Source organism: Lentibacillus sp. CBA3610, from assembly GCF_013373365.1.
Classification (GTDB): Bacteria; Bacillota; Bacilli; order Bacillales; family Amphibacillaceae; genus Lentibacillus.
Window position 1 is genome coordinate 3,171,681 of the sequence record NZ_CP035925.1, and the last position, 115,343, is coordinate 3,287,023.

A 115,343-nucleotide genomic window follows, 5' to 3' on the forward strand; every position below is an offset into this window, starting at 1 on the left:
CTCATTGTTGTAAGAACCGGGGTCACTGCCAAGCGACATACTGATGACATCAATCGGATCATCCGGATTATTTTCATTGTATTGAATACACCACTCGACCCCTCTCATAACGGTTTCCAGTGATCCGGATCCCATCTTATTCAAAACTTTCACACCGATGAGATCCGCCTGATGAGCAGGTGCCCGGTACTGTCCTGAGGAAGCTGCTCCATCCCCCGCTGCGTCGCCTGCACAATGTGTGCCATGACCGTTATCATCATACGGTTCAGTCTGGTCATCGACGAGATCAGCGAACGCTTTAATCCGACCGGACAGATCCTGATGCGGATGAATGCCTGTATCAATAATTGCAATCGATACATTTTCGCCCGTTAACTCCGTATCATTATAAACGATGTCCCGGGCATTGATCGTATCTGTTGCCACGTCCAGCAGTGCATGAACTTTACGGTTCATATACACCCGCTTAATCGAATGGCAACTGGCCAAAAGATCCTCAAGCCCTTTAGGTGTCACATCCACACTGCAGCAGGAAATCCGCGGAAATTCATGGCGGAATTTATGACGTATACCTCTGTCCGTTACTTGCCTGACCTCCGAACAACCCGCGTGATGCTGGCCATGCTCAAATTCTATAACCAGCGGAAGTTTCCTTAACCGTTTAAACGATCCCTCCAGCAATTTATGCAAGAAACAAGGTGTTCGTTTGAATGGACGGTGTAATTTCAGTATTTGATTTCGAAGTTCCTTATCTACTTTATTCGTATTCCCCCGAACCATTTGAATCATTGAATAACTAAACATTATGCCACCACCTTTCACTTTTATGTGTATGAAAGATTAGTGACACAGCAAACGGTACGCGCACATTCGGAAAGAAAACAGGCTAATCGAATAGTTAAAGTTTCACTTGATAAGTACGGCAAATCTGGTAAAATAATGGTCAACTTTTATCAGGGAGGCGCATGCTATGTTTTTATTCGAGATTGACGAAGAAATCGCATTGAAGCATCTGGAGGTTCACGATGCGGCTCCTTTATTCCGGCTGACGGATGAATCAAGGACTACGCTGCGTCCGTGGCTGGCGTGGGTTGACCATACGAAAACAGTTGAAGACTCGAAAACGTTTATTGAATCAGCATTGAAGCAGTTTGCTGACAAAAGGGGGCTTACGACCGGGATTTTATATCATGGCGAGCTTGCCGGTGTTGTCGGTTTTAATCATTTAGACAGGAAGAATAACATTGGCGTAATCGGCTATTGGCTGGGCAGCAAATACGTGGGAAAAGGGATTATGACGCGTGCTGTCAGCGGACTGATTGATTATGCTTTTTATTCACTCGGTTTAAATCGGATCGAAATACGAGCAGCCTCCGCCAATAAACAAAGCCGGGCGATACCAGAAAGGCTGGGGTTTGTACAGGAAGGACAACTAAGACAGACGGAATGGCTTTATAACCATTATGTTGATCATGTCGTATATGGAATGCTGGCGCATGAATGGAGAGAAAAATAGGAGCATGCGGGCTGTATAATGCGCCCGCATGCTCCTATTTTTCTGCCTTTTCATAGAGTTCATCAAAGTGTTTGACCATTTCAAAGTCCAGATCAGTCAGCCCTTTCATTTGCCATGATGATATCTTCATCGTAACGATTTTATAATCAATGGATATGAACGGGTGGTGATTTTTACTTTCTGCATATTCGGCAACCTTACTAACAAAGCGGACACCGTTCAGATAATCCTTGAAACGATAGCGGCGTCCAATCCACTTTTCATCGAGCCGTTTCCAGTCGGGCAGGGTTTCCAATTCCTTTTCAATTTGCTCTTCACTTAAACGTTCCATTTTAATCCTCCATTCATTTATTATGCATCCGTATCTTGTTGTTATCTATAGTTTAACAAATTTTAACGTTATAAACAGCCAATCAACATATTATCCACAAATCATCCACAAAATTTTGGGGATAACTTAATGAATAAATGTAATTTGCCAGCAAAAGCTACCACTAGGAAGGATGGGGATGAATGAATGAGTGAACAACAACTATACGATGAAATTTTAAAGCAAAAAGAACAATTACAAAATCTTCTGCAAGAACACTGGGAGTTATATTCCAGCATGGACACATGGTTTTTCTGGTTTAATCTCGCAACAATTATTATTCCGCTTATCATTCTCTACTTTTTAATAGACAGAAGACGATTGTTTGAAATCTGTTTTTATGGCTACACCGCTCACATATTATGGCTAAATACGGATATTGTATTATCAAATAACAATTATCTTACCCATCCGCACAGCATTTCACACATTCTTCCACAAGGGTTTACGATAACAGCGGTTCTTTTTCCGGTTGTCTTTATGCTGTTGTATCAGTATTGTACCAATAACGAAAAGAACTTCTACCTATATGCTATTATTGTCAGTATCATTTTTGCTTGCGGGGCAGGGGGTATTTCAGGATTTGTTGATCTGCTCAGGATGCATAAGGGCATGAATTTCTTTTATTTAACATTGATTGACATCGTAATTGCCTTTATCGCTTTATGGGCTACAAAACTATTCCAGAGAATAAAACATCGGACGAAACAAACCTCGTTTAACAGGAAGGCCGACGAAAAATAAAGAAACTTAATTCCCGTTTAACGGTCAAGCTCTAAAAAGGTTGTCAAGGTTGTCCGCCAGCCTGCATATGTATTAAATACAATACAATGGAGGTGTTCTCCAATGCGGACGATGAATATGTCAAAATGGATCTGTTATGCGGTTGGTTATGTATTTTTGACTTCCGGGGTTCTCAAGCTTGTCGTCAGTGATTTTAAAGCAACATTTATGAGTCTTGGGCTGCCGTTTCCGGAGACAATGTTGTTTCTGGTTGCCATAACTGAAATAGCCTGCAGTGCGTTCATAATATCCCGTTTGTATGTTAGACAAGCTGCTGCCCCACTTATTCTAATTATGCTTGGTGCTATTTTTCTGACTAAACTGCCGATCCTAATGAATCAGGGGTTTTTGCAATTTGCCTTTGACGCACGTCTTGATATCATCATGCTTATCTTATTACTCCTGCTCTGGCAGCATAGGCCGACTAAACAGCTGTAACACGACGAATATCCACAAAGTTATCCACATATGCACAAATGTTCGCAGTTATTTTGTTATGGAATTAATATTCCGTACTATATATGGATGTTATCTACATTTTATTCACAGATTGTGGATAACCAATGTATAAAAAGCTATCCTTTAACAAGAGGATAGCTTTTTATACCCATTTTGGATCTGTTAGTGTTCCTCAGGCCTTGTTCCCTATTATCAGCAAAAATACTCCACTGAATTACCGCTGTTCAATCAGTTCAAATGTGGCTTCCTGCTTCTCACCGTCGCGGTAATAGGTAACCGTTATCGAATCACCAACCTCTTTCTCCTGATATAAAATCTTCCTCAGATCAATCATATTCATGACCTGTTCGCCGTCAACAGCCGTAATGACATCAAGTCTTTCCAGCCCTGCCCTGTCCGCCGGGGATCCGGCTTCAACTGTCCAGACATAGACACCGCCTTCCACCTCTTCCGGAAGATTTAAGGTGCTGCTCCATTCTGTTTGTGGCACTTCTTCAAGTGAGTAAATTTCAACACCCATATATGGACGCCTCACTTGGCCTGTCTGTTCCAGCTCATCTACAATTGGTTTGGCTGTATCAATCGGTATGGCAAAACCAATCCCTTCCACAGCTTCCTCATTGATCTTCATCGAATTAATGCCGATAAGCTGGCCATCAATATTGATTAAAGCGCCACCACTATTGCCGGGGTTAATTGCCGCATCGGTCTGAATAACTTCAGCCTGCCAATCAGCACGGCCATCCTGATTAAAATCCTGTGGAATCGTTCGCTGTGTCCCACTTATAACACCTTGTGTCACAGATCCCAGAAACATCCCCAACGGATTGCCAATTGCAATAGCCGGCTCACCAACGTTCACATTTTCCGATGTTCCCATATCAATTGTATCCTGTACGTGATCTCCAGGCATCTGCAACACCGCTAAGTCTGAAAATAAATCGCTTCCAAGAATTTCTGCTTCGACACGTGTATCATCCGAGAGCACTACTTCAACTGTATCTGACCCTTGAATGACATGATGGTTGGTAATGACATATGCCTGACCATCCGTGTTTTTGTAAATGACACCCGATCCTGATCCAGCTTCGGTTTGCTGTTGCCCTTCTTCCTGCTGCCAAAAGTCTCCTTGTCGCTGTATGTTGATTACACCTACGACTGCCGGACTGACCTCGTCTACCACTTCCGTTATTTGTGATGAAACATTGACGGAAACAAAACCAGCTGACTCAGGCTGCTGCGTATTAGTCCCATTTGTTTCTTCCTGTGAGGCATTCTCGTCCCCGGTCCAAGCTTCGGGGATCATATCCGACTCCATAATGCCAGGCAGTGCAATCAGCACAACAAGAATGCCGGTAACAGCCCCAATCAGAGCAGGTCTCAGCCAGTGCCGTTTCTTCGGTTGGTCCGATTGGTTATCATCATCAAAATAGCCCATTTAACCTTCTCCTTTATGTAAAGGATTTAAGACATCTTCTCACTATATAGTATTGCCTCAATACCAAAGATATTAACCAACTTCATATAAAGCTGTTGGGTTTTTTGGATCTGTATCACAAATATCAAGATTAATGCCGCGTTCTTTTAAAATATTGTCAACGGACATACGTGCCAAATCCTTCATATTATTATCCTGGCTTAAATGGGCTAAATAAATACGGTTGGTCCGATTACTGATTAAGTCACCAAGGGCAAGACCGCAATCTTCATTTGAAACATGACCGGAATCACTTAGAATACGGCGTTTAACATTCCAGGGATAACGCCCCATTCGCAGCATGCCCACATCATGATTGGCTTCAAATATGTAAGCATCTGCATCTTCCACTGTTCGCTTTATACGCTCTGATACATAACCTAAGTCTGTGACAAGTGCCACTTTCTTTCCATCATTCCGGAAAGTGAAAAACATGGGCTCAGCAGCATCGTGAGACACGCCAAACGATTCCACATCAATATCGCCAAATGTTTTCACTTCTTCCATCCCAAAATGAAACTTCTGATCAAGTGATACGTTACCAATGGCGTTTTCCATTGCATGCCATGTTTTTTCATTGGCGTATATGGGCAAATTGTACTTACGAGCGATAATACCAAGCCCTTTTATGTGATCACTATGTTCATGCGTCACCAGAATACCGGTCAGACTTGCCGGATCGACTGCCACTTCCCGAAACAGCCTGTCCATTTGTTTCCCGCTTAATCCGGCATCAATCAACAGTTTTTCCTTATCCGACTCAATATAAAAAGCATTTCCGGTACTGCCTGATGCCAGTACACTAAAACGTAATGCCATTCGATTTCACTCCGATTGCTGATTAGATGATAATTTTTCATTCAGATGTGCCAGTACAAAATCTGTCATGTCACTGTCATCATAGTTTTGTATTTTTTCGATTGCAAAAGATACAGCTCCTGTCAGAAATGTCAGTTCGTCATTAGGGGTTATTCGTGTTTCAATCGCATTGACATAGAAAGATTCATCATCATTGACCGTTATGGTCCATGTCGGTGAGAAAACCTGTTCACTCTCCAAAGGAATCCTTGTATGCAACCCCATATTGACGTTTGTTATCTCATCACCATTTTCCAGTCTGTTGCCATTAAATAGAGTTTGAATGGCCCTTCTCGGTTCAATTAACGATTCCTCTTCCCTCTCAGATGATTTATCATCTCCAAGCATTGTCTGTGTATAGAAAATCATTTCATTTGCGTCATTTAAATAAACAAGAACAATGCCGCTCTGATTATAATAAATCGGAAAATCATTTTTTTCCTGGAAAAAGATAAGAACGTTCATGTCCTGATTCCAGCTGCCAAATGTATAATTATCAGGGAGAAGGATATTGCTTTTCACCAGGTCACTTATCGTATCGCTATCTGCATCGTCAGGTATGGAGACGGGGTTTTCAAAAACGGATAAAATAAAGTTTTCATCAATAACTTCCGTCTCCTGGTTATCCATATCCTCAAAAAACGTCAGTTCTTCTTCCGTAAATGCCTTTTGATTTAATGGTAAGTTATGGCCGCTGAAATTCCCTTCAGGCAAATCGGCACTAATCGTAATATCTTCGGCTTCCAATTGTTCTTCAAATGTTAATTCCGGCGTATCCGGCAAAGCAAACTCCGATTCCTCTTGTTTATTGATCAGCATCATCAATAAATACATATTCAAAGCGAGAAAACAGAGGATAAATAACGTTTTAATCTGCTTCCATTGCATCCTCAGTTCCCTCCCTCTGCTGTGTTTTATTTTGAAAATCAATTTTTTGCCAGCTGCCACTGTAGTCCATAAACCAGGCCGGATACAATGTGATTGCATCAGCATTTCGCTGATACGTTAAATCATAACCAATTTTGATATCATTGACATTATCGATATCATATGTCTCACTGTTTTCCAGATTGTCAATAACATCATTACCTGAAAGCAGGTTGGCATCATCCTCCCCCAGGTAATTTCCAAGACTGAATAAAGGTCGGTTGTATTGATGTAATTCTGTTGCACGGTACTGCTGCTCAATGATGGATGAAAAGTTACTGCCAAAAACGGGGTACCCCTCATAATGCATTTGATAGCGCACAGTATTAGTCGTTGCATTGATAGTGATATCCATCAGGTTATACTCATCCGTCCAACCAAGGTGATCATTAATGTTCATTCTGCTTTGGTCCAGCAGCGTTTCTGGTTCCATTGGCTCATATGTTGTCTGGAGCGGGTCTTGAAATTCCATTGTTCGTCTGTTCGGATAAACCCACATAATACCACGTGAACTGTCTGTATAATTAATTTCATTTTCACTGATCCGATTTCGGGTCACAATATCAGGGTTCGAAAACAATACATCGACCATTAGGCTTGAATTGATCGTTTGAGCCGCTATGGAAATATTTGAGAGATCCACTTGATTGCTCGGTATATAAATTGGTTTATCCTCCGCTTCAACTCGTGAGTACTCAGTCAATCCTTCAAATGTTGTCAGATATTCCCACAAAACCCCGTATCTTTCGGAATTATTGATCACGGCTGTGGCCTGCTGATCACCTTCCGCAGACAGGAAAATAACATTCATTGTGTTTGAATCCTGGTTAAATGTGATAAACAGCCGTTCAAATCCCCATTCAGGGAAATCATCTTCATCATTGAACGTAAACAAATCCCCTGCCAGTTCCATTGGTATAGCGTCCGGAAAGATTAGTTCCACCTGATTATTTTCAGACGGCGGCCCGTTGCTGCTTGTCGTCCGGAGATCATACAAGCTCCATGATTGCATTTCCTGATATAAAGACTGACGATCATTCGGGTCCGTAAAACCAAAGTAATTACTGCCATTCCTGAAAATAATTGATGTTGGTTCAACTATACTGGCCATTGTTTCTTCGTCCCCGCCAAGATCTGTACTATCCACGACATCTTGTGGATTCTCTTCAAAATCAGGTCTATTAGTCCATAGGGCAAATGTAAGCAATAAGCTGGTTCCGACCAGTACCCATAATATAAATGTTTTTACCTTTTCAAGCTGCATTATTTACCCCTCCGCTTCTTATTCACCAGCGGAAGTGTAAAGAGAATGGTCGTCCCTTTACCTTCTTTGCTTTTTGCCCAAATACTGCCATGATGTGCTTCAATGAATTCTTTCGTGATGGCCAGACCTAAGCCTGTACCACCGACTTTACGTGACCTGGCTTTATCAGCGCGGTAAAAGCGATCAAATATTTTGTCAACCTTGTCATATGGTATTCCTGTTCCCTGGTCTGTGACGCTTACCAGCACATATCCACGCCGCTGTGATACTTTAAAATGAATGGTCCCGTCTTCGGGGGAGTACTTTATCGCATTGGAAATAATATTGTCCAATACCTGAACCATTTTATCCTTATCAAGCATGACATGATATTTTTCATTTGGCAGTTCGCGTTTCAGTTCCATCTTATCTGATATATTCATCTCAAATCGATCAATCACCCGATGGAAAAAGTCAATAAAATTCGTCCGCTCCTGCTGCAATGATTCACTTTTATTATCCATTCTGGAAAGCTGCAGCAAATCATTGACCATACGGATCATCCGGTCTGTTTCATTCTTTGTGACATCAAGGAACTTCGGTGCAATTTCCTTATCTTCCCATGCGCCTTCTGTTAGCGCCTCGATATAACTGCGCATTGTCGTTAATGGGGTCCGCAGCTCATGTGAAACATTAGAGACAAATTCGCGTCGGTCCCGTTCGATTTTTTCCTGCTCGGTAACATCACTGAGTACTGTGATGAACCCGGTTGTCTCATTATCTTCATCGGAAATAGTTGAGAATTTGGCTCGAACCAGATATATATCATCATCATCACTGAAGTCTATAACCATCGAACCGCTGTCAGGCAGTTCCGTAATATCAACAGAATTCTCATCCAGCTGCAATGCGTCCAGGAGAAATTCGCCGTGAGCATCTTCAGGTTCATATCCGATCAGAAATCCGGCAGCATCATTCAATAATGTAATAAAACCGTTTCGGTCCGTAGCAATCACGCCGTCAGACATATTTGACAAGACAGAGCTCAATTTGCGTCTTTCTTCTTCTGTTAACGCTCTGGAGTGTTTTAATTTTGCATTTAAATCATTAAACGTTTCAGCAAGCTGGCCAATTTCATCTTTCCCATAAACATTAACCTTCTGGGAGAAATCTTCCCGCGCCATTGTCTGCGCCTGTCTCCGCATTTCCATAATTGGTTTCGTAATGGTTCTGGCAACCAGAATCCCCAGCAATGCTGATACCGTAATCGCTAAAATAGAGCCCTGCAGAAAAATACGGTTAATATCGTCCAACTGATTATATACCCCTTCCAGGGATGCTTCGATATAAAGGGCACCAACCTGTGTGTCGTCATCATAGATCGGGACTGTTCGTCTGTAAATCCGAATCCCTTCTCTCAACATATTGCCTTTCTCTTCATTCCCGAATCGCAGTACATTATTTATGAATTCATCGGTCGTTTTTTTTCCAATATTACTGGTGTTCGATGTATCACTCGAGGCAATAATCCGGCTTTGCATATTGACGACCTGGATATTCGTGATATCCGCTGTATCACTGACTCTTACGATATTCTGCACTTCCTGGGGGAGTGTCAGTTCGTCATCATCACCAGACCGCTCCTTGCTGAATGCTTGTTCCAGGTTCACTTCTAAAATACTGACACTGCCCTCGACTGATTCCTCAAAGTTCTCCCTCAGTTCCGTTTCCAGCCCACGGACAAAATAAGCACCGATAACCTGGATTGTTACAAGCAGCAATAATATAAAAATAATGATGAATTTTAATTGTATCGAGCGGAAAAAACCAACTTTATGCATCAGATTGACCTACTCCTGTTCGGGTTTACGCAAATAATAGCCAACACCGCGGCGGGTGACTATCCACATTGGATTACTCGGATTGTCTTCAATTTTTTCACGAAGACGTCTTATTGTCACATCTACTGTCCGGACATCGCCAAAGTAGTCATAACCCCACACAGTTTCAAGCAAATGCTCCCGTGTCATCACTTGGCCGGTGTGACGGGCAAGATAGTACAGCAGTTCAAACTCGCGATGGGTAAGCTCCAGTTGTTCACCATCCCGTGTCACGGCATACGCATCCGGATGAATCACGAGCCGTCCAATTTCAATATTTTTGGTTGTCTTCACCGCATCATCGGGAATTTGCTGCTGTCTGCGTAAATTCGCTTTTACCCTGGCAATTACTTCCCGATTACTGAAAGGCTTCGTTACGTAGTCATCCGCACCAAGTTCCAGCCCCAGTACTTTATCAATCTCAGCATCCTTGGCTGTCAGCATGATGATTGGCATCAGCTGCGTCTTTCGGATTTCACGACACACTTCATTGCCATCTTTACCCGGAAGCATGATATCAAGCAATATCAGATCCGGGATTTCCTGTTCAGCTAACTCAATCGCTTCATCGCCATCATAAGCGACAATAACGTCATAGCCTTCTTTTTCCAGGTTGAATTTCAAAATATCTGCTATCGGCTGTTCATCATCAACTACAAGAACCTTTTGTGCCATTGACTGTCACGTCCTTTTTAGAGGTTATATAAGAAAAACTCAGGCCTGACCTCGTCTTTCCAGAGGTCGGATGCCAGAAGTCAGATTTGAAGAAATCGGCTAATTCGCCGATTTCCGAATTGGAAAACGTCATCTGAAATTTTATACTTTCTTTTCGATACAAAAAGACCGGAAAAAGCCGATCTTCTTTCTCCTTCATTTAACTCTATTCTATCGTATTTTTGCTTAAATGTCTTATGTTAGGGGCAAAAATTCAAAAAGACTGACTCTTTCTGATGATTGAGCCAGTCTTGAATCTTAAATTATCTTTTATTATAAATAATCTTGCGGGTTTTGCAGGGAACCGTTCTTATACACTTCAAAGTGCAAATGGACACCGGTTGAGTTTCCGGTGGCACCCATCACTCCGATTTTGCTGCCCTTTTCTACCGTCTCGCCCGGGCTGACACTGATGGATGAAAGGTGTGCATATACCGTTTTTAGCCCATTATTGTGGTTGATGACAATCTTATTGCCATATCCGCTGCTGTCGTAACCAGCTGATTCGACGGTTCCGTTGTCTGCTGCCAATATCGAACGATCGCTCGGGCGTGCTATATCCATTCCTTTATGCATGGACCCCCAACGCTCACCAACATTGCTTGATACATATCCGCTGACAGTTGGCCAGTGCAGGCTCCCTGTACCACGTGATGAGACAACCTTTGTGCCTTTTACAATAATTTCTTTGATGGGTTCTTTCGTTATTTCTTCGTCTATGACTTCTTTATTTGTTACATCACCATTATTCGTTTCAAGTGCATAATGGACTTCTTTCTCGCCCTTTTGTCCTTCCTGTTTTACTTTTTCGTCACCTTTATACATATCATCTGATTCGATGACTTCTGTTTCATAGTCAATGGTTTCTTCCTTCATTTGCTCTTCTTTCACAATGACGTCAACAAATGCTTCGTGATCGGTTACCTGGAGTTCCTGATCGATCTGAAGAATGGAATCTTCGGTTAGGTTATCATTTAAATCCAGCAACTCATCAACTGTCAAATCATACTGCTCAGCAATATCACCGAGCACTTCACCTTTGTCGACTTTATGTGTCTTATCTACAAGCGTCCCTTTTTCGAGCATCTTAAGGCCCTGTTCTTCAGTTAACATTTTAGATGGGTCAACGTTTTGGCTGGAAAATGAAACGTTTTCCGATAGAAGAACGTCTGTAATAATAGAGTCACCGGGAGCCAGTGTAGTCTCCTCCTGCTCATGGTTTACAAGTGCCTGCTTTTCATAGTCTGAATTATTATTTTCCTGATCCGCAGCAAGCTCATCCAGGGTCTCTTCGTCGGCGTATTTTGCCTTATATTTTTTTAATACGTTTTCAGCCGTTTCCTTATTTTTAAAATAACCGACCGTCTGATCATCTATTTCAAGTTCAACAGCTTCGGCTTTAACAGAGAGATTGTCTTTAAGGTGGTCTCTTACCCTGCTATTGTTATATGCAGGATTAAACATACGTTCAGACACAAACGATACGTTTTCACCGATTGCTATATCATACGCACCGAAGTCCTTTTCCTTTTCTTCAACTTTAGCATTCATCATTTCCTCAATGACGGTCTTATCATCAATCTTCCCGATATGTTTACCATCCACATAAACGTGGTATATTTCTTCCAAAGCATCATTTTCATTCGCATATACCGTGCTGAACGTTAGAAAAATGGCGGTACATACGATTATTCCGATTTTTATCAGCATATCGAGCTTTCCCGGTATCTTACTGTTTACTCCCCACAAGCTGTACTCCCCCTTGCCATGGTAAAAAATTCCCAGTTTAACCTTCTATTGAATCCCATTTAAAATAAGTTTTATCACTCTATCTATGGTGTAAGACTTTCTTATCTTATTATCCACACATAAATCTACCACAGTTTGCAGGAGTATAAAATAGAACATGTGATAATGTAATATAATTGTATAACAATCGACTTTTTTCGACATTAATTTTGTTGAAAAAGGTAGTTTTTTGTATTTAGCTGCTGTTATTAATGAATTTTTCTTACGTCATGTTACATTTATGTTACAAATATCATCACAGTATGGCAAAATTTTATTGTGATATTAATTGCTGTCAGCTAAGCGGAAACCAAATAAGGAAAAGACTTCTGTTTGTTTGAATAGAAGTCTTTTCCTGAAAACGCGCTGTCTAGCTGTACACACTTCTGACAACGTTTGTTTGTTTACGGTCCGGGCCTACGGAAAATACCGATAGAGGAATTTCTGTTAATTGTGAGATACGTTCCAAGTAATGCCGGGCATTTTCCGGTAGTTCGTGGATACTTTTAACGTTCGTTATATCGTCATTCCATCCGGGCATTTCTTCATAGACTGGTTCGCACTTTGCCAGCTTGTTTAAATTTGCCGGGAATTCATGGATTGTTTCACCTTTATATTTGTAGGCCACACAGATTTTCAGCTTATCAACACCGGTTAAAACATCCAGTGAATTGATACTTAAATCTGTAATGCCGCTCACCCGCTGTGCATGACGGACAACAACACTGTCAAACCAGCCCACGCGGCGCGGACGTCCTGTTGTCGTTCCATATTCATTGCCGGTCTCACGGATCTGATCGCCAACGTCATCATGCAGTTCAGTTGGGAACGGGCCATCGCCAACGCGTGTTGTATAGGCTTTTGAAACCCCAACGACATGATCGATTTTAGATGGTCCGACACCTGATCCGATTGTGACACCACCGGCAATAGGATTGGATGATGTTACATAGGGATAAGTTCCCTGGTCTATGTCGAGCATGACACCCTGTGCCCCTTCAAACAAAACACGGCGCCCCTCATCCAAAGCCTCATTTAATACAACTGACGTGTCACAGACATACTCAGCCATCTTCTGTCCATATGCATAATATTCCTCTAATATATCTTCAACCTGGACTGATTCCACTTCATAAACTTTTTCAAATAAACGGTTCTTCTCTTTAAGATTTTGTTCGAGTTTCGTACGGAATGTTTCTTTATCCAGCAAGTCTGCAATACGGATACCGCTTCGGGCTGCTTTATCCATATACGCCGGACCAATTCCTTTTTTCGTTGTGCCAATTTTATGCTCGCCTTTTTCTTCTTCCTGCAGCGCATCCAATTTTAAATGGTATGGCAAAATGACATGGGCCCGGTTACTGATTCGCAGATTGTCCGTTGAAATATTCCGTTCGTGCAAATAAGCAATTTCTTCCGTAAATGCTTTTGGATCAATAACCATCCCGTTACCGAGAATACATGTTTTGTTGTCAAAAAAGATTCCGGATGGGATCAGATGCAATTTATACGTTATATTATCGAATTTAATCGTATGTCCCGCATTATTACCACCTTGATACCGGGCGACAACTTCTGCATTTTGTGATAGAAAATCTGTAATCTTTCCTTTTCCTTCATCGCCCCATTGCGTACCTACCACGACTACTGAGGACATAGCGCACCTCCAAAGTGACATCATTTGTCTTTTCATTTTGAACAACGTTATTCTATCAATAATACAATAGCATGTCAAAGAAAAAACGAATAATAATCAGGATTTCCATATTATTGTTCGTTTTAATTGCTAGTTTTCCATTAGTGATAAAATTACAGTCAGGCTGTCAACAACTCTCAAGAACCAACCTTTCCAGAAAAAGCGAAAAACAGAAGACTCTTTTTTAAACTTTATTTTTTTACTTCGTATTTGATATAAAATGCGAAACACTGAAATATTTGAGTGTAATGACACCGCTCCGGAAATACACTTGGTGCTCGTCGTGTTGCAAGAGAATTCGGCGGAGCAGCACTCCTCGCAACTCGTAGCTTACTCGGTGGGTGTTTCGCTCGTCGCTTTTCGCGGGTGACCCGTGAGCCTCCTCGTTCCTGTGTGCTCGTCGTGTTGCAAGTGTGTTCGGCGAAGCAGCACTCCTCGCAACTCGCAGCCTACTCGGTGGATGTTTTGCTCGTCGCTGCGGGGTCTCACATTGGCCACTTTTCCCGCAGGAGTCTCCGGTGTATTTCCTCCGCTCGTGTTGACTTTCTGTAGATTGAATCTTCTCCACTAGAACAGAACACGACTCGAAGCTGCGGAAAAATGCGACACTCCTGCGGGAAAGGAACAGTCTGAAGACCCGCGCAGCGTTCAATAGCCACGCCTCCCGCGACCAACATCGTGTTGGCCCGCGAGCGAGAAGGCTGAGGCGTTCCCCGCGGAAAGGGAGTATTTTTCCGCAGCGACGGACGAGCACTCAGGTCCCGATAGAATTGGAGAAACACATTCCAAAAGTTGTTTCGCAGTTTATGGATTTTGTGTCAAAACAACAATCTCTGAGAATACAGCCAAAAAACAAAAAAACAGCCTCACTGAATGAGACTGTTTTCCCTAAAGTGATATCAGACCTGATCATAATGCGATGTTGCACACATTATGCCTGTACGGGTTCTGGTGGTACATCACTATCCGAATACCGGTGATCCAGATCCACGAACTTATTATACTCTTTCACAAAAGCCAGTTCGACATTACCGACCGGTCCATTCCGTTGTTTGGAGATAATGATTTCAATAATATTTTGTTTCTCGGATTCCTGATCATAATAATCATCCCGATAAAGAAATCCGACAATGTCAGCATCCTGTTCAATACTTCCCGATTCACGTAAGTCCGACATCATCGGCCGCTTGTCCTGTCGTGCTTCAACACCACGGGAAAGCTGTGACAAGGCGATTAAAGGCACGTTCAGCTCACGGGCTAATGCTTTAAGCGCACGGGATATTTCCGACACTTCCTGTTGTCTGTTTTCCTTAGAATTGCCACTGCCCTGTATCAGCTGCAAGTAATCAATCAAAATCATGCCAAGCCCGTGTTCCTGCTTAAGGCGGCGGCATTTTGAACGGATTTCGCTGACACGAATGCCAGGTGAGTCATCGATATAAATACCGGCATTTGACAGGCTTCCCATTGCCATCGTCAATTTGCTCCAATCATCCGGTTCCAGCTTCCCTGTACGCAGCCGCTGTGCATCAATATTGCCTTCTGCACACAACATACGTGAAACAAGCTGATCGGCTCCCATCTCCAAACTGAAAATCGCTACGTTTTCATCGGTATTAATGGAGACGTTTTGTGCAATGTTCAAGGCAAAAGCGGTTTTACCTACCGATGGACGAGCAGCAATAATAATCAAATCATTGCGCTGGAAACCGGACGTAATCTGATCCAAATCACGATAGCCTGTTGGAATGCCAGTCACATCACCATCATGATTATGCAGCTGTTCAATATTATCGTAGACATCAATCAGAACATCTTTAATAGCTTTAAAATTCCCGGAGTTTTTCTGGCTGGATACCTCCAGAATATTCTTTTCCGCTTCATTTAACACATTTTCGACGTCATCTTCACTGGCAAATCCTGATGTTACAATATCTGTTGCCGTTCGGATCAGTCGACGGAGCAATGCTTTCTCTTCTACAATCTTGCTGTAATATACGATATTGGCTGCCGTCGGGACACTGCCGGCTAAATCAGATAGGTACGCGACACCACCTGCCTCATCCAGTTTTTTTTCATTGGACAGAGAGGTGGTCACCGTAACAAGGTCGATTGGTTCTCCCTTATCGATTAATTTCAGCATTGTATCGAAAATCCGCTGATGGCTGGCACGGTAAAAATCATCGGGCATTAAACGTTCCGCTGCTGATGACAATGCTTCAGGTTCTAAAAACACAGCACCAATAACAGCTTGTTCGGCTTCGATATTGTGTGGTGGCACACGATCATTCCAAAGTTCACTCATCGTCTCCCCCCCTTGTGAAGAAATCTATTCCTGTAAGCTTATAAAGGGGTCTTACTATTTCTCCACAACGTGAACTTTGATGGTTCCGGTCACTTCCGGATGCAGTTTCACAGGTACATTCGTGTATCCTAACGTTCTTATCGGACTATTCAGCTCAATTTTGCGCTTATCCAGTTTGTACCCATAATCTTGTTTCAGAACATCAGCAATATGCTTTGACGTGATCGAACCAAATAGTCGGCCGGCATTTCCGGATTTCGCCTGAATTTCAACTGTTGAGTCGGCAAGTTCCTGTTTCAGAAGTTCAGCTTCTTTTTTCTCTTCCTCAGCTTGCTGTTGCTGTTTTTTCTTTTTCGCCTCCAGTGCTTTCATATTTCCCGGCGTCGCCTCTTCAGCCAGATTATTTTTCAGCAGATAGTTGCGTGCATAACCATCTGAAACGTTTTTTACTTCGCCTTTTTTGCCTTTACCTTTGACATCCTGTGTGAATATGACTTTCATTCGTTTTCCCCTCCTGTGAAATACTCTTCTAATATATCCTTCAGCAATGCTTCAGCGTCATCAATCGTTGTATCTTCAATTTGTGTGGCAGCATTCGTTAAGTGGCCGCCCCCATTCATTTTTTCCATAATGATTTGGACATTGATATCACCAAGCGAGCGGGCACTTATCCCGATCCGGCCATCATTTCGTTCAGATATAACAAATGATGCATTAATGCTGCTCATCGTCAAAAGCGTATCTGCAGCCTGTGCTATTAAAACCCCACTGTATTCTTCATCAGGCGTCCCTTTTGCAATGGCGATTGTATTGCGATGGATTTTTGCTCGTTCAATCAGTTTGCTGCGTTTAATATAAATATCCAGATCTTCTTTCATGAATCGCTGCACCAATACCGTATCTGCACCTTTTGACCTTAGATAGGATGCCGCATCAAATGTACGCGAACCCGTTCTCAGGGTAAAGCTTTTTGTGTCGACAATTATCCCCGCCAGTAATGATGTTGCCTCCAGCATTTTCAGCTTCAGGTTATTTGGCTGGTATTCCAGCAGCTCTGTCACCAGTTCGGCTGTGGATGATGCATATGGCTCCATATAAACGAGTGTCGGGTTGTCAACAAATTCTTCGGCACGCCGGTGATGGTCAATGACCACCTTATATTCAGTTTTATTTAAAAGCCTTTCGTGTGCTACCATCGATGGCTTATGGGTATCCACAACAACAACCAGGCTTCGGCTTGTCAAAAGTGCCTCGGATTCTTCAGGTTCAATGAAATGCTGCCATATTTCCTCTTCTTCTTTTAGCTCGTCAATAAGTCGATAAACGCCCGTATCAACGTCATCCGGGTCAAGCACAACATAGCCGTCCACATTGTTGGCTTTAACAATATTCAAGATACCTATAGCCGAACCGATTGAATCCATATCCGGAGCTTTGTGTCCCATTATAATGACATTGTCACTCCCCTGAACCAAATCTTTAAGTGCATGTGAAATAACGCGTGCTCTTACGCGTGTACGTTTTTCCATCGGATTCGTGCGGCCGCCGTAAAAACGGACTTTTCCAAGATCATCTTTAATGACCACCTGATCGCCGCCACGGCCTAATGCCAAGTCAAGACTTGATTGAGCCATTTCTCCGAGTTCCGGCAAAAGGCTATCACCGAGGCCTATACCAATACTTAAAGTAATCGGTATATTCTGTTCAGCGTTTAATTCACGGACCTCATCCAATATGTCGAACTTCGCCTTTTCCAGCTGATCCAATGTTTCTTTCGTTAAAACAGCCACGAATCGATCCTGTGAAGTGCGCTTTAAATATATTTCATAGTCATTGGACCAATTATTTAAAACAGACGTTACTTTTGAGTTTAGCTGACTCTTCAATGTATCGTCCATGTTTTGTGTTATTTCCTCATAGTTATCGAGAAAGATAATCGCAATAACAGCTTTTTCATTATTGTACCGTGTTTGAATGTCAGATTGTGCTGTCCGATCAGACAAGTATAACAGACGCTCCGCTTTTTTTACGGTAACCTGAAAATGGTACCCGTTCAATTCAAGCCATATTTCGCCATCACTTTCTTTAATCCTGGTAGACAAATCATCCGAAAGTACATTGAGAGAATTACCAACCAATGTGTCATCATCAGCGAATTCATTCATGTACGGATTGGCCCATTCAATCTTATAATCATCGTTATACAATATGATTCCGATTGGCATCTCCAATAACGCTTCTTCCCCGACACGTTTGACACGGTGGGAGAGTGTTGCGATATAGTTTTCCGTTTCCTGTTGTCGTTTTCTTTCAGTCTGAATGCTATAGTACAATACCCCTGCCAGGACTACTGTGAGCACCAGCCCAAGTATCCACTGAAAGTACCATATAAAGCCAAGCAGTATAACAGAAACCAGGTAAATCACCCATAAATGACTGCTTAACATTGGTTTCTTTTGAACATCTTCCATATAATCAGCTCCTACCTGAACTCCCACTTACGTTTTATCATTGGAAATCCGATCCCTCAAGGAAAATCCGATATCAATTATACCTAACAGCCGAACCAGGAAAAGGAAGATAAACGGTACAAACACTGTCAGAACAATGCTTGCTATCGGCAATGCTTTCGACATCTGTTTTGCATGAGCGTAGTAAAATATAAAGGAAAAACCTTGTAATGCCATTAATATGCCTGTTAACATCAAAACATTATTAACGGCTATAAAAACCATTCCGGAAGGGTCCAGGTTGAATAAAGACATGATTAATGCAAAAAAGTAAATCCAGATTAATGAAACAGGAAGTCTCAGTGTGCGAAACGGCGGAAAATACAATTGTCTGTTTTCCAGCCGGTTAAGGACTTTATAACTGATCCATTGACTGATGAATGCAAGTATCAGTGCTACAATCGCTAACCATGCCGGCAGCAGATCTGTAAGCATCCCCATTTGTTCTGTCAGCATATCAAGCTGGTCCTCTGTGATGTCACCCATACCGAATTGTTCCATCATATCCTGACTCATCGTAATGGACTCTTGAGCCATATTGTCTATTTCATTGACCAGATTTACTTGAAATACATATTGGCTGAATACAAAAACAAACAATAATCCAGCCACAAATCCAATGGTGCCCCTTGCCCATGTTTCATAAGGCGAAAATTTCCTGTGAATGGCACTTCCGATCATAATGCCTCCAAGCCCCATTAACACGGGTATCGGCACGAAAAAAATGGACGTAAGCAATGATGATAGAGCCATAGCTGCTATTAGCATAATGATTGATGGTTTCCAATCATATCTGGAAGCAAACAAAATAAAGGGTACAGGCAGTAAAAATGTAGCGATCAATGTGATCACAGGCACAAAGGCCGAAATCAGCATTAATATCATAAACACTGTTAATAATAGTGCTCCATCTGTCAGTTTTTTCGATTGGTTCATCTAATTGCACCCTCTTCAATCTTTTAAAGCATTATTTTCTTAATGAGAATATCACCTCATTGTTATATGATAACATGATTTAAATCATAATTGGAATTTGAAATGACTGAAACAATGAGTCGCTTCAATCCAGCATCTTATTTCCCGGGAAATATTTTGGGGAATTTGTCGATTTCTTATTTATTCAAGGAATATTCATAGTCAAAGTGTGCTATGAATGATATTTTTTATTATAATGATATATTGTACGACATTGTATCCGGAGATGAAAAGCGTGATATTTTTACGAACATTTTTAGACAGCCTGAAATTGCCGAACAAGAAGGCATTATTCCGATTGAACCGAATCGGAATGGACATCACAGTCGTGTATATGTTTATACTTATGCTGATTGTTGCCATTCCATCATTGACCGGGCAGCTGACCACCGAGGATGGCGCTGGGTCAGCAATGAATCTGCCTTTTTTTCTGATATACTTTTTTATATTTTATTATTTACCGTTAACGATTATCGTTTTTATATATATTTCGTTTGTTGCATTTATCGGGACAGGCATTGCCAAATTATTAAGGCGTAAAATCAAGTTTTCAATCCTTTGGAAGTTGCTTGCGTACACAATAACTGTTCCATCTATACTGTACACACTATTTGCCTTCTTTGTTTCCATTCCTAATGTCTTTGCAGGTGTATTCATCCTGTATACATTGCTGTTCCTGGTCAAAATAATAACTGTTTTTCCTCAGCGAAAAAAACAAAAATAGGAGTTTTTCGTTATGCGGCGGATAATAGCTTTCATGATCATCAGTATACTCTTTCTAACCGGTTGCACAAGTCAGGAGGATTCAGGCGAAACCGTACTGCTTGTAGCTGCTGCTTCAAGTTTATCCGATACGCTTTCTGAACTTAAACAGGAATTCGAGTCAGAACATCCTGACACAACATTAGAGTTGAACTATGGTGCATCCGGTAAACTTTCTCAGCAAATTTCGCAGGGGGCCCCTGTTGATGTATTCCTTTCTGCTGACCAGGAATGGATGGATCAACTTGCCGATGAAGATGTCATTGCAGCGGATACACGAACCGATTTCATTCAAAACAGGCTTGTGGTCATCTCCACTCAGAATACATCTTTTTCAATCAACGAATTGGATGATCTGCCCACACTTAATACAGATCAAATTACAATTGGTGACCCGGAAAGTGTCCCAGCTGGAAAATACGCCGAGCAAGCACTGCGCAATCTTAATATCTGGGAGGAAGCAAAAGAGAAATTTGTATACACGGGCAGTGCACAGCAAACACTTACATATGTTGAATCCGGTAATACAGAAGTTGGTATTGTTTATGCCAGTGATTTGGAACGGTCGGGTTTGGTGAGCGAGCTGTTAACCATAGATGACAACTTGCATGATCCTATCGAATACCCGGCTGCCGTCATTAAATCCAGTCAAGCGACAGAGAAGGCTAATGCGTTTATTCAGTTTTTGCAGACGGACGATGCACAGGCCATTTTTGAGAAATACGGATTTTCGACCTAAAGGGGTATTAAGATGGACTTAACACCATTATATTTGTCACTGAGAATTGCCGGGATTGCAACTGTCATTGTCTTCATTACAGGCGTGTTTTTTGCCCGAATCATAACACGCAGCCGGTTTCCGGGAAAGCGCATTATCGAATCATTATTGATGCTGCCGCTTGTTTTGCCCCCAACAGTTGTCGGATTTGGACTGCTCTATTTATTTGGCAATAACGGTCCAATTGGAACGTTGCTCTTGGAATGGTTTGATTTTCAAGTTGTCTTTACTTGGATAGGTGCTGTCATCGCTGCTATTGTTGTGGCATTTCCACTGATGTATCAGAGTGCAGCAGCTTCATTTCAAAAATACGATCGCAATATAGAGAATGCTGCACGAACAATGGGAGCATCCAGATGGCGGATTTTTTGGACAATCTCTTTCCCGCTTGCATGGCCGGGTTTGCTCGCAGGATTGGTTTTGACTTTTGCCAGAGCGCTTGGTGAATTCGGTGCCACCTTAATGATTGCCGGCTATATTCCGAATCAAACGGAAACCATTCCGCTGGCAATTTATTTTGCAGTCGAATCAGGAAATAGGGATGTGGCTTTATTTTGGGTCCTCAGCATTCTGATTATTGGATTTGCCGCTATTTTATGGCTGAATTGGTGGAGTGGACGAAATATTTTACGTTTCAGAAGTGAGGACTGACAAGGCGGGGATTGATTATGCTTTTTGTTGATATACAAAAAAAAATGCCATCATTCTTGTTGGATGTCCATTTTAAGGTCAGCAGTGAAATTGTTGTCCTATTTGGCCCATCAGGTGCCGGTAAAACAACCATACTGAATTGTATTGCCGGCCTTAGCCAGCTTGACTCCGGACAAATCTCACTAAATCAGCGGGAATTTCACCCTCATAACAAGAAACCTGTACCAGCAGCAAAGCGGCATGTTGGTTATGTGTTCCAGGATTATGCGTTATTCCCGCACATGACGGTCGAAAAAAATATCCGATACGGGCTGAAAGATGAGCAATTACTGTATCAACTTGTTGAATTGATGGGTATCAACCATTTACTTGATAACTATCCACACCAAATATCCGGTGGCGAAAAACAGCGGGTTGCGCTTGTGCGTGCATTCGTAACGAAACCGGAAGCACTGTTGCTTGATGAACCTTTTTCATCCCTGGACCAACAGACAAAACAGGAATGCCAGCATGAATTGTTACATCTCCATAAAACATGGAATATACCAATGATTTTGGTTACTCATGATGAAGAAGAAGCCAGTAAGCTTGGTGATCGCATTTTGAAAATGGATAAAGGCAAACTTATTTTGTAGACCCTTTTCGTAAACTTTGGTGCTTTTTAACCTCGTATTTGATATGACTGCGACATAAGAGCAATGTTGATTTCCGTTCCGGCCAGTCGCGCACCTTAGGGCAACGCTTCAGCCTCTTCGGAAGAAAACCGCTACCTCGAAAAAGAAAACCACTTTTTCTTCGTGCGATGCATCGCTGTCTAAGCTTTCTTTGTCCTGCGGGGTCTTCAGCTGCCCGCTTTCCCGCAGGAGTCGACTGGCCTACACTCCAATCAACACTCTCAAGAGAGGTTTAATTACACGATAAATAAATTTGATTATAAACCACCAAACAGCGGAGGAAATACGCGGAGACTCCTGCGGGAGGAAAGGCCTCGGTGAGACCCCGGAGCGCGCCAGCGCGAGGAGGCTCACCAGCCGCCCGCGGAAAGCGGAGCGTATTTCCGGAGCGGTGTTCCTCCTCTCAACCATTATTTCTCTACGTCACAGTATATGGATTTTGTGGCAACAACAATCTTTGAGAAAACAGCATTTTTGTAAAAAGCCCGATTCACACAACAGTGTGGATCGGGCTTTTTGATTACTCCGCGACAAATGGCAATAATGCCATTTGACGGGCACGTTTGATTGCTTTTGTCAGTTTACGCTGATATTTTGCAGAAGTGCCTGTTACACGGCGAGGAAGGATTTTTCCACGCTCGGAGATAAATTTTCTCAAAAGGTCAACATCTTTATAATCAATGTGTGTAATACCATTTGCTTTAAAGTAACAGACTTTACGACGTCTTGAACGACCGCGACGTGCTGCCATGTGTAAACCCTCCTTTTTTATAAGACAGAAGGATTCAAATTGGTTTTAATTCCATTAGCGGAATTTATTATCCTCTGCTTCTGTCTAAAATGGTAAATCATCGTCTGATATATCAATTGGTTCTCCATTATCTTTGAATGGATTTTCATTCGATTGGTTTTGATTTGTCTGGTTCTGATTTTGGTTCTGGTTTGACTGGAATCCTGATGTTTGCTGATCTCTGTTTTGTGAAGCTCCCTTTGATTCCAGGAACTGAACACTATCTGCTACCACTTCAGTTACAAAGACGGTATTTCCGTCCCGCCCTTCAAATGTGCGTGATTGCAGACGGCCGTCCACGCCAATCATGCTGCCTTTTTTCATGTAGGTTGCCAGGTTTTCAGCAGCTCTGCGCCATACGACGCAATTAATGAAATCGGCATCCCGATTCCCCTGCTGATTGGAAAAAGGGCGATTGACTGCAATTGTGAAATTGGCTACAGCAACGCCATTTGGTGTATAACGTAAATCAGGATCCTTCGTTAATCTGCCAACTAATACGACACGATTTAACATCAGAACCACTCCCTATTATTGATCATCTTCCCGAATAGCCATATGACGGATTATGTCATCGGTAAACTTCGCCTGGCGATCAAATTCATTGATTGCATTTTCATCACCGCTGAAATTAATGACAACATAATAGCCATCACGATAGTCGTTGATTTCATATGCAAGACGTCGCTTGCCCTTTTCATCAACTTTTTCAATTTCCGCCCCATTATCCGTTAACACGTTGCTGAAACGCTCAATTAAGTTTGTTTGAGCTTCCTCTTCCATGTCCGGGCGGATGATATACATGATTTCGTATTTCCTCATCCGTTACACCTCCTTTTGGTCTTAGCGGCCCTTTTACTGCGAAAAGAGCAAGGAGTAATCTTATTTTCATTACTCACAATGGTGTATTATATCAAAACACACCCTGAAAAACAAGCATTCGAGAGATCCTGATTTGTTATATCAAAAACGACAATCTTTCAGAAAAGACCTAGACATTAAACCTGAAGTGGATAACATCACCGTCTTGAACAATATACTCTTTACCTTCCAGGCGAACGGTGCCTTTTTCCCGTGCTTTAGGCATTGATCCGGCTTCCATCATATCTTCATAGGAGATCGTTTCCGCTTTGATAAAGCCACGTTCAAAATCGGTATGGATTATGCCTGCTGCCTGTGGTGCTTTGATCCCTTTGCGGAATGTCCATGCCCGCACTTCCGGTTCACCTGCTGTAAAGAACGTGCCGAGACCCAATAAGTTGTAGGAGGCTTTAATTAACTGATCAAGCCCTGACTCTGCAATTCCTGAATCTTGCAGAAACAATTCCTTTTCTTCTAAATCCAATTCAGCAATTTCTTCTTCAATTTTAGCACACACAACAATGACTTCAGCATTTTCATTAGCAGCGTATTCTTTTACTTTTTGTATCGCTTCATTTGCTTCCGGATTCCCTACATCTTCTTCACTTACATTAGCAGCGTATAGTGCAGGTTTACTTGTCAGTAAATGAAGATCCCTTACCAATTTCCATTGTTCATCCGTTAATTCAATTGCCCGAACTGGTTTTTCTGCCTCAAGCCCTTCTTTTAGTTTTTCAAGCAGATTATATTCTGCCAGGGCTTCTTTCTCCTTCTGCCTGGCCATTTTTTCCACCCGCTGCAGCCGTTTATTAACAGTTTCCAGATCCGCCAAAATAAGTTCCAGGTTAATCGTTTCAATGTCATCAATTGGATCCACTTTACCTGAAACATGCGTGATATTATCATCTCTGAAACAGCGGACTACCTGGACAATGGCATCCACCTGGCGAATATGGGATAAAAACTGATTTCCCAGTCCTTCCCCTTCACTTGCTCCTTTAACAATTCCCGCAATATCCGTAAATTCAAATGTTGTTGGAATTGTTTTTTTCGGATTTACTAACTCAGATAATTTATTTAAGCGATTGTCAGGAACTTCCACAATCCCCACATTCGGATCAATCGTAGCAAACGGATAGTTCGCTGCCTCAGCACCTGCTTGTGTGATAGCATTAAACAATGTTGATTTGCCAACATTCGGAAGCCCGACAATTCCTGCTGTCAAAGACATGTCAACTTTCACTCCTTAAGGATACCATTCATATGAACGCGTCAGTCATACCAATTATAGATAGTAGAGGCACAAATGACAAGCAATCAAAAAGTAAAAATAAGCATTATTAAATGCTTATTTTTACGGATTTACATTGTAAAATTCATTTTTTAGTCCAAATAATGCTTCATTAGAAGAATATATAGCCATTAAATAATTTTTGACCAAATTTTCATCCCGTATGTCATGATCAGTAACCCGCCAGAGTACGGCGGCTAACTTCCCGTAAACGTCCGATTCTGTTCGGGCCTGCACGATGCAGGTCACAGGAGGTGCCCGCACAGGACGCCCGAGGTTTTAGCCTTTGTTCCTTAATATCAGTGGGGAAAAGCGCCCCACTGATTGTTAGTTTCACTTTACGTCTCAGCCCTGTCAACAACTTTTTTCATTTTTTTCGTGAACTCTTTACGCGGAATCATCACACTATGATTGCATCCCTCACATTTTATCCGGATATCCATGCCCATTCGGATAATTTTCCAGCGGTTTTCCCCGCATGGATGCGGTTTTTTCATTTGGACAATATCATTCAAATTAAATTCTTTATCTGCCATATTCTTTTCCTCCCTTACACTTCCCGCTCTGGATCAATTTGCAGTGAATTCGGTTCCTGGTTTCTTGAATACATGACAAGACGTGGAGCAGGAATCTGAATGCCTTTTTTGTAAAGAACTTCTTTGATTTCTTTTCGGATTATCCGGGCTCCTGCCCATTGGTAAGATGGTAATGTTTCGGCAATGATCCGAATGGCATAATGAGATGTTTCCAGCGTTTGCACACCGATTATTTCAGGGTCTTTGACGATTTCCTCATATCGATCCGGCAGTTTCTTGGCAACATCATCAATAATTTGTTCAGCAGCTAAAACATCATTCTCATACGGCACATTAACATCTACAACAGCAAGCCCATTATGAATCGAATAATTAGTTACCTGGGTCACACTCCCGTTCGGCAGCACATGCTGTTCACCAGTCCAGCTTTCTATTTTGGTCGTACGCATGCCGATTTCTTCGACGAACCCTTCAACACCGGATGTGCGCACATAATCTCCCACCGAAAATTGATCCTCAAATATGATGAAGAAACCGGAGATAATATCCCGAACCAGATTCTGAGCACCAAAACCGATTGCTATTCCGGCCACACCGGCTCCGGCTAACAAACTGCCAATTGGTAAATCAAATGCCTCCTGTAGAATCATCATAAAGGCCATAAAATAGACCGTATATTTCAATGTGTTTTTAATTAATTTCTTTAACGTTACCTCACGTCTTTCCGTAATTCGCAATGGCCCCCGGGATCTGCTTTCAAAGAGCCTGTTAATTACCTTGATTCCTATCCGGACAATAATCATGGCAATCAATAGGATCGCGATAGCCTTAAATAAGGCTGTGCCAATTGTAATCCAAAGTTCAGGGCCAGTTACGTATTCCCATAATTCAATAAACTGGTTGCTTATAGAATCCACTCAAAAACCTCCGACATATAATATAAATAAATTTTACAATAACCATCCCATTATGAAAAGAAAAGAACTATTAAAGCTTCCTGGTAGCCGGCTTATTCCATATTGGAAAGAGAAGTAATCGTGTTAAAACATATAAATTCAGCATGCCATATATTGGATAGCTGATATTAATCAGGGTGGAAAAACCAACAGTTGTCAATGGAACCATCGCAAGAATAACAATCGTTGCCAACAGCCAAACAGGGGCGGTCCACCAGCTTCTGATTCGTGTTACAATGCCTAAAATACCTGATGCAGCAGTTGTGAAAATAGCAAACCATAATAGAATCGACATGAAAATCAGTATTTCTACCGGATAATATTGCAATATGGCAAATAATGGTATCTCGTACAATAATAGCTCATCAGCAATTTGAATTAAACTACTGTTATATATAAAGGACAGTACACCCAAAATCAAACCGCTGCCAATAGACGCGACGTATATTTCCTGTTTTGACTTGACTTTGTTGCCGATTGCACCTAAGACAGCAATGAGCGGCAGGATATTCAGTGCAGTAAACGGAAAAGCGGCTGTCCAATTGCGTTGATCATGAATATGGGACCACACATTCAACCCCTGATCATTAATGAATAATAATAAAATATATAATAGCCCGCCCAGCAATAACGGTAAAACAATTTGATTCATCGCGAGCAAACCGTTGATATCTTTCATAAATATGAGAATTAATGCAACAATGATAGCAAGTACGCCCCACCAATACGAAATCTCAAATGCTTGTCCGGTCGCACCGCTTCCCGCAATCATGACAACTGTGGTTGTTGTTAAATATAAAAATATCATCACATCATAGACGGCTGTCAGTTTTTTCCCCACAATATCACGAAGTACCGGCAAATAGTCAGTTGATTGCTTTTGATAGCTGATGTGCATAATGACATAACATGATATTGAAAAAAACACAGCAAATAACAAGATGGCAAGTCCACTTTCATGGCCAAAAAATTGCCATAATTCTCTTCCGGAAGCATAACCTGCCCCAATTGTCGTTCCAATGATTAAAAACATCCATTGCAGACCCGCTCGAAACATTGCTTCTCCTCCATTATGTTTATCAACGTATAGTTTTTAAATTTTTTCCGTATACTAATACCAATATGTTTGTGGAGGATAAGCTATGAATCTAATGAATCGTTTCATTGCAAAAAAAGAAAAATTAAAAATATACTATTCCGATTCGGATCTGTTGGATAAGATGAATGAACGAATCACTTCCTGGCTCCCTGCTGTATCAAAAGAATATGTTATTGTTTGTATTGGAACGGATCGATCAACCGGTGATGCCCTTGGACCTTTAACCGGCTCTTTTTTATCTGAAATGCAACCAAAACATTTGCACATATATGGGACCTTGCCTAACCCGGTACATGCTACGAATATGGAAGCGTATGTGAAACAAATTTATAAACTGCACCGCCATCCATATATCATTGCTGTCGATGCCTCATTGGGTAAAGAAACTTCAGTTGGCCATATTATAACAGATGTTGGATCACTCAACCCCGGGGCAGCATTAAATAAAAATCTTCCCTCCATTGGGGACATTCACATTACAGGTGTTGTGAATATCAGCGGATTTATGGAATATTCAATTTTACAAAATACCAGACTTTCCCTGGTTGTTGATATGGCCAAAAGTATCGCTGCTTTATTGGCAAAAGTTGATCAGCAATTAACCTATGCTGAATCATTTCCAACTAAACTTAATATGAACAACCAAGAGTATAAAAAAGAAATTTAAAAACTCTACCAGCTGCAGTAGAGTTTTTAACATGATTTTAATTCAACTAAAATAATAAATAGACATAATAGACCAGCCCGACTGTTAAAATCGATGGGAGCAGATTACCTACTCTTATTTGAATGACTTTCAATAAATTGAGACCAATTGCCATAATCATTAACCCGCCGACTGCCGTCAATTCAACAATGAGTCCGTTTAAAAATGTCTCAGGTATCCATTGATTAATTTGTGTCGCCAGTAACGCAATCGACCCCTGATAAAGAACTACCGGAACAACGGATAGAATAACACCAAACCCTAATGTTGTTGTTAACACAAGAGCAACAAAACCATCGATGACACCTTTCGTAATGAGCACTTCATGGTCTCCGCGCAAGCCGCCATCCAATGCGCCGATTACTGACATAGCACCAATCACAAAAACAAGTGATGCTGTTATAAACCCTTGAGAAACACTTGTATTGTCATTTGCTGTCGTAAACTTCCTGCCGATCCAATCCCCTATCCGATTAAGTCCTTCTTCCAGATGTATAAACTCTCCAATAATAGCACCTGTCAATAAACTCAATAAAACGACAATAATGGCTTCTGTTGATAACGCCATCTGTAATCCAATTAAGATAACTGCCAGCCCAATACCATGCATGACGGTTTCTTTATATCTTTCCGGTATTTTTGTGAAAAATAACCCAATCAGACTTCCCGCTATAATGCAAATGCCATTTACAATTGTTCCGAGTAAAGCCATAAGTCATTCCTCGTTTTAACGTATTTTAAAGAAGCTTATAGGATTCCGTTATTTCCTGAACTGCCTGTAAAAACTGTTCAACCTCTTCTTCTGTATTATACATACTAAGGCTCGCTCTGACGACACCCTGGTCAGTTGTACTTAACGTTTTGTGGCTTAACGGGCTGCAATGGAGACCTGCACGGACAGCTATATCATAATGTGAGTCAAGAACCATCGCTATTTCCTGTGATGGAATATCCAAAACATTAAAGGCTACCATCGGCATGCGTAGTTTTTGTTGATCTGAGCCATAGCAACTAACGCCATCCAGCTGTTTCAGCCCTTTTAGAAGGGTCTGAGTTAACATTGTTTCACGTGGAACATTTTCATGGTTTCGATTTTCATAACACACCAAAGCAGCATTCATCCCAGCTATACCTGGCGTGTTCAATGTGCCGCTTTCTAATTTTTCCGGCCATTGCGATGGTTGGTCAGGAAGTTCAGAAAAGCTGCCTGTACCACCATGCATGAGTGGATTAATCTCAAATTCACCATTAACCAAAAGCATCCCCGTACCCTGTGGACCTAATAATCCTTTGTGACCAGGAAAAGCTAACATATCAATATTCATCTCCCGCATATTGATGGGTATGTGACCCGCTGTCTGCGATGCATCGACTAGAACCGGTATGTGATATTGTTCAGCAATCAAGGCTGTTTGTTCGATCGGAATAACCTCGCCAGTCACATTAGAAGCATGTGTCATCACAATTAACGTTGCATTTTCGTTTATCGATTGTTTGACCTCTTGTATAAAACTTGATTCATCTTGATTCCATGGTAAATATGTAACATGCACACCGAATTGTTTCTTTATATACTCCAATGGCCTTCGTATGGAATTATGTTCAAAAGTCGTTGCAATAACATGATCCCCTTCTGACCAGGATAAGCCTTTAATGGCCTGGTTTAAGGCAGCCGTTGCGTTTGCAAAAAATAACGCATGTCTTGGGTCACTGCACCCAAAGATACGTGCAGCCCTCTCTCGCGTTTCAACTACAATATCAGCTGCCTCTTTTGCCAGCTTATGACCTCCTCTGCCCGGGTTGGCCCCCACTTCATTTAAAGCATGAATCATCGCCTTTCCTACTTCCGGTGGTTTTGGAAAAGATGATGCAGCCTGATCGAAGTATATCATATCCTATCACCTCACTAAGTATAATTCTATAAATAGGCAGTTTTAAAAAAAATTACTGTTCTTACTATAAACCCATAAACTGTGACGTAACTATCGGAAAGTCTTCATCGCATTCTACCGGGACTGAGTGCTGATTCGTCGCTGCGGAAAGCGGAGCTTATTTCCAGAGCGGCATTATTGCACTCAAATTTTCCACTGTGTCGCAGTTTATATCAATTCCTAGGTTAAAAACAACAGAACTTATAAATAAAAAGACTGACTATATTACCCATAAACTTAAGCCAGTCTTCCTATCTTAATTGCAATTGTTATCATGCAATCTTATTTTTCAAATGTCTCCAGTATCCGCTCAAGATCTTCATTTGAATAAAATTCGATTTCAATTTTCCCTTTACGTTTTCCTTTATTGATTGAAACAGAAGTTCCCAGCCGTTCCCGTAAAACCGATTCTCTTTCCTGCAAAAAGATATCTTTTTTAGGTTTTTCTTTTTTCTTTTTAGGCTGCTTATCGTTCATTTGGATAATTAATTGCTCAACCTGACGGACATTCAGTTTTTCATTTCGAATTTTATTAACAAGCGGGATCACTTTATCCTTATCCTTCACACCAAGCAATGCTCGTCCATGACCCATTGATAGCTCACCATTATTAATATATGCTACTACTTGATCCGGCAGTGATAGAAGGCGGACAATATTTGCAATATGTGATCTGCTTTTTCCCAGTCGTCTTGATAATTCATCCTGTGTCACTCCGAGTTCATTCATTAAATTCTGATAGGCATGGGCTTCTTCAATTGCTGTTAAATCCTCACGCTGCAAATTTTCCAGCAGGGCTACTTCCATCATTTTTTCATCAGTTAAATCTTTGACAACAGCAGGCATCGTTTCCAGTTCTGCTTCTTTTGCAGCCCGGAAGCGCCGTTCACCAACGACAATCTCATAGCCTTTAATACTTTTACGGACAATTAATGGCTGAACAATTCCATATTCCAAAATTGAATCTTTTAATTCCTCTATGGCATCCGCATGAAATGTTTTTCTTGGTTGATAAGGATTTGGACGGCATTCATTCACCGGTACTTCCTGAATGACATCATCACCCTTTTCTTCCAATTCAGGCGGGAAAAATGCGTTAATTCCTTTACCCAACCCTTTCGCCATCATTTATCACTTCCTTCGCTAGTTCAAGATATACTTCAGCACCCTTTGACTTTGGATCATACGTTATGATGGGCTCACCATGACTTGGCGCTTCTCCCAGACGGATATTTCTCGGAATGACCGCTTGATAGACTTTGTCCTGGAAATATTTTTTAACTTCCTCAATAACTTGAATGCCAAGGTTTGTTCTTGCATCAAGCATCGTTAACAGTACGCCCTCAATCATTAAGCTTTTATTTAAATGTTTTTGAACTAACCGAATCGTATTTAATAACTGACTCAAACCTTCAAGTGCATAATATTCACATTGCACCGGTATCAAGACGGTATCTGATGCTGTAAGTGCGTTAATAGTAAGAAGCCCTAATGAAGGCGGACAATCAATGACAATATAATCATATTCCTCTTTTAAATCCTCCAGCGCTTTTTTTAATCGAATTTCACGTGAAATAGTCGAAACTAATTCAATCTCAGCGCCCGAAAGCTGAATAGTGGCAGGTATAATGTCCAAATTTTCAACTTGAGTCGGTACACAGACCTTCTCGGCAGGCAAATCTTCCACTAAAACGTTATAAACACATTGATCCATATCTGCTTTGTTAACCCCTACACCACTTGTCGCGTTGCCTTGTGGATCAACATCTACAACTAACACTTTATTTTTTAAATGTGCAAGACCTGCACTCAAGTTTACTGCTGATGTTGTTTTTCCAACGCCACCCTTTTGATTTGCAATGGCTATAATTTTTCCCATGCTGTCACCTACCTAACATCTATATTTTTAATTCTATCATCTTTTTCAAATCAGCGGCTATTAAAATGAAACTTTAATCAAAAAACGCCTTCTATTTTCTATTGATATACAGGCAGAATGAACACTATAGATTTAAAAACCACTCACCTTATGTTTTCTACTAAGATGAATGGTGTTTTCAATCAATATAATAAAATGTATTATTTCTTTTTCGGTATTTTGATTGTTATTTGATAAAAATCATCAAGATCCTCTTCATCTGTTTCAACATCAATTCCTGTATCAGAAACCATATTTAAGGACTGGCGGATTGTATTCATGGCAATTCGGACATCTTTATTGACGCCTTTACGTTTTGGGCGTTTTTTGGCTGGCTTTTCATCTGGCTGGTTCATTTTCTCAATATATTCTTCTGTCTGTTTTACATTCAAGTCTTTATTCAGGATGAGTTCCAGCACTTTCGCTTGTATTTCCGGATCATCAACTTTTATTAATGCCCGTGCATGCCGTTCGGTTATTTGTTTATCCAGCACTGCTGTTTGTACTTCTTCAGGGAGCTTTAATAACCGTATTTTATTTGCAATGGTTGATTGATTTTTCCCAAGGCGCTGTGCTAATGCTTCCTGTGTTAAGGAATGGAGTTCCAGCAGTCTTTGGTAAGCACTTGCTTCTTCAATAACCGTCAATTCTTCACGCTGAAGATTTTCAATTAACGCAACAGAAGCTATCTCTGTATCTGTCATACCACGAATGATTGCGGGTATTTTCTCCCATTCCAGTGTCTGTACAGCACGCCACCTGCGTTCACCGGCTATCAACTCATATTTATCTTCCTCTTCCAGCTTGCGGACGACAATCGGTTGAATCATACCATGTGTATGTATGGTTTGTGCTAATTCTTGCATTTTCTCTTCATTAAACACAGATCTTGGCTGGAATCTATTAGGCTCTATTTTTTCAATTGGAAGTTCAGTGACCTCATCTGGATGGTAGTTTTCTTCATCTTGGGCCGTATCGTTTTTGTCTCCCATCCCAAAAATTCGGTTTAATGGACTCACCACTTCCAAACACCACCTTTACAAACAAACTCTTAATCTAAATTATGAACAAAAATATGTTGCCGGCCATTAAAATGTTTCACGTGGAACATTTATGCTTACTCCTGTTTATAACATTTTTAACTCTATTGCCTTTATAAAGGAAGCATAAATCGACACAATTCTTACAGGAAGATTCAAATAACTAGACAAGAAAATAACGTTCTATCAAATTCTAAATCTATTCTATCATAGAAATGACTGAATGAGTATGAAATTATAGTATATTAAAGTGAAACTTCATTTTGTGGAGTGGTTTTTTCCACTGATATTAAGGAACAAAGGCTAAGACCGCAACGTCCTGTTGGAACGCCTTTGTGACCTGCATCGTGCAGGCCCGAACAGAATCGGACATTTACTGGCAGTTGCCCAACTTATTCCTTTAGTTTTTCCTCATCATTTTGGAGTGGGGCTTACTGCCACTTATATGCGGGATAAAGTGAAACTTCATTCAGTGGCGTGATTTTTCCACCAGCAGTTTTCCTTGCAAATCCCCACCTATCCTCTTTCGTTCGTTTCATCACCTTGATGTGATTCAGGTTTATTATAGGGGATGAAACGGCTGCAGTCCCCTTTCAAAATATCCAGAGAGAATTATGTGATTGGGTCTTTATTCGGCAATCCTGGCTTTCTTGGGTATTTTTTAGGTGTTTTTCGTTTCTTATGTACTGTTATGATTGAACGTTCACTGTTTTCCTCAGGTAGATGAAAGCCATGAACCGTATCCAATTGACCACCTAAAATACTTATGGCACTTTTGGCATTGTTTAACTCCTCATCAGTCCGGGCACCTTTCATTGCTATAAATACACCATTTACCCGTGTCAATGGCAAACATAGCTCACTTAATACAGACATACGGGCTACAGCTCTGGAAATAGCCATATCAAATGATTCTCGGAATTGGCTGTTTTTGCCAAACGTTTCTGCCCGATCATGATAAAATGCAACATTTGTCAGTTCAAGTTTATCGGCTAAATGCTTTAAGAAATTTATCCTCTTTTGTAATGAGTCCACAATGGTAACATGTAAATCCGGAAAACATATTTTAAGCGGGATACTGGGAAACCCTGCCCCAGCACCCACATCACAAATTGTTAAGTTCCCGGTGAAATCATGATAAAAAGCTGCCGAAACAGAATCATAAAAGTGTTTCAAGTAGACATCTTCTTCAGCTGTTAAGGCAGTCAGATTGATTTTTTCATTCCACTCTGCCAGCACGTCAAAATAAATCGCAAATTGCTCTTTTTGTTGTTCATTTAATTCAATACCATGCCGGCGTAATTCATGGAAAAATTGTTCTGGGTTCATGAATAACCTATCTCCTTAAGACTAATTGGCCACACGAGCAATTTTACCCTGTTCAATATAAACAAGCAGGATGGACACATCTGATGGATTAACACCTGAAATTCGTGATGCCTGACCAACCGAAAGCGGGCGTACATTTTTCAGTTTCTCCTTTGCTTCAAAGGCGATTCCATCAATATCATCATAATCAATTCTATCCGGGATTTTCTTGCCTTCCATTTTAAGCATCCGTTCCACTTGTTCATTTGCTTTCTTAATATAGCCTTCATATTTGATTTGAATGCCAACCTGTTCCTTAACAATGTCCGGCAAATTATCATCAGATTCAATCACGTTTTCAAGCATGTCATAGGTAATTTCAGGACGTTTTAACATATCATAGGCTTTAACGGCTTCTTTAAGCGGTGAACCATTTGCATCTTTAAGCATTTGCTGTACCGGTTCTTCCGGTTTGACAATGATTTTATCGAGACGTTTCTTCTCTTGTTCAACAAGACGTTTTTTCTCAATAAAATCATTATACCGTTCATCATTAATTAACCCATAATCATAACCAATTTCAGTAAGGCGCATATCAGCATTATCATGACGCAATAATAAGCGATATTCAGCGCGCGATGTCAACAGACGATATGGTTCTTTTGTCCCTTTGGTAACCAGATCATCAATCAGCACACCGATATATGCTTGTGACCTGTCAAGGATCAATGGTTCTTTTCCGACAACTTTCGCACCAGCATTAATACCAGCCATAATCCCTTGAGCTGCCGCCTCTTCATATCCTGATGTTCCATTGATTTGACCAGCTGTGAATAGACCTGAAATATCTTTCAATTCCATTGTCGGCCATAATTGCGTCGGGACAACGGCATCATATTCAATCGCATAACCGCCACGCATGATTTCAGCATTTTCAAGTCCTGGCACTGTTTTGACCATATCATGCTGGATGTCTTCCGGCAAAGACGTTGACAGTCCCTGGACATACACTTCTTCTGTATCCCTGCCTTCCGGTTCAAGAAACACCTGATGGCGCGGCTTATCATTAAACCGGACAATCTTATCCTCGATTGATGGGCAATAACGCGGTCCCGTACCACGTTTCATACCGGAATACATAGCGGATGATGACAGATTATCGTTAATGATCTGATGCGTAAATTCATTGGTATACGTCAGCCAGCACGGAATCTGATCTGTAATATATTCCGTTGTTTCATATGAAAAACTTTGTGGCTTTTCGTCACCTGGTTGGATTTCTGCTTTCGAATAATCAATTGAATGACTGTTGACACGTGGTGGTGTCCCTGTTTTAAAACGCGTAATATCCAAACCAAGATCTTCAAGGTTTTCAGAAAGTTTGATGGATGCCCGTTGGTTATTTGGACCACTTTCATATTCGAGATCGCCCATCAATACTTTACCGCGCATAAATGTCCCTGTTGTGACAATGACCTGATCAGCATAGTAAGCAGCTTTCGTTTCCGTAATAACCCCTTTACACTCACCATCTTCCATAATCAGCTCGTTGACCATTCCTTGTCTCAACGTCAGGTTTTCCTGATTTTCAAGGACATGTTTCATTTCTTTTATATAAAGCGGTTTATCGGCTTGTGCCCTCAGTGCTTGGACTGCCGGCCCTTTTCGGGTGTTCAGCATGCGCATTTGAATGTGTGTCTTATCAATAACTTTCGCCATTACACCGCCGAGTGCATCAACTTCACGAATGACAATCCCTTTAGCCGGACCGCCAAGTGACGGATTGCAAGGCATGAAGGCAACCATATCAAGATTCAGTGTCAGCATTAATGTTTTCGCACCCATTTTTGCTGCTGCAACACCAGCTTCTACACCGGCATGACCGGCACCAACAACAATGACATCGTAATGCCCAGCATTATATACCATCTTTTCACCCTTTCTGTTTATCGTTGGTCACGTTTCATCATTTGTTAAAGCTTATCATTTATTTTACATCTTATTTCAAACGTAACAAACCTTGGAAAGCGCCTAATATAAAGGTTATTTACCCAGACAAAATTGTGAGAATAACTGATCAATCAAGCTATCACTCGCTGTATCACCAATGATTTCCCCTAAAAACTCCCATGTGCGGGTAACATCGATTTGGACAATATCAAGCGGCATTTCCATTTCAAGACTTTCCATTGCATCTTCCAATGCCTGTTTAGCTTGTTTCAGCAATTGGATATGGCGGATATTGGAGACATATGTCATATCACCCGTATCGATTTCACCGGCAAAGAACGTTTCACCAATAGCCGATTCCAGTTCATCAACACCTTCCTCCTTGATTAAGGAAGCCGATATAACCGGTTTATCTTCAGCCAGCTGCTTAACTCTTTCCATATCAAGTTTTTGTTCCAAATCGCTTTTATTAACCATTACAATATAGTCTAATCCCTGAACAGCCTTGAAAAGCTTTTCATCTTCTTCCGTCAGTTCTTCATTATAATTTAAGACAAATAAAATAAGATCTGATTCCTCAAGTACTTTCCGTGATCGGTCAACACCGATTTTTTCCACAATGTCTTCTGTTTCGCGAATCCCTGCTGTATCAACCAATCTTAAAGGTACACCACGAACGTTGACATATTCCTCGATTACATCACGGGTTGTGCCGGGTACTTCGGTGACAATCGCTTTATTTTCCTGGACCAGCGTATTCATCAAGGAGGACTTACCAACGTTTGGACGTCCGATAATCGCTGTGGACAAACCTTCACGCAGGATTTTTCCTTGCTTGGCGACTTCAAGCAAATGTTCAATTTCAGCATGAACTTCTTTTGATTTTTCCCGCATTACCTCATGTGACATTTCCTCAACATCATCATATTCAGGATAATCAATATTCACTTCAACATGGGCAACAGTTTCAATCAATTCTTGTCTGAGACGGCCGATTAACTCAGATAAACGTCCATCCATTTGTTTCAGTGCGACCGTCATGGCTTTATCGGTTTTAGACCGGATCAGGTCCATTACTGCTTCTGCCTGTGATAAATCAATACGGCCATGTAAAAATGCACGCTTGGTAAATTCTCCAGGTTCAGCAATCCGTACATCTTGTTCAAGAATAATTTCCAATACACGATTGACCGCAACCATGCCACCATGACAATTGATTTCAACAATGTCTTCGCGTGTGAATGTCTTTGGTGCCCGCATGATTGTGACCATCACTTCCTCAGCCACGTCATTTGTCCCCGGATCAATGATTTTCCCGTAATGGATTGTATGCGAATCTGCATCAAGTAAATTTTTCCCCTGAAACAGTCCGGCAGTCACAGGGATAGCTTCTGATCCGCTCAATCGAACGATCGAAATGGCACCTTCACCCATTGGTGTTGATATCGCCGTTATCGTATCTGTCTCCATTTATCTCACCTCCATCCTTCCCTGTATATTTTATCTATATTCAAAGCATTTATTGTTCTGCCAACAATATAATAGAATATCATACATTCAAGTAAAAATAAACTTTATCCACAGTGTTAATTATTTATTTGTTTTAAACTGAAACTATTCACATGTGGATAGATGGATTTAAATGCATTATCAACAACTGGATATCAACTAAGGATCCTATCGTGAATTTTATTACACTTCCATTTTCGCTGTCGATATAAACCGCGACACACTGAAAATTATATGAGTGCTGTGATACCGCTCCGGAAATACGCTCCGCTTTCCGCGGACGGCTGGTGAGCCTCCTCGCGCTGGCGCGCTGCGGGGTCTCACCTATGCCTATCCTCCCGCTGGAGTCTCCGCGTATTTCCTGCGCTAGCAGATACGTTCTGTATTTTAAATGTTGAAACTCAGGGAAAAAGTATCTAGTAGTCTTTCTCTCACTAGGATAGAATATGACGCGAAGCTGCGGAAAAATGCGACACTCCTGCGGGAAAGGAACAGTCTGAAGACCCCGCAGCGAGCGGGTTTTGCGAGCGAGGAGGCTGAAGCGTTCCCCGCGGAAAGGGAGTATTTTTCCGCAGCGATGAACTAGCACTCAGGCCCCGATAGAATGGGATGAAGACTTTCCGATAGTTACGTCGCAGTTTATGGATTTTGTGTCAACAAACATCCCTTTAGATAAACAGCCATAATAGAAGCTGTTTTATTGGATTTGTTGATACGATTCCGATGTCGACATAAAAAAACACGCTATTCCAGAAATGAAATAACGTGTTTATTTTCGATGGACACAACCCTGGATTAAACCTCCAAAGTCGGAAGTTATCACTCGGATTGCGGTTTGATAACAATGCGGCGATGTGGTTCTGCACCATCTGAATAAGTGGAAACCTGATTGTTACCCTGTAAAGCATTATGAATGATTTTGCGCTCAAACGCCGGCATTGCCTCCAGTGCCACATTTTTATTTAATGTCAGTGCTTTATCCGTCATTTTATGCGCCAATGATTCAAGTGTTTCCTTTCTGCGTCCGCGGTACCCTTCCGCATCTACCGTTACACTGTAATACTCACTTCCATCCTTGTTTAATACAAGATGGACTAAATATTGGATGGCATTCAATGTTTGGCCGCGTTTACCAATTAATACCGCAATTTTGTCTCCGGATAAGTTAAAGCTTACATGATTTTCCTCGACTGTTGTCGACACATTAGCTTGTACATTCATATTTTGTGTTACTTCATTCAAGAATGCTTCAGCCGTTTCAATTTGATTACGCAACATAGTAACTTTCACAAAAGCACGCTTTGAACCGAATACACCTAATAGCCCCTTTTTACCTTCATCAATAACCTCAACCTCAACATGGTCCCTTGTGGTGTCTAACTGCTCTAATGCTGATTGGACCGCTTCTTCAACCGTCTGTCCACTAGCAGTTATTTCTCTCACTTTTTGTCTCCCCCATTATTTTGATTGTTCATCATAGGTTTACGAATGAATACGGTTTGGGCAATCATAAACACGTTCCCTACAACCCAATAGAGTGCTAAGGCTGCCGGAAGAATAAAGCCCATAACGCCAATCATAATCGGCATAACATAAAGCATAACCATCATTTGCGGGTTTTGAGCAGCCGCACTTCCTGCCATCATCAGCTTTTGCTGCAGGAAAGTTGCTCCGGCGGCAATCAGCGGCAAAATATAATCCGGTGAGCCCAGTTCAAACCATAGGAAGGTATGAGTTTGAATTTCAGGTGTACGCATGATTGCATGGTACATCGCAATCAATATTGGCATCTGTACAAAAATCGGCAGACAGCCTGCAAGCGGGTTCACGCCATGCTTTTGAAACAGGTTCATCGTTTCCTGCTGCAATTTCTGTTGTGTGTTGGCATCCTTGGATGCATATTTTTCTTGTAATTTCTTCAGTTCCGGCTGGATATCCTGCATGGCTTGAGAACTTTTCAATTGTTTAACGTTTAATGGCAACAGGATCAAACGAAGAAAAATTGTCACAACGATAATCGATAGACCAAAACTCCCACTAAACAATTCAGCAATATAAACAATAACCAGTGATAAAGGATAGACAAAGAATGAATTCCAGATTCCTTCACTCTCGGAATTGATTGGTTCATCAATCTCCATACAACCGGAGAGAAGTGCTATTAATCCGATCAGAGCTAATAGCAGCCAAACCTTTTTACGCACTATATTTCCTCCTAACTGACTATAAAAAACAGACACTCGCGTTCATCTTATAGCGAGTAACAACGTTTGTAAGCATAATCATAATAATACTTTGGATATTGCAAAAAAACATATGTACCGAATTATATTGCTATTTTACCATTAAATGAATGAAAGATTCTATATAAAAGCGGAAAACATGTCTATTTTTTTGCTAACAGTTGTTTTTTGGACAATAAATGAATTAAACTTTTTTTAACATCATTAAAACTCATTTGTCTCGTTGGGTGCCGGGCAATGATGATAATATCATTCGCTGGTTCAATATTGTCTTCCAATTCCAGAAATGCCTGACGCAAAAACCGTTTGATCCGATTCCTCAGAACTGCATTGCCTATTTTTTTGCCCACGGACAGCCCAATACGGAAGTGTTCCTGACCCGGCTTTTCTATATAATATAGAACAAGCTGCCGGTTTGCAAACGATCTCCCATTTTTAAATACGTGCTGAAATTCTCTATTATCTTTTATCCGATACCTTTTTTTCAAACCGATCACCTTCAGAAATTATCTTCCCACAATAGTGGAAAAAAGACCACTGATAATGTCAGTGGTCTACGCAGACAATACTTTTCTTCCTTTACGACGGCGACGCTTCAATACTTGGCGTCCGTCTTTTGAACTCATACGAGCACGAAACCCGTGCACTTTTTTCCGCTTACGATTATTTGGCTGAAATGTTCGTTTCATTTATCATACACCTCCCTGAGGAATTACAAACACTAACTACATATCTAAAGGCAGTCTTGCTCATTATAATGAAAAACGAATCCCACTGTCAACTTCCCTCCTGAAAAATTTTATCCACACTTCTGACTGAATTACATATTAGTCTTTTTATCTTATAAACAACAATTATCGACAAATTACTCACAAAATCTAGTGGTGTGGATAAATATTGTCTACAATCCATTGAATTTGTGGATAAGTGTCGAAAAGCCGTTGCACTCCCCCTCTTTTTTTGGTATTATGTTTGTGCTTAACATGTGTAAAATTCATTTTCCTATCTCATCTTTCCACAGATTGTGGATAATATGTGGATGCACATATACACCTCTGTTTACTTAGTTATCAACAATAATGTGGATGGCGTACATAACTTGCTTCTTATGTTGAACTGTCCATATTTAACTATTCACAACCACATAAGAACTCATTTTTTTTACAGAAAACCTTTCCGTCTTTCTATGACACAATATGAAAGATCCGGGAAAGGGTTTTTCTATCATCAATCAAAACTGAAAGGGGTGACGTGAGTTGGAAAACATTCATGAATTATGGAATGCGACATTGGAAAAAATTGAAGAAAAAATCAGTAAACCGAGCTTTGATACCTGGTTGAAAAACACGAAAGCTGAATCGTTGGAAGAGGATACATTAACCGTATTAGCACCGAATGAATTTGCACGCGACTGGCTGGAAGGACGATATACTGATTTAATTAATGAAATTTTACTTGAAATTACCGGTGCCGAGCTTTCTACAAAGTTTATTATTCCCGATTCCCAGGAGTCTGAGAATGACGCCCTTCAGGCACAGAAAAAAGTACCTGCGGGAAACAAAAATGACAATACAGATAATGGTAAAACCATGTTGAATTCAAAATATACATTTGACACGTTCGTTATCGGGTCCGGTAATCGGTTTGCCCATGCCGCATCCCTTGCAGTAGCTGAGGCACCGGCGAGAGCCTATAACCCGCTATTCATTTATGGTGGGGTCGGCCTTGGTAAAACACATTTGATGCACGCAATCGGCCATTACGTTCGGGAGCACAATCCTGAAGCGAACGTTGTTTATTTATCATCCGAAAAGTTTACGAATGAATTCATTAACGCGATTATGGATAACAAAGCGACCCAATTCAGAAATAAATACCGGAATGTTGATATTCTATTAATTGATGATATTCAATTTATTGCTGGAAAAGAATCGACTCAGGAAGAATTCTTCCACACATTCAATGCACTTCATGAGGATAATAAACAAATCATCATCTCGAGTGATCGGCCGCCTAAAGAAATACCGACGCTTGAAGATCGTCTGCGTTCCAGATTTGAATGGGGCTTGATTACAGATATTACCCCACCGGACCTGGAAACGCGTATCGCTATATTAACGAAAAAAGCTAAAGCTGAAGGACTTGATATTCCAAATGAAGTAATGTTGTATATTGCAAATCAAATTGACACCAATATTCGCGAACTGGAAGGTGCATTAATTCGTGTGGTAGCCTATTCTTCCCTCGTCAATCAGGATATTGATGCATCCCTTGCAGCAGATGCACTGAAAGATATTATCCCCAGCAATCAGCCACGAACCATTACGATCCATGGCATTCAGGAAGCTGTCGGGGAAAAATACAGTGTTAAATTAGAGGATTTTGCTGCCAAAAAACGGACAAAATCAATTGCATTCCCCAGACAGATTGCAATGTACTTATCACGGGAGCTGACTGATTTTTCCTTACCTAAAATTGGCGAGGAATTCGGTGGACGAGACCATACAACAGTTATTCATGCACACGAAAAAGTCGTGAAAATGATGGAAAATGACACACTATTACACAAAGAAATTGAAGAATTAAAGGAGCAACTGAAATCATTTTAGTTTATGCACATGTGTATAGTGTGAATGAACAAATCACATTTATGAACAACTTTTCCACATGTGTATAACCCGGAGTCATACAGTGTCGGCAGGGATATCCACATAATCACAAACCCTAGTACTATTATTACTGTATTTTATTAATAAATAATAAATATATGTCCAAAAGGAGAATATATTTCATGAAATTTATCATTCAACGTGAGCAATTGATTGCTGGTGTGCAAGATGTCATGAAGGCTATTTCCCCGAGAACAGCTATTCCAATCTTAACGGGTATGAAACTGGAAGCCGTATCAAATGGTATCAGGTTAACCGGAAGTGACTCTGATATTTCGATTGAATCATTTATACCTGCCGAAGAGGATGGGATGATCAATGCAGATCATATTGAGGAAGGAAGTGTTGTCTTACAGGCACGTTATTTTTCAGATATTGTCCGCAAACTTCCGGAAAAAACAGTTGAAATTGAATCAGATGAAAATTTTAATGTCACAATCCAATCAGGAAAAGCAAAATTCAATCTTAACGGACAAGATGCCGGTGAATATCCACAACTGCCTAAAATACAAGCAGAAAACAGTTTTGAAATACAGTCGGATTTACTCAAAAATTTAGTCAGACAAACTGGTTTTGCAGTATCAACTATGGAAACCAGACCAATTTTGACTGGTGTCAATATAAAAATTGAAAATGGACACTTAAGTTTTACGGCAACAGACAGTCACCGGCTTGCTTCAAGAAGTATCCCGCTGGATGGTGTTGATTTCAATTTATCCAGCATCGTTGTACCAGGTAAAAGTCTGAATGAACTATCTAAAATCCTGAATGATGCAACGGAAAAAGTCGATATCAGTGTAACCAATAATCAAATCTTATTCCGGACAAAACATATCCATTTCTTATCGCGCCTGCTGGACGGAAATTATCCGGAAACATCCCGGTTGATCCCGGACCAAAGTCAAACCGAAATTCGTGTTAAAACAAAAGATTTGATCAATACAATTGACCGGGCTTCATTATTGGCCAGAGAAGAACGAAACAATGTTGTCAAACTGACGACAAAAGAAAATCAGCTATTGGAAATTACCAGCAATTCACCGGAAGTTGGCCAAGTCGCAGAAGAAGTTTCAATCCAGGCGATTGAAGGCGAAAATCTGAAAATCTCATTCAGTTCAAAATATATGCTGGATGCATTAAAAGTAATTGAGAATGACGAAGTCCTTATTGAATTCACCGGTGCCATGCGGCCATTTATTATTAAACCGGCTAATGATGATTCAATGCTGCAATTAATCTTACCGGTCAGAACGTATTAAGAAAAAACGCTGCCGCGTTTTTTCAGAAGCCGGAGGTCAGAGGTCGGATTGGTAGAAATCGGCGAAGCAGCCGATTTCTGTATCGAATACGTCATCCGATATTTTTTACTAAAAATAAGCTAATTAAATCTATACCATCAGGGGGTCAGTCACGTACTGATTTCCTGATGTATTTCCAAATCCTGCATAAAACTATATTTTCCCGCTACCCAATTTAAAAGTGACTATCCTTCCCTTAACCTTAAATCTTTAGTAGAATAGAAAGGAAGTACAAAGAACGTCAATTCATAAAAAAAGTTTGGTGATCAATATGAATGAACCTGAAAAAATAAACATTGAGACAGACTATATCCCGCTGGGTCAATTTATCAAATTGCTTAATATACTTGATTCCGGTGGTATGATAAAAGCATTTTTGCAGGATCAGGGCGTACTTGTTAATGGTGAACCTGAGCATCGCAGAGGAAGAAAACTTTATCCGGATGATGTCGTCGAGATGGAAGGTATTGGTGTTTATATTGTCACTAAAGATTAATGACGGGGATTTGGCATGAATATTGAACATTTACAATTAAAAAATTACCGCAACTATGCAAAACTCAATCTTTCATTCAATGATAAAATAAATATGATTATCGGCGAGAATGCACAAGGAAAGACCAATCTGATGGAAGCTATCTATGTCCTGGCCTTTTCTAAGTCCCATCGTACCCCAAGAGAAAAAGAACTTATCCAATGGGACGAAGAGTATGCTAAAATAGAGGGCAGGGTAACAAAACGACAACAAACATTTCCCCTTGAAATTATTTTATCGACAAAAGGAAAAAAGGCTAAATTAAATCGAATTGAGCAAAAAAAATTAAGCGATTATATCGGTGCCTTGAATGTTGTTATGTTCGCACCTGAGGATTTATCACTTGTTAAAGGTGCACCACTGACAAGAAGACGTTTTATCGATATGGAACTTGGACAAATTCAACCCAAATATATTTATCACCTCGGTCAATACCAAAAAATACTGAAACAGAGGAATCAATTATTAAAACAATTACAACGTCATGAAACACAGGATAAAACAATGCTCGATGTATTGACTGAACAGCTCATTCAGCATGCAGCCACATTATTGGAGCGCCGTTTTATTTTCCTTGATTTGTTACGTCAATGGGCAAGCCCGATTCATCGTGGAATCAGTCATCAGACAGAAAAGCTGGAAATCAGGTATGCTCCAACGATAGAGGTATCAGAAACAGCAGATAGGGAAAAGATAGAGAGTGTCTATACCAATAAATTCCATGAATTGCAGGAAAAAGAAATCGACCGTGGTACAACCCTGATCGGGCCTCATCGAGATGATATTATGTTTTATGTGAATGATAAGGATGTCCAGATCTATGGCTCCCAGGGACAACAGCGAACAACAGCATTATCGGTAAAACTGGCAGAGATAGAACTTATATGCAATGAAGTCGGAGAATATCCGGTCTTACTTCTTGATGATGTCTTAAGTGAATTGGATAATCACAGGCAATCTCATTTATTGGATACGATTAAAGGGAAAGTTCAAACGTTTGTATCAACAACAAACATTGATGGGATTAACCATGAAACCTTAAGTGAAGCACAATTGTTCAAGGTAGATGATGGTATGGTTGTTACATGATGGAGGGATACGATGTTTATTCATATAGGCAACGATAACGTCATTCAATCAGATGATGTCATTTCCATTATTGATTATAGTGTGGTGACCTCATCAAGCACCATGGAAAAGATGATCGAAAATAACACAAAACAGCAGAAAGTTTTTGGTCCAACTGATGAAGCGAAATCAGTTGTTGTAACGAGCGACCAAATTTATTACAGTTCATTATCCGTTTCAACTCTAAAAAAACGATCCAGTATGATTTCGAGTATTAGCAAACTGGATGACTACTCAGATGAAATTGAGCAAGAGTAAATAACCAATAAATCAACCTTTTGACACTTCTATAACACGCATTATTTTTAAAGTATAAGAAAATTCATGTCTCATGCACAGCAATGTCATGAATATGAGTTTTTCCAGGAAACGTAGGTGAAAAGATGTCAGCAGAAGAAAAAGTTTCAAAAGAACAGGCATATGGCGCAGATCAGATTCAAGTGCTGGAAGGATTGGAAGCAGTTCGGAAAAGGCCTGGCATGTATATCGGAACGACAAGTGAAAGAGGGCTGCATCATCTCGTATGGGAAATCGTCGATAATAGTATTGACGAAGCACTTGCAGGTTATTGTGATAAAATTCAAATCATTATTGAGAAAGATAATAGTATTACGGTCATTGATAACGGCCGCGGAATTCCGGTGGATATTCAGAAAAAGACCGGCAAACCTGCACTTGAAGTGATAATGACTGTTTTGCATGCCGGTGGTAAATTCGGCGGTGACAGTTACAAAGTATCAGGCGGGCTGCATGGTGTTGGGGCATCAGTTGTTAATGCCTTATCAAGCAGTCTTGATGTCTATGTTCATCGTGACGGAAATATTTATTACCTTGGTTTTGAAAAGGGTGTGCCACAAGGCAAAATTGAAACTGTCGGTGAAACGGACATTACCGGTACTAAAACACAATTTAAACCTGATGCGGAAATTTTTACAGAATCGACGGAATTTAATTTCGATTTACTTGAGCAGCGTGTGCGTGAACTGGCCTTTTTGAATAAGGGGGTCACTGTTTCGCTTGAAGACAAACGGACAGATGCGGAACCGGTGGCGTTTCATTACGAGGGCGGTATCAGTTCGTATGTTGAATTTATTAACCGTAACCGGGAAGTATTGCATGAACCCTTTTATTCTGAGAGTGAAGACGAGCAAATTATAGTTGAAGTCGCCATTCAATACAATGATGGCTTTGCGAGCAACATTTATTCCTTTGCCAACAATATTCACACGTATGAAGGCGGCAGTCATGAATCAGGTTTTAAATCCGGACTGACACGTGTAATCAATGATTACGCCCGTAAAAATAATATGTTTAAAGAAAGTGATCCAAACCTTAAGCGGTGATGATGTCCGGGAAGGTATGACAGCCATTATTTCCATTAAGCATCCGGATCCGCAGTTTGAAGGGCAAACGAAGACAAAGCTCGGTAACAGTGAAGTAAAAAGGATAACCGATTCGGCTTTCAGTGAAGCCTTTTCGAAGTTCCTGTTTGAAAATCCTGATGTAGCAAAAATTGTTGTGGAAAAAGGCATAACGGCATCGCATGCTCGTATTGCAGCGAAAAAGGCACGTGAATTGACCAGACGAAAAAGTGCTCTTGAAGTATCCAATCTGCCGGGTAAATTGGCCGATTGCTCATCAACGGATGCAAGCATCAGTGAATTATATATCGTTGAGGGTGATTCTGCCGGCGGTTCAGCAAAACAGGGCCGGGACCGGCATTTTCAGGCTATTCTCCCGTTGCGCGGTAAGATATTAAACGTTGAAAAAGCACGTCTCGATAAAATTTTATCCAATAAAGAAGTCCGGGCCATGATAACAGCGTTAGGCACGGGGATTGGCGAAGATTTTGATATTACCAAAGCCCGTTATCATAAAGTTGTCATTATGACAGATGCCGATGTTGATGGTGCACATATCCGCACATTATTGTTAACCTTTTTCTATCGTTATATGCGTCCACTAATCGAACATGGCTATGTTTATATTGCCCAGCCGCCATTGTATAAAATCCAGCAGGGAAAAGCTGCTCATTATGCTTATGATGACTCGGAGATGGAGCGCATTCTGGAAGAGATACCTAAATCACCAAAACCAGGCCTGCAGCGCTATAAAGGTCTTGGTGAAATGAATGCAGAACAGCTTTGGGAGACAACGATGGACCCGGAAACACGAACATTACTTCAAGTTGAGCTTTCCGATGCGATGGATGCTGATCATATTTTTGATATGCTGATGGGATGGGTATAAAGTGGAGCCACGCCGGATTTCATGAAGAAAATGCTCAATATGTCCAAAATCTGATATTTAGTATAAGAAAAAATCTGTAAATGAACGTATCTCAGGAAGATTTGGGGTATTTTAAATGGCGGATGAACAACGTCCAAACGTTCAGGAAATAAATCTTGGTCAGGAAATGCGTACATCTTTTCTTGATTATGCCATGAGTGTCATTGTATCACGGGCATTGCCTGATGTACGTGACGGCATGAAACCTGTCCACCGCAGAATATTGTACGCTATGAATGACCTTGGAATGCATTCAGATAAGCCGTATAAAAAGTCTGCCCGTATTGTAGGTGAAGTCATCGGTAAGTATCACCCGCATGGGGATTCTGCTGTCTATGAATCGATGGTGCGTATGGCACAGGATTTCAGTATCGCTTATATGCTGTGATGTCACGGGAACTCGGCTCAGTAGACGGAGACTCGGCTGCAGCCCATGCGTATACAGAGCACGCATGTCTAAAAATTCCATGGAATTATTGCGCGATATCAATAAAGATACCGTGATTATCGGACAACTATGAGGACAGAACGGGAACCAGTTGTTTTCCGTCCGTTTCCAAATCTGCTTATAAACGTGGAGCTGGAATTGCTGTCGTATGGCGACAAATATTCGCCTCATAATCTTGGCGAAACGATGATGCGGTATAGCTGTCAGTAAAGATCCTGAGATTTCGATTAATGAATTGATGGAGAATTATATACATGGACCCGATTTTCCAACGGCTGGTGAAATCCTTGGCAGAAGCGGCATTCGCAAGGCATTTGAAACCGGAAAAGGCTCTGTGACAATTCGGGCAAAAGTGGCTATCGAGGAACATGCGAATGGCAAGTCAACGCTTATTGCCACCGAATTGCCTTACCAGGTTAATAAGGCGAAACTTATTGAAAGATGCAGAACTTGTCGGAAAAACGAATCGATGGTATACCCGACTTACGCGACGAATCAGACCGTAATGGAAATGCGCGTCGTGATGAATTGCGTCGGACGGCCAATCCAAATATTGTGTTAAACAATTTATACAAATATACAGCACTGCAAACAACATCGGCATAATATGCTGGCTTTAGTTAATGGCGCCCCGAAGTAACATTAAACAGTGCCTGAACATTATTTAGACATCAAAGAAATCATTAAACGCCGTACTGCTTTTGAATTGCGTAAAGCTGAAGCACGCGCGCACATTCTGGAAGGTCTGCGTGTTGCACTGGACCATCTGGATGAAGTTATATCACTTATCCGTAATTCTGAAACAACTGACATTGCGCGGGATGGCCTGATGGATAATTATGGTCTGAGCGAGAAACAGGCACAGGCTATACTGGATATGCGCCTGCAGCGTCTGACAGGCTTGGAACGGGAGAAAATCGCTAATGAATACAATGACCTTCTCAAGCAGATTGATGAATTAAAAGCTATTTTGGCGGATGACGAAAAAGTGCTGGAAATCATTCGTGAAGAACTGATGGAAATAAAAGAGAAATATAATGATCCGCGCCGGACGGAAATTGTCGCCGGTGGAGCAGATTTAATTGAAGATGAAGATTTAATTCCTGAGGAGAATATTGTCATAACGCTCACCCATCAGGGATACATTAAACGACTCCCTGCTTCGACGTATCGGACACAAAAACGCGGCGGCCGCGGTATTCAGGGTATGGGGACAAATGAGAATGATTTTGTTGAACACTTAGTATCCACTTCAACCCATGATACCATCCTTTTCTTTACGAATAAAGGAAAGGTGTATCGTGCAAAAGGTTATGAAGTTCCTGAATTCAGCCGTACCGCAAAAGGAATACCGATTATTAATTTATTGCAGATTGAAAAAGATGAATGGGTTAATGCCGCTATCTCAGTTTCTGAATACCGTGAGGATTACTATCTGTTCTTTACAACAAGACATGGATTATCCAAACGTACGAGATTATCGCAATTTGCCAATATACGTAAAGGCGGCTTAATTGCAGTTGGCCTGCGGGAGGAAGATGAATTAATTTCAGTTAGATTAACAGACGGTACGAAAGATATTATGATGGGCACTAAAAACGGCTATCTTATCCGTTTTCCGGAAGATCAGGTCCGCTCGATGGGAAGAAATGCAGCCGGTGTGCGCGGTATTTCATTGCGCGGTGATGATGAAGTTGTTTCCATGGAAATTTTGGATGAAGGCCTGCAGGTATTGCATGTGACCAATAAAGGGATCGGAAAACGCACACCCGAAGACCAGTATCGTGTTACAAACCGTGGCGGAAAAGGGATTTTCACCTGTAAGTTATCAGATCACAATCAGGTTGTGGCGGTCAAAGCGGTTACAGGGGAAGAAGATATCATGCTTATAACCGTTGCTGGTGTGCTGATTCGTATTCCGGTCGAAGGTATTTCACAGACCGGGCGAAATGCACAAGGTGTCCGTCTGATCCGCCTGCAGGAAGAAGAAGAAGTTGCGACAGTTACAAAAGTGGAAAAAGAAGAAGCGGAAGAATCGGCTGAGGTGGCTCCTGAAGAAGCGGAGAATTCTGAAACAGACGCAGGAAAAGATCAGGATTCTTAATTAGCGGTGAGGTTAAGTTTGATGGTGACCCAAAGATATAGTTTGGGTCACCATTTAATTCAGGAGGGGGAATTCCATGCGTGTAGACGCTTTTCAGCTGGTACCGGGGTGTGTTTTGTTAAAGGATATAAATGGCAAGACAAATAAGCCGATTATTCCGGAAAAAACCGTATTAACGTATGAACATATCACCATTATACATAAATTTTTAGTTGAAACGGTTGATGTCTCGACAACACTCTCTGATGGCAAACCGTTTCAGCCTGAACGTTCAATTTAATGTCCTCTATTCATCTGCAAAAGGAAGTGTTCGAGCAGAAGCGGGACTTTGTCGGCAGTGGTACTTAGAAACGTTTTAATAAATGGGTAATCGATATCCGGTTTAGCTGCCAGCAGATCCCCCCACCATTCTGACTCGTAGCGGCACAGCATGCTCAAGTTATATAACAGCAAATAATGGACCATTATCTCGGAAACCGGTATAAAATTTTCCCGATGTGCTGGAAAGTAAATCTCCCTCTGTATTGTATCAGTGAAAAAAGGGCTGTTATTCGAAGGTCTGAACGGATGTGTCAAATTAACATCAATTATTTCATTGGTGGTTTCCACATGTTTTACAGCCGGCAAATAAGGTTTGATACGTTTGATAAATGCATTGGCCGTTAAATGATAGTTGTCCAATATGAAAGTTGGAAATTGTAAATTAAATGTCTCATGACTCCCGACAGCAGCCATATTATCTTTATCATGAAAAGTAAACAACGATGTCATCTCCGGGATTAAGGTCAGCAGCTGTTTCATTTTTATTTTGTCAAATGGTGATTCTTTAATTGAGAATAAGTGTTGTGAGAAATAGGGATAAAGTCCATTATGCTGAATTTTCACTTCATCATCCAGAAACGTATAATCCTTCTTTTTACGTTTCCGGCTGGATACACCGTGTGCCAATATTGAAGTTGATTCGGGGTAATTCGGCCTGACAGTCAATAACACAGCTTTTAGTAAATGGACCATGCCATAAAAAAATAACATCGGCTGCAGCAATGTCTCCAATCTTTTGCCGTTCTCAAAAAACCGGATACCATGATCCAGATAATGCATGAATGGCTGACAGTTTTCAAAACTCTTTACGGAGGCATCAATATCATCCAATTGTTCGTAACATCCCTTTAAATAGCGCTGGGCTGTCTGCTGTGATTGGAGATAGGTATAAAAGTCTGTCATATGTTAGAATGCTCCTCATAATTATACGGAATTTTCCGAATCAAATTTCTTTTATTATACAGTCATTATAGTATTGAAAAAGCCTTCCAGTTGGCGTATTGTAAATAACAATAGAATGACAAGCATAGTTTCTCCAAATAAGAAAATGATAATCATTTCATTAGGCTGTTTTCACACTCCCCAGTCTCCGTGTATTCGGGTTGCTGGTGAGATAATCTATGCTTAAACTCTGCTTTAAAACAAAAATATTCTTTAGAAAAAAACGTTTCATAAATACCAACAACATGGATAGGAGGATTAGACATGCGTGAAGATAAGTTTGCCAAAGAAGGATTAACGTTTGATGATGTTTTATTGATGCCTGATAAGTCGGATGTATTGCCAAAGGATGCTGATATCAGTACGGCGTTGTCTGAGAAAGTCAAGCTCAACACTCCATTGCTGAGTGCCGGGATGGATACGGTAACCGAAGCAGATATGGCCATAGCAATGGCCCGGCAAGGCGGGCTTGGAATTATTCATAAAAATATGTCAATCGAGGATCAGGCCGAACAGGTGGATCGGGTCAAACGTTCAGAGAGTGGTGTAATTACAAATCCGTTTTTCCTGAGCCCGGAACATCAAGTTTTTGACGCCGAACATTTAATGGGAAAATTCCGCATTTCCGGTGTCCCGATTGTGAATAATATTGATGAGAAAAAATTGGTTGGTATTTTGACAAACCGCGATCTACGCTTTATTCAGGACTATTCCACTGCGATTAAAGATGTCATGACGAGCGATAATCTGGTAACAGCTCCTGTGGGGACAACGTTGGAAGAAGCTGAACACTTGCTGCAGACACACCGGATTGAGAAATTGCCTCTTACTGATGAGAACGGTATACTCCAAGGTTTAATTACAATTAAGGATATTGAAAAAGCAATTGAATTTCCGAATGCAGCCAAAGATTCACAAGGAAGACTGCTGACCGGTGCTGCTGTCGGTGTGACCAGTGATGCGATGACACGCATTGAAAAACTTGTTGAAGCAGGTGTTGATGTCATTGTCATTGATACGGCTCATGGCCATTCAGCTGGTGTACTGGAAAAAGTTCGTGCTGTCCGTGAAGCATACCCTGATCTCGATATTATAGCGGGAAATGTTGCGACAGGTGAAGCAACCGTGGACTTAATTAAAGCTGGTGCAACGATTGTAAAAGTTGGTATCGGACCTGGATCGATTTGTACAACAAGGGTCGTAGCGGGTATTGGTGTGCCACAAATAACAGCTGTCCATGATTGCGCGATGGCAGCTTCCGGGTATGGTATTCCGGTTATTGCTGATGGCGGCATCAAGTATTCCGGTGATATTGTTAAAGCACTGGCATCCGGTGCGCATGCCGTTATGCTCGGCAGTATGTTTGCCGGTGTAACCGAAAGCCCCGGAGAAACCGAAATATTTCAAGGCAGACAATATAAAGTTTACCGTGGTATGGGATCAATTGGCGCTATGGAATCAGGATCTAAAGATCGGTATTTTCAGGATGCTGAAGATGCTAAAAAATTGGTTCCAGAAGGTATTGAAGGAAGGACTGCCTACAAAGGGCCCCTTGCTGATACCGTTCACCAATTGATTGGCGGATTAAGGGCCGGCATGGGGTATTGTGGAACAGGCTCGATTGATGCATTGGGCCATGATGCCCGGTTCATTAGAATTTCAAATGCCGGGTTAAGAGAGAGTCATCCACATGATGTTCAAATTACAAAAGAGGCTCCCAATTATTCGTAGTCTGATCAGTTTAAATGGTTAACATGCTAATAGTAAATATTGCCTATTAAATATTCAATAGATAGGGCTTTACCCTGTCTATTTTTTCTCTATTTTTTATGGTAAAATGTTTAAGGTATAAAAATTATATAAATAATTTCATCAATCAGGTGGAGGTAGAGAAAGTGAAACACAACTTAAAGAAATGTTTACCAGTATTGCTTGCGGCACTGGTAATGTTGTCAACCGTTACAATCCAGCCGTTCTCTGTTAAGGCAGAAGAATCATTGGACATCGAGGCAGAATCAGCTATATTGGTTGATGCCGAAACAGGGAAAATTATTTATGCAAAAAATCCTGACATGGAACTACCTCCAGCTAGTATGACCAAAATCATGACTGAATACCTTGTTCAGGAAGCCGTTGAGGAAGGTCAAATCAGCTGGGACACAACAACACAGATAAGTGACTATCCTTACAGTATATCTGCAAATAACGATTTTTCAGGTGTCGGGCTGACGCAGGATAAAGATTATACTGTTAAACAATTGTATGACGCGATGGCGATCAATTCAGATAACGCAACAACAATCGCACTGGCTGAATTGATTGCGGGATCTGAAGGCGAATTTGTCAAAATGATGAACGAAAAGGCAGAAGAAATGGGACTGCCGGAATATGAATTTGTTAACTCCACAGGTCTCGCCAATTCATCACTTGGGGAAAATGTGCCAGAGGGAACTGATGCGGACGCGACTAATTTGTTATCAGCCCGTTCAGCGGCTTTACTTGCCTATAATTTGATAGAAGATTATCCGCAGGCTCTTGAGGTCTCCGGGACACCTTCAGCAGAATTTGATGACCAGACAATGACCAATTGGAATTGGATGCTGCCACATGGTGAAGGCGAAGCTACTTATCTGCAGCAATACAATTATGAAGGTATGGATGGATTAAAGACAGGTTATACCGATCTTGCCGGCTATTCCTTTACGGGTACTTCCGAACGTGATGGTAACCGTTATATATCTGTCGTGATGAAAACAGAAAGCGAAGAAGCACGTTTTGAGCAAACGGCTAAACTGATGGATTACGGTTTTAATCAGTTTGAAACGCAGGAAATTTTCCCGGCTGGCTATCAGTTGGAAGATGAATCAGCTATTCCCGTTTCAAAAGGAAAAGAAGATACCGTACAAGTAGCCATTAATGAGGCATTCAGTGCACCGGTAACAGGAGAGCAGGCAGAGAACTACAGCATTGAGTACCAATTGGATGAAGATAGATTAAACGAAGACGGGGAACTCACAGCGCCAATTGAAGAAGGAGAAACGATTGGAACTGCTGAAGTTGTCTATAATGGTGAAGAAGACTATGGTTATATATTCCCCGATAGCAATCAACAGACAATCGATCTGGTTGCGCAAAATACCGTTGAGAAAGATAACTGGTTTATGCTGACACTTGGGGCAATAGGCGGATTTTTTGCTGATATATTCGGTGCTGTTGTTGATACAGTGAAAGGCTGGTTTTAAATAACCAATTCCACTGGTCTTCTGAATATGAGCTTTTAAGACACATGAAATAGTCAAATAGATTTTAGTTGATGTTGTTTTATGATATGGGGAGGGAACAATATGACAAACACAGGAACAGAACGTGTCAAACGTGGCATGGCAGAAATGCAAAAAGGCGGCGTTATCATGGATGTTGTCAATGCCGAACAGGCTAAAATAGCTGAAGAAGCGGGTGCGGTTGCTGTCATGGCATTGGAACGCGTCCCATCTGATATTCGTGCTGCCGGGGGTGTAGCTCGCATGGCAAGCCCGGAAATAACAGAAGAGGTCATGAATGCTGTATCCATTCCAGTCATGGCAAAAGCACGTATTGGACACATTGTGGAAGCTCGCGTCCTTGAAGCAATGGGTGTTGATTATATTGACGAAAGTGAAGTACTGACACCGGCAGATGAAGACTATCATTTAAAAAAATCTGATTACACCGTACCATTTGTGTGCGGCTGCCGTAATCTTGGTGAGGCATCCCGCCGTATTGGTGAAGGGGCATCCATGCTGCGCACCAAAGGCGAGCCTGGTACAGGGAATATTGTTGAAGCTGTACGTCATATGCGCCAGGTGCAATCTGAGATCCGAAAACTGTCATCGATGTCAGAAGATGAAATCATGACTTACGCCAAAGAAATCGGTGCACCATATGAACTGCTTTTGGAAATTAAAAAAGAAGGCCGTCTTCCGGTTGTCAATTTTGCAGCAGGTGGTGTGGCTACACCAGCTGATGCAGCATTGATGATGCAGCTTGGAGCAGATGGCGTATTCGTCGGTTCCGGTATCTTTAAATCGAACCATCCGGAGAAATTTGCCAAGTCAATTGTTGAGGCCACAACGCATTATACGGATTATCAATTAATTGGTGAGCTTTCCAAAGATCTTGGTACGGCTATGAAAGGTATCGAAATGGGCACATTGGAAGCACATGACCGTATGCAGGATCGCAGCGAATAGAAAGAAGGAATGGTTATGACGACAATTGGTGTACTGGCATTGCAGGGTGCTGTACGTGAGCACATTCGCTCTATTGAAGAAACAGGTGCAGCAGCTGTTGAAATCAAACGAAAAGAGCAGCTTGCAGACATTGACGGACTAATCCTGCCGGGCGGTGAAAGCACGACAATGCGCAGACTGATTGACAGTTATGGATTTTTCGATGCTATTCAGGATTTCGGAAAGCAAGGTAAGCCTGTTTTTGGTACGTGTGCTGGCCTGATTTTGATGGCAAATGACATTGAAGGCGAGGAACAGGCACATTTGGGGTTAATGGATATGAAGGTTGCGCGGAATGCATTCGGCCGGCAAGTGGCAAGTTTTGAGGCCAATTTGGATGTGAAACATGCCGGTGATGCATTCAATGCTGTCTTTATCCGTGCCCCGTATATAATGAAGACGGGTTCTGATGTAGAGGTATTATCTGCTTATCAGGAGCGGATAGTGGCAGCTAAACAGGGACATTATCTGTGTACAGCGTTTCATCCGGAATTAACCGATGACAATCGTTTGATTGAATATTTTGCGCAAATGGTGGAACAATCAAAAGAGATACTTGCATCGTGATGTAAAATCCGATATGATAAATTTTAACATATGGAACAGTCGTGACAGGAAGCAGTAACAGATTGGCTTTCTTCAGAGAGTCGGTGGCCGGTGCAAACCGATGAAAGCAATTTGTGAATCCATCCTTGAACTGGTTTGCTGAAATGACAGTAGGTAAACCCGGTTAAACGCCGTTATCGCATTAGAGCCGGAAGAGTCATTCACTCTTCAACAAGGGTGGCAACGCGGGAAAAACACTCTCGTCCCTGTATTTATCAGGGGCGCGAGTTTTTTTATGCAATCGTTTAAAGGAGGCATTCATCTATGCTGGATATGAAATTTTTACGGAATAATTTTGCTGACGTAAAGGAGAAGTTGGCTCATCGTGGTGAAGATTTGTCTGATTTGGATCGGTTTGGTGAGCTTGATGAACGGCGCAGAACATTAATTTCTGAAACAGAAACGCTTAAGGCAAAGCGTAATGAGACATCGAAACAGATTTCCGCTCTGAAAAAGGAAAAAAAGGATGCAGAACCGGCAATCAAAGAAATGCGTGAGGTAGGAGATAAAATAAAAGAATACGATTCGGAGCTGAAAGAAATTGAAGAATCGCTCGAGATGATTATGCTTTCAATCCCAAATATACCACATGAAAGTGTTCCGATTGGTGAAGATGAGGATGATAATGTGGTGGCACGTAAATGGGGGGACTTGCCAGTATTTGATTTTGATGAAAAACCGCATTGGGATATTGCAGCTGATTTGGATATTCTTGATTTTGAACGGGCTGCCAAAGTGACCGGAAGCCGTTTTGTATTTTACAAAGGAATAGGAACACGTCTGGAACGCGCGCTAATCAGCTTTATGATGGATTTGCATGCGGATGAACATGGTTATACCGAGATGATGCCGCCGCAAATCGTTAACCGTGACAGCCTGACAGGAACCGGCCAGCTTCCTAAATTTTCCGAAGATGTATTTAAATTGGAGGAATGGGATTATTTCCTGATTCCGACCGCTGAGGTACCGGTCACGAATTTCCATCGTGATGAGATTTTGCCAATTGATGAGCTGCCAAAGAAATATGCGGCATACAGTGCCAATTTCCGGTCTGAAGCAGGATCTGCCGGACGTGATACACGCGGGCTTATCCGTCAGCATCAATTTAACAAGGTTGAATTGGTCCATTTCACGAAGCCGGAAGACTCCTATGAAACCTTGGAAACATTGACAGGCAATGCCGAAAAAGTCTTGCAGCGTTTAAATTTGCCTTACCGTGTTATGAATATGTGTACAGGTGATCTGGGCTTCACGGCTGCTAAAAAATACGATATTGAAGTGTGGATGCCGAGTCAGGAAACGTACCGTGAAATTTCTTCCTGCTCCAATTTTGAGAACTTTCAAGCAAGACGTGCCGGTATTCGCTTCCGCAGAGATGCCAATGAAAAACCTGAATTCGTCCATACATTGAATGGATCGGGTCTCGCTGTCGGACGTACCGTAGCCGCTATTTTGGAGAATTATCAGCAGGAAGACGGGTCTGTTGTGGTTCCGGAACTACTGCGTCCGTACATGGGCGGGAATGACCTTTTAAAGGCATAGTGAAAAACCAGGAAAGGGCGCTCAGCTCTCCTGGTTTTGATTTTATTACAGAGCCAAGATCGCTTCTCTCTGCCCTTTTGGTAGTAAAATTGCCTGAAACGTCATAGAGATTGCTTCTCTCCGCCCTTTTGGTGGTAGAATCGCACTGAAATGTCATAGAGACCGCTTCTCTCTGCCCTTTTGGTGGTAAAATTGCACTGAAACGTCATAGAGACCGTTTCTCTCTGCCCTTTTGGTGGTAAAATTGCACTGAAACGTCATAGAGATCGCTTCTCTCTGCCCTTTTGGTAGTTGAATCGCATTGAAACGTCATTCAGATTGCTTAACCTGTCTCTTATGCTGCTTTTTGAGAAAAAGTTGCGGAAAAAAGTTACCCCGAAAAAAGTTACCCATAGCAAATAAATTCAGTTATTGACAACCGTGCTCCGACATGTTAAATTTAATCCTGTCGTCATTATGGAGGTATACCCAAGTCTGGCTGAAGGGATCGGTCTTGAAAACCGACAGGCGGGTCAAACCGCGCGGGGGTTCGAATCCCTCTACCTCCTCCATTTAATTAAATCGCATAAATTGGAGATTAATAATACTCAACCCACCACCAAACCGTTACATATGTAGCGGTTTTTTGCTTTATTAGGCTGTTTTCGCAAAGGGTAAATACATAAACTTGTAATAATTGATTTAAAACGTCGTCTAATAAACAGAAGGATATATAAGAATTTCTCCCACTTTCACCTCATCTCTTCACATGAGGGCTTAAAATCAGTGAAAGCTTCATTTTTAAGCCTTGACATTTGTCATATTAGTAGGTATATTACATAAAAATACAGTATATTTATTTGAACTGGAAGCTTTGAACCATATTTAAACGAAGAAGAGGTCAGTAGCAAAATGCCTCCCGCAAGAGATTGGAATTCACCGGCTGAAAGATTCCATCGGGTATGGCTTTTGTGAAACCTGCCTTGGAGTTGTCAGATTAGAACCTGACCGCAGTCTCGCTGCGTTAAGAAATAAGAGTGGGCATGTTCGGCATGTCAATGAAGGTGGTACCACGGAAACACCCCAAGTCCGTCCTTTGTCTGGATGGATTTGGGGTGTTTTTATACATTAAAGGAGAGATGAAAATGCGTGAAAAAATGGCTTTTATTGGTGCCGGGTCAATGGCTGAATCAATCCTGACCGGCATATTAAACAGTGGATTTCTACCTAAAGAGCAGATCTATGTCACGAACAAATCTGACAAAGAACGATTGACATTTCTTAAAAAACAGTATGCCGTCCAAAATATAGACAACAAGGAAAAAGCAGTTGATGGAGCTAATATTATCGTTATAGCAGTCAAACCATATGATCTGGAAGCTGCAGTTGCCTCGATCAGGGATCACTTAACTGCTGATCAGCTGCTAATCTCAGTAGCAGCTGGCGTCTCAACCGATACGATTTCCCAATTGATCGGCAAAGCTATGCCGGTTATCCGGGCAATGCCAAATACGTCATCAGCGGCAGGTCAATCGGCTACAGCCGTTACCCGGGGGGAATTTGCCACTGACGAACATTTGCAGACAGCGATGGATTTGTTTAATACAATCGGTACAGCAACCGAAGTCGATGAGGCGGATATGCATACGGTTACGGCAATTTCAGGGAGCGGTCCAGCCTATGTGTATTATTTGGTTGAAGCTATGGAATCAGCAGCGGTGGAAGCTGGGTTAGATCAAGATACAGCGCATAATCTGATTACCCAAACAATTGTTGGTGCCGGGGAAATGCTGAAAACGTCAGGGTTGAATCCAAACAAGCTTCGTGAAAATATTACAAGTCCTGGCGGTACCACCCAAGCCGGATTGGAAATGCTGAGCAGCCATAACTTTCAGGAAGCAGTCGTAACATGTGTGGAACGGGCACGGGAACGTTCGATTGAATTAGGGAAGAAACTGTGAGTATAAGTGAGCATGCGACAATAATGTGACCTTCGAATTATACACAGCAATTTAAAGATAACATTATAGGCTGACTTATGATACATCGGGTTTCCGTGTTTCATCAACAGAAATTTGAGCATGAAGTGTTGCAATCATGCCATAGAACGCATAGAAAAATTCATCCGGTGCGACAACCCGGATATGTCCGACATGACTTGTGTCAAAATCAAATGTTGCTTCCAGCAGCCGGTAAGTTGAATACGCATAGAAGCAAAAGTATATATAGTCGAACTTCGGCATCTTGTCATAAATAACAGCGATCTCATCTTTGTAATGATCTAAATCCCGCATTGCTTCATCAATGAACGACTGCAGATCAGATAAATCCGCTTCCACGACTAAATCCCGTTCATTTTCTGTCCGAATGGTTGCCATGATTATCACTTCTTTCCTGTATTAAACGTTGCTCAACATCCACTATACCGGAAGTAGTCATCATAACCGGTGATATAAATCACTTTTGTACGGTTCATTTGGGATAAATTGTTCCATTATGTTGATCGGGTTCTAACATTTGCACTCAGGCGTGTTTTAATAATCCTTCTCACCCCTACAATCGAAACAAATTCGGAAAAGGGGGCATCATCCAGCAAAAAAATAAAATTTATTTTTCATTTGTATGCCCCCAAATGGTGAATTGTTTCGATAGTAGTAATGAAAGAAGGGGTTAGGCGTTTTTCAATTGGAACAAGCCCAAATCGTATTACAACAGTCATGGGGAAAAAGACTTGAGGGAAGTCTCGCTGCAGCTTTAGTATTGGGGTAAGACGTGGTTTATACTGCCAAATTTTACACGTTTTTAGTTATTAAAAAGGTCCTCCATTTAGTGGAGCACCTTTCATGCTTATCTTATCAATTCACGTGTTTTCCATTTCCGTGATTGCTGAATGAAATGTCCGATTTTCTCAAGGACCGGCTCAACCGATTCTCCCTGTTCAAGCAAATCATAATCCGAAATATCCAGACGCAAAATCGGGCAGGCATTAAAGTTATTAATCCATTCTTCATAGCGGTTATACAGTTCTTCCCAATAGGAAAGAGGCGTATTTTTTTCCATTTCACGCCCCCGGTTGTGAATCCGTTCCATTATGTTATCAAATGAACCTTCCAGATAAATTAATAAATCGGGATGCGGGAAATAGGGCGTCATCACCATAGCCTCAAATAAGTTGGTATATGTTTCATAATCTGTTTTGGACATTGTTCCGTTCTCATAATGCATTTTAGCAAAAATACCTGTGTCCTCATAAATCGAACGGTCCTGGATAAATCCGCCGCCATATTCAAAAATTTTCTTTTGTTCCTTGAAACGCTCAGCCAGGAAATAAATTTGCAGATGGAAGCTCCAGCGTTCAAAATCATCGTAAAATTTGCCGAGATATGGATTGGTATCGACCTTTTCAAAGGACGTTTTAAAGTTCAGGGCGTTGGCTAACGCTTTGGTCATGGTTGATTTCCCGACTCCGACAGTACCAGCAACTGTAATAATGCTGTCATGTGGGATCTGGTATTTATTGCGTAAGTTCATCTTAATGTTCCCCTTTAACGTTTGGATACTTGTTTGTAGTTTTGAAGCTGCTTATCTACAAGACCAATAATGTTATCAAGATCTTCCTGGTGCTTTACAAAATCCATTTCATCCCCGTTGATCCGGATAACCGGGATATTCGGGTGGAGCACCTCAAATTCATTCATGTAGTCCTCATAGTCCTGCACGAGCTGTGCCAGATACGATGGTTTAATATTTTGTTCAATATCTCTTCCGCGTGACCGAATGCGTTTTAAAATAGTATCAAGGCTTGCATGCAAGTAAATCATAATATTCGGCACAGGCATATCTTTTGTCAATATATGGTAAATTTGTTCATATTTGGCAAACTTATCATCCGGTAAGGTGCGCTTGGCAAAAATCATGTTTTTGAATATATGATAATCAGCCACAACCGCTTTATGCTGATTCAAATATTTTTGTTCAATATCTTCCAGTTGTTTATAACGATTGCAAAGAAAAAACATTTCCGTTTGAAAGCTCCATTCCTCAATATTATCGTAAAATTTTCCGAGGAAAGGATTTTCATCAACGATTTCTTTTAACAGATGAAAGTTAAAGTGGACAGAAAGTTTTTCTGCAAGTGATGTCTTTCCAATCCCGATTGGGCCTTCGACAGCAATAAACGGGGCTTCTGGCATAACTTTCCCTCCAAACAGACGGTGATAGTCGACAGATGATATAATTTTAGCATATAAAAAAGAGCAATTCTATGTAAAATAAAAAATCTGCTTTTCATTTGGCTGTGAATTTTGTATAATGTTTATTGTGTCTTTTTCTTCGTTCAGCATATGACCTTACATTAGACTATTCTTTTCTTATAAATGCCCCCGTAGCTCAGCGGATAGAGCGATGGCCTCCTAAGCCGTGTGCGCAGGTTCGATTCCTGCCGGGGGCGTACCTCAAAATGCTAATTAACAGTCCTATATTTCCACCATTTTCAAAAAAAATAATAACAATGAAATCCAACTAAGAAAGGAATATGCTGCATGAGTTTGACTAAGAAAATCCTGATTGCTCTTGTGTTGGGTGTTATCACTGGTATCAGCTTAAGTTTTGCACCATCCGATATATTTTCTATGGTTGATCAATATGCCCTGAATCCGGTCGGTCAGCTGTTTTTGAATCTGATTATGATGCTGGTTGTACCGATTGTCTTTGTGTCTATCGTATTAGGTGCTGCAGGTCTTAGTGATCCGGTCAAACTGGGAAAGATAGGCGTGCAAACGATTACGTTCTATCTTGTTACGACAGCAGTTGCCCTAACGATTGGTGTGGGCATGGGCTATTTGCTGGAGCCTGGTGCAGGCGGCAATTTTAATATTGGTGACAATGAATATGAAGAACAAACACCACCACCGGTTATGGAGACCCTTATTAATATTATCCCGGAGAACCCGATAGAGGCCATGAGCAGTGGTGATATGCTGCAAATTATTGCATTTGCTATTTTTATTGGTGTCGCCCTTGCTGTTTTAGGTGATAAAACGAAACGCATTCATCATTTATTTGAAGAGGCAAATGGAATTTTGCTGTATTTGGTAAATCTGGTTATGAAAACCGCCCCATATGGTGCATTTGCATTGATTGCGTCTGCTCTTGGCGATGCAGGACTTGATGCACTGGGATCGATGGCGATGTATATGCTTGCCGTCATTTTAGGTCTTGTCCTTCATGGTGCGATCACGTATAGCCTGGCAATCTGGGGGCTTGGCAAGGGAAATCCTCTGACGTTTTATAAGGGCTTTTTCCCGGCCATGTCGGTTGCCTTCAGTACATCAAGTTCCAGTGCCACACTTCCGGTTTCCATGCGGATGGCACAGGAAAAACTGGGCGTCAAAAAATCCATCAGCAGTTTTGTCCAGCCGCTCGGCGCAACGATCAACATGGATGGGACAGGCATTATGCAGGCTGTTGCAACTGTGTTTATTTCCCAGGTGTATGCGATTGATCTTGGATTGACCGATATTATCATGGTTATTCTGACGGCCACGCTGGCAAGTATCGGGACGGCCGGCGTTCCGGGAGTTGGTCTGGTGATGCTGGCAATGGTGTTGAACCAGGTTGGCCTGCCGACAGAAGGTATTGCCTTGATCATTGGAGTTGACCGCTTACTGGATATGCTGCGGACATCCCTGAACATTACAGGCGATGCTACCTGTGCCTATATTATTTCAGAACGGGAAAAACGTATAGACAAAGAAACAACTTATACAGAATAATAAAGTACCCCTTATGTGCTGCTTGTACAGGGGTATTTTTTATAATATCAGGAAAGAATAATGAGCGCTTTCATTGTAATGGACTTGGTAAAAGTCAAGGGTTTTTAATAAATTCCTAAACTAAAATACTTTAAATTTGTCACAGAATGTTCTAAAATAGTTTATAGTTAGCAAAATGTTTATAAAAATCTATATAATTTCACTTTTTAGAGACAGTTTTGCAATCGATTTCAAACAACAACTTTAGATGAGGTGATAGAATGGATATGCAGCGTATTCCTGCACAAGATGGCACATTTAATCTGCAAAACTATGAAAGGATGCTGGAAACATTTTCATGGGACGATATGAAAAAACATTTCAGCTGGAATGAAACAGGCAAAGTAAATATGGCTTATGAAGCAGTTGATCGTCATGCAGAAAATCCGAATAAAAGGGATAAAACGGCTCTCTTGTATTCGTCACCGGATCGTGAAGAAACATTAACATTTGATGAATTAAGTAAGAAAAGCAGCCAATTTGCAAATGTATTGCGTAGTTATGGGATTGAGAAAGGCGATCGTGTCTTTATGTTTCTGCCCAGAAGTCCTGAATTTTATGCGGCATTCTTCGGTATTTTAAAAACGGGTGCAATTGCCGGGCCGTTATTTGAAGCGTTTATGGAACAGGCGGTCCGTGACCGTCTGGAAGATAGTGAAGCAAGGATGCTGATTACGACGCCTGATTTGCTTGAACGGGTTCCACAGGACGATTTGCCTGATCTTGAGAAAATCGTACTTGTTGGTGAAAACAATGAAACGTCTGAAAAATATATTGATTATCATCAGGAAATGAAGGATGCATCAACTGCGTTTTCTATCGAGTGGGTTGATCTTGAGGATGGCATGCTGATCCATTATACATCCGGATCAACCGGTAAACCAAAAGGGGTTTATCATGTTCATAATGCTATGATCCAGCATTATGCCACGGCCGAATGGGTGCTGGATTTGCATGAAGATGATGTTTATTGGTGCACAGCCGACCCGGGCTGGGTCACCGGCACAAGTTACGGTATTTTTGCCCCATGGCTTTATGGTGTGACAAATGTTGTGAGGGGCGGCCGGTTCAGTCCGGACAACTGGTATGGAACAATTGATAAATATAATGTCAGTGTATGGTATACAGCGCCAACTGCTCTTCGGAAGCTTGTCAGTGCGGGTGAGGAACCTGTGAAGAAATATGATCTTTCATCATTAAGGCATGTTTTGAGTGTTGGAGAACCGCTGAACCCGGAAGTAATCACCTGGGGCTTGCAGGCATTTGACCTGAGAATTCATGACACATGGTGGATGACGGAAACAGGGGCACAGCTTATCGTCAATCTGCCATCCCAGGAAATCCGTCCAGGTTCGATGGGTAAACCGATTCCGGGCATTGAAGCATCGATTGTTGATAACGAGGGGAATGAAGTACCGCCAAATCAAATGGGCAACTTGGCGATCAAAGCGCCATGGCCTGCCATGATGCGGCAAATCTGGAAACGTCCGGAAAAATACGAAAGCTATTTTATCAACGGCTGGTATGTATCAGGCGACAGTGCCTATCAGGATGAAGACGGCTACTTTTGGTTCCCAGGGCCGGCTGGATGATGTCATTAACACTTCCGGTGAACGTGTCGGGCCATTTGAGGTCGAAAGTAAGCTGATCGAACATCAAGCTGTAGCAGAAGCCGGGGTAATCGGTAAGCCTGACCCTGAACGCGGCGAAATTGTCAAAGCATTTGTCACGTTAAATGAGGGCTATGAGGATTCAGAGGAGTTGCTTGAGGAAATCCGTCAATTTGTCAAAACCGGTCTGAGCGCCCACGCAGCGCCGCGAGAACTGGAAATCACCGATACAATTCCGAAAACGCGCAGTGGTAAAATCATGCGTCGCCTTCTGAAATCCTGGGAGCTGGGATTACCGACGGTGATACGTTCAACACTTGAAGAAATAATAGTCGAAAAACTGAGGCTTTCACCAATTTACAGCCTCAGTTTCTCATATATCAGCAAGTTTCAAATTGCTTTTGCCTGGGTAAAATTTATAGTGGAGCATCTTTTAGGAGTGAATTCAAATGAAAAAAAAGCAACCGTATAACCGATATGTTTGAAGATGTCGAATATACAGATCCGGCTAAAGCTTTAAAGATGCCGGACATGAAGTTATTACCAATCGGCTGAGAAAGGCAACGAAGTAAACTGGCAAAAATAATGAAACAACTGTCACAGTTGATGAAGGAATCGATCATTGAAACGGAAGAACTCGATGCACTGTATTCCGGGTGTTTCACCGGAATGCTGCGTGCGGATGAACGTCGTCAAATTTGCCAAAACAATTTATGGACGACAAAAACCGGTATCTCCATCTGCCATGTGCTCAATTGTTAATTAATGCACGAGCACTGAATGGGCGCAAAGCAACGGGTTTCAAATCCATCCTTGTTGATATGGAAAATGCAGGTGCAGAAGTACTGGATCAGGAAGTCGTTGTATGCGGCAATCAACTGGTGACAAGCCGCGGTCCGGATGATATTCCAGCATTTAACAGAGAAGCACTGAATGTTTTAAGTGCCTAATAAAAATCAATCCCCCTGATCGCTTTCATAGCGGTTAGGGGGATTTTTAATCAATTCCGAATCCAAAAATATTTACTGCCAGTTTTGCGGGAATGCCAATCCTAATTTCCAATAGCTGATTCCCAGAAGTTCCAGCCCTTCAATCATATCGAATTTTGCCTGAATGGAGCGTGCATCTTCAAACCATACTTCATGGTCAACTCCCGCGTTATCTGTATACGTATAGAATGTGCTGTGCCTCAGTATCAATATTGAATTGCCACATTTGCTCACGTGCTCTCGTAATCGCTTTCTGCGGGCTGATAGTCAGCAGATCACCACCTTCTACGTATGGAAGTGTCCAATCATAGCCGTAAAGATTTTGACCAAGCAGTATTTTATTGCCGGGCATCACACTCAATGCGAAATTGACAACTTCCCGTACTTCGTTTATTGGTGAAACTGCTAGTGGTGGTCCGTAGCTATAACCCCATTCATACGTCATGAGAACAACGAAGTCAGCAATTTCTCCATGTGCCGCATAATCATGGGCCTCATACCATGCCCCTTCCTGCTCGGCACTGGTTTTGGGAGCCAGGGCAGTGGACATTAATAAACCCTCTTCTGATAATCGCTGTCTCGCTTTGCGCAGAAAGTTATTATAAGCTTCACGGTCTTCGGGTGGTAAAAATTCAAAATCAAAATGGACATCAGTGAACCCCACTTCATTTGCTACATTGACGATATTGTCCAATAATGTATTCTGTACAGCTTGAACTGTCAAGATAATATGGCCGAGATCCTGGCTGAATTCACCTTCTTCCAGATTGGTCACGACAAGCATCAGTGATGTGTTCTGGTTTGCGGCGATTTGTTCAAAATTATCCATAGGTGGAGCTGTCAGTGTTCCATCACGGCCGACTTGGTAGCTGAATGGTGCAAGATAGGTGAGATAAGGTGTTGCTTTCTCTGCAGAATTAATCAATGTTTGGGAAACTTCTTCTCCAATAGGCTCTATATAGGCATTTGCAGTGATTTCCCTTTTTGGCTGTTCAGGGATATATAACCGTGTCCCCACAGATAATATACCTTCAACTGAAATATTATTGATTTGTGCCAGCTGCTCAGCGGTCAGGCCAAATTGCTGGGCAATCGAATATAAGCTTTCACCCTGCTGCACAACATAAAACTGTCCCATGATTGGGATGACGATGGCCTGGCCGACAACAAGATTATTCGGTGCATCCAGTTCATTTGCATCGATTATGTCAGTTGGTAAGCTATTGTATGTATCGGCGATGTTATAGATTGTATCTCCTTGCTGGACAACATGTATTTGCAAAAAAATCCTCCTCTCTTAAATCAATCCTGTTTACACATTATGATTTAAAAGAGGCGGATATACATTAAATAGGGTCAATGTCGGCATCCATTACAGAACGCATAAGGTAGAGTGCGTATTCGGTTCCCTCCTCTTCTTCGGATGCCATACAATTTTCCGGAATATGCATGCTATAATCATACATATAAGCATCTTTTGCCGTAAATAGAATACAAATGTCCCCAGCAATGCCTGCCATGATAAGATGTGTTTTGTTAAGATCACTTAAAAGGGCATGCAATGGTGTTTGGAAAAAGGCCGAATGCAATGGTTTAATCAGGAAATAATCGGAATCATCCGGTTTCAATGCCTCGATAATATGCTGGTTATGGTCATTTTCACATTGATTGATAATTTTCTGGAAATCTGCCTGCCATATGCCATAATGATCATTGACGTAAATAATAGGGATGTCTTTCTCTTTACCAAACTGTCTTAGTTTTTTTAATCCGGGAAGAATGTCATTGGTATGTTTGAGTAAATTTTCACTGCCGTCAAAGTCAAAATCATTTATGATATCAACAAACAGAATGGCAGTGTTTTCAACAGAAGTGTCCATAATCAAAAGACTCCTTTCTTTCCCTTAGTTTTTCCTGTCTGAATTATTTCAAACGTTCGGGGGTGTTTAAATGGCGGATGATGTCGTCTATATGCAGGAAGCAATTAAACAGGCCGAGCAAGCAAAAGAAGTGAATGAAGTGCCAATCGGGGCTGTTATCGTTCATCAGGGTGACGTCATTGCAAGGGGATATAATGTCCGTGAAACCTCACAGACAACGTTATCACATGCTGAACTCATCGCGATTCAAGAGGCTAATCGCAAAATCGGCAGCTGGCGGCTTGAAGATTGTACATTATACGTAACGCTTGAACCGTGCCCAATGTGTGCCGGTGCCATTGTTCAATCACGCATTAAACGGGTTGTGTTTGGAGCACCCGATCCAAAAGCAGGCTGTGCCGGTACACTGATGAATTTATTACAGGATGAGCGGTTCAATCATCGTGCTGATATGACAAGCGGTGTACTGCAGGATGAATGCAGGGCCTTGCTGACGGATTTTTTCCGGGAACTGCGGAGTAAAAAATAGTTTCTAATCATATTATTCCAGCGTACCATTAAATTTCCGACTCGCCAAAAAATTCTGTAAAATGTATCCACTTCACGATTATCATTGCATTTTACACGGATAGTAAGTATAATAATTATTGCCGTGCTAAGCGGGGAGGTAGCGGTGCCCTGTACTTGCAATCCGCTATAGCAAGGCTGAATTCCCATTCGAGGTTGGATGTCTGTAGGGTCTGCCTCAAGGGATTGGTGTTGACGCCCAGGTCCTGCGCAACAGGAACCCATGAACCTGTCAGATCCGGAAGGAAGCAGCAGTAAGTGGTTATTCTTGTGTGCCGCGGGGAAGCCTGAGCCGAGCCATGAACTTGGGTAACGCTTATGGATGTCCGATCAACAATGGGTGCACGGCATACATAATGAAGAAAGACTGCATCAATACTGTCACTGACAGTTGATGCAGTCTTTTTTAACTGAATAATATCCGTAATCTTCAGTTTTTTGATATACTTTTAACAAGTGCCACGCTGAGAGTGTTTAAATAATATCGGCACTTTTCACGAAAAAAGCAGCAGAAAGCGGGAATAAAGAGTGAAATTATTTAGTTTGCGATTTAGTGTATTTGTTATATTTTGGGGATTAATCATTTTGATGGATAGTATCAATACACCATTAAGTATTCTGTCATTTGCAATAGCTCTTGCATTCTACTTCTTTCTGTCTGTCAGAAAGGCACTTTTAATCCTTTATAGTATGCTTTCAATCATAATATGTACGCATAGCTATCTATTGACTGATAACATCTCACTTTCATTGCTGCTTTTGCTGTTCATAACAACGGAAGCAGCCATCAGCTTATCAAAAAAACATCTCCCTTTTTATTTGGCTATTAATATCGTGCTATCATTATCGCTAACGTTATTAAACAATGGACGGTTGCTGGAGATTATTATCATTAGCATTCTATTTTCCTTTTTAATACTGAAAATAAATCGTATGGCTGATGACAGACGGGAACAAAGGGAAATTTATGACCAGATGCTGGGTGAATACAGAAAACTGAAACGAATGAATCTGACTGCAGGACAGAATGCCAGATTGGAAGAACGAACAAAAATTGCCAGGGACATCCATGATTCTGTTGGACACCGATTGACAGCACTCATTATGAAACTGGAAATGCTGGCTATTGAAACAAAAAATCCGGAATTTAATACATTAAAACAAATGGCTAATGAAAGTCTTGAGGAAACAAGACAGGCGGTAAAAGCACTTAAAACTGATGAAAATGAAGGGATTGCAACTGTTGTTCACCTGATTCGCAAGCTGGAAGCGGAAAGCCATCTGCTTGTTCAATTTACGATAAGGCAAGGGCTTTTATCTGTACCTCTCTCGAATGAGAAAAGCATTAGTTTGTATCGTGTCATTCAGGAGGCGTTGACAAATGCGATGCGGCATGCCCAGTCCAGGGAGGTTCATGTGACACTGGAAAAGTCTGCAACGGAAGCGATTTCTTTTGAGATAACTAATACGATCCATCATGCAACACCATTAGTTTATGGATTCGGCTTGACCAATATGAAAAAACGGGTAGAGGAAGTAGACGGACGTCTCGAAGTATACCAAACAGATGAAACGTTTGTGGTCAAAGGATCAATGCCGGGCTCATAAAGTGAAACTCATTCAGTGGGGTGGTTTTCCCCGGTGATAGTAAGGAACAAAGGCTAAAACCGCAACGTCCTGTTGCAACGCCTTTGTGACCTGCATCCTGCAGGCCCGAACAGAATCGGACATTTAAGGACAGTTAGCTGCCGTACTTTGGCAGGTTACTGTCCGTTAGATGCGGAAAAAAGAGGTGAATGTTATGGTGGCGTGTGCTGGTGGTTGAGGATCAATCCATTGTCAGACAGGGTCTTAAAGTAATTTGGAACAAGATGAAAATATTAACGTGGTCCAGGAAGCGGAAAACGGGGAGGAAGCCATTGCAATCGTCGAAAGTCATGTCATCGATTTCGTTATGATGGATGTGAAGAATGCCGTTATGAACGGTATTTGAAAACTACAAGAAAAAATAAAAACAGCAATGGCCGGATATAAAATATTAATATTGACGACTTTCAACGATGACGAATATGTGGTTGAAGCCCTAAAAGTCCGGTGAAAAAGTCAAATTGTACTAGAATTTCTTGCTTTATGTCGAATATAGTCTATAGAAACACTATAAAAGGATGATCCGATTATGCATCACCGAAGCAAACCACATCAACCCAGCATGTTTCAATATATTGATATGGAGGATCTCGTTCCCGGGAACCATATCCTGAGAAGAGTGAAAGATGTGATCGACTTTTCAGCTGTCCACGATTGGGTGAAACCTCTCTACTCCGAAAAACAGGCCGGCCATCTACAAATGCTGAATTGATCGTTCGGCTAGTTGTACTGGAGTATCTATAATCACTCGGAACGGGAAACTATTTGAAACGCTCCCTATGCATGCTGGCTACCTGTGTTTGCGGCCTGGATTTTGAGTCTCTCCTTCCTGATCGGGACAACACTTGTTAAGACAAGAGCGCTTTGGCGTCGTCACGGTATTTTTTGATGAATATCATGATGCATTCGTTAATCAAGTGCATTGCTTCCGGCCTCGTCGCCAGACGTTCATGCCGGTGTGACGGCACAACAAGTGCGTGCAAAACGCGTCCATTCACAGTCTGGAAGAAATAGAGCGGCCCCGGTTCATACCATTGAAGGTTATCTGAAATAAAAAGCAACGTGACGAGGCAATCCTTGGCTCCATCAGACATGACAATACGGACAGCGACGATGATGATCAAAACTCCTCAGCCCTCCGAAATCAAAGAACAATCATCAATCGGGATCAAACTCAGGAAAATGCCAGCCATGAGACTCATGGCAAAACATTTCCAATCAAACCCATCGGAGTACGACAAGACCCTGATTGCCCGTTGTAACAAAAAGAGCAAAGGGCAGGAAGCTTATCCGCGTTTCCTCGTGCACGACCTGATAGACGTTGAATCAGGGATTATTTTGAAAACTGATGCAAGCATTGCTTCCGTACAGCTGAAAAGAGAAATAAGCCAGCACAGCTAAACGCTGTCGTTTCAACATCCGCAAATTCCAGATCCGGACGTTATCGTGACAAGGCCTATGGCACACGGCGTATTTGCCTATCTCCATTCCCAAGGCATCATCCCTTGATGCCTGAAGAAACCCATGAATTGAAGAGGTCCCGACTTGGCAAAGAAAAACCCACAAACCCTGAACACCAAAGAAAACGGCAGGAAAAAGTCGATAAACGTCAAGGCCAAAAATCAAGCAAACAAATCCAGATATGAGCAAATATCAGATATCCAGGACGAGCGTGTCCAGTGTTGAACATGAATTCGCTGAGGCCAAGACAGTTCACGCCATGGATCGTGCTAGAAGCAAGAGGGGCTGGACTCATGCAGGAACAAGCACTCTGGTACCGCCATCCGTTCAAAATCTAAGAAGTTAAAGCCGGTCAAAGGCAAAGGGCCCAGGACCGTGTTTCAGCATGCGCTGAAACTGAAAAAACGGATGAAAGACACCACCGCCATCACTTTTTCCCTTATTTTAAAGGTATCAAAGAAAATCGGGTCTTGTTTGCATATTTGATGATAAAAAATAGTTTTTTCAACCGGTCCTCTAAAAGAAGGAGCAAATGGATTTTACTGAAAACCTCGGAGTCAATAAATTAATCGAAGCTGTTTATAAGTGTATGAGTGGTGGTATGAACTATTCACGAGGAAGTGGCGCCAAAGTAATGCCGCGTCTCTCCAGCATTCCAAAGCGAAGAGGAATGAATGTTTCTTTCAATTGGCTGTTACAAAGCTTATAGGCGAAGGATGGACAAATAAAGAAATTGCTGAAGAGCTTTATTTATCGATCGGTACGGTGAAAAATTATCTTACACAAATTTTGCAAAAAACAGGATTCCGTGATCGGACGCAATTGGCAATATATGCAGTGAAACATCATATTGCCGATGACTAAAGCACAGTTTATCAGTTTGTTCTCCTTTAATTCTTACAAGAAATAAACTGCGGCATAATGAAAAATTTTTGAGTGTAATGACACCGCTCCGGAAATACGCTCCGCAGCGATGAACTAGCACTCAGGCCCCGTTAGAATTGGAAGAAGACATTCTAAAAGTTGCGTCGCAGTTTATGGATTTTGTGTCAAAAACACAGACTTTTATAATACAAATAGTATTTAACACAATAAGGCTATTGCCGGGGATTTCGGTAATAGCTTTTTACATTTCTTATAGAAAATGACTTCAGTCACATAAAAAAGAATGTTTCAGTGACTTCGGGCAGTATTCGTCATACATCAAACCATCGTAAACTTAATACAGAGGAGGCGGGTATGATGATTGAATTAGTGGATTTAACAAAGAAGTTCAAACACAACAAAGCAGTCAAAAAATTAAATATGTTCATTGAAAAAGGTGAAATAGTCGGATTGCTCGGGCCGAATGGGGCGGGGAAATCAACGGCTATTTCGATGATGTCGTCATTGGCGGAGCCAACCTCTGGTGATGTCCGGTTAAACAATAAAAGCATTTTAAAAAATCCTGCACCACTTCGGAAAATCGTCGGTATGGTGCCACAGGAAATTGCATTGTATGATGATTTAACAGCGGAAGAAAATATGCGTTTTTTTGGTCGGGTATATCGACTGAAAGGAGATGCATTAAAACGGAAAATTGATGAAGTACTGGATCAGATTGGTCTGAGCGACCGGCGCAAACAAGTGGTCAGTAAATTTTCCGGCGGGATGAAGCGGCGTCTGAATATCGGCGTTGCTATGCTGCATGAACCGGAGCTGCTGATCATGGATGAACCGGCTGTCGGCATTGATCCCCAATCACGCAATTATATTCTGGAAACTGTGAAGCATTTGAACGAGGAAAGAAAGATGACTGTTCTGTACACGAGCCACTACATGGAAGAGGTGGAATTTCTGTGTGACCGGATTTATATCATGGATCAGGGAAATTTGATTGCATCCGGAACGAAAGAAGACATTAAGCAAATCCTTTCGGCGGAGAAAACCATCTCGATCAAAGCAAGTCGCTTAAATGACCATTTTATTGAACTGCTTCAGAATACGCCGACCATTAATCGGGTGGCTGCAGGCGATAAAGAGGTTACCATAACCGTACCAAAAGAAATCAATATGTTTCCCAAACTCATTAGCCTGGCGGAGGAATCTAAGCTGGAACTGAGCTCAGTTGATGCCAAAACGCCAACCCTGGAAGATGTCTTTCTGCATCTGACAGGCCGGGCGCTCCGGGATTAGGTGGTGAATGGATATGGTTTGGCAAATTGTAAAAAAACAAGGATTGACATTGCTCAGAAACCCGATGGAATTGCTTTTGCTCGTTGGGCTGCCGATTATATTAATAGCCATACTTGGAACAGCGCTAGGCGGCACCATGAATGGTGAACCCAGTCCGATTGACGTAAAGGTTGCATTTGTGGAGCATGAAGATGAAGAGCAGCAAGTTGATCGTTTTATGAATATGATTGAAGCCGAATTACCTTCTGAGACAGTTGACGAAATTCGGGCTCAGGTGGAAGGATTAATGCCGGTCAGCATCTTAAAAGAAAATGTCTTTGGCAGTGACGAGGTAAGTGATATGGTAGAAGCTCATGACAGAGACGCATCAGAGCTCGATATGCTGACAGACGATGACTCATACACGGCTGTGATTGAAGTACCGGAAAACTTCACGTATGACATGCTCGAATATATGGTGCTGGATAAATCTGATCAGCCTGAATTGAACGTTTTGCAGAATGAAACACAGACAATAGGTGTCTCGGTTGTCACTGGTATTTTGGACCAATTTCAGGAGCGGCTTACGCTGGGCGCATTTTTAGGCAAGAACAGCATTGATGCGCGTGTAATGGAGTTGAACCAGGATGCGATAACCGGAGATATAACAACGATTAATCAGAAACACCCGATAACTGCAAAAGGCTATTACGCAGTCGGCATGGTTGTGATGAATGTTTTGTTGCTCGCATCCACGATTGGGACGATTGCATTCCGTGAAAAAAAGACCCATGTTTTTGATCGTATCATTCTTGGAAATATATCACGCTGGGCTTATTTTACCGGAGTTTTGCTGTCGGGGATGCTGTTCGGGTTTCTTCAGCTGTTGGCTGTGTACACGTTTGCTTGGCTGGTTTTTGACGTAACCTGGCCTGACTTGATCGCATTTTTAACCGTTTCGTTTATATACGCCATGGCTATAGGCGGCATAGCAGTATTGCTGACAGCGATCAGCTACCGGATTGATTCGGAACTGATCACATCCTTCTTTTCCGGAATTTTAGTGTTCCTGATGGCGCTTTTGGGTGGAAGTTTCTTTCCGATCGGTGATATGGCACCATTCTTTCGGACCATTGGCAATTTAACCCCAAATGGTGCAGGGATGTCTGCCTATTTAGCGATTTTAAGAGGTGACGGTATTCCGGACATATGGAACCACCTGTTGTTTCTCGTTATTTTTGCATTAGCAGCGATTATTTTTGCCGCATTCAGCTTTCCAAGAAGAGGGGTGTCGTCATGAGAGGCATTTTACTTTCAAAGTTGAAACTATTTATCCGCAATCCTTTTGTATTTATAATTTTTATGGTCATGTCGCTTGGATTTGCCTTGATTATTGGCGGTTCAGGCAGTATGGCAACCATTCAAGTACCTGTTTATGCAGCAGATGATTCAGTGAGAGATTCTGCGATTGAGGACAATCTGACCGGCATTGATGGATTTACATTCAATTGGATGAGCGAAGAAGACATGATGACAGAAGTAGAAAATGGAAGCGCAGAGCTTGGCGCCATCCTCCATGAAGATAATTTTCAAATAATTGTCGGCGTGGATTCGCCAAATGCCGGTACAGTTGAACAGATGATCCAGAGAGCCTATGCAAAAGAACAGCAGAAAAATCAGATTTATGAGGCCGCACGTGCTTCGGACAATTTGAATAGTGAGGATGTTATGGACGAATTGGAAGCATCCATGGAATTGCCTGTTCTTTCCATTACAGCTGATTACTTCGGCGGATCTGAGGAGTCGGAACTTGATGGTACATTTCAAACGTTGTTTGGCTTCACATTATTTTTTGTTATCTACACGATTGGCTATAATGTGTTGTCCATTTTGACAGATAAGAAGAATGGCATATGGGATCGGATGATCTTATCGCCTGTACGTAAATGGGAAATGTATGTCGCCAATTTAATTTACAGTTTTTTTGAAGGTTACGTGCAAGTGCTGGTTATTTTTCTCGTCTTTCGCTATATCGTTGGTGTTGATTTTAATGGAAAATTTACGGAGACCCTGCTTCTCCTGGTTCCATACGTTTTTGCCATTGTTGCGTTGTCGATTTTGTTAACTGGTATCGTTAAAAATGTCCAGCAGTTTAATGCTTTGTTACCGATTGTTTCGGTAAGCATGGCGATGATCGGCGGTGCTTTTTGGCCGCTTGAAATTGTGGAATCGGAATTTCTGCTTGCCCTATCTAAAATTAATCCATTGACGTATGGTATGGAAGTATTAAATGGTGTTGCGGTTTATGGTTATCCGCTGGAAGAGCTTCTATACCCAATCAGTATTCTGATATTGATGGGTGTTGTATTTATGGGTATCGGTATTCATTTGATGGAACGAAGACATGTCTGAATTGTTTAACCGGCAATCAGCGGGAAAGACTATCCCGCTGATTACAGTTTTGTTCTTTATCCTTCACATTCACCCCTGAAATCGAGTATAATTTAGATAGAAACTATAAAGGGGAAACATTCATTATGAGCTATCAGGCACTATACCGCGTGTGGAGACCAAAAACGTTTCAGGATGTTGTCGGACAAACCCATATCACCAAAACATTACAAAATGCCATCGTTGAGGAAAAATTTTCACATGCCTATATTTTTTCCGGCCCGCGTGGAACCGGGAAAACAAGTGCCGCGAAGATTTTTGCGAAAACGATTAATTGTGAGCATGCCCCTGTCAAAGAACCGTGTAATGAATGTGCAGCGTGCCGTGGTATTCAGGATGGTTCGATTTCAGATATTATTGAAATGGACGCGGCATCGAACACAAGTGTTGAGGATGTCCGTGAAATACGTGAAAAAGTCAAATATGCTGCAAGTTCGGTCCCTTATAAAGTGTACATTATCGATGAGGTGCACATGATTTCAACAAGTGCGTTTAATGCACTTTTGAAAACATTGGAAGAGCCCCCCAAGCATGTTGTTTTTATTCTGGCAACGACGGAACCTCACAAAATCCCGCTGACAGTTGCTTCAAGATGCCAGCGCTTCGATTTCAAACCGATTTCGAACAAGTCAATTGCAGAAAGGATGCAGGCCGTTATTGAAGCGGAGCAAATTTCTGTTTCGGATGAAGCCTTGGATACTGTTGCACTGGCGGCTGAAGGCGGTATGCGGGATGCGCTCAGTATTCTTGATCAAGCCATTTCGTACAGTGATGAACGGGTCGAACTGGAAGATGTCCTTGCCGTTACAGGTGGTGTGGCACAAGGAATACTGACAGATATTGTCCAAGCCATGCATGATCAAGACGTGCAGAAAGCTTTATCACTGCTCGATGATCTGATTCAGAACGGAAAAGACCCGGCACGCTTTGTATATGACCTGATTTATTTCCTGCGCGATTTGTTGCTGTACAAAAGTGCCCCAACGCTTGAGGATATTTTGGAACGGGCCATGGTTGATGAAGCATTTAAGCAGCTTGCCGAGACTGTTCCCGAAGCCTGGATACAAGATGCGATTACTCACCTTAACCAGTGCCAACAGGAGATTAAGTGGTCAACCAGTCCAAAAGTATTTATCGAAATTGCCATCTTAACGATAACCAATAGCGATGCGCAGAAAGAAGAAACACAAAATGCCGTTGACTCAGAAACTGTGACAAGGCTTGTGAGCAGACTCGAGCATCTGGAGAAGGAATTGACAGCATTGAAGGATTCCCCTGCAGCAGCAAAACAGCATGCACCGGCTCAAGAACCAAAACGGCAGAAACCCAGAACGGCTAAAAATAGTTACAACATTCCATATGAGAAAATCCGCAGCGTTCTGGATGCAGCAGAAAGACCAATGCTTAAAGAAGTGCAGTCACAATGGGCCTCATTTTTAAATAAGCTGAAATCGACAAGCGCCCCTGCACATGCTACAATACAGGACAGCAAGCCTGCAGCTGCATCTACCGAAGCATTAGTCGTCCAATTTAAATATGAAATACATTGTTCGTTGTTTTTGGATAATCGGGATACAGTGGAGTCAGTGCTGACAAGTGTGACCGGAAGAAAATGGACAATTATCCCGATTCCGGCGAATAATTGGCAGGAATTACGAAATGAATATATAAGCAAGCAGGAACAAGCTGCGACCGAAGAAGAAAACGAGCAGGAAGATCCATTGGTCGAAGAAGCGAGAAAACTGGTCGGAGATGACCTGCTGGAAATTCACGATCAATAGATAACTTTTTAGGAGGCGTTTTTTATGAAAGGCAATATGAATAACATGATGAAGCAAATGCAAAAAATGCAGAAGAAAATGATGAAAGCCCAGGAAGAACTGCATGAGATGACATTTGAAGCATCAGCCGGCGGTGGCATGGTAACCGTTGTTGCAAATGGCAAAAAGGAAATAACCGATGTGCAAATCTCTGAAGAAGTTGTTGACCCTGATGATGTTGACATGCTGCAGGATTTGGTTTTGACTGCAACAAACGATGTCATTAAGCAGATTGAGGATAAAACGAATGACACGATGGGACAATTCACGCAAGGGATGAACCTGCCTGGTGGAATGTTCTAGGAGGCATAGACATGTACTATCCGGAACCGATTTCCAAACTGATTGACAGTTTCACAAAATTGCCAGGGATCGGTCCAAAAACGGCTGTCCGTCTGGCATTTTTTGTATTGAATATGAATGATGATGATGTCATGGATTTTGCCAAATCACTTGTGAATGCAAAACGTGAATTAACGCACTGTTCAACGTGCGGCCATATTACTGATCAGGATCCATGCGCCATTTGCCAGGATACCTCAAGAGATGGGTCAATCATCTGTGTGGTGCAGGATCCAAAAGATGTTATCGCAATGGAAAAGATGAAAGAATACAATGGAAAATATCATGTACTGCATGGCGCGATCTCCCCAATGGACGGGATAGGGCCTGAGGATATCAACGTGCCCGATTTGATCAATAGATTGAAAGATGAAGGTGTTGAGGAATTGATTCTGGCAACAAACCCGAATATTGAAGGGGAAGCGACAGCGATGTATATCTCCCGTCTCGTTAAACCCTCAGGTATTAAAACGAGCCGGATTGCACATGGCTTGCCGGTTGGCGGTGATCTGGAATACGCAGATGAAGTAACACTATCAAAAGCATTGGAAGGCAGACGAGATCTTTAAAGATAGATAGGTGACATTATGGGGAGAAAAAAGAGAAAACGGGAAGTGGATGAACAATTACTGGATGCATTGTTTACAGTCGAACATGAATGGAAACAAATCCAGTCCATTGTTGATAAAAGCATTGAACCAACTGAAGATGGTTTTTATAAAGAGAATCTTGCACGCGCTAAGTATTTATTTTTATTACGTGAAGCAAGACGGCGAAAAATCAGTGCTATCCGCTATAATAAATAGATTTCAGTTCTTTTTTCGCGTTCCTTTTCATAAGTAAATAGAAAGGGACAAGAAAAAGGAGTGATTAGGGTTGAGTTCAACACTGGTTATTTCAATCATGGTTGCGTTAATTGTCATTCTATTATTTGTTGGTGCTCCTGTTAAACCAATGCGTTTCATCGCAAACAGTACTGTGAAGTTAGGAATCGGCATTTTATTTTTATTTTTCTTTAACGTCTTCGGCGGAGCAATCGGATTGCATATCCCTATTAATATAATTACAGTCATTATATCCGGTTTCTTAGGTTTATTTGGACTGGGCTCACTCGCAGCCATCCATTTATTTATCTTACCGTAAATTTTTTTGTTCTTGTCACCATCAGTTTAAAAAGTGTAAAGAAATAAGCTTCCCCGGCATATACTTTTATTAAAGAAGGCTGTTTTCTTAAAGGTTGTTGTTTTTGCCGAAAAATCCATAAAGTGCGACGTAACTTTTGGAATGTCTTTCTTCTAGTTTATTGGGAACAAGTGCTATTTCGGCGCTGCGGAAAAATACTCGCTTTCCGCGGGGAACGCTTCAGCCTCCTCGCTCGCAAAGCCCGCTCACTGCGGGGTCTTCAGACTGTTCCTTTCCCGCAGGAGTCTCGCATTTTTCCGCAGCTTAGTGTGCTGTTCTATCCTAGTGAGAAAAAGCTCATTAGACACTTTATTTTGAGTTTCAACATTCAAAATGCAGAACGACCGTCAATGCTAGCGTAGGAAATACGCGGAGACTCCTGCGGGAAAAGTGACCAACGTGAGACCCCACAGGGCGAATGCCCGAGGAGGCTCACGGGGCACCCGCGGAAAGCGGAGCGTATTTCCGGAGCGGTATCATTGCACTCAATTTTTTTACTGTGTCGCAGTTTATATCGATTACGGGGTTTAAAAACAACAGAGCTTACGAAAAGAGCCACCGAAAAAAGATTCAATGATTACAAGAATTGTTTGTATAAAATTCGTTAGATTAGGAGATACTAAGCTAACGGAGGTGGGGACATGGAACAAAAATTTCTAACGGAACGGTGCGGTATTTGCGAAGAAGAAAAAGACCGAGGCATTCATTTATACAAACTATTTATCTGTTGTGAATGTGAAAGAAATATGATTCACACTGAACCACGAGAAGAAAAGTACCGCTATTATCTGCAAAAGTTAAAAAATATGAATCAACCAACACTATATTCCTAATCATTTATAGCCCGCTGCACGAATAGTTTGCAGCGGGCTTTCTTAATGATACCATCCAGATATAACACGTAGCAGAGGGTGGGTGGATAATGAGCAGTAACCAGGAAAAAACACCATTATATGATGCATTGAAACAATTCGCAGGCGGCAACCCTATGTCATTTCATGTCCCCGGTCATAAGCACGGGACGATTTTTCCGGAAAAGGGCAGGGAATTTTTTGAATCTGTGCTGCCGCTCGATATGACCGAGTTGACAGGATTGGATGACTTGCATGCCACGCGGGATGTTATTTATGAAGCACAGGAGCTTGCTGCAGATTTTTTTGGAGCAGACGCGACCCATTTTCTGATTGGGGGCAGTACAGCAGGCAATTTAGCTATGATTTTATCGGTTTGTTCAGCGGGTGATAAAGTTATTGTGCAGCGTAATAGTCATAAGTCGATTTTCAATGGATTGGAACTCGGCGGGGCACGACCGGTTCTGATTGCACCGGAGTTTGATGAGTCGCTGGATCGTTATACGGCACCAGATATTGAAACAATCACACAAGCACTTCAGCAGCATCCGGATGCTAAAGCTGTGGTCCTGACTTATCCGGATTATTTCGGAAAAACATTTGCGCTGCGAGAAATCATTGAATTAATTCATGAATATAATATACCAGTGCTGGTTGATGAAGCGCATGGTGTCCATTTTTCATTAAGTGGGGTATTCCCGGATTCTGCGGTGAGGCTTGGTGCAGATGCGGTTGTTCAATCAGCGCATAAAACAACGCCGGCCATGACGATGGGAGCCTTGTTGCATATTCAGTCAGAACGGATAGCCAGCCACCGGACCCAGCATTATCTGCAAATGATTCAGTCAAGCAGTCCATCGTACCCTATTATGGCATCACTGGATCTTGCCCGTTATTATCTAGCGAATTTACCAGCGTACGACATGGCATTGATATTGGACAGTGCCCGTCAGGTTCGTGCCATACTGGATTCAGGTCAATGCTGGGACTTACTGTCATCAGATGATCCGCTTAAAATGACGCTTCAGGCAAAACCGGGTATTTCAGGTAACACGATAGCCGGGTTATTTGAACAGGAGGGTATTTATCCGGAACTATCAACGCATCATCAGCTTTTATTGATCCATGGTCTTGGGTCTTTTACAGAAACAAACAAGCTGAAAAATGCTGTTAAGCGGATTACGGCACAATTAAAAAATATACCCAATCGTGATATAATAGATACAAGCAATCTTTTCAAACAACGTGTAACGGTACTTGATTTGGATTATTCAGCCATTGAAGCGTACCAAGTAACGCAAATACCTCTCAGGCAAGCTGAAAATTATATAGCAGCAGAGGCTATCATCCCATATCCGCCTGGAATACCGCTGGTACTGAAAGGTGAGCGGATCACCCTCAGCCATATTAAAGTCATTGAACAGTTTATACAGCAGGGTGTGACCATACAGCATCGTCATATAGATCATGGAATAAGTGTTTTTTGCACATCTGGCTTGCAGAGAGGAAAAAGCGTCTAACTGAATGAAGTGTCACTTAATAATAAAGGAGCAACTGCCGTGGAAGGATATTTTATTACGTTTGAGGGTGGCGAGGGTTCCGGCAAGTCATCCATTCTAAAATCAGTTGAACAAAAACTTGTGAAATCAGGCTATGATGTACTGGCAACACGTGAACCAGGAGGTATTGAAATAGCCGAGAAAATCCGTGAAATCATTCTTAATCCGGAACATACCGCAATGGATCCGCGAACTGAAGCACTCCTGTATGCCGCGGCACGCAGACAGCATTTGACTGAAAAAGTTCTGCCGGCCTTGAATGAAGGGAAAATCGTATTATGTGACCGGTTCGTTGATAGCAGCCTTGCCTATCAAGGGTTCGCCAGAGAGCTCGGAATTGATGAAGTGTTTACCGTTAACCAGTTTGCAATACAGGATCTGATGCCGGATAGGACCCTGTTTTTTGATATTAAACCAAACAAAGGCTTAGCTCGAATCGAAGCGAATAATGATCGGGAAAGAAACCGTCTCGACCTGGAAAATATCCGGTTTCATGAACACGTTTATGAAGCATATCAACTGCTTGTGTCAAAATTTCCGGAACGCATTCACGTGATTAATGCTGATCAGTCATTTGAGGAAGTTGAATCAGACACCGTTAATCATATTGTTAACGATTTAAAAAAACATGTAAAGGAGGGTGAAAACTCGTGAAGCTACTCATTGCAGTTGTTCAGGACAAAGACACCAACCGTCTTCTTGATGCATTAGGTGAAGAAAACTTCAAAATAACCAAACTTGCAACAACCGGCGGATTTTTAAAAGAAGGGAACACCACATTGATGATTGGCTGTGAGGACGGGTATGTCGATCATGCGTTAAACGTCATTCGGGATAATTGCTCCAAGCGCGAACAAATGGTAGCACCCATTTCACCAATGGGCGGCAATGCTGATTCGTATATCCCAAAACCGGTTAAAGTCGAAGTCGGCGGTGCAACTGTATTTATCCTGCCAATCGAACAATTCCTGCAGTTTTAGGTAAGATAACTGTTTCATACCGAAATCGGCTGTTTCACCGATTTCATTCAATCTGACTTCCTGCTTCTGACTTCAGCTTAAGGGGGCTGGCCTGATGAAAGTTAATCCGGAATTACAATCACAAATAGATACAGCAAATAAAACACAACGCGCACCTGTGGAAGGGCGTTTATCATTTAACGAAATGGTTCAGTCCCAAACAAATCAACTAAAACAGCAGGAAATTCAGCAACTGATGAAAAATATTACGCTGCAGGGTGACAAGCTTGCGCGTTTTCGTTCGTCGCGCGATTTGGTTAAATTCAAACGAATGGTCAAACGTTTTTTGCAGGAAACGGTATACAATGGATTTGAGTTACAAAACGCCCGTCATTTCACTATGAATGGGCGCAGTCAAAAGCTGGCGATTGTTAAAGAAGTAGACGAAAAGCTAATTGGGTTAACCGAGGAAATGATGAATGACGAGAAGAAGACTGTGGACTTGCTTGGTCTTATTGGGGATATTAAAGGCCTTTTAGTTAATTTATACACGTAGTTAAAAAAAGAGGGAAATAAATGAAAACGTGGTCTGAAGCAGCTGGAATCCAGCCATTGGCAAGCAAAATTATTACCAACAGCATTCAAAGAGACCGGATCTCCCATGCCTATTTGCTGCAGGGTGACCGCGGGACGGGAAAAGAGGCGATTGCCTTATTATTGGCAAAGACTCTTTTTTGCAATAATCGGTCTGGTGTGGAGCCTTGTCAGGAATGCAATACATGCAAGCGGATTGATTCAGGCAACCATCCTGATGTCCATTGGATTGAACCTGATGGGCGGTCCATCCGAAAAGAGCAGATTGAACATCTTCAGAAGGAGTTCAGCTATTCCGGGCTGGAATCGGATAAAAAGGTGTATGTCGCCAAAGGTGCTGACACACTGACATCGAACGCAGCCAACCGTTTATTAAAGTTCCTGGAAGAACCGGCTAAACAAACGACCGCTATTCTGATGACCGAAAACAGTTCATCGATTATACCAACGATTCGTTCACGCTGTCAGGCCATTGATTTAAAACCGCTTAATCCGGCTGCTTTCCAGGATCAATTAGTCGATAATGGTGTTTCCCGGTCAAACGCTGTTCTAATGAGTGCTTTAACCAATAATTTGGATGAAGCTATTTCCTGGAGCAAAGATGAGTGGTTTGCGCAGGCACGAAAATTAATGGTACAATTGATAGAAACGTTTTCAACCAATCCAAATGACGTTTTTTTGTTTATCCATCAGCAATGGATGCCGCATTTTAAGGAACGCACACAGCAGGAACAAGGTCTGGATTTGCTGCTGCTTGGCTTTAAGGATATACTTTATTATCATATTGGCAAAGAGGAAGATTTAGTTGTTTTTACAAGGGATGATGCAAGAATCGAAAGCCTGGTGATGTTCTTTTCACAGGAAAAGCTACTTGACATACTGAATAAACTGCTTGATGCAAAACGGAAACTCAAGCAAAATGTCCACCCGACACTTGTGATGGAGCAGCTCACCATTCAAATACAGGGGTGATTAAATGATTGAAGTTGTAGGGGTCCGTTTTAAGAAAGCTGGTAAAATATATTATTTCGATCCGGGGAACTATCATATAGATGCAGCTAATTATGTTGTGGTTGAGACCGTTCGCGGTATTGAGTTCGGAAAAGCTGTCATAACGAATAGACAGGTCGATGAGGAAGATGTTGTGCTTCCGCTTAAAAAAGTTATTCGTGTAGCAGATGAGAATGATAAAGTGACAGTCGTTGAAAACCAGGAACTTGCTGATGAAGCACTGGAGGCATGCAAGCAAAAAATTAAAGAACACCAACTGGATATGAATCTTGTTGAAGCTGAATATACATTTGATCGCAATAAGATTGTCTTTTATTTTACGGCAGAAGGTCGGGTGGACTTTCGTAACCTGGTGAAAGATCTGGCAGCAGCGTTTAAAACACGAATTGAGCTCCGGCAGATTGGTGTAAGGGACGAAGCGAAGATGTTAGGCGGCATCGGTCCATGCGGCAGAATGCTTTGCTGTTCAACGTTTCTTGGCGAATTTGAGCCAGTTTCCATTAAAATGGCAAAAGATCAGAACCTGTCATTAAATCCTGCGAAAATTTCCGGACTGTGCGGTCGTCTTATGTGCTGTCTGAAATATGAAAATGACGACTATGAAACAGCGAAACGTGAAATGCCTGATATCGGAGAGAATGTCAAAACCCCATACGGTGAAGGAAAAGTAGTCGGCCTGAACATTCTTGAACGAGTTATTCACATCGAATTACCGGAAAATGAACGCGTTATTGAATATACATTAGATGAAATGATAAATGAGGGGATTATTACAGCACAAGCCACAGAATAGTGGGGTGAAACAGCGTGTCAAAACGACAAATTTTCGATCAGGTATCCGATATGGAAACACAAATCGGTGAATTATATGAACAACTTGGCGATTTAAAGGGCAAATTAAGCAACCTCCTTGAAGACAAACACCGTCTGGAAATGGAAAATCACCATTTGCGCAGCCGTTTGGAGCAAGCAGATGACGATTTTAAGGAAAATGAAGTGGTCAAGGAAACCAGTAACATACCCGGAGAAGGTTATGATAATCTGGCAAGACTCTATGAGGAAGGATTTCATATTTGCAATGTCCATTTTGGCACGCCAAGACAGGAAGAAGATTGTTTATTTTGTCTGGAATTTCTTAATAAAACGAAAAAATGAATTGTGGGGCTGTCTCTATCCGTTAGGGACAGCTTTAGTTTACATATGGGATGAATTATGAGAGACCTGATGAGAAAATAAAGCTTGACTGCATAGATAGGGTGGAAGACGAACATGGTACAACTTTATGATGATGAGCGGCTTGATTACCTGCTGGCAGAGGATGCGATGCATATTATCCAGAGTCCGGATGTATTCGCCTTTTCCCTCGATGCTGTTTTACTGGCACATTTTGCCTATGTGCCGATAAAGAAAGGCCGTATTCTTGATTTGTGCACCGGAAATGGTGTGGTGCCGTTATTGTTATCACGCCGGACGAATGCATCGATTACAGGTGTCGAAATACAGGAAAGACTTGCAGACATGGCGACACGCAGCGTGAAATTAAATGAATTGGAAAACCGTTTAACGATGATTCATGGTGATTTAAAGGAAATGAAAACAAGGTTGGGGCACAGCACATTTGATGTGGTCACCTGCAATCCGCCATATTTTCCAACGCCTGCTAAAACAGAACTTAATCGAAATGATCATTTAACGATAGCACGGCATGAAGTTTACAGCACGCTGGAAGATGTCGTCAAAGCATGTAAACTGCATGTGCGGCCCGGCGGGAAAGTTGCCATGGTCCATCGTCCGGGCAGATTAGTGGATATAATTGCGCTATTGCGCCAATATAAAATTGAACCCAAACGCCTTCAGTTTGTTTACCCCAAACGCGGGCGGGATGCCAATATGCTTTTGATTGAAGGAATCCGGGATGGAAGTGCTGATTTGATGATTTTGCCGCCCTTGTACATTTATAATGATGACAATACTTATACAACGGAAGCAGAGGGAATTATTTATGGAAAACAATGAACATATCGTTTACATGTTAAAATGTGCGGATGATACGCTTTACACCGGCTATACGAACGATTTGGAAAACCGCCTCAGGATGCATGAGGAAGGTAAAGGAGCCAAGTACACCCGCGGCCGCGGACCATTTCAAGTGGTTTTCAGGGAAAATTTCCCGACAAAAGAAGAAGCGATGCAGCGGGAACATGAGATCAAGCAGCTTACCCGTAAAGGAAAGGCCCAATTAATCCGGGATAAGCTGAAAGAAGTGATGCAATTTGAAAAAACAAAAGAGTTTTAACAAACAGGAGCAAAATACTGTCTATGTGGTACCCACTCCCATCGGGAATCTGGAGGACATAACATTCCGTGCACTGAAGACGTTGCAGGAAGTTTCCGTCATCGCCGCGGAAGATACAAGAAATACAAAAAAATTACTCAGTCACTTTGAAATCGCAACACCGCTCATCAGTTACCACGAACATAATAAGGAAAGCCGTGGGAGGCAACTGCTGCAACGACTGGAAAAGGGTGAATCGATTGCTGTTGTGAGTGATGCGGGTATGCCGGGTATATCAGATCCGGGTTACGAATTGGTGCAGGCGGCAATTGACGCAGACTATCCGGTAGTTGTTTTGCCCGGGGCGAACGCTGCGTTATGCGCATTGATTGGGTCAGGGCTGCCATCGGGCGAGTTTTTGTTTTATGGTTTCCTGCCGCGCAAAAAGAAGGAAAAAGAGGCGGAACTGGAACGGTTAAAGCATAGTCAGGCGACATTGCTGCTGTATGAATCCCCGTACAGAGTAAAAGATACGCTAAACATGCTGAAGGCCCATCTTGGCAATCGTCAGGTCTCAGTGGCGCGCGAACTGACCAAAAAATTTGAAGAGTACATACGCGGAACAGTAGAGGAACTAATAGCCTGGTCTAAAAACACCGAATTGAAGGGTGAATTTTGTCTGGTGATTGAAGGAACAACCCGTGATTCAGCACAGGAAAATGACCTTTGGTGGAGCAGCCTTTCAATCGTTGAGCATGTCAATTATTACATGGATGAAGCTGATCTTTCCAGCAAAGAGGCCATTAAACGTGTTACAAGAGACCGCAATATGGCCAAACGCGATGTCTACCAAGCATACCATATTGATCAGTAAAAATAGTGTTTCAATAAAAACAGCTGACGTGGGAGAACCAATGCGTCAGCCGTTTTTCTCACATACAATTGGTTGTTTATATACAGGATTGTGTTATTTGTCTAATTGTGATTGGATTTCGTCAATAAGTTGTTCTGCTCCCTCAGGACTCAGAACGATTTGACCATTGGCCAATGTGAGGTTATCATCAGATGTTTCCCCGGTAATTTGACACGTCATGTTTGGCGTATACTTTTTCAATACAACTTTGTCATCATCAATATAAATCTCCAGCGCATCTTTCTCTTGGATATCAAGTGTGCGTCGTAATTCAATCGGAAGGACAATCCGTCCAAGTTCATCAACCTTCCGCACAATCCCGGTAGATTTCATTATTCCATTTCTCCCCTCTTATGGTTTTGTAACTTTACTGCCATTCTAAAATTTTTCGGCATGTTTCGACACTTACTTATGGAATATAGTACCAACCTTCGTCACGGGTGTCAATAAATATGCGAAAGAAGATAAAAATAAATTTGAAAATTAGCTTAACTAAACAAATGATGCATTTTTTGATAAAATGACTTTTATCAGAAACATATCCAGATAATTGTGTGTGCAAAAGGGCTGTCATTGGAAAACCTGTTAAAAAGCGCTACAATAGAAATCATGATTAGGAGGTAAGTCAATGCCAACTGAAAAGAAAACATTCTATATCACCACACCAATCTATTATCCAAGCGGCAATTTACACATAGGTCATGCCTATTCGACAGTTGCCGGCGATGCAATGGCCCGATACAAGCGTCTGCGTGGCTATGATGTCATGTATTTGACCGGGACGGATGAGCATGGGCAGAAAATTCAGCGTAAAGCGCATGAACAAGGTATGGAACCACAGGAATATGTCGATGGAATTGTCAGCAGTATCCAGGATCTATGGAAAAAGCTGAAGATCACCCATGATGATTTTATCCGGACAACTGAAGACCGTCATAAAAAAGTGGTGGCACAAATCTTTGACAAGCTGGTACAACAGGGAGATATTTACCTGGATCAATATGAAGGCTGGTATTGTACATCGTGCGAATCCTTTTTCACAGAACGCCAGCTTGACGACGGTCACTGTCCCGATTGTGGTGACCCGGTTGAGAAGGTCAAAGAGGAATCGTATTTCTTTAAAATGAGCAAGTATGTTGATCGGCTTCTGGAATTTTATGAGGAAAATCCGGAATTCATTCAGCCGGAAACCCGGAAAAATGAAATGCTGAATAACTTTATTAAGCCGGGACTTGAAGATCTTGCTGTTTCCCGTACCACTTTTGACTGGGGTGTTAAAGTCCCGGGTGATCCGAAGCATGTCATTTATGTTTGGATTGATGCGTTGAGCAACTATATAACGGCGCTTGGTTACGGGACAGATGACAATGAGCTGTATCAAAAATACTGGCCTGCTGATGTGCACTTAATGAGTAAGGAAATTGTCCGTTTCCACACGATTTACTGGCCAATTATGCTGATGGCATTGGATTTGCCATTACCGAAGAAAGTATTCTCGCATGGCTGGATTTTGATGAAGGATGGAAAAATGTCCAAGTCAAAGGGAAATGTGGTCGATCCTGTCCAATTGACTGACGTGTACGGACTTGATGCGCTGCGCTATTATTTATTACGTGAAGTTCCATTCGGTTCGGACGGTGTCTTTACGCCGGAAGGGTTTGTTGAGCGGACGAACTATGACCTGGCAAACGATCTTGGCAACTTATTGAATCGTACCATTGCCATGGTCAGTAAATATTTTGACGGTAAGATGCCAGCATACATTGCGGCTGAGACCGACATTGAACAATCACTGGAGCAGCTGCAGCAGGATACGATTCAAAACGTGGAGAAAGCTATGGATGATATGCAATTTTCAGTAGCCTTATCCTCACTGTGGCAGCTGATCAGCCGTACCAATAAATACATCGATGAAACAGAACCATGGAAGCTTGCAAAAGATGAAGCGAACAAAGACCGGCTAGGAAATGTGATGGCACACCTTGCTGAATCACTAAGGAAGATTGCCCTTATGCTGCAGCCATTCTTAACGGAAGCTCCCGGGGAAATTTTCAGGCAGCTGGGAGTCAAAGATGATTCATTAAAAGAATGGGACAGCCTCGATAATGATGGAGCTATTGAAGCAGGTACTGAGGTTCAAAAGGGACAGCCGATCTTCCCGCGCCTCGATGTTGATAAAGAAGTTCAGGCGATTAAGGCAATGATGCAGAAACCGGCTCAGGAGAAAGAGGAACAAAATACACAAGTGCCGGAACAAAAAGCAGAAGTTGCTATTGATGATTTCATGAAACTTGATATGCGGGTTGCAGAAGTTTTAAAAGCAGAATCGGTGAAGGGTGCCGATAAACTGCTGAAGCTTCAACTTGACGTTGGCACCGATAAACGGCAGATTGTATCGGGAATTGCCGACTATTATAAACCGGAAGAACTTATCGGCAAAAAAGTTATCTGTATCACAAACCTGAAACCTGTTAAGCTTCGGGGTGAGATGTCAGAGGGAATGGTTCTTTCCGGAGAGGATGAAAATGGAGAGCTTGCTCTGGCTTCTGTTGAACAGGCATTGCCGAATGGTTCTGTCGTGAAATAGCAGGATAAACGAGACAAATATGGAAAAAGGTCAGCTCAGGTGAGTTTGGCCTTTTCTGTATGAAGGAGTGTTGATATGTTATTCGATACACATGTGCATTTAAATGCGGACCAGTTTTTTGAAGATCGGGATGAAACGATTCAGCGTGCATTTGATAACGGTGTGAACTATATGGTTGTTGTCGGGTTTGACCGTGAGACAATTCCCCTTGCGATTGAAATCGCGGAACAATATGAAACCATCTATGCCGCTGTTGGCTGGCATCCGGTTGATGCAGTGGATATGACGGAAGAAGATTTGTCATGGATTGAGGAGCTTTCTTCACATCCGAAAGTAGTTGCGCTCGGTGAAATGGGCTTGGACTATCATTGGGATAAATCCCCGGAGAAGGTGCAGAAAGATGTTTTTCGTAAACAAATTGCATTGGCTAAGAAAGTCAATATGCCGATTATCATCCATAACCGGGAAGCCACAGAGGATATTATGAAGGTATTACAAGAAGAGGATGCAAAAGAAGTCGGTGGCATTATGCACTGCTACAACGATTCCGCTGAATATGTGCAGTCATTTCTTGATATGGACTTTTATATTTCACTCGGAGGCCCAGTTACCTTTAAAAATGCAAAATTGCCGAAAGATGTGGCGGTTGAAGTGCCACTGGACCGCTTATTGGTCGAAACCGATGCACCATTTTTGGCTCCGCACCCAAATCGCGGTAAACGCAATGAACCATCATATGTCAAACTGGTCGCCGAAAAAATTGCCGAACTGCGGGACATGCCGTTTGATGAGTTAAGCAGAATTACGACAAAAAACGCCTTTACTTTTTTCAATATCGATGAAAAAGCGTGAAATGTGTTGTAAACAAATATAATAGGTTGTAAAAACAGTGTATTTAAGAGAAGCCTAATAAAAAAGTTAAACAAGGATTTTCTAAAAGAGACCTGGCAATATTGCCGGTCTCTTTTTTGCTGGAACATTGACACACCAATGCTTAAACAAGGTTGTCATATGGTGGTTACTTTTTGTAATTTAATTGTAAACAAACCGTAAACGGATTTTCGTTGTAATTGCATAGTACTGTTACTATAATCAAAATCACGTTGAAAGGAGGCAAAAAGCATGAATTTTATTTCAAAGCTATTGCCGAACTCAGCTCGGAAATGGGTTCTGTCTGGGGTTGGATTGTTAGCACTGATTGCTTTTTCAGGGTTTATCTTTGCTGAGGCAACCAAAGCAGAAGTAATTATCACCGATAATGGCGAAAAACAAACCATTACGACAAACGCAGATACTGTTGAAGAACTGCTCGCTGAAGCAGGCATCACGTACTCCAAACATGATGAACTTTCTCAAGACATAGATGCAGCAATAGAAGATGGAATGACGATTACATACGAGACGGCTCATAAGGTAACTGTTTTAATCGACGGCAATGAAAAGGACTATTATACGACTGCCGATAACATCGGCGAATTTCTTAATGAAAATAGTATAAGCGTTTCGGATCATGATGACACATCACATGAAAGAAATGCCGCTATCAGTGATGGAATGAAATACACCATTGATAAAGCTTTTCAGGTAACCATCAATGATGGCGATAACGAGGAAGAAGTCTGGACGACTGGTGGAACAGTCGGAGAACTTCTGAAAACGAACGACATTTCCCTGGATGATGAAGACGAATTAAAGCCGGATAAAGATTCGGAGGTAAAAGAGGATAATCCGATAACGATCACCCGTGTTGAGAAGGTGACGGATGAAGTAAAGGAAACGGTTGACTATCAAGTTGAAGAACGGGAAGACAGCAGCCTGGAAAAAGGAAAAGAAAAGGTCATTGCTCAAGGCCAGGAAGGTGTTCTTGTCAAAACGTTTGAAATAACGAAAGAAAATGGAGAAGAAGTCAGCCGCGATCTGATTGATGAAGAAGTGGAGCAGGAAAGCGAAAAACGTATCGTTGCACTCGGTAAGAAAGAAAACGAACCAGATTCAAATCTAACAACCTTATCGAGTGAAAGCAGCAATAATACTGATAATAATAGTGGTAATGATACCGATAATAATAATGAAGGCGAAAAAACGATGCATATGAATGCAACTGCTTATACGGTTGACTGTATTGGGTGCAATGGCAATGGTTATACAGCAACCGGCATTAATTTGCGAAATAACCCGAACGTTGTGTCAGTGGATCCAAATGTTATCCCATTAGGGTCCAAGGTCTGGGTTGAAGGATATGGAGAAGCCATTGCCGGCGATACCGGCGGCCATATTAAAGGAAACCGGATAGATCTTCACCTTGAGTCACAGAGTGAGGCCGAAAGTTTTGGCCGGAAAACAGTGGAAGTCAGGATTCTTGATTAAAATACGTTGAAAGGCCTTCTTTTAAAGGTGATTGAAGCGGGTCTGTTTACCTGTTGCTGATAAAATGCTCCTGCCATGATATAGTGGCAGGAGCATTATTATTTCCGGCACGTAATAGTAAGTTGCAACAACAGCGGCTAACTGACCATAAATTGCGACGTAGAGAAATAATGGTTGAGAGGAGGAACACCGCTCCGGAAATACGCTCCGCTGTTTTGTGCTTTATAATCACATTTCTTGTGTAATCAACAAAGCACTTGTGTCGCAGTTTACATCGACTACGAGGCTAAAATGCATCAAAGTTTACGTACGAAAAGAGGAATGAGCGTGAAAGTTAAAGAAGTTATTGTTGTTGAAGGTCGCGATGATACAGCTAAAATCCGGCAGGCAGTTGATGCAGATACGATTGAGACAAATGGCTCTGCGGTCGGTGATGCCGTTATAAAACAGATCAGGCATGCACAAACTAAACGTGGTATCATTATTTTTACCGATCCGGATTATCCCGGTAATCGGATTCGTCATATTATCGATCAGGCGATTCCCGGCTGCAAACATGCATTTTTACCCCGTAAAGCTGCCATTGCCAAAAATCCTGATAATAAAAGTCTCGGGATTGAACATGCATCAGCTGCGGCAATTCGGCAGGCACTCCAAGGCGTTTATTCATTATCCGAAGAAGACCATTCAGAGATTACGCGAGAAGATTTGATTTCTGCCGGACTGATTGGTGGTCCAAAAGCCAGTGCCAGACGGGAACGCCTCGGTGAATTATTGCAAATCGGCCATACGAACGGCAAACAACTGCTAAAACGGCTTACGATGTTTCAAATTACAAAAGATCAATTCGATAAGACCATGCGTCAGGTAATCCAGGAGGAAAATAATGGGAGTTAAATGGATTGCAACACCTAAACGGACGAAAGAGATACTGGAGACATACAATTTTTCCTTTAAAAAAAGTTTAGGGCAGAATTTTATCATTGACACTAATATTCTCATCAATATCATTCAGAAGGCTGATATTGATAAACGGGCAGGTGCCATTGAAATTGGTCCGGGTATCGGTGCTTTAACCGAGCAATTAGCTATTCATGCAGACAAGGTGATCGCATATGAAATTGATCAGCGTTTGCTCCCTGTATTGGATAACACATTAGCTGCCTACAATAATATTCATGTGATTCATCAGGATATTCTGGAAGCAAACGTCATTGACATGATCGGAGACCATTTCACACCTGATCAGCCTATTCATGTCGTTGCGAATCTCCCATATTACATAACCACACCAATACTGATGAAATTGCTGCGTGAGGATTTGCCGGTAGCCGATTTTACGGTCATGATTCAAAAAGAGGTTGCCGAGCGGATCGCTGCAAAACCTAACAGTAAAAGCTATGGTTCGTTGTCGATTGCCATGCAGTATTACACGCGGACAGAAGTGGTTATGAACGTCCCTAAAAGTGTATTTAGGCCACCGCCAAAAGTTGATTCCAGTGTTTTAAAACTGACCAGAAGAGATAGTGCGCCTGTTCAGGTAGCCGATGAGGATTATTTTTTTGCCATTGTACAAGCGTGTTTTGCACAGCGGCGAAAAACATTGCGGAATAACTTAATCCGGCATTTTAAATCATTAATTGACAAACAAACGATTTCAAACGCATTGCAGGATGCCGGCATTGATGAAACACGGCGTGGTGAATCCCTGACCATGCAGGAATTTGCCGCGTTAGCTAATGCTTTTTATCAGATAACGGAAAGAGATGGATGAAACTCATGGCTTTACCGTTTGTTGAGGTGAATGCCGGTGTAAATTTTCTTTGAATAAGATGTGGAATTTAGTGACACGTCTGCTGAATGTTCTTCTAAAAATAGCCTGTTCAGGGTTTTGGATATACGCACAGTCATGCAGCTGCCTACATAGTCTGTAGTTAGAGAAATGTTTTTCATCCGTAACAGAGGCTGTGAGGTGGCTTTATGAGTTTTTCAATAGGTGAACGTGTCACACGAAAATCATATAATCACGATTTGTTGTTCCGTATTGCATCGATTACCGGTGATACCGCTATATTGCACGGGGAAGATATTCGTCTTGCAGCAGATGCCTCTTTGGATGATTTAGTGCATATCAAAGAGACGGATTTGGCGAAGCGGAAACAGAAAGGAAAAGAGCAGGAGGAACTGTCTTACCGATTGTTTCGCCAGGATTACCAGTTAATGAAAGAAAAGCGCGAATACCAGTCAGGTGACGGATACCAGCATACAGCCGGTTTTTTTCAATTACCGGCCAGGGTCCTCCACGTCGATGGTGATCGCACCTATCTCAGAAAATGCACTGAATTATATAATCGAGTAGGGCTCCAGGTGAATGGCGTCCATGTCCATGAAAAGGAAATGCCGCACGAAATCGGCTCTCTCGTGGACAGAATTCAGCCTAATATTATCGTGATAACCGGTCATGATGCTTTTTCCAGAAATAAAGGGCAGAAGAACGATCTCCGTGCCTATCGTCATTCCAGGTATTTTGCTGAAACTGTCGAGGTGATCAGACAAAAGAACCCACGTCTGGATGAATTGGTGATATTTGCTGGTGCCTGTCAATCTCATTTTGAGTCGTTAATCAGGGCGGGAGCGAATTTTGCCAGCTCTCCATCAAGAATTAATATTCATGCATTGGACCCGGTTTATATTGCAGCTAAAATTGCCTATACACCATTTATGGAAAAAATCAGTGTATGGGATGCATTGCGCAACACATTAACTGGTGAAAAAGGTATGGGCGGTGTGGAAACGAGAGGACTCCTGCGAACAGGGATGCCCTATATACCGGAAGAAGATGATGGTGATTAATATTAAATGTACGTGATGGAATCGGTGTCAAGCCGATTCCTGCCCTTTCCGACCTCCGACTTCTGATATCTTCCCTCTGTTACATACATAATTTGTTAACAATTTGTAATAATAAAGGAAGAAAGGTAATTTTTATTGTTGACATTAAAAAAGCTATGCTGTTATAATATAATGTTTTATTTGACTGTTATACAAGCATATGCTATTATTGAGTGTGAGTGAGGTGGAGTATAGTGAAAACATTAATCGAAATTAAGCAAGGTCTTGAATGTCACGTTGGTCAGCGGTTGCGCCTGAAGGCAAACGGTGGCAGGCGAAGAACAATTGAACGCTGCGGCATATTGGCGGAAACATATCCTTCCGTTTTTATTGTTGAACTGGATCAGGACGAGAATGCATTCGAACGTGTTTCATACAGCTATGCCGACGTTTTAACCGAGACAGTGGAATTAAGTTTCCAGGATGAGAATACGATGATTGCCGAGCAGTAAACAAGCGTTTGCTGCTTATTTTTATGGTTGATCTTATATAGTATAGCCCTGAAAAAACTGCTCGAAACCGCGTCTCTTTTAAAGTTTGGCAGGTTGAATGCGAAAATATGCTTAAATAAAACAATCCGCCAAAATAAATATTTCCTTTTTTGTATACATATAACGGGTGTTTCTTTTGTTCATGAGACATAAACTATGGGTGTCGTAATCACTCTTTACAGGAAAGGGGATGTTCTTTCATGGCTGGACGAGGTGGCGCAATGTCAGATCAGTTGAAAGAAGAAATTGCCAAAGAGTTAGGCTTTTACGACACTGTACAACAGGAAGGCTGGGGCGGTATTAGAGCAAAGGATGCCGGGAATATGGTGAAACGCGCAATAGAAAAAGCCGAGCAAAACATGAAGTGAAGAGAGGCAGACCCTTAAATGGGTTTGCCCTTTTTAAAGTCAAGGAAAAACGCGATAAAGTTAGCTGGAGCCGAATTTTCTGCTGAAGGTCGCTACTGCTGGTTGAATATGGTACAATTTGCTGTAAGTTTTATATTTCGGAAAATGTGTACAATCCCTTGTTTGTAAAGTGGTGATAGAGATGGTTTTATATGAACGGGCGCCGGCTAAAATTAACTTATCACTTGATGTCCTTGGAAAGCGCGAAGACGGGTTTCATGAAGTGGAAATGGTTATGACGACTGTCGATTTGGCTGACCGTATTGAATTATATAGCATTAATGACGATATGATTGAGGTTTCCACCGATAATCAGTACGTCCCAAATGATGAACGTAATCTGGCATATCAGGCTGCGCTTGTTTTAAAAAATAGATACCAATTACATCAGGGTGTTCGAATTAATATTCAAAAAAACATCCCCGTATCAGCAGGGCTTGGCGGAGGAAGCAGTGATGCAGCTGCAGTACTGCGCGGTTTGAATCGAATGTGGTCAGTTGGTGCATCAAAGGATGAATTGATCGACCTTGGTGCAGTTCTCGGATCAGATGTTCCTTTTTGTATTTTAGGAACAACCGCACTCGGAACGGGTCATGGCGAGAAAATACACACACTGCCTTCACCACCTGTTTGTTATGTTGTACTGGCAAAACCTGATATCGGCATTTCAACCAGACATATTTTTCCCAGAGTTACCATGGATAAACTGACACATCCACAAACAGATGCCGTTATTCAATCCTTGGAGGAAAAAAATTTTGACAAGCTATGCCATCATATCGGCAACGCCCTGGAAAGTGTCACGTTTCCTTTATATCCGGAAGTAAAGCGGATTAAGGATAAGATGCTTCAAACGGGAGCAGCCGGTGCAGTGATGAGCGGAAGCGGTCCTACTGTTGTAGGGCTCACCAGACATTTCAGTAAAGCGAAACGTATTTACAACGGATTAAGAGGTTTTTGCAGTGAGGTTTACATTGTTCAGCAGCTGGATCGGCATTAATATCTTGAACAAATACGTATGATAATGATATATTTATCTAAAATATTCGGTTATAAGTAAGAGGTGGCATATGAAAAGAAGTGATCGTTTAGTATCCTTAACGAATTATTTTTTAGAAAACCCCAGAGAACATACGTCATTACCGTATTTTAGTGATAAATATGGTGCGGCAAAGTCATCTGTCAGTGAAGATCTGGATATCATTGACCGCATCATGCAGGAGGAAGGTATCGGACGCCTGCAGACACTTCCCGGAGCATCAGGAGGTGTCAGTTTTATACCTGGATTTTCCACCGAAAAACAAAACAAATTTATTGATGAACTCTGCACGACATTACAAGATCCCTCCCGTATTCTTCCCGGCGGTTATTTATACATGAGTGATATTTTAGGTAATCCGAATATGGTTAAAGAAATCGGCCGTATATTAGCATCAGCTTTTTCCGATTTGGAAATTGATGTGATCATGACGGTAGCAACGAAAGGAATTCCGCTTGCTTATGCGGCAGCATCTGTATTGAATGTACCGGTTATTATTGTCAGGCGTGATCCGCGAGTGACAGAAGGGTCATCTGTCAGCATAAATTATGTTTCAGGGTCATCACGGAAAATCCAGACAATGGTCCTGCCGACAAGAAGCCTGCAGGATAATGCCAACGTTTGTATCATTGATGATTTTATGAAAGCAGGCGGCACAATTAACGGAATGATAAGTCTGCTCAATGAGTTCAACGCCAATGTACAAGCGATCGGTGTTCTGGCGGAAGCAGATGATGAAGAAGATGAACGTGTGGTAGAGGATTACACATCCCTGGTGAAAATTACCAATGTCGATATGAAACAAAAAACGATTAAGGTACAGCCGGGCAATATTGCTGAAATCTCATGACACGTTTCATTGAAAGTCCATACTCCCTTTTGCACACAGCATAAGTGGCCGATAAAGGCAACTATGAGTCTTTGACCAGTATTATTTTTAAGAGGTGAAAATTATAAATTCAGGATGACGTTTTTAATACTGAAATCGGCTAACTCGCCGATTTCTGCCAATCTGACCTCCTACCTCTGGCATCTGAAAACACGTATCAGCGTTTTTTCTTAAGAAGGCAATATTTTCTAAAATTTTTTTAATGAATAGGCAGGATTTCTCATTTTTTTGTTGAAATATGGTATTAAGTTCAAAAGGGAAAAGGTGGTGAAACATCATGGAAGTTACTGACGTTAGATTACGCCGCGTAAACACAGAGGGGAGAATGCGAGCAATTGCCTCGATTACCATGGATGAGGAATTTGTCGTTCATGATATCCGGGTGATTGATGGCAATAATGGATTGTTTGTGGCTATGCCTTCCAAGCGTACGCCTGATGGTGAATTCAGGGATATCGCTCACCCGATCAATTCTAATACTCGCGGTAAGATACAGGATGCAGTATTAGAAGAGTACCATCGCGCAGGAGATTCAGATGAAAAATACGAGGAAGCCGGGGCATCCTAAATCTCACATTCAACAAGAGGTCTAATCTGCAGACAGGTTAGCCTTCTTTTTTTGTCTTTCATAAAACAAATTTTAAAAAAATACTGGTATTTAACTCACAGCCTGCATGCCCCTTCATACCAAGTTTTTCTTCTTTCCGCAAACATTAAATCTGTTGAAATCAACCCATTTTTAAGATATATTCATAATGGATAAATGAAATGGAGGATTCTTCATGACGAAGCGATTTGCAGTGATTTTAGCTGCCGGAAAAGGAACACGAATGAAATCGAAATTATATAAGGTACTTCATCCGATTTTAGGTCGTCCGATGGTCCAGCATGTTATCGAACAATTAAAACCGGTGAACCTCGATAAAATGGTCACAATCGTAGGTCATGGCGCCGAAGAGGTTTCTGAATATATTGGCGATGACAGTCAAATGGTTTTACAGGAAGAGCAATTGGGAACGGGTCACGCTGTATTGCAAGCGGAAGAACGTTTGAAAAATCAGGAAGGCATAACGATTGTCGTATGTGGAGATACTCCATTAATCACACACGAGACGTATCAGGCACTTTTTGACCACCATGAGCGGGAAGGTGCCAAGGCGACTATTTTAACAGCAAAAGCCCCGGACCCTGCAGGCTATGGCAGAGTTATTCGTGATGGGGAAAATGAAGTGAAGCGGATTGTTGAACAAAAAGATGCAACTGACAGTGAACTGCTGGTCGATGAAATCAATACCGGGACATATTGTTTCGACAACAAAGCGCTTTTCGAAGCACTTCAGCATGTTTCAAATGATAACGTGCAAGGTGAATACTATTTACCGGATGTAATCGAAATTCTTCAAAATCGTGGTGAAAAAGTGAGCGCCTTTCAGACACCGGATTTTGAAGAAACATTAGGTATCAATGATCGAATCGCTCTGGCACAGGCTGAAAAAAACCTTAAACGGCGCATTAATGAAAAACATATGCGAAATGGTGTCACATTGATTGATCCGGATAATACTTATATCAGCCCTGAGACGATTATCGAACCGGATGTTGTGATCCATCCAGGTTCAATTATTAAAGGAAACACAACAATAAAAACAGATGCTGAGATAGGCCCTCATACTGAAATAGGTAATTGTTTCGTTGGACAGGCAAGTGTTATCAAACAAAGTGTCGCCAACGACAGTTATATAGGTGACAGGGTGAAGGTCGGCCCCTATTCCCATATTCGACCGGAAGCTTCTATTGGCAATGAAGCGAAAGTCGGTAATTTTGTAGAAGTGAAGAAATCTTCTTTAGGCGATAATAGCAAAGTCTCCCATTTAAGTTATATCGGGGATGCCGAAATAGGCACCAATGTGAATGTTGGCTGTGGAACGATTACGGTTAATTATGATGGAAAGAATAAGTACTTGACAACGATTGAAGATGATGCATTTATTGGTTGTAATTCCAATTTAGTCGCACCAGTGACAGTCGGCAAGGGTTCCTATGTTGCTGCAGGCTCCACCATTACGAAAAATGTGCCTGAAGACGCATTATCGATTGCCCGGGGGAGACAAACAAATAAAGAAGGTTACGCATCAAGAATCAGAAATCAAAAAAAGGACTAACGGAGGGTTAATTCATGGCATCTGGCTATAAGGATCCATTTTTGAAGGTATTTTCGTTAAACTCGAATCGGCAATTGGCTGAAGATATTGCAAACCATATCGGGACCGAATTGGGGAAATGCACGGTTTCCGCCTTTAGTGACGGTGAGATTCAAATCAATATTGAAGAGAGTGTCCGTGGTTGTGACGTTTATGTTGTCCAATCGACTTCATCACCGGTCAATCAGCACATGATGGAACTTTTGATCATGATTGATGCCCTGAAGCGTGCTTCGGCCAGATCCATAAATATTGTGATGCCATATTATGGATATGCCAGACAAGATCGTAAAGCACGCTCAAGAGAACCGATTACATCAAAACTTGTCGCTGACCTCCTGGAAACTGCCGGCGCTGACCGGGTGATTACACTTGATCTGCATGCACCGCAAATTCAAGGTTTCTTTAATGTGCCGATTGATCACTTGCAAGGTGTGCCACTCTTGGCGAATTATTTTGAGGAAATGAATTTAGAAGATATTATCGTCGTTTCCCCTGATCACGGTGGTGTCACACGAGCCAGAAAAATGGCAGATTATCTTAAGGCACCGATTGGAATCATTGATAAACGCCGCCCGCGTCCGAATGTTTCAGAAGTGATGAATATTGTTGGTAATATCGAAGGGAAGACAGCCATCCTGATTGATGATATCATTGATACAGCAGGTACCATTACCGCTGCTGCCAACGCATTGGTTGACAATGGAGCCAAAGAGGTTTTTGCATGTTGTACACATCCTGTTTTATCAGGACCTGCCATGCAGCGAATTAACGATTCAAAAATCAAGGAACTGGTTGTTACGAATTCAATTCCGCTTACTGAAGAAAAACAGATGGAAAAAGTGACGGAATTATCCGTTGCACCATTAATTGGCGAAGCAATAACACGAGTTCATGAACTGAAATCAGTAAGTATATTGTTTGACTGAGTATTTCAAGCTGAAGTAAAATAAGTGTTTTTTGTGAAAAGGACTAAATTATGTTTTAATGGAAACGTTACTGAAAAAACAATTTGACATATAAATCCTGGATTAAAGCCAGATTGTTAAATAATGGAGGGTGTTAAGAATGGCAGTAACATTAAAGGCAGCAAAACGCGAAGACCTGACGAAATCTGCAACAAAGCAAGTCAGGGTAAGTGGAAATGTGCCATCAGTTGTTTATGGCAAGGATAAGGAATCCAAGGCTATTTCCGTCAATAGTATAGAGTTAGTCAAGACCGTACGTGATGAAGGCCGAAATGCCATCATCTCACTTGATATTGAGAATGAGAAGCCTGTGGATGTCATGCTTCATGAATATCAAACGAATCCGTTGCGGGATGAAGTGATTCATGCAGATTTCTATATTGTCAACATGGCGGAGGAAATGGATGTGTCGGTGTCTCTTAGTCTCGATGGAGAACCAGCCGGTGTTAAGGATGGCGGCATCTTGCAGCAACCATTATACGAACTGCAGGTACGAGCCAAACCAGCAGATATCCCTGAGGCTATTACGGTTGATGTCTCAGAAATGGGTATTGGCGATACATTAGCCGTCAGTGATTTGGCTAAAGCAGATCACTACGAAATCATCGAAGAAGAAGATACGACAGTTGCTACCGTTGTTCCACCGGATACAATGGACGACCTTGAAGCGGAACCTGAAGAAGGTGCTGAACCGGAACTGGTTGATGCAAAAGACGACGATGAGGAAGAGAAAAACGAATAAAGACATGCATGCCATATAAACCCTCCTAGTCGCAATTATTAGGAGGGTTTTGCTTCATTGCAAGGTTGCTCAGCATGTCATCATTGTTAACGAAACAACAATTTTACAGAAAGAAGTCTTATAATCGTATGACAAAGGAAGTAACCAAATGAAATGTATCGTAGGCCTGGGCAACCCGGGCAGAAAATATAGCAAAACGCGTCATAATGTTGGTTTTATGGTCATCGATGCGTTAGCTGATCGCAATCGCTGGAAATTAAAAAAAGATAAATTTAACGGGAAGTCAACCGTGGAAACACGTGATGGCGAAAAGGTGATTCTCCTGAAGCCACAGACATTCATGAACCTTTCCGGTGAGTCGGTTCGGCCGTTAATGGACTTTTATCAGATTGATCCTGCAGATGTCCTTGTTATCTATGATGATCTCGATCTGCCGGCGGGAAAAATCCGGTTGCGTCAAAAAGGCGGACACGGTGGGCATAATGGTATCCGTTCAATTATCGACCATGTGGGAACAAAGGAATTCAACCGCCTTCGTATTGGGATTGGGCGGCCGGATACAGCCATGCCTGTGGTGGATTATGTATTAAGGTCTTTTTCAAAAGAACAGCAGGAGGATGTTCAATTAAGCATCGAAAAAAGTGCTGACGCGTGTGAAGCATGGATACAGAAACCGTTTGCTGAGGTCATGAATGAATTTAACAGTTAAAGCTGGAGGATGAGTCGTCCCAAAGTTCCTGTAAGTCTCTTTTGAACGACTTCTATAAGTATAAAAATACGCTTTTCGGATAAACTTTAGGATACCTTATGGTTATTCGAGGAGGTATTTTATGCCGATTGTCTATAAATGCAGACATTGTGGCCAGGAAATTGGTAAGCTGAATCAGCAAATGGTTGATACGTCAATGCTTGGGTTGGATCAGTTATCATCTGAGGAAAAACGTGATATGATTAGCTATGAATCGAATGGTGATGTAACCATCAAGTCCATCTGTGAAAGCTGTGAGGAGTCACTAGGGAGTCATCCGCAGTATCATGAACTGGACTATTTTATACAATAATATGATATATTAAGTGAAAAGCTTTGGTGAGCCCTGATAGGGATTGTTCAAAAGGTATGGTATATCCGCCTTTTGAACAACCACTAATAGTAGGCATCAAGGCATTTTTGCACGTAAACAGGTGGGGAAAAATGAACGGAATTCATGATTTTTTACGATCAAACGAAGATGTAGCATCAGTTATTGATGGCTTATCAGGTGGTATGAATGAGCAGCTCATAGCAGGGCTCTCGGGATCTGCCAGAAGTCTTTTTGTGTCCATTTTGAATGAATCCCTAAAGCGGCCTATTTTGCTTGTAACGCACCAGCTTGCACAAGCACAGCAATTGCATGATGACTTGGCAGCATTTGTTGGTGAAGAGCATATTCATTTGTATCCTGTTAATGAATTGATTGCATCGGAAATTGCGATTGCCAGCCCGGAACTTAAAGCTTCTCGGATTGAGGCACTATCAGCGTGGTCACAAAAGGAATCAGGTATATTAATTGCTCCCGTGGCAGCGCTGAAACGCATCTTACCGCCAACCGATTATTGGGAAAAATACCAGCTGAGTTTTAAAACCGGTGAGGAAATTGATTTGGAGACGTATCTGTCACGTCTGGTCGATATGGGCTATGAACATGCATCAATGGTTACAACGCCGGGTGAATTCAGTCGTCGCGGCGGTATCATTGATATTTATCCGGTGACCCAGACACACCCGGTCCGTATCGAGTTATTCGATGATGAAATAGATTCCATTCGTTTTTTTGATGCAGAAAGCCAGCGTTCATTGGATAAACAATCGGCGGTTATGATTGGTCCTGCTACTGAAATGCTGCTGACTGAGGAAGATAGACTGACAGCTGCACAGCGTTTGGAAACAGCATTAGCTGAATCGCTGAAAAAGCTGAATAATCCGGAAGCAAAAGAAGCATTGGCTGAGACCATTGAATCTGATATCGAACGTTTAAAGAACCTGGAACACTTTCAGGAATTGTATAAATACATTGGTTTTCTCTATGACAAGCCCGCTAGTTTGCTAGACTATTTGCCTTCTGACGGGTTAATCATGCTGGATGAAATGAGCAGAATCCAGGAAACGGCAACCAATCTTGATACAGAAGAGGCTGAATGGTATAGTACCTTGCTTGAGGCGAACAAAATGGTACGAAACAGTCAATTTTCTTTTGATTGGAATACGGTATGGGAAAGCATCTCTCACCAACGTGTTTACATGTCTGTTTTTTTACGGCACATACCGAACACCCAGCCGCAAAATATCGTTAATTTATCCACGCGTGCCATGCAGGAATTTCATGGGCAAATGAATTTGTTTAAAAATGAACTCAAACGCTGGGAAAAAGGTGACTTTTCGGTGGTTGTACTGGCACCGGATGAAAAGCGGGCTGAAAAGATTCATTCAATATTCGCGGATTATTCGATTGAAGCGGATGTGGTGAGTCACTTGGAGCTGCCGGTGCGAAGACCAACGATAACAGTCGGCGAGATCAGCAACGGTATCGAATTTCCAATGCATAAGCTTGTACTGATTACAGAGCATGAATTGTTTAAAAAGAAAACAAAACGTCCGCGTAAGAAACAGAAGATATCCAATGCTGAACGCATTAAAAATTATCAGGAGCTGAAGGTGGGCGATTACGTTGTTCATGCTCATCATGGAATTGGTAAATATTTAGGCATTGAAACACTTGATATGAACGATTTGCATAAAGACTTTATGCTGATCAGATATTCCGGTGATGATAAATTATATGTGCCGATTGACCAAATCGATCTTGTCCAGAAATTTGTTGCTTCTGAGGGCAAAGAGCCAAAGCTGCACAAATTGGGCGGCAGTGAATGGACCAAAGTCAAACGGAAAGTTCAGTCCAATGTAGAGGATATTGCGGATGATCTGATAAAACTGTATGCCGAGCGTGAAGCCCGACAAGGCTATGCATTCAGTGAGGAATCGGACATACAGCGTGAGTTTGAGGCAGCTTTTCCATATGAAGAAACCGAAGATCAATTGCGGTGTATTGCGGAAATTAAAGCAGATATGGAAAGAGAACGCCCGATGGATCGTCTGCTTTGCGGTGATGTCGGTTATGGGAAGACGGAAGTAGCTATCCGCGCTGCATTTAAAGCAGTGGCGGACGGAAAACAAGTCGCCTTTTTGGTTCCGACGACTATTCTGGCGCAACAACACTTTGAAACGATCCGGGAGAGATTCCAGGATCAAGCTGTCACGATTGGTATGTTAAGCCGCTTCCGCACAAGAAATCAGCAAAAAGAGACGATCGAAGGCATTCGAAAAGGGAAGGTTGACATCGTGATTGGCACACATCGTTTATTATCGAAAGATGTGACCTATCGTGATTTAGGCCTTCTGGTCGTGGATGAAGAACAGCGGTTTGGTGTCAAACATAAAGAGAAAATCAAACAACTGAGATCGAATGTTGATGTCCTGACATTGACCGCAACACCAATTCCAAGAACATTGCATATGTCAATGCTTGGTGTTCGTGATCTGTCAGTTATTGAAACGCCGCCGGAAAACCGTTTCCCAATCCAGACATATGTGATGGAATATAATCCTGTCTTTATACGAGAGGCAGTCGAGCGTGAAATGTCACGCGGGGGGCAGGTGTTTTTCCTTCATAATCGGGTGGATAATATTGATAAGGCCGCCAGGGATCTTGGCATGCTCGTTGAAGACGCGCGTATAGCTGTCGCCCATGGACAGATGAATGAAAATGAACTGGAAAATATCATTTTTGCCTTTTTGGAAGGTGAATATGATGTGCTGGTCAGCACGACAATCATTGAAACAGGCGTCGATATTCCAAATGTCAACACATTAATCGTTAATCAGGCTGATCGGATGGGGCTCAGTCAGCTTTATCAGTTAAGGGGAAGAGTCGGCCGTTCCAATCGGGTGGCCTATGCCTATTTTACGTACCATAAAGATAAAGTGCTAAGTGAAGTTGCTGAAAAACGATTGGAGGCGATTAAGGAATTCACTGAACTCGGCTCCGGTTTTAAAATCGCCATGCGTGACTTGTCCATCCGGGGCGCCGGGAATCTGCTAGGGGCTCAGCAGCATGGATTTATTGATTCCGTTGGGTTTGATATGTACTCCCAGATGCTCAAAGATGCCATCGAAGCACGTCAATCGGGTAAACAACTTGATGAAATCGAAACGTTTGAACCGGAATTATCACTGACACTTGATGCTTACATTCCGGAATCATACATTGATGATGAAAAACAGAAGATTGATATTTATAAACAGTTCCAGTCCATTTCATCATCTGACGATACCGGGGAGCTTCAAGATGAGTTGATTGACCGTTTCGGGGATTATCCGGAAGAAGTGGCGAACCTATTTACTGTATCATCGCTCAAACGACAGGCAAAAGAACAGCGGGTTGAATCCATTATTGAAAAGCCTGGCAAAATAGAAATACTTGTCAGCACCAACCGCAGCCAGGAAGTTGATGGATCAAAATTATTTGAACTGGCCAATCAATTTGGGCGGGAAATACAACTTGGTACAGAAGGCAATAAGTTGAAGGTGCTGTATAAATGGACCCGTGATACCAAGCACCAGCGCTATGACAAAGTCGAAAACTTTATCAGCCATCTCTCGAAAGTCAACCGGGATGCGTAAGTCCTGATCCAAAAGCAAATGTACACAACAGCATCTGACTGTTCCGGAAAACGGTGATTCAGCCAAGTTTTGCTAATTGATGTATAGTTCTTTCAAGATGATTCATACTAAACTCACAACTGGTGTTTTTTTCTCATGGAGGAAACCACTGAAAATACATACACCAGATACAAACATCGTAGAAAGTGAGGCTCCATACAGATGAAAGCAACAGGAATTGTACGTCGCATTGATGATTTAGGTCGAGTTGTAATTCCAAAAGAAATCAGACGAACGTTGCGTATACGTGAAGGCGACCCATTAGAAATATTTGTGGACCGGGAAGGCGAAGTTATCTTAAAAAAATACTCTCCAATAAATGAGTTGAGTTCTTTTGCTAAAGAGTATGCAGAAGCACTCTTTGATTCGCTCAACTGCCCGGTTCTTATTTGTGACCGGGACGAGATTATTGCTGTGGCTGGCGAGTCCAAAAAGGATTATTTGAATAAGAGTATCGGTTCACAGCCAGAAAAGACGATGGAAGAACGTATGATGACGTACGAAACGGAAAAGTCTTCAGCAGAGCTTATCCATGGACAGGATGAACAGCTCGATTCGTATTGCATTAGCCCGATTATTGCTAATGGTGATCCAATCGGTTGTGTTATGCTGTTTTCCAAAGATGGCGATAAATTAAGTGAAGTTGAGCAAAAGGCAGCCCAGACAGCTTCAAGTTTTATGGCCAGGCAAATGGAGTAACCAGCCTGTCAAACCCTCGCTATAGTACAACCTTAGCCTTAGCGGAAAAAGTGTCATTAGTTGATGGCACTTTTTTCTGTTTATTCGTAGTTATAGGGTGCTTGTGATTGTTATGCTATAATGAGTAACAATCAGTTCAGCATGGAAAGGCGTTTATGATGAAGGGGAATGAGCACAACAAATTAATGAAAGGTGCTTTATTGCTGACATTGGCAGGGTTCATCAGCAAACTCTTAAGTGCCGGTTATCGGATTCCACTGCAAAATCTTACAGGTGATTTGGGATTTTATGTGTATCAGCAGGTCTATCCGTTTTTAGCAATCGCCATGATTCTGGCGCTATATGGTTTCCCTTCCGCTATCTCAAAGATGACAGTCGATATGAAAACACAAGGAAGGGGTCTTTCGCTGCGGAACTTTTACATACCTGTGTTTCTGTTGCTGTTTTTCATGTCCGGCAGTGTTTTTCTGTTTCTGGTATTCAATGCAGAGGAAATAGCGGTGTGGGCAGGAGATCCTAACCTGAAGCAAACATATCAATTGGCCGCATTTATCTTTTTAGTGATTCCCTTTCCCGTCCTTATGCGCGGGGTATTTCAGGGAATGCAGCAAATGCAGCCGACAGCCTATTCACAAATCGGTGAGCAATTGACGCGTGTTATACTGATCATTGCTGCTGCGGTATGGTTTTATTTGTGGCAGGAAAATATCTATGCCATAGGACGAGCTGCGGTGGTAGCTTCGGTCACAGGCGCATTGATTGGAGTGATTATTCTCCTTGTCTACTTTATCCGGTATAAACCGGTTGAAAAACAGCATTTCACAATTCCCTGGCACTATTACGTGAAATCATTGTTCATTTTGGGAATAGCTGCTGCTTTAAACCACATGGTGTTGGTTATTATTCAATTTGCCGACACGCTTACACTCATTCCGTCTTTACAGGAATACGGGCTCACCAAGGATGAGGCAATGAAGACGAAAGGGGTTTTTGACCGTGGCCAGCCGTTGATTCAGCTTGGAACTGTTTTAGGGTCATCGTTTGCATTAGCTTTAATGCCAGTCATATCGGATGAAAAGTTGAAGCAAAATGCCCAAACACTTCATGGCTCCATCCGCAGCGCCATGCTGATCAGCTTTTATTTAGCAGTCGGTGCGGCAGTCGGATTAATCACGATTTTTCCGGAAACGAATCGGTTGCTCTTTCAGAATGATGATGGCACAGGGACCCTGAGAATCCTGGCGATTGCCGTGTTCCTCAGTTCCATCGGTATAACGGCTGCTTCGATTCTACAGGGGCTGGGTTATATGAAACGTACAGCCGGGTTTATCGCCGCTGCGTTTTTCCTGAAGTGGATTGGCAATCAAACGCTGGTGCCTCTGTTGGGGATTGACGGAAGTGCTTTGGCAACAGTTCTCAGTTTAGCCGTTTTTGCCGGGTTGATGTTGATTGGGTTAAAACGAAAGCTGCCTGGCCTTCACCTTAATAAACATGTGAACTGGGCTGCACTTCTTACAGCCACAACGGGAATGGTTCTATTTTTATTGGGCATGGATTACCTGATTGGGCCGATTGCATCGAGGTTCGGTTTATTACTTTATGTCATGTTCATTTCAATCGTTGGAGCAATGATTTATTTGGCTCTTTTGCTCAGACTAAAGGCCTTTACAGACAGGCAACTTTCCATGCTGCCATTTGCACGGGTATGGATTCGAATTCATAAAGAGAGGGATCGTTAATGTGTCACACCATTGAAATTATAGGGCTTGGTGCCGGTGACCTGGATCAATTATCATTGGGTATTTATAGAAAACTTGCAGCGAATGAAAGTAAACGATACGTGCGTACGATTGACCATCCGGCAGTCAAACAGTTAATGCAGGAAGGAATGACTTTCACTTCCTTTGATCAAGCCTACGAGACAACGGAACGGTTTGAGGATGTGTATCAGCATATTACTGATACATTGCTTGAAAAAGCACAGCGTCACAATATCGTGTATGCTGTTCCAGGCCACCCGATGCTTGCAGAAAAAACCGTACAGTTGTTATTGAATCAGGATAATATACCGGTCAATGTCGTTGGCGGGCAAAGTTATCTTGATGCCCTGTTCACATCACTCAAAATAGATCCAATTGAGGGCTTTCAATTCATTGATGGAACGTCATTTAATCGGAGTCAGCTTAACTATCAGCACCATATTATTTTCAGCCAGGTATATGACCGGTTTATCGCATCGGATGTTAAACTGACGCTGCTTGAAGATCTGCCGCCGGATTATACAGTGAAAATTGTGGAGGCAGCAGGAAGCGATCAGGAAACAATTACTGAAGTTTCTTTGGAAGAACTGGATCGCGCATTTCCTGATGTAAATAATTTAATCTCCATTTATATCCCGCCTGTACCGGACGAAATGCTCCATCATACATTTACTCAGCTGCGTGAGGCGATGGCAGCATTAAGAGGCCCGGATGGCTGTCCGTGGGATCGTGCCCAGACTCATGAAACATTAAGGGAATATGCCATTGAAGAAGTCTATGAATTGATTGAAGCAATTGATGAACAGAATGATGATGGTATTGTTGAAGAGCTGGGAGATATGCTGCTGCAGGTGATGCTGCATAGTCAGATTGGTGAAGATGACGGTTATTTTTCAATAGATGATGTCATTCGTTCGATTACCGATAAAATGATCCATCGTCATCCGCATGTTTTTGGAGATCGATCAGCTGAAACAGTGGATGCTGTTCACAGGACGTGGGATGCTCTGAAGCAGGCGGAAAAAGGTCATCAGCGCGACGCGGTATTGGATGGCGTTCCGACCGGGCTGCCAGGCTTGGCCAAGGCTTTTAAATTGCAGAAAAAAGCAGCGAAAGTCGGATTTGGCTGGGAGGACATACAGGATATATGGGAAAAGCTTGAAGAGGAATTGGATGAAGTACAGGAAGCTGTCAATTCCGGGAAACAGTCTGAGCTTGAACAAGAACTTGGTGATGTATTGTTTGTATTAGCCAACATCTCACGGTATTATAAAATCAATCCGGAAATTGCTCTGAATCAGACAAATCAAAAGTTTGTTTCGAGGTTTTCCCATATTGAAACGGAATTACAGGCAAAGGGGAAAGATATCAAACAAGTCACCCTTGAAGAAATGGATTATTATTGGAATCAAGCTAAAGGAAAAGAGTGATTGAATTGCGACTGGATAAATTCCTGAAGGTTTCAAGGCTCATCAAACGCAGGACGCTGGCTAAGGAAGTAGCCGGTCAGGGGCGTATTACCATCAATGGGAACCCGGCGAAAGCCTCGAGTATCCTGTCTGTTGGTGATGAACTCGTGATCAGTTCGGTCAAAAAGTTGTGACGCTTGAAGTGACATCGTTAAAAGAAGCGACAAAAAAAGATGAAGCCGAAAGCCTATATAAAGTGATCAATGAAGAGAAAGTGAATTAGGTTCTACACTTGTCCCTTCTATCATACAGTAATAGTGACAAGGAGGGCGAAGTGTATGAATTATTATGAACAGCAACCGGTTAAACGTACGGACCAGGAGCATACTGTAAAAGTCAATAACCGAAAAAATCTGGAGATAACAGGCGTTAAGGAAGTCGATAGTTTTGATAATGAAGAATTTCTGCTGGAAACGGTGATGGGTTATTTAATCATCCGCGGGCAGAACCTGCAATTAAAAAACCTGGATGTAGGTGACGGCCTGGTCACAATCAAAGGTAAAGTGTACGAGCTTTCCTATGTTGATGAACATCATCAGGAGAAAGCTAAAGGATTCTTTAGCAAGCTATTCAAATGACGCTTGATGTGCAGTTCATAACGATGATTTCCATGATCGCCGGCGGTTTCTATCTGGGGATGGCGCTGGATACGTTCAGGCGTCTCTCCATCTATTGGAAACAGCGAGTCTTCCTGATATACTTCATGGAAATAAGTTTTTGGCTGACCCAGACAATGTTATTATATTATGTATTATTTCTGGCTAATAGCGGGGAGCTGCGTTTCTACGTATTTCTGGCCGTTTTATTGGGATTTTCAATGTACCGGGCTTTAGCTGCCAGCGCATTTAAAAGGCTGCTGGAACATGTCATCCGGGTTATTGCAGCGATTTCCCGTTTCCTGGAAAATATGTTTAAAACCGTTATCGTCACACCAGTGAAATTTATCATTCAGTTGCTCATAACCATTGGTGTATTTACGGTGAATTTACTATTAAGTCTGGTTCGATATATCTTTAAAATTGTGTTTGTGCCGGTTTTTTGGCTGCTGCGAATGATTTTTCGCATGCTTCCTCAATCAATTCAAAAAAATTTACACAAAATTGCAGGATTTTATAGTACAATAGAGAATACATGTAAGAAATGGCTGAAAAAGCTGCACCATTGGATGTCCAAGAGGAGGTAGAAAGCCAGTGCCTTTAAGGAAAAAAAACGTTGCAAGATTAGATTCAAATTATATGCAGCAATATGATGCCTACATAGAAAGACAAAAAAGAAAGAAACAACGCCTGATGCGTCGTCTGGTTTTATTTTCAATTGTAGTCGCAATAGCTGTCGGCAGTTTGACTGCCTACCATTTTAACCAGCGTGCGCTTTACGCGGAAAAAGAGGACCAGTATGAGCAGCTCCGGAATGAGATGGCAACACTTGAAAATGAGGAGCAGAATTTAAAAGAAGAAATTAATTTGCTCAATGACGAGGAATATGTATTGGATATTGCCCGGACAAATTATTTTTTCTCACAAGAAGGCGAATTAATTTTTAAAGTACCTGATGAGGAGCCATCTTATTGACACACTTTTACAACACTCGCTATAATATGTAGGGAGTATACTTTTTAAAAATCTAAGGAGGAGCTTTTTTTAATGTCAATCGAAGTAGGCAGCAAGCTGCAGGGAAAGGTAACCGGTATTACTAATTTTGGGGCCTTTGTTGAAATTGAGGAAGGCAAAACAGGGCTTGTCCACATTAGTGAGGTTGCCGATAATTACGTGAAAGACATTAATGATCACTTAAGCGTTGGTGACGAGGTAACGGTAAAAGTGATCAATGTCGAAAAGGATGGTAAGATTGGGCTTTCCATCAAGAAAGCGAAGGATAGGCCGCCACGTCAGCGGAATCGTCAACGTACGGAATCATTTGAGTCAAAAATGAATAAATTTCTTAAAGACTCGGATGAACGTTTAGCCTCTTTGAAAAAGCACACAGAATCCAAACGCGGAGGTCGAGGTGCTAAAAGAGGATAGCTGTTTGCTGTCTATGAGAAGTTGATAATAAATTTACCATATACAAAAAGCAGGTGCTGCGTTTAGAAGCAGCACCTGCTTTTTTGTATGGGGTTTAACAGGTTCTCTATAACACCCTGTTGTTATGCGTTTGTTCGTCAGCAACAACAATCTTTGCATAAAAAAGAAATCGGCTGATTCGCCGATTTCTCCAAGTCTGACTTCCGGCATCTGACCTCTGGAAAGACGAGGCGAATGCCGAGTTTTTCTATTTAATAGCGGCGGAGGGGTTCGAACCCCCGACCTTACGGGTATGAACCGTATGCTCTCGCCAGCTGAGCTACACCGCCAATTTCAGTCACAAACAATATAATACAACAGGAACGGCAGTGTGTCAATGAAAAATTCCTGATGGATTTAATGACCGGTAATGATATGAAAACATGACACTACTAAACAGAATACGGAATGATATGTAGAAAATCGCTTGTCCATTTAGAAACCAGTCGAACGATTTTTTGGATTTGCTCTGTTGTTTTGACAAAAAAAGAATGCATGATGTGTTTTAATGTTTGGCAAGAAGGAGTGGTATTGTATGATCAATTCAGTTTCAGGAGTGGAATCCAAAGCATTTGGCATGAAACAGGGGATGTTGGAAAGAATTCGCTGGAAACTTTCCGCACAAATGAAAACATTGCTTTTTGAAAAAGGCTGGCTATATTTTCTTGTCGGTTTTTTGCTTGGACGAGCTGTCATATTATCGGTCGTTTCACCGTTTGCCATCGCTTTTTTAGCTGCCATTTGGATTATACATAGAGACAAGGCTCCAAAGGTGATGCTCGCTGCCTTGGCCGGGGCGCTGAGTTTCTCTGTTACCCACGGGGTGTTTATTATACTGGCCATGATTTCGTTTGTTCTTTTGGCCGGTATTTTCAAACATGCTAAACGGCAGCATCTGCTTATACCATTGTTTGTATTTTTTTCATCCGTAGCACCCAGGTTATTTATTTATTCAATCTGGGGACAACTTACCTCATATGAATGGATGCTTTTATTGGTTGAGGGCGTTTTGGGAACTGTCCTGGTATTAATCTTTATGCAGAGTATTCCGTTATTATCACCACAACGTTTTAAACCCGCATTAAAAAATGAAGAAATTGTTTGTATGATTATACTTATCGCGTCCATTCTGACAGGTACAATTGGCTGGGAAGTGTATAATGCATCAATCGAACAAGTTTTTTCCCGGTATTTTGTTCTGCTGCTTGCATTTGTCGGGGGCGCAGCTATTGGATCAACGGTTGGCGTCGTTGCTGGACTTATCTTGTCACTTGCCAATGTCGCCAATCTCTATCAGATGAG

The 115,343-nt window shown here is 41.8% G+C and carries 114 protein-coding genes, 3 tRNA genes, 1 other RNA gene, 6 pseudogenes and 2 other annotated features (2 of these 126 cut by a window edge); of the genes and pseudogenes, 82 read left to right on the forward strand and 42 right to left on the reverse strand.

Annotation, left to right across the window (positions count from 1 at the left end):
* A protein-coding gene (locus Len3610_RS15555; protein WP_176448756.1) for a S8 family peptidase crosses the window boundary here: on the reverse strand, positions 1-804 show its 5' portion. Its footprint begins 525 nt before the window's first position; 804 of the gene's 1,329 nt are visible here — the first part of the coding sequence; its start codon is at positions 802-804; the stop codon falls past the left edge of the window.
* Between the two features lie 166 nt (positions 805-970).
* On the opposite strand from Len3610_RS15555, the gene Len3610_RS15560 reads away from it, so the two are divergent.
* Positions 971-1,516, forward strand: coding sequence for a GNAT family N-acetyltransferase (locus Len3610_RS15560; RefSeq protein ID WP_176448757.1), 546 nt, complete (start codon positions 971-973; stop codon positions 1,514-1,516).
* Positions 1,517-1,550: 34 nt separating this feature from the next.
* On the opposite strand, the gene Len3610_RS15565 is transcribed toward Len3610_RS15560, so the two are convergent.
* Positions 1,551-1,847 carry a 4a-hydroxytetrahydrobiopterin dehydratase gene (locus Len3610_RS15565; protein WP_176448758.1) on the reverse strand — a complete coding sequence of 99 codons (297 nt, stop codon included), beginning with the start codon at positions 1,845-1,847 and terminating at the stop codon, positions 1,551-1,553.
* Positions 1,848-2,033: 186 nt separating this feature from the next.
* On the opposite strand from Len3610_RS15565, the gene Len3610_RS15570 reads away from it, so the two are divergent.
* A complete protein-coding gene (locus Len3610_RS15570; RefSeq protein ID WP_176448759.1) occupies positions 2,034-2,630 on the forward strand; it encodes a hypothetical protein in 597 nt (198 codons plus the stop codon).
* Positions 2,631-2,732: 102 nt separating this feature from the next.
* The gene (locus Len3610_RS15575) at positions 2,733-3,107 is read left to right on the forward strand and encodes a DoxX family protein (RefSeq protein ID WP_176448760.1); all 375 of its coding nucleotides are present in this window, start codon (positions 2,733-2,735) and stop codon (positions 3,105-3,107) included.
* 235 nt (positions 3,108-3,342) lie between these two features.
* On the opposite strand, the gene Len3610_RS15580 is transcribed toward Len3610_RS15575, so the two are convergent.
* The 12 genes from Len3610_RS15580 to Len3610_RS15635 all read right to left on the reverse strand — a co-directional run bounded on the left by Len3610_RS15580 (position 3,343) and on the right by Len3610_RS15635 (position 19,462).
* Complete coding sequence (locus tag Len3610_RS15580) at positions 3,343-4,566, reverse strand: S1C family serine protease (RefSeq protein WP_176448761.1); 1,224 nt, start codon at positions 4,564-4,566, stop codon at positions 3,343-3,345.
* 72 nt (positions 4,567-4,638) lie between these two features.
* Positions 4,639-5,424, reverse strand: coding sequence for an MBL fold metallo-hydrolase (locus Len3610_RS15585; RefSeq protein ID WP_176448762.1), 786 nt, complete (start codon positions 5,422-5,424; stop codon positions 4,639-4,641).
* Between the two features lie 6 nt (positions 5,425-5,430).
* Positions 5,431-6,351: a two-component system regulatory protein YycI gene (locus Len3610_RS15590; protein ID WP_176448763.1), complete on the reverse strand. Its 921-nt coding sequence runs from the start codon at positions 6,349-6,351 to the stop codon at positions 5,431-5,433.
* Complete coding sequence (locus Len3610_RS15595; protein WP_176448764.1) at positions 6,332-7,654, reverse strand: YycH family regulatory protein; 1,323 nt, start codon at positions 7,652-7,654, stop codon at positions 6,332-6,334. Before Len3610_RS15595 ends, Len3610_RS15590 begins: the two co-directional genes overlap by 20 nt.
* On the reverse strand, positions 7,654-9,474 hold the full coding sequence (gene walK, locus Len3610_RS15600; protein WP_176448765.1) for a cell wall metabolism sensor histidine kinase WalK: 1,821 nt from the start codon (positions 9,472-9,474) through the stop codon (positions 7,654-7,656). The genes Len3610_RS15595 and walK overlap by 1 nt, the downstream gene beginning before the upstream one ends.
* Before the next feature lie 9 nt (positions 9,475-9,483).
* Positions 9,484-10,188: a response regulator YycF gene (yycF, locus tag Len3610_RS15605; RefSeq protein WP_176448766.1), complete on the reverse strand. Its 705-nt coding sequence runs from the start codon at positions 10,186-10,188 to the stop codon at positions 9,484-9,486.
* A gap of 312 nt (positions 10,189-10,500) precedes the next feature.
* Positions 10,501-11,976 carry a peptidoglycan DD-metalloendopeptidase family protein gene (locus Len3610_RS15610; RefSeq protein ID WP_255259658.1) on the reverse strand — a complete coding sequence of 492 codons (1,476 nt, stop codon included), beginning with the start codon at positions 11,974-11,976 and terminating at the stop codon, positions 10,501-10,503.
* A gap of 409 nt (positions 11,977-12,385) precedes the next feature.
* On the reverse strand, positions 12,386-13,672 hold the full coding sequence (locus tag Len3610_RS15615) for an adenylosuccinate synthase (RefSeq protein WP_176448767.1): 1,287 nt from the start codon (positions 13,670-13,672) through the stop codon (positions 12,386-12,388).
* Positions 13,673-14,642: 970 nt separating this feature from the next.
* Entirely contained in the window at positions 14,643-16,016 is a 1,374-nt protein-coding gene (gene dnaB / locus Len3610_RS15620) for a replicative DNA helicase (RefSeq protein WP_176448768.1), read from the reverse strand.
* A 54-nt stretch (positions 16,017-16,070) separates the two neighbouring features.
* Positions 16,071-16,517 (reverse strand): 50S ribosomal protein L9, encoded by a 447-nt coding sequence (rplI, locus tag Len3610_RS15625; RefSeq protein ID WP_176448769.1) that lies wholly within the window; start codon positions 16,515-16,517, stop codon positions 16,071-16,073.
* Positions 16,514-18,487: a DHH family phosphoesterase gene (locus Len3610_RS15630; protein WP_176448770.1), complete on the reverse strand. Its 1,974-nt coding sequence runs from the start codon at positions 18,485-18,487 to the stop codon at positions 16,514-16,516. The genes rplI and Len3610_RS15630 overlap by 4 nt, the downstream gene beginning before the upstream one ends.
* Before the next feature lie 27 nt (positions 18,488-18,514).
* Positions 18,515-19,462, reverse strand: coding sequence for a YybS family protein (locus Len3610_RS15635; RefSeq protein ID WP_176448771.1), 948 nt, complete (start codon positions 19,460-19,462; stop codon positions 18,515-18,517).
* Positions 19,463-19,727: 265 nt separating this feature from the next.
* Here Len3610_RS15635 and Len3610_RS15640 point away from each other — a divergent pair, with 265 nt between their 5' ends.
* From Len3610_RS15640 to Len3610_RS15655, 4 genes are read left to right on the forward strand one after another with little or no spacing between them, the layout of a single operon-like run.
* Entirely contained in the window at positions 19,728-20,225 is a 498-nt protein-coding gene (locus Len3610_RS15640; protein ID WP_255259919.1) for a DUF1189 family protein, read from the forward strand.
* Positions 20,226-20,237: 12 nt separating this feature from the next.
* Complete coding sequence (gene modA / locus Len3610_RS15645) at positions 20,238-21,002, forward strand: molybdate ABC transporter substrate-binding protein (protein ID WP_176448773.1); 765 nt, start codon at positions 20,238-20,240, stop codon at positions 21,000-21,002.
* Positions 21,003-21,014: 12 nt separating this feature from the next.
* Positions 21,015-21,692, forward strand: coding sequence for a molybdate ABC transporter permease subunit (gene modB / locus Len3610_RS15650; RefSeq protein WP_176448774.1), 678 nt, complete (start codon positions 21,015-21,017; stop codon positions 21,690-21,692).
* Positions 21,693-21,709: 17 nt separating this feature from the next.
* Positions 21,710-22,327: an ATP-binding cassette domain-containing protein gene (locus tag Len3610_RS15655; protein ID WP_176448775.1), complete on the forward strand. Its 618-nt coding sequence runs from the start codon at positions 21,710-21,712 to the stop codon at positions 22,325-22,327.
* 559 nt (positions 22,328-22,886) lie between these two features.
* Here Len3610_RS15655 and rpsR read toward each other — a convergent pair.
* The 7 genes from rpsR to Len3610_RS15690 all read right to left on the reverse strand — a co-directional run bounded on the left by rpsR (position 22,887) and on the right by Len3610_RS15690 (position 27,857).
* Entirely contained in the window at positions 22,887-23,117 is a 231-nt protein-coding gene (gene rpsR, locus Len3610_RS15660; protein WP_176448776.1) for a 30S ribosomal protein S18, read from the reverse strand.
* 84 nt (positions 23,118-23,201) lie between these two features.
* Positions 23,202-23,672 carry a single-stranded DNA-binding protein gene (gene ssb / locus Len3610_RS15665; RefSeq protein ID WP_176448777.1) on the reverse strand — a complete coding sequence of 157 codons (471 nt, stop codon included), beginning with the start codon at positions 23,670-23,672 and terminating at the stop codon, positions 23,202-23,204.
* Between the two features lie 15 nt (positions 23,673-23,687).
* Positions 23,688-23,978 carry a 30S ribosomal protein S6 gene (rpsF, locus tag Len3610_RS15670; protein WP_176448778.1) on the reverse strand — a complete coding sequence of 97 codons (291 nt, stop codon included), beginning with the start codon at positions 23,976-23,978 and terminating at the stop codon, positions 23,688-23,690.
* Between the two features lie 169 nt (positions 23,979-24,147).
* The gene (ychF, locus tag Len3610_RS15675; protein WP_176448779.1) at positions 24,148-25,248 is read right to left on the reverse strand and encodes a redox-regulated ATPase YchF; all 1,101 of its coding nucleotides are present in this window, start codon (positions 25,246-25,248) and stop codon (positions 24,148-24,150) included.
* A 398-nt stretch (positions 25,249-25,646) separates the two neighbouring features.
* Positions 25,647-25,844, reverse strand: coding sequence for a DUF951 domain-containing protein (locus tag Len3610_RS15680; RefSeq protein ID WP_176448780.1), 198 nt, complete (start codon positions 25,842-25,844; stop codon positions 25,647-25,649).
* Positions 25,845-25,858: 14 nt separating this feature from the next.
* Complete coding sequence (locus Len3610_RS15685) at positions 25,859-26,761, reverse strand: mechanosensitive ion channel family protein (RefSeq protein WP_176448781.1); 903 nt, start codon at positions 26,759-26,761, stop codon at positions 25,859-25,861.
* Between the two features lie 70 nt (positions 26,762-26,831).
* Positions 26,832-27,857 (reverse strand): YkvI family membrane protein, encoded by a 1,026-nt coding sequence (locus Len3610_RS15690; RefSeq protein WP_176448782.1) that lies wholly within the window; start codon positions 27,855-27,857, stop codon positions 26,832-26,834.
* An 85-nt stretch (positions 27,858-27,942) separates the two neighbouring features.
* Between Len3610_RS15690 and yyaC the strand changes: the two genes are divergently transcribed.
* Positions 27,943-28,566 carry a spore protease YyaC gene (gene yyaC, locus Len3610_RS15695; RefSeq protein WP_176448783.1) on the forward strand — a complete coding sequence of 208 codons (624 nt, stop codon included), beginning with the start codon at positions 27,943-27,945 and terminating at the stop codon, positions 28,564-28,566.
* Between the two features lie 46 nt (positions 28,567-28,612).
* Here the strand turns inward: yyaC and Len3610_RS15700 are convergent, their stop codons facing one another.
* The 12 genes from Len3610_RS15700 to rpmH all read right to left on the reverse strand — a co-directional run bounded on the left by Len3610_RS15700 (position 28,613) and on the right by rpmH (position 41,193).
* Positions 28,613-29,317 (reverse strand): DUF554 domain-containing protein, encoded by a 705-nt coding sequence (locus Len3610_RS15700; protein ID WP_176448784.1) that lies wholly within the window; start codon positions 29,315-29,317, stop codon positions 28,613-28,615.
* A gap of 25 nt (positions 29,318-29,342) precedes the next feature.
* A complete protein-coding gene (locus Len3610_RS15705; protein ID WP_176448785.1) occupies positions 29,343-30,497 on the reverse strand; it encodes an aminotransferase class V-fold PLP-dependent enzyme in 1,155 nt (384 codons plus the stop codon).
* A gap of 321 nt (positions 30,498-30,818) precedes the next feature.
* Entirely contained in the window at positions 30,819-31,661 is an 843-nt protein-coding gene (locus Len3610_RS15710; protein ID WP_176449714.1) for a ParB/RepB/Spo0J family partition protein, read from the reverse strand.
* Complete coding sequence (locus Len3610_RS15715) at positions 31,642-32,415, reverse strand: ParA family protein (RefSeq protein WP_176448786.1); 774 nt, start codon at positions 32,413-32,415, stop codon at positions 31,642-31,644. The genes Len3610_RS15710 and Len3610_RS15715 overlap by 20 nt, the downstream gene beginning before the upstream one ends.
* Positions 32,416-32,615: 200 nt before the next feature.
* The gene (gene noc, locus Len3610_RS15720) at positions 32,616-33,476 is read right to left on the reverse strand and encodes a nucleoid occlusion protein (RefSeq protein WP_176448787.1); all 861 of its coding nucleotides are present in this window, start codon (positions 33,474-33,476) and stop codon (positions 32,616-32,618) included.
* 630 nt (positions 33,477-34,106) lie between these two features.
* Entirely contained in the window at positions 34,107-34,823 is a 717-nt protein-coding gene (gene rsmG / locus Len3610_RS15725) for a 16S rRNA (guanine(527)-N(7))-methyltransferase RsmG (RefSeq protein WP_176448788.1), read from the reverse strand.
* A gap of 21 nt (positions 34,824-34,844) precedes the next feature.
* Positions 34,845-36,731 (reverse strand): tRNA uridine-5-carboxymethylaminomethyl(34) synthesis enzyme MnmG, encoded by a 1,887-nt coding sequence (gene mnmG / locus Len3610_RS15730; protein WP_176448789.1) that lies wholly within the window; start codon positions 36,729-36,731, stop codon positions 34,845-34,847.
* Between the two features lie 114 nt (positions 36,732-36,845).
* A complete protein-coding gene (gene mnmE / locus Len3610_RS15735) occupies positions 36,846-38,222 on the reverse strand; it encodes a tRNA uridine-5-carboxymethylaminomethyl(34) synthesis GTPase MnmE (protein WP_176448790.1) in 1,377 nt (458 codons plus the stop codon).
* Positions 38,223-39,080: 858 nt separating this feature from the next.
* Positions 39,081-39,704 carry an RNA-binding cell elongation regulator Jag/EloR gene (gene jag / locus Len3610_RS15740; protein WP_176448791.1) on the reverse strand — a complete coding sequence of 208 codons (624 nt, stop codon included), beginning with the start codon at positions 39,702-39,704 and terminating at the stop codon, positions 39,081-39,083.
* Positions 39,701-40,465: a YidC family membrane integrase SpoIIIJ gene (gene spoIIIJ, locus Len3610_RS15745; RefSeq protein ID WP_176448792.1), complete on the reverse strand. Its 765-nt coding sequence runs from the start codon at positions 40,463-40,465 to the stop codon at positions 39,701-39,703. The genes jag and spoIIIJ overlap by 4 nt, the downstream gene beginning before the upstream one ends.
* Before the next feature lie 182 nt (positions 40,466-40,647).
* Positions 40,648-40,992 (reverse strand): ribonuclease P protein component, encoded by a 345-nt coding sequence (rnpA, locus tag Len3610_RS15750; RefSeq protein ID WP_176448793.1) that lies wholly within the window; start codon positions 40,990-40,992, stop codon positions 40,648-40,650.
* A gap of 66 nt (positions 40,993-41,058) precedes the next feature.
* Positions 41,059-41,193: a 50S ribosomal protein L34 gene (gene rpmH, locus Len3610_RS15755; RefSeq protein WP_176448794.1), complete on the reverse strand. Its 135-nt coding sequence runs from the start codon at positions 41,191-41,193 to the stop codon at positions 41,059-41,061.
* A 567-nt stretch (positions 41,194-41,760) separates the two neighbouring features.
* Between rpmH and dnaA the strand changes: the two genes are divergently transcribed.
* From dnaA to Len3610_RS15795, 10 genes and pseudogenes are all read left to right on the forward strand, one after another.
* Positions 41,761-43,113, forward strand: coding sequence for a chromosomal replication initiator protein DnaA (gene dnaA / locus Len3610_RS15760; protein ID WP_176448795.1), 1,353 nt, complete (start codon positions 41,761-41,763; stop codon positions 43,111-43,113).
* A 182-nt stretch (positions 43,114-43,295) separates the two neighbouring features.
* Positions 43,296-44,432, forward strand: a complete 1,137-nt coding sequence (gene dnaN, locus Len3610_RS15765) for a DNA polymerase III subunit beta (protein ID WP_176448796.1) — start codon at positions 43,296-43,298, stop codon at positions 44,430-44,432.
* Positions 44,433-44,742: 310 nt separating this feature from the next.
* On the forward strand, positions 44,743-44,967 hold the full coding sequence (gene yaaA, locus Len3610_RS15770; protein WP_176448797.1) for a S4 domain-containing protein YaaA: 225 nt from the start codon (positions 44,743-44,745) through the stop codon (positions 44,965-44,967).
* A 15-nt stretch (positions 44,968-44,982) separates the two neighbouring features.
* Positions 44,983-46,095 carry a DNA replication/repair protein RecF gene (gene recF / locus Len3610_RS15775; RefSeq protein ID WP_176448798.1) on the forward strand — a complete coding sequence of 371 codons (1,113 nt, stop codon included), beginning with the start codon at positions 44,983-44,985 and terminating at the stop codon, positions 46,093-46,095.
* 12 nt (positions 46,096-46,107) lie between these two features.
* Positions 46,108-46,392 carry an extracellular matrix regulator RemB gene (remB, locus tag Len3610_RS15780; protein ID WP_176448799.1) on the forward strand — a complete coding sequence of 95 codons (285 nt, stop codon included), beginning with the start codon at positions 46,108-46,110 and terminating at the stop codon, positions 46,390-46,392.
* Between the two features lie 125 nt (positions 46,393-46,517).
* A pseudogene (gene gyrB / locus Len3610_RS15785) lies at positions 46,518-48,464 on the forward strand (DNA topoisomerase (ATP-hydrolyzing) subunit B).
* Between the two features lie 35 nt (positions 48,465-48,499).
* Positions 48,500-48,811 carry a DNA gyrase subunit A gene (locus Len3610_RS21260; protein ID WP_255259659.1) on the forward strand — a complete coding sequence of 104 codons (312 nt, stop codon included), beginning with the start codon at positions 48,500-48,502 and terminating at the stop codon, positions 48,809-48,811.
* A gap of 298 nt (positions 48,812-49,109) precedes the next feature.
* Positions 49,110-50,063, forward strand: a pseudogene (locus tag Len3610_RS21920) (DNA gyrase subunit A); the annotation flags it as partial.
* 15 nt (positions 50,064-50,078) lie between these two features.
* Complete coding sequence (locus Len3610_RS21925; RefSeq protein WP_369693700.1) at positions 50,079-50,975, forward strand: DNA gyrase C-terminal beta-propeller domain-containing protein; 897 nt, start codon at positions 50,079-50,081, stop codon at positions 50,973-50,975.
* Positions 50,976-51,051: 76 nt separating this feature from the next.
* Positions 51,052-51,255, forward strand: a complete 204-nt coding sequence (locus tag Len3610_RS15795; protein WP_176448800.1) for a hypothetical protein — start codon at positions 51,052-51,054, stop codon at positions 51,253-51,255.
* On the opposite strand, the gene Len3610_RS15800 is transcribed toward Len3610_RS15795, so the two are convergent.
* A complete protein-coding gene (locus tag Len3610_RS15800; RefSeq protein WP_176448801.1) occupies positions 51,252-52,199 on the reverse strand; it encodes a YaaC family protein in 948 nt (315 codons plus the stop codon). The genes Len3610_RS15795 and Len3610_RS15800 overlap by 4 nt on opposite strands.
* Before the next feature lie 303 nt (positions 52,200-52,502).
* Between Len3610_RS15800 and guaB the strand changes: the two genes are divergently transcribed.
* From guaB to proC, 7 genes are all read left to right on the forward strand, one after another.
* Positions 52,503-53,969, forward strand: a complete 1,467-nt coding sequence (gene guaB, locus Len3610_RS15805) for an IMP dehydrogenase (protein WP_176448802.1) — start codon at positions 52,503-52,505, stop codon at positions 53,967-53,969.
* A gap of 164 nt (positions 53,970-54,133) precedes the next feature.
* Positions 54,134-55,480 (forward strand): serine hydrolase, encoded by a 1,347-nt coding sequence (locus Len3610_RS15810; protein ID WP_176448803.1) that lies wholly within the window; start codon positions 54,134-54,136, stop codon positions 55,478-55,480.
* Between the two features lie 102 nt (positions 55,481-55,582).
* A complete protein-coding gene (gene pdxS / locus Len3610_RS15815) occupies positions 55,583-56,467 on the forward strand; it encodes a pyridoxal 5'-phosphate synthase lyase subunit PdxS (RefSeq protein WP_176448804.1) in 885 nt (294 codons plus the stop codon).
* A 15-nt stretch (positions 56,468-56,482) separates the two neighbouring features.
* Complete coding sequence (gene pdxT / locus Len3610_RS15820; RefSeq protein ID WP_176448805.1) at positions 56,483-57,073, forward strand: pyridoxal 5'-phosphate synthase glutaminase subunit PdxT; 591 nt, start codon at positions 56,483-56,485, stop codon at positions 57,071-57,073.
* A gap of 32 nt (positions 57,074-57,105) precedes the next feature.
* Positions 57,106-57,323 (forward strand) — a binding site (T-box leader).
* Between the two features lie 53 nt (positions 57,324-57,376).
* On the forward strand, positions 57,377-58,654 hold the full coding sequence (gene serS, locus Len3610_RS15825; RefSeq protein WP_176448806.1) for a serine--tRNA ligase: 1,278 nt from the start codon (positions 57,377-57,379) through the stop codon (positions 58,652-58,654).
* 458 nt (positions 58,655-59,112) lie between these two features.
* Positions 59,113-59,205 (forward strand) — tRNA-Ser (locus Len3610_RS15830).
* A gap of 311 nt (positions 59,206-59,516) precedes the next feature.
* Positions 59,517-59,733, forward strand: a binding site (T-box leader).
* Between the two features lie 45 nt (positions 59,734-59,778).
* Positions 59,779-60,594, forward strand: a complete 816-nt coding sequence (proC, locus tag Len3610_RS15835) for a pyrroline-5-carboxylate reductase (RefSeq protein ID WP_176448807.1) — start codon at positions 59,779-59,781, stop codon at positions 60,592-60,594.
* Positions 60,595-60,669: 75 nt separating this feature from the next.
* Here proC and Len3610_RS15840 read toward each other — a convergent pair whose 3' ends face one another.
* From Len3610_RS15840 to Len3610_RS15850, 3 genes are all read right to left on the reverse strand, one after another.
* Positions 60,670-61,011, reverse strand: a complete 342-nt coding sequence (locus tag Len3610_RS15840; RefSeq protein ID WP_176448808.1) for a hypothetical protein — start codon at positions 61,009-61,011, stop codon at positions 60,670-60,672.
* Positions 61,012-61,480: 469 nt separating this feature from the next.
* Positions 61,481-62,164, reverse strand: coding sequence for a deoxynucleoside kinase (locus Len3610_RS15845; protein WP_176448809.1), 684 nt, complete (start codon positions 62,162-62,164; stop codon positions 61,481-61,483).
* A 14-nt stretch (positions 62,165-62,178) separates the two neighbouring features.
* Positions 62,179-62,826, reverse strand: a complete 648-nt coding sequence (locus Len3610_RS15850) for a deoxynucleoside kinase (RefSeq protein WP_176448810.1) — start codon at positions 62,824-62,826, stop codon at positions 62,179-62,181.
* Positions 62,827-63,011: 185 nt separating this feature from the next.
* Here Len3610_RS15850 and Len3610_RS15855 point away from each other — a divergent pair.
* The 4 genes and pseudogenes from Len3610_RS15855 to Len3610_RS15870 all read left to right on the forward strand — a co-directional run bounded on the left by Len3610_RS15855 (position 63,012) and on the right by Len3610_RS15870 (position 67,006).
* A tRNA-Arg gene (locus tag Len3610_RS15855) sits at positions 63,012-63,083 on the forward strand.
* Positions 63,084-63,174: 91 nt separating this feature from the next.
* Positions 63,175-64,407, forward strand: coding sequence for a dicarboxylate/amino acid:cation symporter (locus tag Len3610_RS15860; protein ID WP_176448811.1), 1,233 nt, complete (start codon positions 63,175-63,177; stop codon positions 64,405-64,407).
* Positions 64,408-64,667: 260 nt separating this feature from the next.
* Positions 64,668-66,381: pseudogene (acsA, locus tag Len3610_RS15865) on the forward strand (acetate--CoA ligase); the annotation flags it as partial.
* Between the two features lie 152 nt (positions 66,382-66,533).
* A pseudogene (locus tag Len3610_RS15870) lies at positions 66,534-67,006 on the forward strand (DJ-1/PfpI family protein).
* A 72-nt stretch (positions 67,007-67,078) separates the two neighbouring features.
* On the opposite strand, the pseudogene Len3610_RS15875 reads toward Len3610_RS15870, so the two are convergent.
* Together Len3610_RS15875 and Len3610_RS15880 are read right to left on the reverse strand one after the other, a co-directional pair.
* Positions 67,079-68,327, reverse strand: a pseudogene (locus Len3610_RS15875) (LysM peptidoglycan-binding domain-containing protein).
* A gap of 64 nt (positions 68,328-68,391) precedes the next feature.
* Complete coding sequence (locus Len3610_RS15880) at positions 68,392-68,925, reverse strand: cysteine hydrolase family protein (RefSeq protein ID WP_176448812.1); 534 nt, start codon at positions 68,923-68,925, stop codon at positions 68,392-68,394.
* Between the two features lie 70 nt (positions 68,926-68,995).
* On the opposite strand from Len3610_RS15880, the gene tadA reads away from it, so the two are divergent.
* The 5 genes from tadA (at position 68,996) to Len3610_RS15900 (ending at position 71,851) form a co-directional block, all read left to right on the forward strand.
* Positions 68,996-69,454, forward strand: a complete 459-nt coding sequence (gene tadA, locus Len3610_RS15885) for a tRNA adenosine(34) deaminase TadA (protein ID WP_176448813.1) — start codon at positions 68,996-68,998, stop codon at positions 69,452-69,454.
* Positions 69,455-69,575: 121 nt separating this feature from the next.
* Positions 69,576-69,840: signal recognition particle sRNA large type (gene ffs / locus Len3610_RS15890), an RNA gene on the forward strand.
* A gap of 180 nt (positions 69,841-70,020) precedes the next feature.
* A complete protein-coding gene (locus tag Len3610_RS15895) occupies positions 70,021-71,100 on the forward strand; it encodes a sensor histidine kinase (protein WP_176448814.1) in 1,080 nt (359 codons plus the stop codon).
* Positions 71,101-71,353: 253 nt separating this feature from the next.
* Complete coding sequence (locus Len3610_RS21275) at positions 71,354-71,485, forward strand: response regulator (RefSeq protein WP_255259660.1); 132 nt, start codon at positions 71,354-71,356, stop codon at positions 71,483-71,485.
* A 183-nt stretch (positions 71,486-71,668) separates the two neighbouring features.
* The gene (locus tag Len3610_RS15900) at positions 71,669-71,851 is read left to right on the forward strand and encodes a hypothetical protein (protein ID WP_176448815.1); all 183 of its coding nucleotides are present in this window, start codon (positions 71,669-71,671) and stop codon (positions 71,849-71,851) included.
* Between the two features lie 136 nt (positions 71,852-71,987).
* Here the strand turns inward: Len3610_RS15900 and Len3610_RS15905 are convergent, their stop codons facing one another.
* Complete coding sequence (locus tag Len3610_RS15905) at positions 71,988-72,263, reverse strand: hypothetical protein (protein WP_176448816.1); 276 nt, start codon at positions 72,261-72,263, stop codon at positions 71,988-71,990.
* On the opposite strand from Len3610_RS15905, the gene Len3610_RS15910 reads away from it, so the two are divergent.
* From Len3610_RS15910 to rsmI, 22 genes are all read left to right on the forward strand, one after another.
* Positions 72,253-72,540 carry a hypothetical protein gene (locus Len3610_RS15910; protein WP_176448817.1) on the forward strand — a complete coding sequence of 96 codons (288 nt, stop codon included), beginning with the start codon at positions 72,253-72,255 and terminating at the stop codon, positions 72,538-72,540. The genes Len3610_RS15905 and Len3610_RS15910 overlap by 11 nt on opposite strands.
* 144 nt (positions 72,541-72,684) lie before the next feature.
* Positions 72,685-72,825: a hypothetical protein gene (locus Len3610_RS15915; protein ID WP_176448818.1), complete on the forward strand. Its 141-nt coding sequence runs from the start codon at positions 72,685-72,687 to the stop codon at positions 72,823-72,825.
* A 462-nt stretch (positions 72,826-73,287) separates the two neighbouring features.
* Positions 73,288-73,464, forward strand: coding sequence for a response regulator transcription factor (locus Len3610_RS21280; RefSeq protein WP_255259661.1), 177 nt, complete (start codon positions 73,288-73,290; stop codon positions 73,462-73,464).
* 378 nt (positions 73,465-73,842) lie between these two features.
* Positions 73,843-74,775 carry an ABC transporter ATP-binding protein gene (locus Len3610_RS15925; RefSeq protein ID WP_176449715.1) on the forward strand — a complete coding sequence of 311 codons (933 nt, stop codon included), beginning with the start codon at positions 73,843-73,845 and terminating at the stop codon, positions 74,773-74,775.
* A 13-nt stretch (positions 74,776-74,788) separates the two neighbouring features.
* A complete protein-coding gene (locus Len3610_RS15930; RefSeq protein ID WP_176448820.1) occupies positions 74,789-76,054 on the forward strand; it encodes an ABC transporter permease in 1,266 nt (421 codons plus the stop codon).
* The gene (locus tag Len3610_RS15935; RefSeq protein WP_176448821.1) at positions 76,051-77,166 is read left to right on the forward strand and encodes an ABC transporter permease; all 1,116 of its coding nucleotides are present in this window, start codon (positions 76,051-76,053) and stop codon (positions 77,164-77,166) included. Before Len3610_RS15930 ends, Len3610_RS15935 begins: the two co-directional genes overlap by 4 nt.
* Positions 77,167-77,291: 125 nt before the next feature.
* Positions 77,292-78,986 carry a DNA polymerase III subunit gamma/tau gene (dnaX, locus tag Len3610_RS15940; protein ID WP_176448822.1) on the forward strand — a complete coding sequence of 565 codons (1,695 nt, stop codon included), beginning with the start codon at positions 77,292-77,294 and terminating at the stop codon, positions 78,984-78,986.
* Positions 78,987-79,010: 24 nt separating this feature from the next.
* On the forward strand, positions 79,011-79,328 hold the full coding sequence (locus Len3610_RS15945; protein WP_176448823.1) for a YbaB/EbfC family nucleoid-associated protein: 318 nt from the start codon (positions 79,011-79,013) through the stop codon (positions 79,326-79,328).
* 11 nt (positions 79,329-79,339) lie between these two features.
* Entirely contained in the window at positions 79,340-79,936 is a 597-nt protein-coding gene (recR, locus tag Len3610_RS15950; protein WP_176448824.1) for a recombination mediator RecR, read from the forward strand.
* A gap of 18 nt (positions 79,937-79,954) precedes the next feature.
* Entirely contained in the window at positions 79,955-80,173 is a 219-nt protein-coding gene (locus tag Len3610_RS15955; RefSeq protein ID WP_176448825.1) for a YaaL family protein, read from the forward strand.
* A gap of 70 nt (positions 80,174-80,243) precedes the next feature.
* Positions 80,244-80,510 (forward strand): pro-sigmaK processing inhibitor BofA family protein, encoded by a 267-nt coding sequence (locus Len3610_RS15960; protein ID WP_176448826.1) that lies wholly within the window; start codon positions 80,244-80,246, stop codon positions 80,508-80,510.
* A gap of 680 nt (positions 80,511-81,190) precedes the next feature.
* Positions 81,191-81,382: a sigma factor G inhibitor Gin gene (locus Len3610_RS15965; RefSeq protein WP_176448827.1), complete on the forward strand. Its 192-nt coding sequence runs from the start codon at positions 81,191-81,193 to the stop codon at positions 81,380-81,382.
* Between the two features lie 89 nt (positions 81,383-81,471).
* On the forward strand, positions 81,472-82,920 hold the full coding sequence (locus tag Len3610_RS15970) for an aminotransferase class I/II-fold pyridoxal phosphate-dependent enzyme (RefSeq protein ID WP_176448828.1): 1,449 nt from the start codon (positions 81,472-81,474) through the stop codon (positions 82,918-82,920).
* Between the two features lie 39 nt (positions 82,921-82,959).
* Entirely contained in the window at positions 82,960-83,613 is a 654-nt protein-coding gene (gene tmk / locus Len3610_RS15975) for a dTMP kinase (protein ID WP_176448829.1), read from the forward strand.
* Positions 83,610-83,939 carry a cyclic-di-AMP receptor gene (locus Len3610_RS15980; RefSeq protein WP_176448830.1) on the forward strand — a complete coding sequence of 110 codons (330 nt, stop codon included), beginning with the start codon at positions 83,610-83,612 and terminating at the stop codon, positions 83,937-83,939. Before tmk ends, Len3610_RS15980 begins: the two co-directional genes overlap by 4 nt.
* 94 nt (positions 83,940-84,033) lie before the next feature.
* Positions 84,034-84,474: a YaaR family protein gene (locus tag Len3610_RS15985; protein ID WP_176448831.1), complete on the forward strand. Its 441-nt coding sequence runs from the start codon at positions 84,034-84,036 to the stop codon at positions 84,472-84,474.
* Positions 84,475-84,494: 20 nt separating this feature from the next.
* Positions 84,495-85,484, forward strand: coding sequence for a DNA polymerase III subunit delta' (gene holB, locus Len3610_RS15990; RefSeq protein WP_176448832.1), 990 nt, complete (start codon positions 84,495-84,497; stop codon positions 85,482-85,484).
* 4 nt (positions 85,485-85,488) lie between these two features.
* Entirely contained in the window at positions 85,489-86,316 is an 828-nt protein-coding gene (locus Len3610_RS15995) for a PSP1 domain-containing protein (RefSeq protein WP_176448833.1), read from the forward strand.
* 14 nt (positions 86,317-86,330) lie between these two features.
* Entirely contained in the window at positions 86,331-86,678 is a 348-nt protein-coding gene (yabA, locus tag Len3610_RS16000) for a DNA replication initiation control protein YabA (protein ID WP_176448834.1), read from the forward strand.
* A gap of 114 nt (positions 86,679-86,792) precedes the next feature.
* A complete protein-coding gene (locus tag Len3610_RS16005) occupies positions 86,793-87,539 on the forward strand; it encodes a tRNA1(Val) (adenine(37)-N6)-methyltransferase (protein ID WP_176448835.1) in 747 nt (248 codons plus the stop codon).
* A complete protein-coding gene (locus tag Len3610_RS16010; RefSeq protein ID WP_176448836.1) occupies positions 87,526-87,819 on the forward strand; it encodes a GIY-YIG nuclease family protein in 294 nt (97 codons plus the stop codon). The genes Len3610_RS16005 and Len3610_RS16010 overlap by 14 nt, the downstream gene beginning before the upstream one ends.
* On the forward strand, positions 87,797-88,672 hold the full coding sequence (rsmI, locus tag Len3610_RS16015; protein WP_176448837.1) for a 16S rRNA (cytidine(1402)-2'-O)-methyltransferase: 876 nt from the start codon (positions 87,797-87,799) through the stop codon (positions 88,670-88,672). The genes Len3610_RS16010 and rsmI overlap by 23 nt, the downstream gene beginning before the upstream one ends.
* Before the next feature lie 93 nt (positions 88,673-88,765).
* Here the strand turns inward: rsmI and Len3610_RS16020 are convergent, their stop codons facing one another.
* Complete coding sequence (locus Len3610_RS16020) at positions 88,766-89,044, reverse strand: transition state genes transcriptional regulator AbrB (protein ID WP_176448838.1); 279 nt, start codon at positions 89,042-89,044, stop codon at positions 88,766-88,768.
* A 295-nt stretch (positions 89,045-89,339) separates the two neighbouring features.
* Between Len3610_RS16020 and metG the strand changes: the two genes are divergently transcribed.
* The 25 genes and pseudogenes from metG (at position 89,340) to Len3610_RS16145 (ending at position 114,002) form a co-directional block, all read left to right on the forward strand.
* Complete coding sequence (gene metG, locus Len3610_RS16025; protein ID WP_176448839.1) at positions 89,340-91,298, forward strand: methionine--tRNA ligase; 1,959 nt, start codon at positions 89,340-89,342, stop codon at positions 91,296-91,298.
* Positions 91,299-91,373: 75 nt separating this feature from the next.
* On the forward strand, positions 91,374-92,150 hold the full coding sequence (locus tag Len3610_RS16030) for a TatD family hydrolase (RefSeq protein WP_176448840.1): 777 nt from the start codon (positions 91,374-91,376) through the stop codon (positions 92,148-92,150).
* A 270-nt stretch (positions 92,151-92,420) separates the two neighbouring features.
* Positions 92,421-93,665: a resuscitation-promoting factor gene (locus tag Len3610_RS16035; RefSeq protein WP_176448841.1), complete on the forward strand. Its 1,245-nt coding sequence runs from the start codon at positions 92,421-92,423 to the stop codon at positions 93,663-93,665.
* A gap of 327 nt (positions 93,666-93,992) precedes the next feature.
* Positions 93,993-94,562: a ribonuclease M5 gene (gene rnmV, locus Len3610_RS16040; RefSeq protein ID WP_176448842.1), complete on the forward strand. Its 570-nt coding sequence runs from the start codon at positions 93,993-93,995 to the stop codon at positions 94,560-94,562.
* Positions 94,552-95,439 (forward strand): 16S rRNA (adenine(1518)-N(6)/adenine(1519)-N(6))-dimethyltransferase RsmA, encoded by an 888-nt coding sequence (gene rsmA, locus Len3610_RS16045; RefSeq protein WP_176448843.1) that lies wholly within the window; start codon positions 94,552-94,554, stop codon positions 95,437-95,439. The genes rnmV and rsmA overlap by 11 nt, the downstream gene beginning before the upstream one ends.
* A gap of 206 nt (positions 95,440-95,645) precedes the next feature.
* A complete protein-coding gene (yabG, locus tag Len3610_RS16050) occupies positions 95,646-96,518 on the forward strand; it encodes a sporulation peptidase YabG (RefSeq protein ID WP_176448844.1) in 873 nt (290 codons plus the stop codon).
* Positions 96,519-96,748: 230 nt separating this feature from the next.
* On the forward strand, positions 96,749-97,009 hold the full coding sequence (veg, locus tag Len3610_RS16055; protein ID WP_176449716.1) for a biofilm formation stimulator Veg: 261 nt from the start codon (positions 96,749-96,751) through the stop codon (positions 97,007-97,009).
* A gap of 239 nt (positions 97,010-97,248) precedes the next feature.
* Entirely contained in the window at positions 97,249-97,416 is a 168-nt protein-coding gene (locus Len3610_RS16060) for a small, acid-soluble spore protein, alpha/beta type (protein WP_176448845.1), read from the forward strand.
* A gap of 181 nt (positions 97,417-97,597) precedes the next feature.
* The gene (ispE, locus tag Len3610_RS16065; RefSeq protein ID WP_176448846.1) at positions 97,598-98,455 is read left to right on the forward strand and encodes a 4-(cytidine 5'-diphospho)-2-C-methyl-D-erythritol kinase; all 858 of its coding nucleotides are present in this window, start codon (positions 97,598-97,600) and stop codon (positions 98,453-98,455) included.
* A 70-nt stretch (positions 98,456-98,525) separates the two neighbouring features.
* Positions 98,526-99,344 carry a pur operon repressor gene (gene purR, locus Len3610_RS16070; protein ID WP_176448847.1) on the forward strand — a complete coding sequence of 273 codons (819 nt, stop codon included), beginning with the start codon at positions 98,526-98,528 and terminating at the stop codon, positions 99,342-99,344.
* Positions 99,345-99,660: 316 nt separating this feature from the next.
* Entirely contained in the window at positions 99,661-99,951 is a 291-nt protein-coding gene (gene spoVG / locus Len3610_RS16075) for a septation regulator SpoVG (protein ID WP_176448848.1), read from the forward strand.
* A gap of 214 nt (positions 99,952-100,165) precedes the next feature.
* Positions 100,166-101,545, forward strand: coding sequence for a bifunctional UDP-N-acetylglucosamine diphosphorylase/glucosamine-1-phosphate N-acetyltransferase GlmU (gene glmU / locus Len3610_RS16080; protein ID WP_176448849.1), 1,380 nt, complete (start codon positions 100,166-100,168; stop codon positions 101,543-101,545).
* A gap of 14 nt (positions 101,546-101,559) precedes the next feature.
* The gene (locus Len3610_RS16085; protein WP_176448850.1) at positions 101,560-102,513 is read left to right on the forward strand and encodes a ribose-phosphate diphosphokinase; all 954 of its coding nucleotides are present in this window, start codon (positions 101,560-101,562) and stop codon (positions 102,511-102,513) included.
* Between the two features lie 139 nt (positions 102,514-102,652).
* The gene (locus Len3610_RS16090) at positions 102,653-103,294 is read left to right on the forward strand and encodes a 50S ribosomal protein L25/general stress protein Ctc (RefSeq protein WP_176448851.1); all 642 of its coding nucleotides are present in this window, start codon (positions 102,653-102,655) and stop codon (positions 103,292-103,294) included.
* A gap of 148 nt (positions 103,295-103,442) precedes the next feature.
* Positions 103,443-104,003: an aminoacyl-tRNA hydrolase gene (gene pth, locus Len3610_RS16095; RefSeq protein ID WP_176448852.1), complete on the forward strand. Its 561-nt coding sequence runs from the start codon at positions 103,443-103,445 to the stop codon at positions 104,001-104,003.
* Positions 104,004-104,124: 121 nt separating this feature from the next.
* Positions 104,125-104,355 carry an anti-sigma-F factor Fin gene (locus tag Len3610_RS16100; protein WP_176448853.1) on the forward strand — a complete coding sequence of 77 codons (231 nt, stop codon included), beginning with the start codon at positions 104,125-104,127 and terminating at the stop codon, positions 104,353-104,355.
* 131 nt (positions 104,356-104,486) lie between these two features.
* Positions 104,487-108,011 (forward strand): transcription-repair coupling factor, encoded by a 3,525-nt coding sequence (gene mfd / locus Len3610_RS16105; protein WP_176448854.1) that lies wholly within the window; start codon positions 104,487-104,489, stop codon positions 108,009-108,011.
* A 201-nt stretch (positions 108,012-108,212) separates the two neighbouring features.
* Positions 108,213-108,749: a stage V sporulation protein T gene (gene spoVT / locus Len3610_RS16110; RefSeq protein WP_176448855.1), complete on the forward strand. Its 537-nt coding sequence runs from the start codon at positions 108,213-108,215 to the stop codon at positions 108,747-108,749.
* 155 nt (positions 108,750-108,904) lie between these two features.
* On the forward strand, positions 108,905-110,488 hold the full coding sequence (locus Len3610_RS16115) for a putative polysaccharide biosynthesis protein (protein WP_176448856.1): 1,584 nt from the start codon (positions 108,905-108,907) through the stop codon (positions 110,486-110,488).
* The gene (mazG, locus tag Len3610_RS16120; RefSeq protein WP_176448857.1) at positions 110,488-111,939 is read left to right on the forward strand and encodes a bifunctional methyltransferase/pyrophosphohydrolase YabN; all 1,452 of its coding nucleotides are present in this window, start codon (positions 110,488-110,490) and stop codon (positions 111,937-111,939) included. The genes Len3610_RS16115 and mazG overlap by 1 nt, the downstream gene beginning before the upstream one ends.
* 5 nt (positions 111,940-111,944) lie before the next feature.
* Positions 111,945-112,201 (forward strand): annotated as a pseudogene (locus Len3610_RS16125) (RNA-binding S4 domain-containing protein).
* Positions 112,202-112,256: 55 nt separating this feature from the next.
* Positions 112,257-112,556 (forward strand): sporulation protein YabP, encoded by a 300-nt coding sequence (gene yabP, locus Len3610_RS16130; protein ID WP_176448858.1) that lies wholly within the window; start codon positions 112,257-112,259, stop codon positions 112,554-112,556.
* Positions 112,553-113,161, forward strand: a complete 609-nt coding sequence (yabQ, locus tag Len3610_RS16135; RefSeq protein ID WP_176448859.1) for a spore cortex biosynthesis protein YabQ — start codon at positions 112,553-112,555, stop codon at positions 113,159-113,161. The genes yabP and yabQ overlap by 4 nt, the downstream gene beginning before the upstream one ends.
* A 7-nt stretch (positions 113,162-113,168) precedes the next feature.
* Entirely contained in the window at positions 113,169-113,549 is a 381-nt protein-coding gene (locus Len3610_RS16140; RefSeq protein WP_176448860.1) for an FtsB family cell division protein, read from the forward strand.
* Positions 113,550-113,621: 72 nt separating this feature from the next.
* Complete coding sequence (locus Len3610_RS16145) at positions 113,622-114,002, forward strand: S1 domain-containing RNA-binding protein (protein ID WP_176448861.1); 381 nt, start codon at positions 113,622-113,624, stop codon at positions 114,000-114,002.
* A 255-nt stretch (positions 114,003-114,257) separates the two neighbouring features.
* Here Len3610_RS16145 and Len3610_RS16150 read toward each other — a convergent pair.
* Positions 114,258-114,331: transfer RNA gene (locus tag Len3610_RS16150), tRNA-Met, on the reverse strand.
* 245 nt (positions 114,332-114,576) lie between these two features.
* Between Len3610_RS16150 and spoIIE the strand changes: the two genes are divergently transcribed.
* Positions 114,577-115,343, forward strand: partial view of a stage II sporulation protein E gene (spoIIE, locus tag Len3610_RS16155; RefSeq protein ID WP_176448862.1) — the beginning only. Its footprint extends 1,696 nt past the window's final position; 767 of the gene's 2,463 nt are visible here — the first part of the coding sequence; its start codon is at positions 114,577-114,579; its stop codon lies beyond the right edge, outside the window.

Coding starts and splice junctions, on each gene's coding strand:
- tadA (WP_176448813.1), top strand. CDS start 68,996: ATGGCGGATGATGTCGTCTATATGCAGGAAGCAATTAAACAGGCCGAG.
- Len3610_RS15630 (WP_176448770.1), bottom strand. CDS start 18,487: ATGGAAGATGTTCAAAAGAAACCAATGTTAAGCAGTCATTTATGGGTG.
- dnaX (WP_176448822.1), top strand. CDS start 77,292: ATGAGCTATCAGGCACTATACCGCGTGTGGAGACCAAAAACGTTTCAG.
- modA (WP_176448773.1), top strand. CDS start 20,238: ATGCGGCGGATAATAGCTTTCATGATCATCAGTATACTCTTTCTAACC.
- rpsR (WP_176448776.1), bottom strand. CDS start 23,117: ATGGCAGCACGTCGCGGTCGTTCAAGACGTCGTAAAGTCTGTTACTTT.
- Len3610_RS16030 (WP_176448840.1), top strand. CDS start 91,374: ATGTTATTCGATACACATGTGCATTTAAATGCGGACCAGTTTTTTGAA.
- Len3610_RS15710 (WP_176449714.1), bottom strand. CDS start 31,661: ATGGCGAAAGGGTTGGGTAAAGGAATTAACGCATTTTTCCCGCCTGAA.
- metG (WP_176448839.1), top strand. CDS start 89,340: ATGCCAACTGAAAAGAAAACATTCTATATCACCACACCAATCTATTAT.
- ychF (WP_176448779.1), bottom strand. CDS start 25,248: ATGTCTTTGACAGCAGGAATTGTCGGGCTTCCGAATGTTGGCAAATCA.
- rpsF (WP_176448778.1), bottom strand. CDS start 23,978: ATGAGGAAATACGAAATCATGTATATCATCCGCCCGGACATGGAAGAG.
- Len3610_RS15570 (WP_176448759.1), top strand. CDS start 2,034: ATGAGTGAACAACAACTATACGATGAAATTTTAAAGCAAAAAGAACAA.
- recR (WP_176448824.1), top strand. CDS start 79,340: ATGTACTATCCGGAACCGATTTCCAAACTGATTGACAGTTTCACAAAA.
- Len3610_RS15840 (WP_176448808.1), bottom strand. CDS start 61,011: ATGGCAACCATTCGGACAGAAAATGAACGGGATTTAGTCGTGGAAGCG.
- glmU (WP_176448849.1), top strand. CDS start 100,166: ATGACGAAGCGATTTGCAGTGATTTTAGCTGCCGGAAAAGGAACACGA.
- Len3610_RS15560 (WP_176448757.1), top strand. CDS start 971: ATGTTTTTATTCGAGATTGACGAAGAAATCGCATTGAAGCATCTGGAG.
- Len3610_RS16085 (WP_176448850.1), top strand. CDS start 101,560: ATGGCATCTGGCTATAAGGATCCATTTTTGAAGGTATTTTCGTTAAAC.
- Len3610_RS15615 (WP_176448767.1), bottom strand. CDS start 13,672: ATGTCCTCAGTAGTCGTGGTAGGTACGCAATGGGGCGATGAAGGAAAA.
- mnmE (WP_176448790.1), bottom strand. CDS start 38,222: ATGGAGACAGATACGATAACGGCGATATCAACACCAATGGGTGAAGGT.
- Len3610_RS15680 (WP_176448780.1), bottom strand. CDS start 25,844: ATGGCAGATAAAGAATTTAATTTGAATGATATTGTCCAAATGAAAAAA.
- Len3610_RS16010 (WP_176448836.1), top strand. CDS start 87,526: ATGGAAAACAATGAACATATCGTTTACATGTTAAAATGTGCGGATGAT.
- Len3610_RS15985 (WP_176448831.1), top strand. CDS start 84,034: ATGAAAGTTAATCCGGAATTACAATCACAAATAGATACAGCAAATAAA.
- Len3610_RS15900 (WP_176448815.1), top strand. CDS start 71,669: ATGCATCACCGAAGCAAACCACATCAACCCAGCATGTTTCAATATATT.
- mnmG (WP_176448789.1), bottom strand. CDS start 36,731: ATGGTATATAATGCTGGGCATTACGATGTCATTGTTGTTGGTGCCGGT.
- rplI (WP_176448769.1), bottom strand. CDS start 16,517: ATGAAAGTCATATTCACACAGGATGTCAAAGGTAAAGGCAAAAAAGGC.
- guaB (WP_176448802.1), top strand. CDS start 52,503: ATGCGTGAAGATAAGTTTGCCAAAGAAGGATTAACGTTTGATGATGTT.
- Len3610_RS15965 (WP_176448827.1), top strand. CDS start 81,191: ATGGAACAAAAATTTCTAACGGAACGGTGCGGTATTTGCGAAGAAGAA.
- Len3610_RS16060 (WP_176448845.1), top strand. CDS start 97,249: ATGGCTGGACGAGGTGGCGCAATGTCAGATCAGTTGAAAGAAGAAATT.
- mfd (WP_176448854.1), top strand. CDS start 104,487: ATGAACGGAATTCATGATTTTTTACGATCAAACGAAGATGTAGCATCA.
- Len3610_RS15845 (WP_176448809.1), bottom strand. CDS start 62,164: ATGAACTTACGCAATAAATACCAGATCCCACATGACAGCATTATTACA.
- Len3610_RS16145 (WP_176448861.1), top strand. CDS start 113,622: ATGTCAATCGAAGTAGGCAGCAAGCTGCAGGGAAAGGTAACCGGTATT.
- Len3610_RS15640 (WP_255259919.1), top strand. CDS start 19,728: ATGAAAAGCGTGATATTTTTACGAACATTTTTAGACAGCCTGAAATTG.
- Len3610_RS15575 (WP_176448760.1), top strand. CDS start 2,733: ATGCGGACGATGAATATGTCAAAATGGATCTGTTATGCGGTTGGTTAT.
- yyaC (WP_176448783.1), top strand. CDS start 27,943: ATGAATCTAATGAATCGTTTCATTGCAAAAAAAGAAAAATTAAAAATA.
- Len3610_RS15930 (WP_176448820.1), top strand. CDS start 74,789: ATGGTTTGGCAAATTGTAAAAAAACAAGGATTGACATTGCTCAGAAAC.
- rpmH (WP_176448794.1), bottom strand. CDS start 41,193: ATGAAACGAACATTTCAGCCAAATAATCGTAAGCGGAAAAAAGTGCAC.
- recF (WP_176448798.1), top strand. CDS start 44,983: ATGAATATTGAACATTTACAATTAAAAAATTACCGCAACTATGCAAAA.
- yabQ (WP_176448859.1), top strand. CDS start 112,553: ATGACGCTTGATGTGCAGTTCATAACGATGATTTCCATGATCGCCGGC.
- spoVG (WP_176448848.1), top strand. CDS start 99,661: ATGGAAGTTACTGACGTTAGATTACGCCGCGTAAACACAGAGGGGAGA.
- Len3610_RS16090 (WP_176448851.1), top strand. CDS start 102,653: ATGGCAGTAACATTAAAGGCAGCAAAACGCGAAGACCTGACGAAATCT.
- Len3610_RS21925 (WP_369693700.1), top strand. CDS start 50,079: ATGGGGACAAATGAGAATGATTTTGTTGAACACTTAGTATCCACTTCA.
- Len3610_RS15945 (WP_176448823.1), top strand. CDS start 79,011: ATGAAAGGCAATATGAATAACATGATGAAGCAAATGCAAAAAATGCAG.
- ispE (WP_176448846.1), top strand. CDS start 97,598: ATGGTTTTATATGAACGGGCGCCGGCTAAAATTAACTTATCACTTGAT.
- yabP (WP_176448858.1), top strand. CDS start 112,257: ATGAATTATTATGAACAGCAACCGGTTAAACGTACGGACCAGGAGCAT.
- Len3610_RS15655 (WP_176448775.1), top strand. CDS start 21,710: ATGCTTTTTGTTGATATACAAAAAAAAATGCCATCATTCTTGTTGGAT.
- modB (WP_176448774.1), top strand. CDS start 21,015: ATGGACTTAACACCATTATATTTGTCACTGAGAATTGCCGGGATTGCA.
- Len3610_RS15995 (WP_176448833.1), top strand. CDS start 85,489: ATGATTGAAGTTGTAGGGGTCCGTTTTAAGAAAGCTGGTAAAATATAT.
- purR (WP_176448847.1), top strand. CDS start 98,526: ATGAAAAGAAGTGATCGTTTAGTATCCTTAACGAATTATTTTTTAGAA.
- yabG (WP_176448844.1), top strand. CDS start 95,646: ATGAGTTTTTCAATAGGTGAACGTGTCACACGAAAATCATATAATCAC.
- Len3610_RS15700 (WP_176448784.1), bottom strand. CDS start 29,317: ATGGCTTTACTCGGAACAATTGTAAATGGCATTTGCATTATAGCGGGA.
- Len3610_RS15580 (WP_176448761.1), bottom strand. CDS start 4,566: ATGGGCTATTTTGATGATGATAACCAATCGGACCAACCGAAGAAACGG.
- Len3610_RS15635 (WP_176448771.1), bottom strand. CDS start 19,462: ATGAACCAATCGAAAAAACTGACAGATGGAGCACTATTATTAACAGTG.
- serS (WP_176448806.1), top strand. CDS start 57,377: ATGCTGGATATGAAATTTTTACGGAATAATTTTGCTGACGTAAAGGAG.
- Len3610_RS15860 (WP_176448811.1), top strand. CDS start 63,175: ATGAGTTTGACTAAGAAAATCCTGATTGCTCTTGTGTTGGGTGTTATC.
- Len3610_RS15585 (WP_176448762.1), bottom strand. CDS start 5,424: ATGGCATTACGTTTTAGTGTACTGGCATCAGGCAGTACCGGAAATGCT.
- dnaN (WP_176448796.1), top strand. CDS start 43,296: ATGAAATTTATCATTCAACGTGAGCAATTGATTGCTGGTGTGCAAGAT.
- spoVT (WP_176448855.1), top strand. CDS start 108,213: ATGAAAGCAACAGGAATTGTACGTCGCATTGATGATTTAGGTCGAGTT.
- rsmG (WP_176448788.1), bottom strand. CDS start 34,823: ATGAACCCAGAACAATTTTTCCATGAATTACGCCGGCATGGTATTGAA.
- Len3610_RS16020 (WP_176448838.1), bottom strand. CDS start 89,044: ATGAAATCTACCGGGATTGTGCGGAAGGTTGATGAACTTGGACGGATT.
- rsmA (WP_176448843.1), top strand. CDS start 94,552: ATGGGAGTTAAATGGATTGCAACACCTAAACGGACGAAAGAGATACTG.
- walK (WP_176448765.1), bottom strand. CDS start 9,474: ATGCATAAAGTTGGTTTTTTCCGCTCGATACAATTAAAATTCATCATT.
- dnaB (WP_176448768.1), bottom strand. CDS start 16,016: ATGAGTGAACTTTGGAATGATCGTGTGCCACCACACAATATCGAAGCC.
- mazG (WP_176448857.1), top strand. CDS start 110,488: ATGTGTCACACCATTGAAATTATAGGGCTTGGTGCCGGTGACCTGGAT.
- Len3610_RS15935 (WP_176448821.1), top strand. CDS start 76,051: ATGAGAGGCATTTTACTTTCAAAGTTGAAACTATTTATCCGCAATCCT.
- proC (WP_176448807.1), top strand. CDS start 59,779: ATGCGTGAAAAAATGGCTTTTATTGGTGCCGGGTCAATGGCTGAATCA.
- pdxS (WP_176448804.1), top strand. CDS start 55,583: ATGACAAACACAGGAACAGAACGTGTCAAACGTGGCATGGCAGAAATG.
- Len3610_RS21260 (WP_255259659.1), top strand. CDS start 48,500: ATGGCGGATGAACAACGTCCAAACGTTCAGGAAATAAATCTTGGTCAG.
- Len3610_RS15925 (WP_176449715.1), top strand. CDS start 73,843: ATGATTGAATTAGTGGATTTAACAAAGAAGTTCAAACACAACAAAGCA.
- Len3610_RS15595 (WP_176448764.1), bottom strand. CDS start 7,654: ATGCAGCTTGAAAAGGTAAAAACATTTATATTATGGGTACTGGTCGGA.
- Len3610_RS15955 (WP_176448825.1), top strand. CDS start 79,955: ATGGGGAGAAAAAAGAGAAAACGGGAAGTGGATGAACAATTACTGGAT.
- Len3610_RS15970 (WP_176448828.1), top strand. CDS start 81,472: ATGAGCAGTAACCAGGAAAAAACACCATTATATGATGCATTGAAACAA.
- pth (WP_176448852.1), top strand. CDS start 103,443: ATGAAATGTATCGTAGGCCTGGGCAACCCGGGCAGAAAATATAGCAAA.
- Len3610_RS16115 (WP_176448856.1), top strand. CDS start 108,905: ATGATGAAGGGGAATGAGCACAACAAATTAATGAAAGGTGCTTTATTG.
- Len3610_RS16100 (WP_176448853.1), top strand. CDS start 104,125: ATGCCGATTGTCTATAAATGCAGACATTGTGGCCAGGAAATTGGTAAG.
- pdxT (WP_176448805.1), top strand. CDS start 56,483: ATGACGACAATTGGTGTACTGGCATTGCAGGGTGCTGTACGTGAGCAC.
- Len3610_RS15690 (WP_176448782.1), bottom strand. CDS start 27,857: ATGTTTCGAGCGGGTCTGCAATGGATGTTTTTAATCATTGGAACGACA.
- yycF (WP_176448766.1), bottom strand. CDS start 10,188: ATGGCACAAAAGGTTCTTGTAGTTGATGATGAACAGCCGATAGCAGAT.
- holB (WP_176448832.1), top strand. CDS start 84,495: ATGAAAACGTGGTCTGAAGCAGCTGGAATCCAGCCATTGGCAAGCAAA.
- yaaA (WP_176448797.1), top strand. CDS start 44,743: ATGAATGAACCTGAAAAAATAAACATTGAGACAGACTATATCCCGCTG.
- Len3610_RS16035 (WP_176448841.1), top strand. CDS start 92,421: ATGAATTTTATTTCAAAGCTATTGCCGAACTCAGCTCGGAAATGGGTT.
- Len3610_RS15715 (WP_176448786.1), bottom strand. CDS start 32,415: ATGGGAAAAATTATAGCCATTGCAAATCAAAAGGGTGGCGTTGGAAAA.
- Len3610_RS15565 (WP_176448758.1), bottom strand. CDS start 1,847: ATGGAACGTTTAAGTGAAGAGCAAATTGAAAAGGAATTGGAAACCCTG.
- Len3610_RS15590 (WP_176448763.1), bottom strand. CDS start 6,351: ATGCAATGGAAGCAGATTAAAACGTTATTTATCCTCTGTTTTCTCGCT.
- ssb (WP_176448777.1), bottom strand. CDS start 23,672: ATGTTAAATCGTGTCGTATTAGTTGGCAGATTAACGAAGGATCCTGAT.
- Len3610_RS15910 (WP_176448817.1), top strand. CDS start 72,253: ATGATGATCAAAACTCCTCAGCCCTCCGAAATCAAAGAACAATCATCA.
- Len3610_RS15850 (WP_176448810.1), bottom strand. CDS start 62,826: ATGCCAGAAGCCCCGTTTATTGCTGTCGAAGGCCCAATCGGGATTGGA.
- Len3610_RS15800 (WP_176448801.1), bottom strand. CDS start 52,199: ATGACAGACTTTTATACCTATCTCCAATCACAGCAGACAGCCCAGCGC.
- Len3610_RS15795 (WP_176448800.1), top strand. CDS start 51,052: ATGCGTGTAGACGCTTTTCAGCTGGTACCGGGGTGTGTTTTGTTAAAG.
- remB (WP_176448799.1), top strand. CDS start 46,108: ATGTTTATTCATATAGGCAACGATAACGTCATTCAATCAGATGATGTC.
- Len3610_RS16005 (WP_176448835.1), top strand. CDS start 86,793: ATGGTACAACTTTATGATGATGAGCGGCTTGATTACCTGCTGGCAGAG.
- Len3610_RS15705 (WP_176448785.1), bottom strand. CDS start 30,497: ATGATATACTTCGATCAGGCTGCATCATCTTTTCCAAAACCACCGGAA.
- Len3610_RS15880 (WP_176448812.1), bottom strand. CDS start 68,925: ATGGACACTTCTGTTGAAAACACTGCCATTCTGTTTGTTGATATCATA.